This is a genomic window from Methanoculleus frigidifontis (genome assembly GCF_030464345.1).
Lineage (GTDB): Archaea > Halobacteriota > Methanomicrobia > Methanomicrobiales > Methanoculleaceae > Methanoculleus_A > Methanoculleus_A frigidifontis.
On sequence record NZ_VCYH01000002.1, the window covers coordinates 115,343 to 225,566 of the forward strand.

At 61.6% G+C, this 110,224-nt stretch carries 123 protein-coding genes, 5 tRNA genes and 2 pseudogenes (1 of these 130 only partly in view); 79 read left to right on the plus strand and 51 right to left on the minus strand.

The genetic code is table 11. From position 1 onward, the window contains the following. Positions 1-3,105 carry the 5' portion of an AAA family ATPase gene (locus FGU65_RS03445; RefSeq protein ID WP_301663019.1) on the minus strand. It extends 78 nt beyond the left edge of the window, so only the first 3,105 of its 3,183 coding nucleotides appear in the window; it begins with the start codon at positions 3,103-3,105; its stop codon lies off the left edge, out of view. Then, positions 3,092-4,240, minus strand: a complete 1,149-nt coding sequence (locus FGU65_RS03450) for a metallophosphoesterase family protein (RefSeq protein WP_301663020.1) — start codon at positions 4,238-4,240, stop codon at positions 3,092-3,094. Before FGU65_RS03450 ends, FGU65_RS03445 begins: the two co-directional genes overlap by 14 nt. Positions 4,241-4,369: 129 nt before the next feature. Between FGU65_RS03450 and FGU65_RS03455 the strand changes: the two genes are divergently transcribed. Both FGU65_RS03455 and pscS read left to right on the plus strand, forming a co-directional pair. Beyond that, positions 4,370-4,552 carry a hypothetical protein gene (locus tag FGU65_RS03455; RefSeq protein WP_301663021.1) on the plus strand — a complete coding sequence of 61 codons (183 nt, stop codon included), beginning with the start codon at positions 4,370-4,372 and terminating at the stop codon, positions 4,550-4,552. Then, positions 4,549-5,727 (plus strand): O-phospho-L-seryl-tRNA:Cys-tRNA synthase, encoded by a 1,179-nt coding sequence (pscS, locus tag FGU65_RS03460; RefSeq protein WP_301663022.1) that lies wholly within the window; start codon positions 4,549-4,551, stop codon positions 5,725-5,727. Before FGU65_RS03455 ends, pscS begins: the two co-directional genes overlap by 4 nt. Here pscS and thiI read toward each other — a convergent pair. Next, positions 5,720-6,898, minus strand: coding sequence for a tRNA uracil 4-sulfurtransferase ThiI (thiI, locus tag FGU65_RS03465; protein ID WP_301663023.1), 1,179 nt, complete (start codon positions 6,896-6,898; stop codon positions 5,720-5,722). The two genes, pscS and thiI, sit on opposite strands and share 8 nt — an antisense overlap. Then, positions 6,886-7,656, minus strand: a complete 771-nt coding sequence (gene larE / locus FGU65_RS03470; protein WP_301663024.1) for an ATP-dependent sacrificial sulfur transferase LarE — start codon at positions 7,654-7,656, stop codon at positions 6,886-6,888. The genes thiI and larE overlap by 13 nt, the downstream gene beginning before the upstream one ends. 115 nt (positions 7,657-7,771) lie before the next feature. On the opposite strand from larE, the gene FGU65_RS03475 reads away from it, so the two are divergent. From FGU65_RS03475 to FGU65_RS03485, 3 genes and pseudogenes are all read left to right on the plus strand, one after another. Continuing rightward, complete coding sequence (locus FGU65_RS03475; RefSeq protein WP_301663025.1) at positions 7,772-8,398, plus strand: DUF2150 family protein; 627 nt, start codon at positions 7,772-7,774, stop codon at positions 8,396-8,398. After that, entirely contained in the window at positions 8,395-8,847 is a 453-nt protein-coding gene (locus FGU65_RS03480; RefSeq protein ID WP_301663026.1) for a DUF5814 domain-containing protein, read from the plus strand. Before FGU65_RS03475 ends, FGU65_RS03480 begins: the two co-directional genes overlap by 4 nt. Before the next feature lie 71 nt (positions 8,848-8,918). Beyond that, a pseudogene (locus FGU65_RS03485) lies at positions 8,919-10,052 on the plus strand (DegT/DnrJ/EryC1/StrS family aminotransferase); the annotation flags it as partial. Positions 10,053-10,092: 40 nt separating this feature from the next. Here FGU65_RS03485 and FGU65_RS03490 read toward each other — a convergent pair. Further along, entirely contained in the window at positions 10,093-11,571 is a 1,479-nt protein-coding gene (locus FGU65_RS03490) for a flippase (RefSeq protein ID WP_301663027.1), read from the minus strand. Positions 11,572-12,084: 513 nt separating this feature from the next. Here FGU65_RS03490 and FGU65_RS03495 point away from each other — a divergent pair. The 10 genes from FGU65_RS03495 to FGU65_RS03540 all read left to right on the plus strand — a co-directional run bounded on the left by FGU65_RS03495 (position 12,085) and on the right by FGU65_RS03540 (position 23,039). Beyond that, the gene (locus tag FGU65_RS03495; RefSeq protein WP_301663028.1) at positions 12,085-13,209 is read left to right on the plus strand and encodes a DegT/DnrJ/EryC1/StrS family aminotransferase; all 1,125 of its coding nucleotides are present in this window, start codon (positions 12,085-12,087) and stop codon (positions 13,207-13,209) included. After that, complete coding sequence (locus FGU65_RS03500; RefSeq protein WP_301663029.1) at positions 13,206-14,174, plus strand: dTDP-glucose 4,6-dehydratase; 969 nt, start codon at positions 13,206-13,208, stop codon at positions 14,172-14,174. Before FGU65_RS03495 ends, FGU65_RS03500 begins: the two co-directional genes overlap by 4 nt. A 20-nt stretch (positions 14,175-14,194) precedes the next feature. Next, on the plus strand, positions 14,195-14,728 hold the full coding sequence (locus tag FGU65_RS03505; RefSeq protein ID WP_301663030.1) for an acyltransferase: 534 nt from the start codon (positions 14,195-14,197) through the stop codon (positions 14,726-14,728). Between the two features lie 4 nt (positions 14,729-14,732). After that, on the plus strand, positions 14,733-16,025 hold the full coding sequence (locus FGU65_RS03510) for a glycosyltransferase (protein ID WP_301663031.1): 1,293 nt from the start codon (positions 14,733-14,735) through the stop codon (positions 16,023-16,025). 64 nt (positions 16,026-16,089) lie between these two features. Then, positions 16,090-18,102: an asparagine synthase (glutamine-hydrolyzing) gene (gene asnB / locus FGU65_RS03515; protein WP_301663032.1), complete on the plus strand. Its 2,013-nt coding sequence runs from the start codon at positions 16,090-16,092 to the stop codon at positions 18,100-18,102. A gap of 244 nt (positions 18,103-18,346) precedes the next feature. After that, positions 18,347-19,354 (plus strand): glycosyltransferase family 4 protein, encoded by a 1,008-nt coding sequence (locus tag FGU65_RS03520; protein WP_301663033.1) that lies wholly within the window; start codon positions 18,347-18,349, stop codon positions 19,352-19,354. Continuing rightward, positions 19,351-20,490 carry a glycosyltransferase gene (locus FGU65_RS03525; RefSeq protein WP_301663034.1) on the plus strand — a complete coding sequence of 380 codons (1,140 nt, stop codon included), beginning with the start codon at positions 19,351-19,353 and terminating at the stop codon, positions 20,488-20,490. Before FGU65_RS03520 ends, FGU65_RS03525 begins: the two co-directional genes overlap by 4 nt. Positions 20,491-20,548: 58 nt before the next feature. Then, complete coding sequence (locus FGU65_RS03530; RefSeq protein ID WP_301663035.1) at positions 20,549-21,721, plus strand: glycosyltransferase family 4 protein; 1,173 nt, start codon at positions 20,549-20,551, stop codon at positions 21,719-21,721. Continuing rightward, on the plus strand, positions 21,718-22,392 hold the full coding sequence (locus tag FGU65_RS03535) for an HAD family hydrolase (protein ID WP_301663036.1): 675 nt from the start codon (positions 21,718-21,720) through the stop codon (positions 22,390-22,392). The genes FGU65_RS03530 and FGU65_RS03535 overlap by 4 nt, the downstream gene beginning before the upstream one ends. Further along, complete coding sequence (locus FGU65_RS03540) at positions 22,365-23,039, plus strand: cyclase family protein (RefSeq protein ID WP_301663037.1); 675 nt, start codon at positions 22,365-22,367, stop codon at positions 23,037-23,039. Before FGU65_RS03535 ends, FGU65_RS03540 begins: the two co-directional genes overlap by 28 nt. 612 nt (positions 23,040-23,651) lie before the next feature. Here FGU65_RS03540 and FGU65_RS03545 read toward each other — a convergent pair. From FGU65_RS03545 to FGU65_RS03560, 4 genes are read right to left on the minus strand one after another with little or no spacing between them, the layout of a single operon-like run. Then, positions 23,652-24,740 (minus strand): DNA topoisomerase IV subunit A, encoded by a 1,089-nt coding sequence (locus FGU65_RS03545; RefSeq protein ID WP_301663038.1) that lies wholly within the window; start codon positions 24,738-24,740, stop codon positions 23,652-23,654. Next, positions 24,733-26,535 (minus strand): DNA topoisomerase VI subunit B, encoded by a 1,803-nt coding sequence (locus FGU65_RS03550; RefSeq protein ID WP_301663039.1) that lies wholly within the window; start codon positions 26,533-26,535, stop codon positions 24,733-24,735. The genes FGU65_RS03545 and FGU65_RS03550 overlap by 8 nt, the downstream gene beginning before the upstream one ends. Next, complete coding sequence (hisS, locus tag FGU65_RS03555; RefSeq protein WP_301663040.1) at positions 26,522-27,754, minus strand: histidine--tRNA ligase; 1,233 nt, start codon at positions 27,752-27,754, stop codon at positions 26,522-26,524. Before hisS ends, FGU65_RS03550 begins: the two co-directional genes overlap by 14 nt. Positions 27,755-27,769: 15 nt before the next feature. Then, on the minus strand, positions 27,770-28,096 hold the full coding sequence (locus tag FGU65_RS03560) for an ABC transporter permease (protein WP_301663041.1): 327 nt from the start codon (positions 28,094-28,096) through the stop codon (positions 27,770-27,772). A gap of 46 nt (positions 28,097-28,142) precedes the next feature. Here FGU65_RS03560 and larB point away from each other — a divergent pair, with 46 nt between their 5' ends. The 4 genes from larB to FGU65_RS03580 all read left to right on the plus strand — a co-directional run bounded on the left by larB (position 28,143) and on the right by FGU65_RS03580 (position 31,705). After that, positions 28,143-28,922 carry a nickel pincer cofactor biosynthesis protein LarB gene (larB, locus tag FGU65_RS03565; protein ID WP_301663042.1) on the plus strand — a complete coding sequence of 260 codons (780 nt, stop codon included), beginning with the start codon at positions 28,143-28,145 and terminating at the stop codon, positions 28,920-28,922. Further along, positions 28,915-29,424, plus strand: a complete 510-nt coding sequence (locus FGU65_RS03570) for a nicotinamide-nucleotide adenylyltransferase (protein WP_301663043.1) — start codon at positions 28,915-28,917, stop codon at positions 29,422-29,424. The genes larB and FGU65_RS03570 overlap by 8 nt, the downstream gene beginning before the upstream one ends. A gap of 72 nt (positions 29,425-29,496) precedes the next feature. Next, a complete protein-coding gene (locus FGU65_RS03575; RefSeq protein ID WP_301663044.1) occupies positions 29,497-30,813 on the plus strand; it encodes a hypothetical protein in 1,317 nt (438 codons plus the stop codon). Positions 30,814-30,856: 43 nt separating this feature from the next. Then, positions 30,857-31,705, plus strand: coding sequence for a hypothetical protein (locus tag FGU65_RS03580; RefSeq protein WP_301663045.1), 849 nt, complete (start codon positions 30,857-30,859; stop codon positions 31,703-31,705). 273 nt (positions 31,706-31,978) lie between these two features. On the opposite strand, the gene FGU65_RS03585 is transcribed toward FGU65_RS03580, so the two are convergent. Both FGU65_RS03585 and FGU65_RS03590 read right to left on the minus strand, forming a co-directional pair. Continuing rightward, positions 31,979-32,299: a hypothetical protein gene (locus FGU65_RS03585; RefSeq protein WP_301663046.1), complete on the minus strand. Its 321-nt coding sequence runs from the start codon at positions 32,297-32,299 to the stop codon at positions 31,979-31,981. A 72-nt stretch (positions 32,300-32,371) separates the two neighbouring features. After that, on the minus strand, positions 32,372-33,541 hold the full coding sequence (locus FGU65_RS03590) for a redox-regulated ATPase YchF (protein ID WP_301663047.1): 1,170 nt from the start codon (positions 33,539-33,541) through the stop codon (positions 32,372-32,374). 170 nt (positions 33,542-33,711) lie between these two features. On the opposite strand from FGU65_RS03590, the gene FGU65_RS03595 reads away from it, so the two are divergent. The 3 genes from FGU65_RS03595 to FGU65_RS03605 are packed head-to-tail and all read left to right on the plus strand — an operon-like array spanning position 33,712 to position 35,352. Next, positions 33,712-33,885, plus strand: coding sequence for a hypothetical protein (locus FGU65_RS03595; protein ID WP_301663048.1), 174 nt, complete (start codon positions 33,712-33,714; stop codon positions 33,883-33,885). A gap of 36 nt (positions 33,886-33,921) precedes the next feature. Further along, a complete protein-coding gene (locus FGU65_RS03600; RefSeq protein ID WP_301663049.1) occupies positions 33,922-34,512 on the plus strand; it encodes a pyruvate kinase alpha/beta domain-containing protein in 591 nt (196 codons plus the stop codon). A gap of 6 nt (positions 34,513-34,518) precedes the next feature. Continuing rightward, on the plus strand, positions 34,519-35,352 hold the full coding sequence (locus tag FGU65_RS03605) for a DUF7847 domain-containing protein (protein WP_301663050.1): 834 nt from the start codon (positions 34,519-34,521) through the stop codon (positions 35,350-35,352). 273 nt (positions 35,353-35,625) lie between these two features. Here FGU65_RS03605 and FGU65_RS03610 read toward each other — a convergent pair whose 3' ends face one another. Then, positions 35,626-36,822, minus strand: a complete 1,197-nt coding sequence (locus FGU65_RS03610; RefSeq protein WP_301663051.1) for a TIGR00297 family protein — start codon at positions 36,820-36,822, stop codon at positions 35,626-35,628. Positions 36,823-37,010: 188 nt separating this feature from the next. Here FGU65_RS03610 and FGU65_RS03615 point away from each other — a divergent pair, with 188 nt between their 5' ends. Continuing rightward, a complete protein-coding gene (locus FGU65_RS03615; RefSeq protein ID WP_301663052.1) occupies positions 37,011-39,608 on the plus strand; it encodes a valine--tRNA ligase in 2,598 nt (865 codons plus the stop codon). Here the strand turns inward: FGU65_RS03615 and tmk are convergent. Further along, a complete protein-coding gene (gene tmk, locus FGU65_RS03620) occupies positions 39,580-40,179 on the minus strand; it encodes a dTMP kinase (protein ID WP_301663053.1) in 600 nt (199 codons plus the stop codon). The genes FGU65_RS03615 and tmk overlap by 29 nt on opposite strands. Continuing rightward, a complete protein-coding gene (locus FGU65_RS03625) occupies positions 40,173-40,853 on the minus strand; it encodes a HisA/HisF-related TIM barrel protein (RefSeq protein ID WP_301663054.1) in 681 nt (226 codons plus the stop codon). The genes tmk and FGU65_RS03625 overlap by 7 nt, the downstream gene beginning before the upstream one ends. Positions 40,854-40,897: 44 nt before the next feature. On the opposite strand from FGU65_RS03625, the gene FGU65_RS03630 reads away from it, so the two are divergent. From FGU65_RS03630 to FGU65_RS03650, 5 genes are all read left to right on the plus strand, one after another. After that, positions 40,898-41,587: a (5-formylfuran-3-yl)methyl phosphate synthase gene (locus FGU65_RS03630; protein WP_301663055.1), complete on the plus strand. Its 690-nt coding sequence runs from the start codon at positions 40,898-40,900 to the stop codon at positions 41,585-41,587. A 3-nt stretch (positions 41,588-41,590) separates the two neighbouring features. Continuing rightward, positions 41,591-43,057, plus strand: a complete 1,467-nt coding sequence (gene guaB / locus FGU65_RS03635; protein WP_301663056.1) for an IMP dehydrogenase — start codon at positions 41,591-41,593, stop codon at positions 43,055-43,057. Between the two features lie 37 nt (positions 43,058-43,094). Continuing rightward, positions 43,095-43,721: an ArsR/SmtB family transcription factor gene (locus FGU65_RS03640; protein ID WP_301663058.1), complete on the plus strand. Its 627-nt coding sequence runs from the start codon at positions 43,095-43,097 to the stop codon at positions 43,719-43,721. Next, positions 43,711-44,130, plus strand: a complete 420-nt coding sequence (locus tag FGU65_RS03645) for a hypothetical protein (protein ID WP_301663059.1) — start codon at positions 43,711-43,713, stop codon at positions 44,128-44,130. The genes FGU65_RS03640 and FGU65_RS03645 overlap by 11 nt, the downstream gene beginning before the upstream one ends. Before the next feature lie 91 nt (positions 44,131-44,221). Then, positions 44,222-45,139, plus strand: coding sequence for a radical SAM protein (locus tag FGU65_RS03650; protein ID WP_301663060.1), 918 nt, complete (start codon positions 44,222-44,224; stop codon positions 45,137-45,139). 430 nt (positions 45,140-45,569) lie between these two features. On the opposite strand, the gene FGU65_RS03655 is transcribed toward FGU65_RS03650, so the two are convergent. Beyond that, positions 45,570-46,850 carry a cation:proton antiporter domain-containing protein gene (locus FGU65_RS03655; protein ID WP_301663061.1) on the minus strand — a complete coding sequence of 427 codons (1,281 nt, stop codon included), beginning with the start codon at positions 46,848-46,850 and terminating at the stop codon, positions 45,570-45,572. Next, a complete protein-coding gene (locus FGU65_RS03660) occupies positions 46,829-47,038 on the minus strand; it encodes a hypothetical protein (RefSeq protein WP_301663062.1) in 210 nt (69 codons plus the stop codon). The genes FGU65_RS03655 and FGU65_RS03660 overlap by 22 nt, the downstream gene beginning before the upstream one ends. Positions 47,039-47,166: 128 nt before the next feature. Here FGU65_RS03660 and FGU65_RS03665 point away from each other — a divergent pair, with 128 nt between their 5' ends. Next, positions 47,167-47,979: a PP2C family protein-serine/threonine phosphatase gene (locus FGU65_RS03665; protein WP_301663063.1), complete on the plus strand. Its 813-nt coding sequence runs from the start codon at positions 47,167-47,169 to the stop codon at positions 47,977-47,979. Positions 47,980-47,984: 5 nt separating this feature from the next. Here the strand turns inward: FGU65_RS03665 and FGU65_RS03670 are convergent, their stop codons facing one another. The 6 genes from FGU65_RS03670 to FGU65_RS03695 all read right to left on the minus strand — a co-directional run bounded on the left by FGU65_RS03670 (position 47,985) and on the right by FGU65_RS03695 (position 49,569). Continuing rightward, the gene (locus FGU65_RS03670) at positions 47,985-48,602 is read right to left on the minus strand and encodes a HEAT repeat domain-containing protein (RefSeq protein ID WP_301663064.1); all 618 of its coding nucleotides are present in this window, start codon (positions 48,600-48,602) and stop codon (positions 47,985-47,987) included. 120 nt (positions 48,603-48,722) lie between these two features. Next, positions 48,723-48,860 carry a hypothetical protein gene (locus tag FGU65_RS03675; protein WP_301663065.1) on the minus strand — a complete coding sequence of 46 codons (138 nt, stop codon included), beginning with the start codon at positions 48,858-48,860 and terminating at the stop codon, positions 48,723-48,725. 79 nt (positions 48,861-48,939) lie between these two features. Then, complete coding sequence (locus tag FGU65_RS03680) at positions 48,940-49,077, minus strand: hypothetical protein (protein WP_301663066.1); 138 nt, start codon at positions 49,075-49,077, stop codon at positions 48,940-48,942. Between the two features lie 176 nt (positions 49,078-49,253). Continuing rightward, positions 49,254-49,326: transfer RNA gene (locus FGU65_RS03685), tRNA-Asp, on the minus strand. Between the two features lie 49 nt (positions 49,327-49,375). Further along, positions 49,376-49,448: transfer RNA gene (locus tag FGU65_RS03690), tRNA-Asp, on the minus strand. 14 nt (positions 49,449-49,462) lie between these two features. Continuing rightward, positions 49,463-49,569, minus strand: a tRNA-Tyr gene (locus FGU65_RS03695). A gap of 151 nt (positions 49,570-49,720) precedes the next feature. Between FGU65_RS03695 and FGU65_RS03700 the strand changes: the two genes are divergently transcribed. Beyond that, positions 49,721-51,256 carry a 2-isopropylmalate synthase gene (locus FGU65_RS03700; RefSeq protein WP_301663067.1) on the plus strand — a complete coding sequence of 512 codons (1,536 nt, stop codon included), beginning with the start codon at positions 49,721-49,723 and terminating at the stop codon, positions 51,254-51,256. A gap of 17 nt (positions 51,257-51,273) precedes the next feature. Here FGU65_RS03700 and FGU65_RS03705 read toward each other — a convergent pair whose 3' ends face one another. The 13 genes from FGU65_RS03705 to FGU65_RS03765 form a co-directional block, all read right to left on the minus strand. Then, complete coding sequence (locus tag FGU65_RS03705; RefSeq protein ID WP_301663068.1) at positions 51,274-51,636, minus strand: prefoldin subunit beta; 363 nt, start codon at positions 51,634-51,636, stop codon at positions 51,274-51,276. Positions 51,637-51,791: 155 nt separating this feature from the next. Beyond that, the gene (locus FGU65_RS03710) at positions 51,792-52,553 is read right to left on the minus strand and encodes a hypothetical protein (RefSeq protein ID WP_301663069.1); all 762 of its coding nucleotides are present in this window, start codon (positions 52,551-52,553) and stop codon (positions 51,792-51,794) included. Positions 52,554-52,620: 67 nt separating this feature from the next. Further along, a complete protein-coding gene (locus tag FGU65_RS03715) occupies positions 52,621-52,872 on the minus strand; it encodes a KEOPS complex subunit Pcc1 (RefSeq protein WP_301663070.1) in 252 nt (83 codons plus the stop codon). Beyond that, a complete protein-coding gene (locus FGU65_RS03720) occupies positions 52,869-53,273 on the minus strand; it encodes a Brix domain-containing protein (protein WP_301663071.1) in 405 nt (134 codons plus the stop codon). The genes FGU65_RS03715 and FGU65_RS03720 overlap by 4 nt, the downstream gene beginning before the upstream one ends. After that, positions 53,270-53,401 carry a DNA-directed RNA polymerase subunit P gene (locus FGU65_RS03725; RefSeq protein WP_301663072.1) on the minus strand — a complete coding sequence of 44 codons (132 nt, stop codon included), beginning with the start codon at positions 53,399-53,401 and terminating at the stop codon, positions 53,270-53,272. The genes FGU65_RS03720 and FGU65_RS03725 overlap by 4 nt, the downstream gene beginning before the upstream one ends. Positions 53,402-53,406: 5 nt before the next feature. Continuing rightward, positions 53,407-53,697, minus strand: a complete 291-nt coding sequence (locus FGU65_RS03730; protein ID WP_301663073.1) for a 50S ribosomal protein L37ae — start codon at positions 53,695-53,697, stop codon at positions 53,407-53,409. Between the two features lie 62 nt (positions 53,698-53,759). Next, positions 53,760-54,458: a ribosome assembly factor SBDS gene (locus tag FGU65_RS03735; protein ID WP_301663074.1), complete on the minus strand. Its 699-nt coding sequence runs from the start codon at positions 54,456-54,458 to the stop codon at positions 53,760-53,762. Positions 54,459-54,469: 11 nt separating this feature from the next. Next, positions 54,470-55,192 (minus strand): archaeal proteasome endopeptidase complex subunit alpha, encoded by a 723-nt coding sequence (gene psmA / locus FGU65_RS03740; RefSeq protein ID WP_301663075.1) that lies wholly within the window; start codon positions 55,190-55,192, stop codon positions 54,470-54,472. Beyond that, positions 55,192-55,674 carry an Rpp14/Pop5 family protein gene (locus FGU65_RS03745; RefSeq protein ID WP_301663076.1) on the minus strand — a complete coding sequence of 161 codons (483 nt, stop codon included), beginning with the start codon at positions 55,672-55,674 and terminating at the stop codon, positions 55,192-55,194. The genes psmA and FGU65_RS03745 overlap by 1 nt, the downstream gene beginning before the upstream one ends. Next, positions 55,671-56,312, minus strand: a complete 642-nt coding sequence (locus FGU65_RS03750) for an RNase P subunit p30 family protein (protein ID WP_301663077.1) — start codon at positions 56,310-56,312, stop codon at positions 55,671-55,673. The genes FGU65_RS03745 and FGU65_RS03750 overlap by 4 nt, the downstream gene beginning before the upstream one ends. A gap of 29 nt (positions 56,313-56,341) precedes the next feature. Next, on the minus strand, positions 56,342-56,932 hold the full coding sequence (locus FGU65_RS03755; protein ID WP_301663078.1) for a 50S ribosomal protein L15e: 591 nt from the start codon (positions 56,930-56,932) through the stop codon (positions 56,342-56,344). Between the two features lie 128 nt (positions 56,933-57,060). Beyond that, the gene (gene moaC, locus FGU65_RS03760) at positions 57,061-57,528 is read right to left on the minus strand and encodes a cyclic pyranopterin monophosphate synthase MoaC (RefSeq protein WP_301663079.1); all 468 of its coding nucleotides are present in this window, start codon (positions 57,526-57,528) and stop codon (positions 57,061-57,063) included. Position 57,529: 1 nt separating this feature from the next. Continuing rightward, a complete protein-coding gene (locus tag FGU65_RS03765) occupies positions 57,530-58,921 on the minus strand; it encodes an NAD(P)H-hydrate dehydratase (protein WP_301663080.1) in 1,392 nt (463 codons plus the stop codon). A 414-nt stretch (positions 58,922-59,335) separates the two neighbouring features. Here FGU65_RS03765 and recJ point away from each other — a divergent pair, with 414 nt between their 5' ends. Genes recJ through FGU65_RS03785 form a run of 4 tightly spaced genes read left to right on the plus strand, consistent with a single transcriptional unit; the run spans position 59,336 to position 62,220 of the window. Then, the gene (gene recJ / locus FGU65_RS03770; RefSeq protein WP_301663081.1) at positions 59,336-60,733 is read left to right on the plus strand and encodes a RecJ family nuclease; all 1,398 of its coding nucleotides are present in this window, start codon (positions 59,336-59,338) and stop codon (positions 60,731-60,733) included. Continuing rightward, positions 60,678-61,175 carry a PUA domain-containing protein gene (locus tag FGU65_RS03775; protein ID WP_301663082.1) on the plus strand — a complete coding sequence of 166 codons (498 nt, stop codon included), beginning with the start codon at positions 60,678-60,680 and terminating at the stop codon, positions 61,173-61,175. Before recJ ends, FGU65_RS03775 begins: the two co-directional genes overlap by 56 nt. After that, entirely contained in the window at positions 61,157-61,495 is a 339-nt protein-coding gene (locus tag FGU65_RS03780; protein WP_301663083.1) for a nascent polypeptide-associated complex protein, read from the plus strand. Before FGU65_RS03775 ends, FGU65_RS03780 begins: the two co-directional genes overlap by 19 nt. Continuing rightward, complete coding sequence (locus FGU65_RS03785) at positions 61,495-62,220, plus strand: methyltransferase domain-containing protein (RefSeq protein ID WP_301663084.1); 726 nt, start codon at positions 61,495-61,497, stop codon at positions 62,218-62,220. The genes FGU65_RS03780 and FGU65_RS03785 overlap by 1 nt, the downstream gene beginning before the upstream one ends. A 3-nt stretch (positions 62,221-62,223) precedes the next feature. Here the strand turns inward: FGU65_RS03785 and FGU65_RS03790 are convergent, their stop codons facing one another. Beyond that, a complete protein-coding gene (locus tag FGU65_RS03790; protein ID WP_301663085.1) occupies positions 62,224-62,427 on the minus strand; it encodes a hypothetical protein in 204 nt (67 codons plus the stop codon). 166 nt (positions 62,428-62,593) lie between these two features. On the opposite strand from FGU65_RS03790, the gene pyrB reads away from it, so the two are divergent. After that, on the plus strand, positions 62,594-63,493 hold the full coding sequence (pyrB, locus tag FGU65_RS03795) for an aspartate carbamoyltransferase (protein WP_301663086.1): 900 nt from the start codon (positions 62,594-62,596) through the stop codon (positions 63,491-63,493). Then, positions 63,490-63,960 carry an aspartate carbamoyltransferase regulatory subunit gene (gene pyrI, locus FGU65_RS03800; protein ID WP_301663087.1) on the plus strand — a complete coding sequence of 157 codons (471 nt, stop codon included), beginning with the start codon at positions 63,490-63,492 and terminating at the stop codon, positions 63,958-63,960. The genes pyrB and pyrI overlap by 4 nt, the downstream gene beginning before the upstream one ends. On the opposite strand, the gene FGU65_RS03805 is transcribed toward pyrI, so the two are convergent. Next, a complete protein-coding gene (locus FGU65_RS03805) occupies positions 63,953-64,411 on the minus strand; it encodes a phosphopantetheine adenylyltransferase (RefSeq protein WP_301663088.1) in 459 nt (152 codons plus the stop codon). The two genes, pyrI and FGU65_RS03805, sit on opposite strands and share 8 nt — an antisense overlap. 107 nt (positions 64,412-64,518) lie before the next feature. Here FGU65_RS03805 and FGU65_RS03810 point away from each other — a divergent pair, with 107 nt between their 5' ends. Genes FGU65_RS03810 through FGU65_RS03825 form a run of 4 tightly spaced genes read left to right on the plus strand, consistent with a single transcriptional unit; the run spans position 64,519 to position 68,033 of the window. After that, positions 64,519-65,007: a gamma carbonic anhydrase family protein gene (locus tag FGU65_RS03810; protein WP_301663089.1), complete on the plus strand. Its 489-nt coding sequence runs from the start codon at positions 64,519-64,521 to the stop codon at positions 65,005-65,007. After that, positions 65,004-66,278, plus strand: a complete 1,275-nt coding sequence (locus FGU65_RS03815) for a CoB--CoM heterodisulfide reductase iron-sulfur subunit A family protein (protein WP_301663090.1) — start codon at positions 65,004-65,006, stop codon at positions 66,276-66,278. Before FGU65_RS03810 ends, FGU65_RS03815 begins: the two co-directional genes overlap by 4 nt. A 4-nt stretch (positions 66,279-66,282) precedes the next feature. Next, complete coding sequence (mtnA, locus tag FGU65_RS03820; RefSeq protein ID WP_301663091.1) at positions 66,283-67,332, plus strand: S-methyl-5-thioribose-1-phosphate isomerase; 1,050 nt, start codon at positions 66,283-66,285, stop codon at positions 67,330-67,332. Then, complete coding sequence (locus FGU65_RS03825; protein ID WP_301663092.1) at positions 67,329-68,033, plus strand: DUF116 domain-containing protein; 705 nt, start codon at positions 67,329-67,331, stop codon at positions 68,031-68,033. The genes mtnA and FGU65_RS03825 overlap by 4 nt, the downstream gene beginning before the upstream one ends. Here FGU65_RS03825 and FGU65_RS03830 read toward each other — a convergent pair. From FGU65_RS03830 to FGU65_RS03840, 3 genes are all read right to left on the minus strand, one after another. Further along, positions 67,998-68,408, minus strand: coding sequence for a bactofilin family protein (locus tag FGU65_RS03830; protein ID WP_301663093.1), 411 nt, complete (start codon positions 68,406-68,408; stop codon positions 67,998-68,000). The genes FGU65_RS03825 and FGU65_RS03830 overlap by 36 nt on opposite strands. A gap of 111 nt (positions 68,409-68,519) precedes the next feature. Continuing rightward, complete coding sequence (locus tag FGU65_RS03835; RefSeq protein WP_301663094.1) at positions 68,520-69,359, minus strand: geranylgeranylglycerol-phosphate geranylgeranyltransferase; 840 nt, start codon at positions 69,357-69,359, stop codon at positions 68,520-68,522. A gap of 70 nt (positions 69,360-69,429) precedes the next feature. Further along, positions 69,430-69,504 (minus strand) — tRNA-Arg (locus FGU65_RS03840). A 68-nt stretch (positions 69,505-69,572) separates the two neighbouring features. Here FGU65_RS03840 and FGU65_RS03845 point away from each other — a divergent pair. From FGU65_RS03845 to FGU65_RS03855, 3 genes are all read left to right on the plus strand, one after another. Next, complete coding sequence (locus tag FGU65_RS03845; RefSeq protein ID WP_301663095.1) at positions 69,573-70,682, plus strand: tRNA (guanine(10)-N(2))-dimethyltransferase; 1,110 nt, start codon at positions 69,573-69,575, stop codon at positions 70,680-70,682. 1,178 nt (positions 70,683-71,860) lie between these two features. Then, the gene (locus FGU65_RS03850) at positions 71,861-72,220 is read left to right on the plus strand and encodes a transposase (RefSeq protein WP_301663096.1); all 360 of its coding nucleotides are present in this window, start codon (positions 71,861-71,863) and stop codon (positions 72,218-72,220) included. Positions 72,221-72,240: 20 nt separating this feature from the next. Beyond that, on the plus strand, positions 72,241-72,654 hold the full coding sequence (locus FGU65_RS03855) for an IS5 family transposase (protein WP_301663292.1): 414 nt from the start codon (positions 72,241-72,243) through the stop codon (positions 72,652-72,654). A 266-nt stretch (positions 72,655-72,920) separates the two neighbouring features. Here the strand turns inward: FGU65_RS03855 and FGU65_RS03860 are convergent, their stop codons facing one another. Then, complete coding sequence (locus tag FGU65_RS03860) at positions 72,921-74,033, minus strand: OBG GTPase family GTP-binding protein (protein ID WP_301663097.1); 1,113 nt, start codon at positions 74,031-74,033, stop codon at positions 72,921-72,923. Between the two features lie 184 nt (positions 74,034-74,217). Between FGU65_RS03860 and FGU65_RS03865 the strand changes: the two genes are divergently transcribed. The 15 genes from FGU65_RS03865 to FGU65_RS03930 all read left to right on the plus strand — a co-directional run bounded on the left by FGU65_RS03865 (position 74,218) and on the right by FGU65_RS03930 (position 85,372). After that, positions 74,218-74,292: transfer RNA gene (locus FGU65_RS03865), tRNA-Glu, on the plus strand. 97 nt (positions 74,293-74,389) lie between these two features. Next, complete coding sequence (locus tag FGU65_RS03870; protein WP_301663098.1) at positions 74,390-74,641, plus strand: hypothetical protein; 252 nt, start codon at positions 74,390-74,392, stop codon at positions 74,639-74,641. A 95-nt stretch (positions 74,642-74,736) separates the two neighbouring features. Next, positions 74,737-74,997, plus strand: a complete 261-nt coding sequence (locus FGU65_RS03875) for a GNAT family N-acetyltransferase (RefSeq protein WP_301663293.1) — start codon at positions 74,737-74,739, stop codon at positions 74,995-74,997. Between the two features lie 295 nt (positions 74,998-75,292). Continuing rightward, entirely contained in the window at positions 75,293-76,453 is a 1,161-nt protein-coding gene (locus FGU65_RS03880) for a Fic family protein (protein WP_301663099.1), read from the plus strand. A 14-nt stretch (positions 76,454-76,467) separates the two neighbouring features. Further along, positions 76,468-76,716, plus strand: a complete 249-nt coding sequence (locus FGU65_RS03885) for a type II toxin-antitoxin system HicB family antitoxin (protein ID WP_301663100.1) — start codon at positions 76,468-76,470, stop codon at positions 76,714-76,716. 473 nt (positions 76,717-77,189) lie between these two features. Next, positions 77,190-77,369, plus strand: a complete 180-nt coding sequence (locus FGU65_RS03890) for a hypothetical protein (RefSeq protein ID WP_301663101.1) — start codon at positions 77,190-77,192, stop codon at positions 77,367-77,369. Further along, positions 77,359-77,703, plus strand: a complete 345-nt coding sequence (locus tag FGU65_RS03895; RefSeq protein WP_301663102.1) for a hypothetical protein — start codon at positions 77,359-77,361, stop codon at positions 77,701-77,703. The genes FGU65_RS03890 and FGU65_RS03895 overlap by 11 nt, the downstream gene beginning before the upstream one ends. Further along, complete coding sequence (locus FGU65_RS03900; RefSeq protein WP_301663103.1) at positions 77,700-80,579, plus strand: MTBMA_p00010-related P-loop-containing protein; 2,880 nt, start codon at positions 77,700-77,702, stop codon at positions 80,577-80,579. Before FGU65_RS03895 ends, FGU65_RS03900 begins: the two co-directional genes overlap by 4 nt. Beyond that, the gene (locus FGU65_RS03905; RefSeq protein WP_301663104.1) at positions 80,576-80,977 is read left to right on the plus strand and encodes a hypothetical protein; all 402 of its coding nucleotides are present in this window, start codon (positions 80,576-80,578) and stop codon (positions 80,975-80,977) included. The genes FGU65_RS03900 and FGU65_RS03905 overlap by 4 nt, the downstream gene beginning before the upstream one ends. Then, positions 80,974-81,711, plus strand: coding sequence for a TIGR04255 family protein (locus tag FGU65_RS03910; RefSeq protein WP_301663105.1), 738 nt, complete (start codon positions 80,974-80,976; stop codon positions 81,709-81,711). Before FGU65_RS03905 ends, FGU65_RS03910 begins: the two co-directional genes overlap by 4 nt. A 2-nt stretch (positions 81,712-81,713) precedes the next feature. Further along, positions 81,714-82,280, plus strand: a complete 567-nt coding sequence (locus FGU65_RS03915; protein ID WP_301663106.1) for a hypothetical protein — start codon at positions 81,714-81,716, stop codon at positions 82,278-82,280. 3 nt (positions 82,281-82,283) lie between these two features. After that, positions 82,284-82,652 (plus strand): HEPN domain-containing protein, encoded by a 369-nt coding sequence (locus FGU65_RS15870; protein ID WP_367652352.1) that lies wholly within the window; start codon positions 82,284-82,286, stop codon positions 82,650-82,652. Between the two features lie 461 nt (positions 82,653-83,113). Continuing rightward, the gene (locus FGU65_RS03920; protein WP_301663107.1) at positions 83,114-83,641 is read left to right on the plus strand and encodes an ATP-binding protein; all 528 of its coding nucleotides are present in this window, start codon (positions 83,114-83,116) and stop codon (positions 83,639-83,641) included. Then, complete coding sequence (locus FGU65_RS03925; RefSeq protein WP_301663108.1) at positions 83,634-84,059, plus strand: hypothetical protein; 426 nt, start codon at positions 83,634-83,636, stop codon at positions 84,057-84,059. Before FGU65_RS03920 ends, FGU65_RS03925 begins: the two co-directional genes overlap by 8 nt. Positions 84,060-84,163: 104 nt before the next feature. Continuing rightward, on the plus strand, positions 84,164-85,372 hold the full coding sequence (locus FGU65_RS03930; protein ID WP_301663109.1) for a type II toxin-antitoxin system antitoxin SocA domain-containing protein: 1,209 nt from the start codon (positions 84,164-84,166) through the stop codon (positions 85,370-85,372). Between the two features lie 610 nt (positions 85,373-85,982). Here the strand turns inward: FGU65_RS03930 and FGU65_RS03935 are convergent. Further along, complete coding sequence (locus FGU65_RS03935) at positions 85,983-86,255, minus strand: hypothetical protein (RefSeq protein ID WP_301663110.1); 273 nt, start codon at positions 86,253-86,255, stop codon at positions 85,983-85,985. Positions 86,256-86,494: 239 nt separating this feature from the next. On the opposite strand from FGU65_RS03935, the gene FGU65_RS03940 reads away from it, so the two are divergent. Beyond that, complete coding sequence (locus FGU65_RS03940) at positions 86,495-89,605, plus strand: Eco57I restriction-modification methylase domain-containing protein (protein ID WP_301663111.1); 3,111 nt, start codon at positions 86,495-86,497, stop codon at positions 89,603-89,605. Further along, entirely contained in the window at positions 89,598-93,533 is a 3,936-nt protein-coding gene (locus FGU65_RS03945; protein ID WP_301663112.1) for an SIR2 family NAD-dependent protein deacylase, read from the plus strand. The genes FGU65_RS03940 and FGU65_RS03945 overlap by 8 nt, the downstream gene beginning before the upstream one ends. Here FGU65_RS03945 and FGU65_RS15995 read toward each other — a convergent pair. Further along, on the minus strand, positions 93,428-93,658 hold the full coding sequence (locus tag FGU65_RS15995) for a type II toxin-antitoxin system HicA family toxin (RefSeq protein ID WP_437344432.1): 231 nt from the start codon (positions 93,656-93,658) through the stop codon (positions 93,428-93,430). The two genes, FGU65_RS03945 and FGU65_RS15995, sit on opposite strands and share 106 nt — an antisense overlap. Before the next feature lie 21 nt (positions 93,659-93,679). Continuing rightward, positions 93,680-93,892 carry a type II toxin-antitoxin system HicB family antitoxin gene (locus FGU65_RS03950; protein ID WP_301663113.1) on the minus strand — a complete coding sequence of 71 codons (213 nt, stop codon included), beginning with the start codon at positions 93,890-93,892 and terminating at the stop codon, positions 93,680-93,682. A gap of 549 nt (positions 93,893-94,441) precedes the next feature. On the opposite strand from FGU65_RS03950, the gene FGU65_RS03955 reads away from it, so the two are divergent. Beyond that, positions 94,442-95,026, plus strand: coding sequence for a nucleotidyltransferase domain-containing protein (locus FGU65_RS03955; protein WP_301663114.1), 585 nt, complete (start codon positions 94,442-94,444; stop codon positions 95,024-95,026). Next, positions 95,023-95,517: a hypothetical protein gene (locus FGU65_RS03960; protein WP_301663115.1), complete on the plus strand. Its 495-nt coding sequence runs from the start codon at positions 95,023-95,025 to the stop codon at positions 95,515-95,517. Before FGU65_RS03955 ends, FGU65_RS03960 begins: the two co-directional genes overlap by 4 nt. Here FGU65_RS03960 and FGU65_RS03965 read toward each other — a convergent pair. From FGU65_RS03965 to FGU65_RS03985, 5 genes and pseudogenes are all read right to left on the minus strand, one after another. Further along, the gene (locus tag FGU65_RS03965; RefSeq protein ID WP_301663116.1) at positions 95,479-95,733 is read right to left on the minus strand and encodes a hypothetical protein; all 255 of its coding nucleotides are present in this window, start codon (positions 95,731-95,733) and stop codon (positions 95,479-95,481) included. The two genes, FGU65_RS03960 and FGU65_RS03965, sit on opposite strands and share 39 nt — an antisense overlap. A 526-nt stretch (positions 95,734-96,259) precedes the next feature. Next, positions 96,260-97,564: a DUF8451 domain-containing protein gene (locus FGU65_RS03970; RefSeq protein WP_301663117.1), complete on the minus strand. Its 1,305-nt coding sequence runs from the start codon at positions 97,562-97,564 to the stop codon at positions 96,260-96,262. Between the two features lie 17 nt (positions 97,565-97,581). Next, positions 97,582-97,929: pseudogene (locus tag FGU65_RS03975) on the minus strand (ATP-binding protein); the annotation flags it as partial. Between the two features lie 117 nt (positions 97,930-98,046). After that, positions 98,047-99,174, minus strand: a complete 1,128-nt coding sequence (locus FGU65_RS03980) for an ORC1-type DNA replication protein (protein ID WP_301663118.1) — start codon at positions 99,172-99,174, stop codon at positions 98,047-98,049. Positions 99,175-99,399: 225 nt separating this feature from the next. After that, complete coding sequence (locus FGU65_RS03985; RefSeq protein ID WP_301663119.1) at positions 99,400-99,771, minus strand: ArsR/SmtB family transcription factor; 372 nt, start codon at positions 99,769-99,771, stop codon at positions 99,400-99,402. A gap of 109 nt (positions 99,772-99,880) precedes the next feature. Here FGU65_RS03985 and FGU65_RS03990 point away from each other — a divergent pair, with 109 nt between their 5' ends. From FGU65_RS03990 to FGU65_RS04065, 16 genes are all read left to right on the plus strand, one after another. After that, positions 99,881-100,660 (plus strand): pyrroline-5-carboxylate reductase family protein, encoded by a 780-nt coding sequence (locus FGU65_RS03990; protein WP_301663120.1) that lies wholly within the window; start codon positions 99,881-99,883, stop codon positions 100,658-100,660. Positions 100,661-100,770: 110 nt separating this feature from the next. Next, positions 100,771-100,908: a hypothetical protein gene (locus FGU65_RS03995; RefSeq protein ID WP_301663121.1), complete on the plus strand. Its 138-nt coding sequence runs from the start codon at positions 100,771-100,773 to the stop codon at positions 100,906-100,908. 13 nt (positions 100,909-100,921) lie between these two features. After that, positions 100,922-101,239: a ferredoxin-thioredoxin reductase catalytic domain-containing protein gene (locus FGU65_RS04000; protein ID WP_301663122.1), complete on the plus strand. Its 318-nt coding sequence runs from the start codon at positions 100,922-100,924 to the stop codon at positions 101,237-101,239. A 3-nt stretch (positions 101,240-101,242) separates the two neighbouring features. After that, positions 101,243-101,440, plus strand: a complete 198-nt coding sequence (locus tag FGU65_RS04005) for a hypothetical protein (protein WP_301663123.1) — start codon at positions 101,243-101,245, stop codon at positions 101,438-101,440. 9 nt (positions 101,441-101,449) lie between these two features. After that, complete coding sequence (locus tag FGU65_RS04010) at positions 101,450-102,331, plus strand: permease (RefSeq protein ID WP_301663124.1); 882 nt, start codon at positions 101,450-101,452, stop codon at positions 102,329-102,331. A 56-nt stretch (positions 102,332-102,387) separates the two neighbouring features. Further along, positions 102,388-103,467, plus strand: a complete 1,080-nt coding sequence (locus FGU65_RS04015) for a permease (RefSeq protein WP_301663125.1) — start codon at positions 102,388-102,390, stop codon at positions 103,465-103,467. Positions 103,468-103,477: 10 nt separating this feature from the next. Then, on the plus strand, positions 103,478-103,747 hold the full coding sequence (locus FGU65_RS04020; RefSeq protein ID WP_301663126.1) for a hypothetical protein: 270 nt from the start codon (positions 103,478-103,480) through the stop codon (positions 103,745-103,747). Further along, positions 103,747-103,980: a thioredoxin family protein gene (locus FGU65_RS04025; protein WP_301663127.1), complete on the plus strand. Its 234-nt coding sequence runs from the start codon at positions 103,747-103,749 to the stop codon at positions 103,978-103,980. Before FGU65_RS04020 ends, FGU65_RS04025 begins: the two co-directional genes overlap by 1 nt. A gap of 5 nt (positions 103,981-103,985) precedes the next feature. Further along, entirely contained in the window at positions 103,986-104,381 is a 396-nt protein-coding gene (locus FGU65_RS04030) for a putative zinc-binding protein (RefSeq protein WP_301663128.1), read from the plus strand. Next, positions 104,368-104,610 (plus strand): thioredoxin family protein, encoded by a 243-nt coding sequence (locus FGU65_RS04035; protein ID WP_301663129.1) that lies wholly within the window; start codon positions 104,368-104,370, stop codon positions 104,608-104,610. The genes FGU65_RS04030 and FGU65_RS04035 overlap by 14 nt, the downstream gene beginning before the upstream one ends. Before the next feature lies 1 nt (position 104,611). Next, on the plus strand, positions 104,612-105,475 hold the full coding sequence (locus tag FGU65_RS04040) for a putative zinc-binding protein (RefSeq protein ID WP_301663130.1): 864 nt from the start codon (positions 104,612-104,614) through the stop codon (positions 105,473-105,475). Between the two features lie 10 nt (positions 105,476-105,485). Continuing rightward, positions 105,486-106,256 carry a DUF169 domain-containing protein gene (locus FGU65_RS04045; protein ID WP_301663131.1) on the plus strand — a complete coding sequence of 257 codons (771 nt, stop codon included), beginning with the start codon at positions 105,486-105,488 and terminating at the stop codon, positions 106,254-106,256. A gap of 15 nt (positions 106,257-106,271) precedes the next feature. After that, on the plus strand, positions 106,272-106,679 hold the full coding sequence (locus tag FGU65_RS04050; RefSeq protein WP_301663132.1) for an arsenate reductase ArsC: 408 nt from the start codon (positions 106,272-106,274) through the stop codon (positions 106,677-106,679). 2 nt (positions 106,680-106,681) lie between these two features. Then, entirely contained in the window at positions 106,682-107,029 is a 348-nt protein-coding gene (locus tag FGU65_RS04055) for a putative zinc-binding protein (RefSeq protein ID WP_301663133.1), read from the plus strand. A gap of 178 nt (positions 107,030-107,207) precedes the next feature. Beyond that, positions 107,208-107,756 carry a nitrophenyl compound nitroreductase subunit ArsF family protein gene (locus tag FGU65_RS04060; RefSeq protein WP_301663134.1) on the plus strand — a complete coding sequence of 183 codons (549 nt, stop codon included), beginning with the start codon at positions 107,208-107,210 and terminating at the stop codon, positions 107,754-107,756. After that, positions 107,753-108,469, plus strand: coding sequence for an aromatic aminobenezylarsenical efflux permease ArsG family transporter (locus FGU65_RS04065; RefSeq protein WP_301663135.1), 717 nt, complete (start codon positions 107,753-107,755; stop codon positions 108,467-108,469). The genes FGU65_RS04060 and FGU65_RS04065 overlap by 4 nt, the downstream gene beginning before the upstream one ends. Before the next feature lie 278 nt (positions 108,470-108,747). On the opposite strand, the gene FGU65_RS04070 is transcribed toward FGU65_RS04065, so the two are convergent. Next, positions 108,748-109,152 (minus strand): hypothetical protein, encoded by a 405-nt coding sequence (locus FGU65_RS04070; RefSeq protein WP_301663136.1) that lies wholly within the window; start codon positions 109,150-109,152, stop codon positions 108,748-108,750. Between the two features lie 142 nt (positions 109,153-109,294). Next, positions 109,295-109,540 (minus strand): hypothetical protein, encoded by a 246-nt coding sequence (locus tag FGU65_RS04075; protein ID WP_301663137.1) that lies wholly within the window; start codon positions 109,538-109,540, stop codon positions 109,295-109,297. A 116-nt stretch (positions 109,541-109,656) separates the two neighbouring features. Between FGU65_RS04075 and FGU65_RS04080 the strand changes: the two genes are divergently transcribed. Next, the gene (locus FGU65_RS04080) at positions 109,657-110,190 is read left to right on the plus strand and encodes a hypothetical protein (RefSeq protein WP_367652353.1); all 534 of its coding nucleotides are present in this window, start codon (positions 109,657-109,659) and stop codon (positions 110,188-110,190) included. Positions 110,191-110,224: the final 34 nt, after the last annotated feature.

Consider the following 110,224-nt stretch of genomic DNA (forward strand, 5'->3'; position numbering starts at 1 on the left):
CTCCGCAATATGCGAGATAAGAAAGATCTGGGGGAAATAACTCTCCTGTGTCCGCAGAGCGCGAACCAGGTTGCTGCGCCGGCCTTCGTCCTGGCTCCCGAATATCTCGTCGAAGATCAGGAACGTGCTGTCGTGGAGCTCGTTCACCTCGGCGAGGAATCGGGAGAGAGCGATCCGGAGAGCGATGGCGATATCGTCCTGTTCACCGCCGCTGAACCGGTCGGCCGGATAGTCCTCCCCCATATCGTTGACGAGAACGGAGAAGTCGTCGTCCAGCAGCACCGTGTCGTACCTGCCGTCGGTGATCTCCCCGAGAATACGCCCGGCCTCGTCCTCTATCCGATCCCTGACGACCTGCAGAAGATAAACGATATAGTCGGCGATGGCTTTGCGGGTCAGGCGCAGGAGCTCGGCCTCTTCGCGGAGTGCATGGCACGACCGTGCAAGTTCCCTGATGCGTGCGAGCGCCTGCTCTGACCGCTCGATATCCCGCTCGATCCGGTGCACCTCACCCGTCATCCTGAGATGCTCCTCGACCTGCACCTGCAGGGCAGCCTCGCATGCCGCCAGGGCTTCCTCCGCGGCAGCCACCTGCCGCTCGTCGAATCCGAGACCGGCAATCTCCTGCCGAAGGCGAAGGCACTCCTCCTGCCGCAGCCGGAGATCGGCCTGTTTCTTCCCGAGCTTCGCGCTGAGCCGGGGGATCTCTCCGGTTCTGACCTCGAGTTCCGTCATACGCCGGCGCGCCTCCCCGGCACGCCGGTACTCCTCCTGCAGCCGCAGGTACACGGCCGGATCGAACGCGAGCAGTTCCTGTTCTGCAGCAGCGTCCCGGATCGCCTGCTTCAGGGCATCGATCCGCGCACCGACCGTCACACATTCCTCCCGCTGCTGCGGCATCCGTGCAACCAGCGCCTCGAGCCGGGTGTACTCACGGTATGCCGCCTCAAGAACCTCCCGCTCGTGCTCGAGACGCTGCTTTTCATCCGGGTCGAACCCGAGCGCCCCGAGATCCGCCTCCAGGGAATCCTTCCGGCCGAGGTACTCCTCGACCTCGGCAATAAGCCGCTTGCGCTCCTCGCGCAGCGCAGGCAGGCGGCTGCAGACTCCCCGGAGCCGGTCTGCAGCACTCCGCTGCTCCTCGAGCACCGCTAGCTTCCGCCGGACGCTCTCGTGCTCACCGGCATCATACCCCGCAAGCCCGAGGTCCCGGATAGCGGCATCCAGGAGGCCGTATTCATCCCGCCACTTTGCCAGGCGTGCGGCAACGTCGTCACGCCGTGACCTGCAGAGTGCCAGACCTCGCTGCAGGTCTTCCTGCTGCCGCCGCTGCTCCTCGAGGAGCGCGAGCTTTGCATCGACTCCTGCGGACTCCTCCTTCGCGCAGGCGTAATCGCCGTCGATCGCCGCCAGCGACTCCTGCAGTGATGCGGCACCCGCCGCCAGATCGCCGAGCAGGTCGTCAAACCGCTCCCCGAGGTGCCGGTGGCACGTCGGGCAGGCACCCTCGGGCCCGGTGAGGAGGAGGTCTTCGCGGTTTCGCACCGTCTTCTCAAGGTCCTGCTGCAGTGCCTGCCGCCGTGCAGCAGCGAGAGAGATTATCGAACGCAGCTCCTCGCGCCGCCCGGAGAGCGAGGCGATCCGGCTCTCGATCTCGCCGGCACCGGCGCTCGCAGCCTCAAGATCCCGGATCTGCGCTTCGGCGTCGGAGACCTGCCGGGCAAGATCGTCGATCTCCCTGCGGCAGACCTGCTGCCGGTCGGCGTGCCCTGCCGCCCGGGCGAGGAGAGCGTCACGGGCGCGGAGTATCTCGTACTCCGCGCCCGCAGCCTCAAGAGCCTCCAGCCGCCGGCTCTGCGCCTCTGCATCGTCTATCTCCACGCGGACACCGGCAACCCGCCGCTCAACACTCCTGAACCGCTCATCCAGGCGCGAGAGTTCGTCCTTCACCGCCGCATATCCGGGTTCCGCCGCTTTCAGGCGTTCAAGCCGGCCGTTGACATCATCCCAACGTGCAAGCTGCTGCTCAAGCGCAGTCCTTTCTGCGTCACATTCCCGGAGGGCTGCAAGCTCCGCCTCAAGGCTGCCCCGCCGCTCTTCCTGCTGGCGCAGCTGCTCGGTCAGGTGTGCAATATCGGCCTCAAGCCGCTCGACGGCCGCCTTCTTTTCGGCATATCCGGCAACTTCCCGCTCGAGGTCGCCCTCCCTGGCGGCGAGGCCGGCAAGCCCTGCCATCTCGCCCCGGAGGCTCTCTGCAGCGGCAATCTCCGCCTCAAGCTCCCGGCATTCCTGCAGGAGGCCCTGCACCTCCTCCGAGCGCCGCACCTCGTCTGCAGTCAGCCGCAGGTGCTGCTGCCGCTGCTCCAGCACCCGGTCGCGTTCAGCCTTCGCCTCGTCGCGCCGGGCCGCCGCGCCGGAGCGAACCTCCTCGATGCGGGAGAGAGAGAGCCTCGCTGCCTTCTGCTCCTCCTTCAGTCGGTGCACCTCATCGCGGACTGCCGCATCGTCGAGTTCTTCGAGCCTTCCCGTCAGGTTGGCGAGTTGCTTTTCACAACCGCCGATCCGCTCCCGGAGTGCGTCCATGCTGTCCTTTTTGAGGTAGTCGAGCCCGAGCACCTGCAGAAACCAGTCGCGCCGCGACCCGGGCCGGCTCTCGAGGAGCGAGAGGAGGTCTTTCTGCCCTGCATAGATGGTATTCTTAAAATCGGTCGGCGCCATGCCGACTACCCGCTGGATACCGCGCTGGACGTTCTGCACGCCGTCGGCGTACTCCCCGAACGGACGGCCGTTCAGGAACATCCGTGCCTCGTGCAGTGCCGACGACGCACGCTTCCGGAACCTGCGGACAACGGCGTAGTCGTTTCCGCCGACCGAGAAGTCGAGGCGGATCTCACAGGAGTCCTGCGGGCCTGCAAAGGCGCTGACGATATACTCGCCGTCGAGTCCGGTTCCCGAGAGGCCGTAGAGCGCAAAGAGGATCGCTTCGATGATGCTGCTCTTTCCGGCACCGTTGTTCCCGACGACACCGGTGATCCCGTCGCAGAAGACGATCTCCTGGTCGCGGTAGCGTTTGAAGTTGCGCATCACCAGCTTATGGAGAAGCATCGTCAACCTCCCTGTGCCGCGCGATCACCGAACGCAGAACATCAGCGCCCTCTCTCTTCACGTACTCCTCCTGCTTCTGCCCGAGGTGCAGGTTCTCCACGAACCGCTCGAACTCGAGGACGTAGTCCACCCCGACCAGCGTCCGTTCACGGAGGATCGGTGACGACTCCTCGGCCGCGAGAATCCGGAACTTGAGATCGAGCAGCCGTGACCTCGCCTCGTTCAGCCGTCGCTGGTCGAGAGCCCGGAGCGTATCACGCCGCACGCCGTCGAGGGTGATCTGGCACATCGACCGCGCGGGGATCCCCTCCTCCGGGACGAGATCGAGGATCCCCTCCAGAATCTCGTTCGCCGTCCTCCCGTCGCAGGCAACCCGGCCGAGGTCATGCATGGGGGTGCGCGGCAGATCGATATGCTCCACGCTGCCGCCCGCAAGGTCGACGAGAAGCCCGCCCTTGGCATCCCGGATCTCGCCGTAGGTGCAGAACTCCACCGAACCGCTGTACCAGGCGTTGTCTGCGACCTGGCTCTGGCCGTGGAAGTGGCCGAGAGCAATGTAATCGAACTCCTCCGAGAGCATCGTGGTGTCGATCTCGTGCTCTGCCACAGTATGCAGCCTTTTCTCCTTGAGCGCACTTGCAAGCCCGTGAGTGACGAGGACATTATGTCCGGGTCCGGGCTCGATCTCCTCGAATGCCGCCCGGTAGCCGCTCACCTGCAGCATATTCGGGATCAGGTGAAAAACCGTATCGCCAAGCTCCACGCGGTGGTAGCGGTGCCGGTAGGCCGCATGGACGTCTGCGGTATGATATTCCAGCACCTCGAGCGGCGACGTCGTGTAGCGCGTCTTGGCCATGCTGTGGTTCCCGGCGATGACGACGAAGGGTATGCCAGCCTCGTCGAGCCGCCGGAGAGCCTCGAGAACGGTTGTATACGCGCGGGTCTTGGGTTTGACCTGGTGGAAGAGATCGCCCGCATGCACCAGCACGTCGGGTCTGAGGCATACAATCCGGTCGATGGCGGCGAGGAAATTATCGTATATCAGCCTCTCCCGGAGGTTCATCCCGGTTTCGGGATCGATTTTGTTGAATGCCGAAAGGCCGAGGTGCGTATCCGCGATATGAACGATCTTCATGCCCGATGGATCACCTGATTGCTGTTCTTAAAGTCCTGACGGACGGAGCGCGAAAGTAACGGAAACGTTTCCGCTGCAATCCGATCAGATCTATCTATATATCATAGCTGATATTAGTATGGTGATTATTTGTCCAGACGAGCCGTAGATGCAATTTTTCAGGCACTCTTCAACCTCTCCGACCTGCGGGCGCTCATGCGTGAGACCGCTCCCGATCACGATATGGACGAGGAGCAGAAGCAGCGCGCCGCAAAATACATCGAGAAGGCGAAGCGGCAGCTCGCGATCATCGAGAAGGAGCTGGTCGAATGAAATGCGCGCTGGATATCGATGTCCGTGACGTCGAAGAGATGTTCATCAACATCGACCCGATTCAGGCAGGCGGGCGGCTGACCGCCGATGCCATGAAGGCGGCGATCGCCTACGGCGACGGCTACTCTGTCTGCGACAACTGCCTGAGCCCCTTCAGGCTTGACTATATCAAAAAACCGCCGATCGCCCAGTTCCATGCAGAGCTTGCAGAGTGGCTGCATATGGATCAGGTGCGCGTCGTTCCGGGAGCCCGCCGCGGGTTCCAGGCGGTCGCGAGCACCTATGTCGAGAAGGGAGACCCCGTCATGCTCACCTCCCTCGCCCACTATACCGAGTTCATGGCCGTCGAGGAGGCGGGCGGCATCCCGCGGGAGGTCCCGAAGGACGAGCGGAACCACATCACACCCGACGCCGTCGCCGCCCGGATTGAGGACGTGATCCGTGAATTCAACCGCACGCCGCCGCTGATGTTCCTCGACCACGTCGACTACCAGTACGGGAACGTCCACGACGCGAAAGCGATCGCACGGGTAGCCCGCCAGTACGACATCCCCATCGCCCTGAACGGGGCATACTCGGTCGGGATCATGCCGGTCGACGGCAGCGAGCTCGGCGTCGACTTCGTGATCGGCTCCGGCCACAAGAGCATGGCTTCCCCCGCCCCCTCAGGCCTCATCGCCGCAACCGCCGAGCACGCCGAAAGGATCTTCCGGACGACACAGTCCAAAGGCGATATCACCGGGCGGACGTTCGGGATCAAGGAGGTCGAGATGATGGGGTGCACCCTCATGGGCGTCACCGTCATCGGGATGATGGCCTCGTTCCCCCACGTGAAAGAGCGGGTGCAGCACTGGGATGCGGAGGTCGAGCGCTCCCGGATGGTCGTCGACGCCCTTCTCTCGATCGATGGGACGGAAGTGCGCTCCGACTACCCGCGGGAGCATACCCTGACCCGCATCGATACCCGGGGCTCCTTCGACAAAGTTGCCCAGGAGCATAAGAAACGGGGATACTTCCTCTCAAGCGAGCTGAAGAAGCGGGGGATCACCGGCGTCATCCCCGGCTCCACCAAGGTCTGGAAGTTCAATACCTACGGCCTCTCCGAAAAGCAGGCCCGGCACGTCGCCGATGCACTCGTGGAGATAGCCCGGGAGAACGGGCTATCCGTCAGCTGATCTCCACAAGCGTGCCGCTTTGGGCACGCCTTCGCACGACTTTTTCCACAGCCGCAGAGACCAGCTCCTCCATACCGAGGAGTTTCTCGTACTCCGCGATGATCTCAGCCCGTGCAGCTATCGAGGGGTGCTTCGGGGCGACGGTGCACCCGAGTTCTCCCTGCACCGGATCAAACGTCCCGATCATCCGCGCCTGGGCGACGATCTCTTCCTTGTCAAACCCGATCAGCGGTCTGAGCACCGGAACGGTCGCGGCGGGCGCGATCACCGCCATATTCTCGAGCGTCTGCGACGCCACCTGCCCGAGATTGTCGCCGCTTACGATGGCGTGCGCCGCATGCCGCCGGGCGACCTCGCTCGCCACCTTCAGCATAAACCGTTTGCAGAGAATGCACCGGTACCGCGGCTCCTTCAGCCGCACCAGCGCCTCGAAGAACGGTTCCATCTCCACGACGAAAAGGTCGAGGGGATATCCCGGGCACCAGCGCGAGATCTGCGCGTGGTGCCGAAGCGCCGTCTCCTCCACGTCGCCGCCGGCGAACCGGCCGCCCCGCATATGCAGGTGGATCATGCCGCAGCCCCGCCGCATCATCAGCCATGACGCGACGGGCGAGTCGATCCCCGCCGAAAGCAGGGTCAGCACCCGCCCTTGCGTCCCGAACGGCAGTCCACCGGGGCCCGGCTGGCGGGAGTCGTAGACAAACCCGCCGAAGTCCCGCGCCTCGACAAAGACCTCGTAATCGGGTTTCGAGAGGTTCACCGAGGCCTCCGGCACCGCCTGCCCGATAGCAGCGCCGACCGTTCCCGCGAGTTCCTGGCTGGAGAAACCCTCCACACCGGATCTCCGTCCCCGCACCGCAAAGGTCATCCCGGGCTGCAGGGCGGTCTTTGCACGCTCCACCGCCACGCCGGAGAGATGCGCAATATCCGGGGTCGTGACAGTAGCAACGCTCACGTCCACGACCCCGAAGATCCTGGTCACGGTATCGGCGATGGACGCCGGATCATCGCCGTAGATCAGGATCCTGCCCCGCGGCGTCTCGATACGGTGGCCGAGGGACGCAGCCTCGAGCGCCAGCCGAATATTCTTGGCCATCTGTGCGATGAATCGCCGTTTGACCTGCTCGCTCTTCAGAAAGACCTCGCCGTAGCGCACCATCACTGCTTCCATGTGTCGGCACCTCCCTGCCGGTATCCCCCGGGAGCGAGGACGACCTCCTCAAACCCGAGTTCCCGGATCTTCCCGAGCATCGGCCTGATGCGGGGGTGCTCCGAAGGGTCTGCCTCAATGTACGCCCGCCGGTCGATGCACCGCACCCGGAGCATCCCCTCGACCTCGTCCCGGAGCATCTCCTCGGCCTCACGCACCATCCCGATGCACTCTGCTGTCAGATGCGTTCCCGCCGGGATACGGGTGGCGAGGCATGAGGATGCCGGCCGGACAGAAATGCCCAGTTCACCGGCGAGGGTCAGAACGTCCCCTTTTCCCATACCGGCTTCTGCAAACGGGCTGACAATGCCGAGCTCCTGGAGCGCCGCCATCCCGGGCCGATCGCCGGGCAGGTCATCGGCATGGGTGCCGTCTGCCACCGTCGCATAGCCCCGCCGGTTCGCTTCGTGGATGACGGCACGCATCATCTCCCGCTTGCAGACGTAGCAGCGGCGGGAAGTATTCTCCCGAACATCGGGAATCGCAAGCATGTCACGTCGTACAACAGCGAAAGGCACGCCGAGCCGGGCCGCAAGGGCTTCTGCAGCCGCAAGCTCGCCGGGCGGGTTCAGACCGGTATCGACGCTGATTCCCATCACCCGGATGCCGAGCCTCCGGGCATATGCCAGGAGCACCGAACTGTCGGTTCCGCCCGAAAGAGCGACCGCCATGGGCTCGGAGGATTTCACTACATCATCAAGCCGCTGCACCGTCACCATCTGCTCTCTGTATGCTCGTTTGATCTACATGAATCTTCGGGAAATTGCGGGAAAAGCCGCCTTCGACGGTATAGAGAAAAATACTTTTAATGCAGGCAAACCGATGAGTACTGGTATGGCGAAGAAAAAGAGCAGCAAAGAAGCAGAGCCGATGAAGCTCTTTTATATTTTTTACAACCAGGAGCGCTGGAATAACTGGATACAGTCACTGGAGAACGCAAGCTTCGAGCCGCAGCCGGATGAGGAGGTCTCCGAAGGCCTTCAGATCCTCTACAGCTTCACCGAGGACGTCACCATCTCGGTGCTGAAGATCATCCGCCTCTACCAGAACGGCCGGTTCACAAAGGACGAGGCGCGGGAGAGACTCGACGAGGTGGAGATGATCGTCATGACCGGCCTGCCTGAAGGCGAACTTGCGGAGATCATCGGTTCGCTGCAACTGACCCTGCTGGTGCTCTTTACCTCCTGCCGGAAATACCTGGACGAGGAATACGATACCGATATCAAAGCCCTGGTCAAGAAGGGCAAGGCGTTCGGGGAGGACGACCTCGAGGACGCTCTGGACGTCGCCGCCCAGATCGGCGCAAGCGTCATCAACGGAGCCACCTGCTGCGCCCGGTACATCAAAGACGACCTGGAGAACCCCACCCTCTTTGAGGAGTGGCTCATCGAGATAGACACGATGGCAAACGCAGTGAAATCCCTCAGCAAGTTCGACGAAGAACCCGGAGAAGCCTCGTGATTGCGGACAAAGCCAGATTTCGCGCAGCACGACGGCTGGAGAGGGCGGCAGGGTTCAGGCTTTCCGATCATGCCTTTTCCGGAGCCTTCCTCGAATCGGTGGGAACGGCGATAAACTTCGAGCGCCTCGACAGGACGCTGCGGACACAGCTCCTCGCTTTTTTCGAGGAGTTCCTCGGCTGCAGATGCAAAGATGCACCCCTCTGCGGGTGTCCTGAGCGGAGGTTCGCCTTGCATATCATCGAGCTGCGGGAGCTCGGGCTCGATCACCGGCAGATCAGCGCTCACCTGCTCGACGAGTTCGGGATCGATCTCTACCCGGCCGACATCTTAAGTTACCTCGAAGACTCGGTTCACCTGCTCGAGTCGATCCGCGACATCGCCGAGCTGCAGGAGCGGGAGAAGCTGGCAGAGAACGCATACGACCACATCCGAAAGATAGAACACTGATACTTTTTTTGGCCGCCTGCACCGGTCCGCCAAACCCTTATTGCCGGGAAGCACCCGAAGGGGGAGACGCCATGCCGGGGTACGAACTGATCGGGGAGGAGGAAGCCTGCGCGGTCAAGGACGTCTTCACATACGGCGGTGTGCTCACCCGCTACGGACATGACCGGAAACGGAGAGGCATCTACCGCGTCGAGGAGTTCGAGCGGGCGTTTTCCCGGAGGATGGGCGTCCGCCACGCACTCGCGGTCTCCTCGGGCAGCGCAGCGCTCATCGTCGCCCTGCGGGCGCTCGGGGTCGGCGACGGCGACGAGGTGATCACCCAGAGTTACACCTTCGTCGCCACCCTTGAAGCGATTGCTGCGTGCGGGGGCGTCCCCGTCGTCACCGAGATAGACGCGACGCTGACGATGGACCCGGATGATCTTGCAGCACGGATCACCGACAGGACAAAAGCGATCGTCCCGGTGCACACGATGGGCATCGGCGCCCGTATGGATGCGATCCTGCGGATAGCGCGGGAGCACGGCATTCCGGTGCTCGAGGACGCCGCCCAGGCGTGCGGCGGCTCGTACCACGGCGAGCTGCTCGGGACGATCGGCAACGTCGGATGTTTCAGTTTCGATTTCGAGAAGGTGATCACGACCGGCGAAGGCGGCATGATTGTTACGGACGACGGCGCGATCATCGCCCGGGCGCGGGCGTGCGCAGACCACGGCCGGGAGATGCAGGATCCGCACACGCCGGCAGATTCCGACCCGCACCCCTCTGGCGGCTTCAACTTCCGGATGAGCGAACTTTCGGGAGCCGTGGGGCTTGCACAGCTCCCAAAGATGGATACGGTGATCCGGCGGCAGCGGGAGATCAAACGACAGATACAGGAAGGCCTCTCCGACACTCCGGGACTCACATTCCGGGAGGTTCCCGATCCCACCGGCGATGCCGGGAACACGGCCGTCTTCTTCCTCGAGAGCCGGGAGGCGGCCGCGGCATTTGCCCGGTGCTGGAGGGAACGGGGGCACGCAACACAGAACCTGCCCGACTCGCTCGCATGGGACTATGCCGCGGAGTGGAGCCATATCCTCGGCGGGTACCCCCGCTACCGGGGCAGGAAGATCAGCACCCTCTGGCCGCAATCACGGGCGATCCTGGAGCGGGGGATTGCAATCCCCCTGCAGGTCACCATGACCCCGGATGCGATCGACAGACTGATCGCCGCAGCCCGTGCGTGCGCCGGAACGGCCAATCTCAGAGCACGGCCGGCCAGGGAAGCCCGATCTTCTGCGTCAGATCCCGAAGCTCATCGTGGATTCCGCGGTCGAGCCGGAGCAGCACGATGCCGTAGACCGCTCCGCCGAGGAGCACGGCCCCGAGGACAAGGAAGACGTTCGTCAGCGGGACGGCGATCATATACAGGCCGACAGCCGCAGCCATGACGAGTGCAGCCGCGACGATGTTGCCGACCGGCCGCCGTTCGATCCCGACCGGCATGAACCGTGAGAGCGCCCGGTAAGCAAGGCCTGCGTTCAGCACCATCGTGGCGAGCGTGGCGACGGCGGCCCCGACGATCCCGAGCACGGGAATGAGGGCGATGTTCAGGCCGATGTTGACGGCGGCGGCGACGGCCGTCACCCGGAAGGAGTCCTTCGGCCGGTCGAGGGCGTTCAGGGTCATCGTCTGGAGGAACATAAAGACATTCGCCACCTGGACGACGAGCAGGATGGCGAGCGCCGGGGTGCCGGCAGCGAAGGACGCTCCGTAGAAGAAGTAGAGGAGCCGCTCGCCGAGCAGCCACCCCCCCGCAAGCACCGGGACGGCGAGGAGGAGCGAGTAGGTGAACGCCCGGGTGAGCGAGGATGCGATATACTCGTGCTCTCCGTGCGCCGCCCAGTGGCTCATCCGCGGGAAGAGCGTGATATGGAGCGCCATGGTGATGAAGGTTGCAAGCGTGGTGAGCTGGAGAGCAACGCGGTAGATCCCGACATCTGCATCGGTCATGAAGTAGCCGAGCAGCACGGTATCGGCATACGTGAAGACGAGATACCCGCTCGAGCTCAAGAACGTCCAGACCGAGAAGGAAAAAAGGCTCGAAAGATGCCGCCATCCAAAGAGCGCCGGCCGGAGATCGAGGAAGAAGAGATTGAAGACACCTGCGACGAGCAGGCCGGCGACGAAACCGCCGACCAGCCCTGCGACCCCGAACCCGACGAAGACCGCGATGACCTGAAAGCCGATCCGCAGGACGTTGTTGAAGAGCCCGCTCAGCTGGTAAACCCCGACCTTCCCGCTCCCGTAGACACTGTAGGATACCGTGCTCGTAAAGACACTGACGAAGAGGGCAACAATCAGCCAGGAGAAGACCCCCGCCGAGGTGAGATCGACGAGAAACGGCTCAAGGAGCAGGAGCACGGCGATGGAGACAGCCAGGAGGAGGATCCGCAGAACCCCGAAGGCCGAGAAGTATTCGTTCTGCTCTTTCCCCTCGCTGATCCTCTTGATGACGGCGCCGCCGAACCCGCCGTCACCGACGAGGTCGAAGATGCCGAAGAATGCGACGAAGATGAAGTACGCCCCGAGCACCGCAGGACCGACCGCGTGGGCAAAGTACATCGTCGAGAGAAATCCAATTGCGGTGATCCCTACCGTCGAACTGAAACTGATGAGGCTCTGCCGCTGGACGGTATCGATGCCCATGATCCGGGCGAGGTAACGGGAGGGCTTGAACACAGGTACAGAAAACGAACGCAGAACTCATAATCATTTCTTCACGTCCACGCCTTTGTGTAGCATTGAACCGGGACGGTATCTTCCGATGCCGTTGCTTCCCTGCCGAAGATCCGTTCCGCCCCGCTTCCGGAACGATCCGTTCCAGAACCCTTATCAGCACATCATAGTAAATGATCATGAAGATATCTCTCTGCCGGGAGCGTTCCATTTCTCGCTCGATGAACGGGTATGAACACGAAACCATCTGACCGGGGCGAGGAATCACATCATCTCCAGAGACCATGCCGGGACCGGCCCATCCAGGGGTTACCCAAAAAGGGCAGTCTTTGCGTCGGCGCAGGGGCATGACGTCGCTGATCGCGCGGGCGTTTCCCAAAGACGCATCACAACTCCGGCAGTGCTGACCACATCCGGACGAATCGCATCGCAAACACATGCAGGAAACCAGAGCGACGAGCGCAGCATCACTACCGGTACGAGTAATCACCACCGTCTCCTACGAAGGAATCAACCATGGATAAACTACCGCTTACACGACCGTACTTCGACCAGGAGGAGCTCGACGAGATCAGGAGCGTGCTCGACTCGGGCTGGGTTGCGCAGGGGCCGAAAGTACGGGAGTTTGAATCAGCCGTCGCAGAGTACCTCGGCGTCCGGCACGCCGTCGCCGTAACGAACTGCACCGCAGCGCTCCACCTCGCGCTGCTCGCCCTCGGCATCGGTCCGGGCGACGAGGTGCTCGTTGCGGACTATACATTCCCCGCAACCGGCCATGCCGTGCTCTACTGCGGTGCCCGCCCGGTCTTCATTGATATCGACCCGCTGACCTACAACCTCGATCCCGGCCGGATCGAGGAGAGTGTCACCCCGAAGACGCGGGCGATCGTCCCGGTGCACACCTTCGGGCAGCCCGCAGCGATGGATTCGATCCTGGAGATCGCAGACGACCACGGCCTTGCCGTCGTTGAGGACGCCGCCTGTGCACTCGGCGCCCGATACCGCGGCAGATACGCCGGGACGATCGGCGACGTCAGCTGCTTCTCGTTCCACGCACGCAAGGGGATCACCACAGGCGAGGGCGGAATGCTCGTCACCGACCGTGACGAGATCGCCGCGGCGGCCCGGCACCTCGCGGTCTTCGGCATGACCGCCGCCTGGGACCGCGAGAAGAGCAGCGCTTTTGCCATCCCCGAGTTCACCGAGATCGGCTACAACTACAAGATGAGCGACATCACAGCGGCGGTGGGCGTCGCCCAGATGCGGCGGCTGGATGCGTTCATCGAGCGGCGGCGCGAACTCGCACGCATCTGGGACGCACACCTCGATCGGATCGACGGCATCACCCGGCCCTTCATCGACCCGGACGCGGAACCGGTCTACCAGAGTTACGTCGCTCTCGTCGACCGGGGGGTCGACCGGAACCGCCTGATTGAAATGGTAATGGCGGAGGGCGTCCAGACCCAGATCGGGACATACGCCTCTCACATCCAGCCCGTCTACCGGTCGCATGACCGGTGCGACCGGTCGCTGGACGTCTACCGCCGCGCAATCGCGCTGCCGCTGTACGTGACGCTCCGCGAGGAGGAGATCGATGCCGCGGCACGCATCCTTGCGAGAACCCTTGGAGAGTTACAATGAGCCTTAAGAACAGATCAGTACTTGTCACCGGCGGCGCAGGGTTCATCGGGAGCCACCTTGTGGACGCCCTTGTCCGGGAAGGACCGGAGAACCTGGTGGTCGTCGATAACCTCTACCTCGGCAAAGATGAGAACCTGCGGGAGGCCCGGGAGTCCTGCCCCTCGCTCTCCATCTACCACCAGGACGTCGCCGACTACGACGCGATGCAGGCGATCATCGAGAAGGAGGGGACCGACGTCGTCTTCAACCTCGCCGTGATCCCGCTGCCGGCGTCCCTCGAAGAGCCTGCCTGGACGTTCCGGCACAACAACGATATGGTCACGACGATCTGCGAGCTCGCCCGTAAGGACGCTTTCGAGACGCTGATCCACTTCTCGTCTTCCGAGGCCTACGGGACGTCGATCTATGCCCCGATGGACGAGAACCATCCCCTGAACGCTACGACCCCCTATGCAGCCAGCAAGGCGGCCGGCGACCTCCTGATCTTCTCCTACTGCCGCACCTTCGGACTGGATGCGGCGCTCGTCCGGCCGTTCAACAACTACGGTCCCCGGCAGAACGAGCGGAGTTACGCCGGCGTGATCCCCCTGACCATCAAGCGCATCCTGAACGGCGAGGCGCCGGTCATCCACGGCGACGGCAGGCAGACCCGCGACTACCTCTACGTCACCGATACGGCGCGGGCGGCGATCGACGTCTACAACACCTCCGCGACCCGGAACCGGGTGCTGAACATCGCCAGCGGAAAAGAGGTCTCGATCGAGCACATCATCCGGTTTATCGCCCGCTATATGGGATGCGAGAAGAACATCGTCTACCAGCCCGAGCGCCCCGGAGACGTCCGGCGGCATATCGCGAATGTCTTCCTGGCAGAGGACCTGATCGGGTTTTCCCCGCAGGTCTCGTTCGACGACGGCCTCGCGCAGACGATCGAGTGGTACAGGCAGCATCTCGCGCTGCGGTAGGCGGCCTTCGGGGAGGAACCATGAACGTCGATGCTGTCCGCCCGCACCGGAGCCACGGGAGCGGGGTGTTCTCCAGGGAGGATTTCGCCCGGATCGGAGACCACGTCGTCTTCGAGGAGGGGGTACGCGTCTTCCACCCGGAGCAGATCGAGATCGGGGAGAACGTCTACGTCGGCCACGGGGCGATCCTGAAAGGCTACTACAAAAACCGGATGACCATCGGCGACCACACCTGGATCGGCCAGTCCTGCTTCCTCCACAGCGCCGGCGGCATCAGGATCGGCCGGGCAGTCGGCATCGGCCCGGGCGTCACCATCCTCACTTCGGTGCACACCGAGGGCGAGGCGTCGCAGCCGGTCATCTGCAACGATCTCACGTTCGGCGAGGTGGTGGTCGGCGACGGGTCCGATATCGGCGTCAACACGATCCTCCTGCCGGGCGTCACCATCGGCGAAGGCTGCATCATCGGCGCGGGATCGGTGGTGACGAAGGACGTCCCGGCGTACAGCGTTGCGGCGGGCAACCCCGCCCGGGTGCTCCGCAGTCGGCGATAGCCTTATGAAACCCCGCAGAGTTCTGATCGGCCTCACCGAGATCGCGGGCTACAACGCGAGCCTGAAGCGCGGTTTCGAGGAGCTCGGGGTTCCCTGCACGTTTCTCAACCAGCGTGCGCACCCGTTCCGGTTCGGGGGCGACGACGCGGCCTGCCTCCCGGTGCGGCTGCAGCGGTGGGCGAACGCCCGCCTCGATGCCAGCACATCCCTGCCGGTGCGGGCGCTCTTCTACGCCATCATCCAGGCCTGCAACATCCCGCTCTTTATCAGAGTGCTGGCAACCCACGACGTCTTCATCTTCGGCTACGGCTCGACCTTCCTTGGATACTTCGATCTCCCGATCCTCAGACTTTTTGGAAAGCGGATCATCTACGTCTTCTTCGGGTCGGACGAGCGCCCGCCCTACCTCGACGGGGCGCTGATGGGGCCAGGGAAGGGGCGGACGGTCTCCGAGTGCATCCGGCTGACCGCACGGCAGAAGCAGAAGATCCGAAGGATCGAGCGGTATGCCGATCTCTGTGTCAGCCACCCGGCGTCGGCACACCTGCACGAGCGGCCGTTCGTGCAGTGGCTTGCGGTCGGCGTGCCGTTTTCTCCGCCTCCCGACGACGCCGCCCCCGGCCGGGAGGCATCAGGCAGCGTCCGGATCCTCCACTCACCCTCCGACCCGGAGGCAAAGGGGAGCGGGATCATCCGCTCGGCGATCCGGGAACTGCAGGAGAAGGGCTACGCCATCGAGTACGTGGAGATCACAAACAGACCGCACGCGGTGGTGCTCGAGGAGCTGCGGCGGTGCGACTTTGTGGTCGACCAGGTCTACTCCGACACACCCATGGCGATGTTCGCCACCGAGGTGGCGGCGTTCGGCAGGCCTGCGGTCGTCGGCGGCTACTACGCCGACCGGATCCGCGAGGCGATCCCGGAAGACCTGATCCCCCCCTCCCTCTACTGCCATCCGGACCGGATCGCCGGGGCCATCGAACTGCTGGTCCGGGATGACGCCCTGCGTGCCGACCTCGGGAGGCGGGCGCAGCAGTACGTCCGGGAACGCTGGGAACCCCGGCGGGTTGCGGAGCGCTACCTGCGGCTGATCGACGGCGATGTGCCCGGGGCATGGTGCTGCGACCCGCAGGCGATCCGTTACCTGCACGGCGTCGGCTTTTCTGAGACGCATACCCGCTCCCTCCTCCGGGCGGTGATCGCGGAAGGAGGCATCGCGGCGCTCCAGGTCCCGGATAAGCCCGATCTGGAGGATCTCTTCTGCGAGTTTGCCCGGAACGGGAGTTCTCAGATATAAACATTTTCTCTGATGCAAACTGTTTTCAGCCCTTTTGCTGAAATGTGTACTGCAGGATTGCACCATGTGTGGGATTGCAGCACTCATCAGCCTGAACGGGTCGTCGGAGCACCTCACAGAGATCGCGGCGATGACCGGAACCATCCGGCACCGCGGCCCGGACGACGAGGGGTTTGCCGTTTTTACGCAGGCACCGAAGGTGGCGGTCCTCTTCGGCGGGAGCGAAACCCCGGATGAGGTCATGAGTGCAGGTCTGCACTATTCGCCAAAGCAGGCCTTCTGCGGTACCATCCCGGAGGACGCCGTCGTCGCCCTCGGCCACCGCCGCCTCTCGATCCTCGACCTCTCGCCGGCCGGCCATCAGCCGATCTGCACGCCCGACCGGCGCTACTGGATCGCGTACAACGGCGAGATCTACAACTACACCGAGCTCCGTGCCGAGCTCGAAGGATACGGACACCGGTTCGCATCCCACACAGACACCGAAGTGATCGTCACCGCCTATGCACAGTGGGGCAGAGACTGCCTGCATCGCTTCAACGGGATGTGGGCGTTCGTCATCTACGATGCGGAGGAGCAGAAGGTCTTCGTCGCCCGCGACCGCTACGGAATAAAACCCCTGTACTACTGGTTCTCCCCGGAAGGATTCCTTGCGATCGCATCCGAGATCAAGGCATTCACCATCCTCCCCGGATGGAAGGCCCGCCTGAACGGCCCTCGGGCATACGACTATCTCGTCTCGAATCTCCTCGACCATACCCGGGAAACCCTCTTTCAGGGGGTGTACCAGCTCCCGGCCGGTGAAGCCGCGGAGTTCCGGGTGGAAGACGTTGAGAGCACCCTTCCGGTATACCGGTGGTACCGCCTCGAGCCGCAGCAGTTCTCCGGCACCTTCGATGCGGCGGCCGCAGAGTTTCGACGGCTGCTCAACGACTCCGTCCACCTGCGCATGCGTTCGGATGTCCCGGGCGGGTCCTGCCTTTCGGGAGGGCTGGACTCTTCATCCATCGTCTGCCTGGTAAACGACACGCTCAGGAGCGAAGAGAAACAGGATTTTCAGAAGACATTTTCAGCCTGTTCCCACGTGAAGGAGTACGACGAGCGGGAGTTCATCGACGAAGTGATCGGCGCGCGCGACATCCAAGCGCACTACACCTACCCCTCCTTCGACATGCTTCTCAGCCAGCTTGACGACCTCATCTGGCACCAGGACGAACCGTTCAAGACAACGAGCATCTTCGCGCAGTGGCTTGTCTTCCGGCTCGCCGCAGAACAGAGGGTCAAAGTCCTGCTCGACGGGCAGGGGGCGGATGAGCAGCTCTGCGGTTACCTGTGGTTCTTCGGGTGCCGGTACGCGGACCTCTTCCGTGCCGCCGACCTGACCCGCCTCTGGAAGGAGATGCAGGCGGTTAAGTCCCTGCACGGCATACCGGAGACCCGGTCGCTTGCGATGATGGGGTATTACCTCCTCCCGCCGTCGCTCAAAAGACCGGCAATGAAGTACTTCCAGGCAGATTGCGTCCGCCCGTCGTGGATCAACGCCGATCTGCTCGCAATTCCCCGCGGTTACCTCTGGCAGCCGAACGGATCGTCGTCGGTGCCGGGAGTGACCCAGTCAATCGCGCTCGCCCAGATGCTGTATACCAGTCTCCCGAGCCTGCTCCACTGGGAAGACAGGAACTCGATGGCGCATTCGGTCGAATCGCGGGTGCCGTTCCTGGACTACCGCCTCGTGGAGTTCATCATGGGCCTCCCCGAGGAGTACCGGATCGACGCCGGCGTGACGAAACGCGTACTCCGTGAGGCGATGAAAGGAATACTCCCTGAAAACGTCCGCATGCGGATGGATAAGATGGGATTTTACACCGCAGAGGAGCACTGGATCCGGCACGAAGGCCCCGAGATCGTGCGAAAGCTGCTCCGTGAGGCGGTGGACGCCTCGGAGGGCGTGCTGAAGGAAGAGGCCGTCGAAAGACTGGACCGAATGCTTTCCGGCGAGGAACCGGTAAGTCCCCAGGTCTGGAGATGGATCTGTTTCGGGCAGTGGATGAAGATCTTCGGCGTCCGGGTGGCGTGAGCGATCCGGAAAGAAGGAGCGCCGTCTTCCCACACAGTGAGAGACGCAGGTCCTCCGGGACGTAACGGTATCCCTGCAGGATCGCTATCGACGGATATGGCCCGAACTCTGCCGACATCTACCACATTTCTGCGACCGCCTGCACCGCAGATTACCGCCCCGCGAATATATAAATAATAATATATTCATTAGACCATCCGGAAGCACCTTCGGAGGTGTGAGAACTCCACAGCAGGAGGGTTGGATGGCGCAGAAACCGAAGATCTTTTTACTGACTCCTACTCCATCTCCATTCGCAGAGCGCGACGCAGGGATACTCAGGCAGGACTACACGGTCAGAGAACTCATCCTGGAGAGCGGCAGCGGTGCGAATGGGCGCTGGAGAAAGATGGTCATATTCGCCGGGATACTGCGGGGGGTGCTGTGGGCAGACATCACCTATTCCTGGTTTGCCCACAACCATGCCTATCTTGCGGTTATCCTGTCCAGACTATTCAGGAAAAAATCGATCGTCATTGTCGGAGGGTTTGAGGTTGCAAACGAACCCGACATCCAGTACGGCGGACTGCTCGACGCAAAGTTCTCCAGAAGAGTGCGCTACATCATCCACAATGCCGATCAGGTCTTTGCGGTCTCGGACTTCAACAGAGAGGAGATACAAAGGCTGGACCGGCACCGCCGCATAGAGCGGGTCTATAACGGGATCGACTGCACGGCGTTCACGCCGCAGAAAGGAAAGGAAGACCTTGTCATAACGGTATGCGTGATCACCAGGGCGGCCATACCGCTCAAGGGGCTCGACACCTTCATCAGTGCCGCACGGGCTCTGCCGCAGACGAAGTTCGCCGTCATCGGCCGGGTGCTGGACGACGGCATCGATATTCTGAAGCAGGATGCACCCTCCAATGTTGCATTCATCGAATCCCCTTCAAAGAAAGAACTCCTGCAATGGTACCGGAAAGCCCGGGTTTACTGCCAGCTCTCATATCGCGAGTCATTCGGGGTGGCGCTCGCGGAAGCGATGTCGTGCGAATGCGTTCCGGTGGTGACCGACAGAGGCGCCCTGCCGGAGATCGTCGGCGACACCGGATTCATCGTGCCGTATGGCGACCCGGAGAGCACTGCAGAGGCAATACAGGCTGCGCTGCGGTCAGGGAGAGGAAAAGACGCCCGGGAAAGGGTTCTGACTACGTTCTCGATCGAGCAGCGGCAGCAGACCATCAGAAAAGCAATCGACGGACGAATCGCATGATCCGGATCTTCGCCGCCTGCAACGGCACGCTTCTTGGGAGCCTCGGGACCGGCGTCTCGCCCACCTACACCCGGATCCACTTCCTGCTGAGAGGGCTTACAGAGTATGCGGACGTCGAGATCGATGCCGTATCCTGCGATCTCCCGCCCGGCAGGAGCATATCGCGGAGACTTGCAAACAACCTCCGAAAGACCCTTACCGCAATCCGGTCGGCGCACCGCATCCGGCGCGACCGGCCCTGGGTCTACTTCGCCTACCCGCACTCGATGACGACGGTGCAGAACCGGCTCCTCTTCTCGTTCTGTTCGCGCACCGGGGTCAGGACAATCCTCGACCTGCACGACACGCTGGAGCAGACGGGGGCGGTCGGCGACGGGAATGAACGGTTGAGCAGGAGACGTGAGGCAGACTGTCTCAGAAAGGCCTCGCTGGTCGTCGCACTGAACCGGCCGATGTGGGAGCGTGTCAGCAGCACCTACGGCCTGAACGGATCGAGACCGGTCGTCATCGCCCCGAACGCATTCGAGGACGCCTTTCTGCACCTCTACCCGGAGCCCTACCGGGCCGCGCGTGGCAGGTTCAACGTCTGCTATATCGGCGCCCTGACGAGAAACCGGGGTATCGACCTGCTGGTCGATGCCTGCACGGCCGTGCACGCGGAGAACCACGACCTGCGGCTCCACCTCTACGGCCCGTACGGGCCCGGGATTCCGGCAGAACTCCGTGACCGGATCGAGGACGCGGAGTGGATCGTCCGGCGGGAACTCCCACGAACGGAGCTCCCCGCCGCCCTGAAGGGCATGGACGTCCTCGTCATGCCCTACAACCCGGCGGAACCTTACCTGAACCTCGCGTCCCCGACGAAACTCTACGAGTATATCGGAACCGGCATCCCGATCCTCTGCACGAAATGTGACTCACTCCTCGATGCCGGGAGCAACGGCGGCATCCTGTACGTCGACTATACGGCCGACGCCCTGCGGGATGCGATCGTCACGCTGCACAACTGCCCGTCTCTCCGGGAGGAGATGTCACGAAGGTTATGTGCCATCAGGTCAGATCATACCTGGAGCATGAGGGCAGAGAGCGTCCGTGCGGGCATCCTCAGCTCGCTGGAACGAGAGGGGCAAGAGTGACGATCACCAACGGCAAACGATACCCGGCGCACGGGGCGTCTCACTGCGGGGGCAGCGCATGAAAGTCTGCATGGTCTCCACGACGCACCGGCCGACTGACGGAAGAATATTCCAGAAAGAGGCGAGGAGCCTTGCAAAGGCACACACTGTCACCGTGATAGCCCCGGGAGCCACGGCAGAAACGACGACCGAAGAGCAGGTGCGCATCGTCACCGTGCAGCAGCCCGGATCGTTCGCGCTTCACCCCATCACCCTGCTCCGGGTCTTCCGCGAGTGCTGGCGGCAGGACGCCGACGTCTACCACTGCCACGAGCCCGACGCCCTTCTGATCGGCATGGCCCTCAGGGTGCTGCGGGGAAAACGTGTCATCTACGACGTCCACGAACACTGGCCGACCGAGATACCTTTCGACCTGCACGTCGCACAGGGGAGCCGTCTCCAGAGGGTCCTGACGGCGATCGTCGACCCGCTCGAACTCTTTCTGGCACGCCGCGCCGACGGCACCATCGCGGTCAGCGACAGCGTCGCAGAACGGTTCCGGGACGCCGGCCTCGATCCGGTCATCATCGCGAACTACTCGATCGCCGATCTCGAGATTCCCTGCACCCCCAGGAGAGAGGGGAAGAGGATCCTCTACATGGCCGGGAACATGCAGGCGTTCCACGGCATCCGCGAGTGCATCCTGGCAGTATCCCAGGTCTTCTCACGCCACCCGGACGCCTCGCTGACGCTCGTCGGAAACGTCCGTGACGACGTCGGGGCGATCGTCCCCGACGAACATACCCGCGAAAGGATTCATACGACGGGATTCCTCCCCTACCGCCGGATGTACGAGACGCTCGGTGCGGGAGAGATCGGACTTCTGGTCTTCCAGCCTGCCTACTACAACATCTCCATCGGCCTGCCAAACAAACTCTTCGACTACATGCTCGTCGGGCTGCCTGTCGTCGCCAGCGACTTTCCCGAGATACGCAACGTCGTTAACGACGCCGGCTGCGGGATCCTCGTCGACCCTACGGACATCGGCGCGATCGCCGATGCAGTTACCTACCTCCTGGAAAACCCGGACGAGGCGCGCCAAATGGGCGAGAACGGTAGACGCGCCATAGAGCAGCGGTATAACTGGGGCCGTATGGAGACGTCGCTGCTGGCACTGTACCGAAACCTGAACGGCGAGGCCCCGGTCTCCGGCAGACCGGCTGAGCCAGCCTCTGAGGAGGGGCTGCAGTGATCACCACCCTCATCCTCGACTTCGACGGCGTCGTCGCCGAGTCCATCGCCATGAAGGCGGAGGCCTTCCGGGAGACCTTCTCGTTCATCCCCGAACACCAGGACGAGATCGTCGCCTACCACCTCGAAAACGGCGGCATGTCACGCTACGACAAGTTCCGTCACATCTACGAGAATATCCTGCACGAGGACCTCACGCCCGAGCAGGAGAAGCGGCTCGCCGACCGCTACGCCGGGCAGATCTTTGAGAAGATGCTCACGATCCCCTTCGTCCCCGGAGCGGAGGAACTCCTCCGGGAGTGCTCGCGCCTGCTCCCGCTCTACATCGTTTCCGCAACCCCGCAAGGCGAGATGCGGGAGATCACCCGCCACCGCAACCTCGATCAGTACTTCGTCCGGGTCTACGGCTCGCCGAAGACGAAGGCCGAATGCGTCCGGGAGATCCTGGCAGAGACGGGCTCATCCCCGACAGAGACCCTCTTCGTCGGCGACGCCCCGCAGGACTGGCAGGCGGCGCGGGAGACCGGCGTCCGGTTCGTTGCCCGGGTCAAACCGGGCGACCCCGATCGCTTCTCCGGGAGGCCCGGGGTCGAGGCGGTCGTGGGTAACCTTCATGAACTCCAATCCTACATACGGGACGAACTATGCTCATCCCGATCTCGTACCCCCTGAACCGACAGGCGCCGCTCTATCCCGGATCGCCTCCTATCACCATCCGGGAGCAGACCTCAATCGCGGACGGCGATCCGGAGACGACCAGCATCATCACCCTCTCCAGCCACGCAGGGACGCATATCGACCTCCCGAAACACGTCTGCACAGGCGGCGGATCGGTCGCCGACCTCCTCGCACCCGAGCCGGTCTTCGCGCCCGCGTACTGCATCGACGTTCCGACAGAGGGAGCGGTGCCGCTCCGTGCGGCGGACCTCGCACCGCACCTCCCGGCGGTCCGGGACGGAAAAGCGCTCTTTGTCAGGACCGGCGCCTCCAGTCTCCGCGACATCAATCCGGACGTCTACGCATCGGCGCACCCCTGGGTGCACCCGGACGTCCCCGCCCTCCTCCGCACCGAATGCCCGGACCTCCACGTCTTCGGGATCGACACCATCTCGATCGCATCACCCGCCCATCCGGAGGAGAGCCGTGCCACCCATGCCGGCTTCCTCTGCACCACGCCGCGCATCTTCGTCATGGAGGACGTCGATCTCTCGTACGGGAGGCTCATCGATGAAGCGTGGATCCTCCGCCTCTACCCGGTGCTCTTCGACGACATCGAGGGGGTGCCGGTGGTGGCGCTTGCCGAGATACCGGGGGCGTAACAGAAGGATCTGCTCTAAACTCGTCTGCAGGATGCAAAGTCGGTTTCCCCGGGTTCCGGTCTTCTGTGGAACTATCCGGGTCAGGGGGACCGTGACGGCTATCGCACCGGGGGAGGGGTGTCAGGGGAGGGGGCTGGCCCCATATGCGCTACCGTACCCTATGGGTGCACCGAAATTCCTGGTGCTATCGGCGGGATCCAGGCACTTGATGAGGTCCCATCTCTTGCTCCGGATGACCGCGATCGGGGTATTCGGGGGCACGGTTTTCCCCCTGGGTATCGCCATGACTGCCCCCGCCCCTTGAGGGGCGGGGGAGGAGGCCGGAGGCCGGGTGGGGTGGGGTTGATGCTGTCTGGGGATCTTCGCGGGAGACAGGGGAAGGGAAAACCCCTCCCCGTCGGCCCCACCCCGGGGGGCGCTTAGCCGCCACGGTTCACAGCACGGGGAGACGCCCGGGACAAGCCCGGTCCGGCACCAGCCTCGTCAGGGGAAGAACGCGGTATACGCTTGAACCTCCTTAGCTAAGGGTTAGCGTATTTCCCACGATCCGCTTTCCGCAACGTCGCAGAAAGTCGGGTTGGGATGTGAGAGAAGGGCGCCCCGAAAAAATAGTTAAATAATCCCCATCTCTGATAGGCGGGTCGGCAGGTACTCCTTCGTCACGAAATCAAGCCCGCGGCTCGCAAAGGCCTGCTGTTCAGACTTCAGCTTCATCTCGAGCTGCAGGTTGATCTGCTCGCGCCAGTAGTCGGTCGCAAACCGGGGATCGGTCAGCTCCGATTTCAGCGCAGCCACGTCCTGCTCGGTGAGCTTGTCGGAGGGAAGGTTGTAGTCGGTGATGTCGCTTGGCTGCACCCCGACGAACTGTGCCTGCGGCGTGGCAAGGCGCTCGGACATATGGGCACTCTTGATCGAACCGTAGGCGACGCTGGCATATATCCGGTACGACCAGGGGTCACCGTCGGTGAAGACCACGACCGGCAGGTCCATCGTTTCATTGAGCCGCCGGAGCACCCGGCGGGTGGACCGGGCAGGCTGTCCCTTGAGGTTCACCAGGATAGCCCCATACTCCTCGTCGAACCCGTTCTCCATAAGACGGGCGTACATACCGCCGGTCTCGATCGCGATGACGAACTTCGCGTCGTGATCGATGAAGTCGAGGGTATCCACGTTATTCGGGATGGGATACCCAGCCTCGCCGACATCCTCCTGGCAGTGAATCTCACGGACACCGCGCTGAGTAGACTCACGGAGTTTCAGGGGCCCGAAGATCGCCGCTCCGTCCTCCTCGGGGCGGAGGTGGAAGGCCTCCCGCTGCAGGTCGGTGAGGATCTCGAGATCCTCGATGAGCCGGTTGCTCTCGTCCTGCGCCCCGAACTTCGCCCGCTTCCAGCCTTCCGAGATGTAATAGAGTTCTCTCAGTGTCGAGGAGCGGCCTTCGGCGAGCTGCTGCTTTAAAAATCCGATGACGTATGCCATCTTCAGGAGATGGACGGCGCTCTTCTCGGAGGTCGCCGCCCGCGTGCTCTCCCGCTCGCCATAGGTCCAGACCTCGCTTTCGTCGTTGTACTCGATATTCTGCTTCGTCCGCGTCGGCAGCCGGATGAAGGGCACGAGGCCGTCACGCATCTGGTCGTACCAGCCGCGTGCTATCGTCACCAGCTGCTCCCTGGCACGCAGATCCATCTCTTCCCTAGACATCGAGATCCACCACCACTTTCTGATTCTCCTCTACGCCGCGCAGGTCGATGCTCCCGTCGCCGCTGCCCGAGTAGGTCACCTGCCACACCGTTCCGGGCGCAAGGAGGCATTTCCATACCTTGTTGTACTCGCCGTCGAAGGCATCCACGAAGTCGGGCTTCGGTTCTGCGTCCGCCGCATCGTCGCGGGAGAGGTTGTAGAGGGTGAAGGCGATCTCCCGCGCGGTGTAGTTGTGCACGTCGATACTGACCGTTCCGTCGCTCGTCCGCTTCTTGGCGACGAGTTTTCGCATGATTTTTCCTTCGATCGGCGAAGTATCGAGCGGCGGCAGCTCCACGATATCGCTTACCTTTGCCGCAATCTCGGGAATGATCGAGCAGATGGCACGGGCACGATCGTCCTGCTGCTTCTTCTTGTCCCGCCGGTTGAGGTACGTCTTCAGCTCCCGCCCGAGCTCCTGGAGCACGAGAACGATCTCCCGCTCGATCTCCGGGATCGACGCGATCGCGTCCTTGCTCTCGCTCGTGAAGGGGACGTTCGTCGAGGCCACGTGCACCATGATCAGCACCGGGCCTGCGGGGAGACCGGCTTGAGAGAGGCCGTACGCCTTCCAGTTCACCTGCGAGACGCAGCCGGTGATCGCGCAGGCGCCCTGCTGGTAGAGGAGCGGGACGCGGTTTGCAAACCGCAGGATCTGCCCGGATCCCTCGGCAGGGAGCTTGCCGCCGTAGCCGATCGCCGCCTCGATGATGAACGAGTGGCCCGAGAAGACCGTGCTCGGCCGGGTGCGGGACTTGATGAAGTCGAGCGGGATCTCTTTCTCAAGACCCTTCCGGATCAGGTCTTCGCCGATCGGCGAGAGGCACTGCTGAGCCGGCGGCGCCGGGACCTTCACCTGCTGCATCGCCGCAAGGAGCCTCTTCAGCTCCTCCGCCTCGAGCCCCTTCACCTTCCGCCGCGGCTTCAGGTTCGCAAGCGCGATCATCTCCTCTGCGGTCTTCTTCCCGACGCGGGAGAAACTGTTCACCAAAAACTCGTCGAGGGGCTCCGCGCTCACCGCCGCGATCCTTTTCAGCGCCCCGAACTCGATCCCATGGGGGTGGGGAAGGATCGCCTTCGGGCAGGGCGGCACCTCGCTGCTCACCCGCTCAAAGACGGTCAGCTCACCGTCGATATCGGCGGTGATCCGGGCATGCGGGTTGACGACCGCGGTGTAGCGGAGATACTCGAGCAGCCTCTTCTTTGCGGCGAGCGTGCTCCGAAACTCAATCTCAATCCGGGTGCCGTGCGTCCGGTCCCAGTCGATCTCCTCATGCACCAGGACATCCGGCTCGTTCGTCTCGGTCTTGATCATCAGCTCGAACCGGTGCGCGGGTGCGTTCGCCCCGGTCCGGGAGATGACCAGCGCCGGGACGCCGGTCGTCAGCTGGGCGTAGAGCACTGCAGCGCTGATGCCGATACCCTGCTGCCCCCGGCTCTGCCGGATCTGGTGAAACCGGGAGCCGTAGAGGAGTTTGCCGAAGACGTACGGGACGTTCTTCCCGACAATCCCGGGGCCGTTGTCCTCGACCGTGATCCGGTAGACGTCGGTTCCGACCTTCCTGATGGCGACGAAGATGTCGGGGAGGACTTCCGCCTCCTCGCAGGCGTCGAGGGCGTTGTCCACCGCCTCCTTGACGGTGGTGATGATCCCGCGCGTCGGCGAGTCGAACCCGAGCAGGTGTTTATTCTTCTCAAAGAACTCAGCGACACTGATACTCCGCTGCTGTTTCGCCAGGTCTTCAGCAAGTACCAAACCGTGTCACCTCGGCGATAGCGTCCGCGAGGGTCATCTCCTGCTGCTCGCCGGAGTGGAGGTTCTTGAGCGTGACCCGTCCCGACTCAATCTCGCGTTTTCCGAGCACCACAGCATAATCGGCCGTCTTCGCCGCGTGGGAGAGCTGGGCGCCAAGGCCGCGTTCCATCAGGTCGACCTCGGTCCGGATGCCCGCCTCCCGGAAGGCCCGGGCAACCTCGAGCGCGCGGGCGCGTGCCTCGGGGGTGCAGACGACGCCTGCAATCGGCTCGCCTTCGAGCAAAAGCTCCCCGAGCGAGACCATCACCCGGTCGAAACCAATCGCAAAACCGCAGGAGGCCACATCGTCGCCGCCGAAGAGGTGGGCGAGCCGGTAGGCGCCACCGCCGAGGATCTGGTTCTCGGCACCGAGGTTCGGCGCGAAGACCTCAAAGACCATCCCGGTGTAGTAGTCAAGGCCCCGGGCGATGCCGAAGTCGGCGGTGTAGGCGATCCCCTGCGCGTCCAGGATCGCAAACGTCTCCTCGATCCGCTCCCGCTCGGGAAGGTCGCCGGTGATGGCAAAGACCTCGCCGGGTGTCCTGCAGTCCATCAGCCCGACCAGGGAGGTGAAAAGGTCGCCGAGCCCCTTCTCGCCGAGCCTTTCTTCGAGGCCGGCGAGGTCATGTTTGTCGAGATATGCCATGATCTCCCGCTGCTCCTCTGCCGGGAGGCCATGCAGGAGGTGCTTCATCGGTGCGAGGTGGCCGACGTGGAGATCGAACGCTACACCGGCGGTGCGGAGCACGGCGTCGGCGAGCAGGATCACCTCGGCGTCGGCACTCGCCGTATCGGCACCGATCAGCTCGACGCCGAACTGCCAGAACTGCCGGTAGCGCCCCTTCTGGGGACGCTCGTAGCGGAAGCAGTCGGCGAAGTAGCACCAGCGGAGGGGTTTTGGGAGCACCTTGCCCTCGTTCACGTACATCCGCATCACCGCGGCCGTGATCTCGGGGCGGAGCGTCAGTTCCCGCCCGCCTTTATCCTCGAATGCATACATCTCGTTGATGATGCCCTCCCCCGACTTCATCGTGAAGAGTTCGAGATGCTCGAATATCGGCGTGCAGACCTCCCGGTATCCCCAGCGGCGTGCAGCGGTGCGCATCCGCGTCTCGATCAGCCTGCGGCGTTCCATCTCTTCCGGTAAAAAATCCCGTGTGCCCCGTGGTTTCTGAAGCATTCCGTAAACTCCTGATTATTTTCTCTCTTTCGAACCCTTATCTTTCCTGCGCTCCACCTCTCCCAAAAATCGTTTCAGCGTGCCCTCGCCGTGCCAGACGCGCTCCCGGGAGAGGCGTCCCTGGAGGAAGAGGGCGGCAAGGACGAGGCCGAGCCCGAGGATCTCAAGGCCCGACCAGGTCACGAAGAGGGCGAGCAGCGCGAGGGCGGTGAAGAGAACGCCCTGATACGCAGCGGTGCGGTACCCGGAAAGACCCGTCCGGTAGTATATCCGCAGGTCGCGCAGCCAGAGAAAAACGACGACCGCAACCCCGAATCCGGCGACGTACACAAGATAGGACATGAGAAGTAATTATTATACCCGGAGCCCTTATTTTTGTTATTGAGACATGTCCCCGAATACCGCCCTCCGAGATATTCTGCACGGCTACCGGAACGGAACGATCACGGAAGACGACGCCCTCGCAGCGATCGAGGGGTTCCGGATCGAGATGCTCGAGGGCATGGCCCGGATCGATACCGGCCGGGCGGTGCGCTGTGGGATGCCCGAGGTGGTGCTCGCGGAGGGAAAGGATCCTGAAGTCTTTGCCGAGATCATGCTGACCCACACGGCGGCGGCCGGCCGCTGCATCGCAACGAGGGTCTCGCCCGAGCAGGCCGGGGTTCTCACCGAGAGGATCCGCCCGACCGATCTCACCCTCGACTACCGGGAGGCTGCCCGGGCGCTCGTCCTCGGAGACCGGCCGGCTCCCGCACCGAAGGGCGGCATCGTCGCCATCCTCACGGCGGGCACCTCCGACATCAGGGTCGCCGAGGAGGCGCGGCTGATCGCGGAAGAGATGGGGTGCGAGGTGCGGACGGCCTACGACGTCGGGGTGGCCGGCATTCACCGCCTCTTCTCGGCGATGAAAGACCTCATCCCGGCCCACGTCTTCATCGTCGCCGCCGGCCGCGAGGGGACGCTGCCTGCCATCGTCTCGGGGCTCGTCGACCGGCCGGTGATCGGCGTCCCGGTCAGTACCGGCTACGGCTACATGGGCGCAGGCGAGGCGGCGCTCGCCAGCATGCTCCAGTCCTGTTCGGTGCTCAGCGTCGTGAACATCGACGCCGGATTTACCGCGGGCGCGTTCGCCGCGCAGATTGCAAACCTGGTGGCGAAGGATGCGTAGGGGGTTCTATATCGGGCGGTTCCAGCCCTATCACAACGGGCACCAGTCGGTCCTCGAGGAGATCGCCAGGTGGGCCGACGAGATTGTCATCGGCGTCGGCAGCGCCCAGCTCTCCCACACCCCGGACAACCCCTTCACCGCCGGGGAGCGGGTGCTGATGATCACCCGCGCGCTTGCCGATCTTGCATGCCCGATCTACGTCATCCCGATCGAGGATATCCGGCGGAACGCCATCTGGGTCGCCCACGTCAGGTCGATGACGCCGCCGTTCGACGTCGTCTATTCGGGAAACCCGCTCGTGATGCAGCTCTTCGCGGAGGCGGGCATGGAGGTGCAGTCGCCCGACATGTACGAGCGGGCGACCCACAGCGGCCGGGAGATACGCCGGCGGATGCTCTGCGGGGAGGCATGGGAGAACCTGGTGCCTCCCGCCGTCATCGACGTCATCCGCGAGATCCGCGGGGATGAGCGGCTGCGGCAGATCGCCGGAACCGATGAGTGAAAGACGGCGAACAGAAAGCATATCATGGCGGCCAGCCCTCGTCATGAGTGAAGAAGAACGGATCGATGCAGCATGTTCAGGACAATTACCGACCTCTTCAAACGCAAGCCGCCGGCGGCAGAACCCCTCGTGCTCGGGCTCGAGGCAGTGCCAGGGTGGCTCGGAGAGCAGGAAAATAGCATACAGGGCGAGCTTGAAGAGACGACTGCTCCGGTCCGGCAGCAGATCACGGACGCACTGCACGATATCAGGGAGGCCGTCCGTGCGCTCACCTCGGTCAGCGAAGCATCCGTGGCACACCCGCGCCTGAAATCGATCTCCCGCTCGGCGCTCCCGGAGTTTCTCAAATCGGTCGGCCAGGCAGTCGAGAAAGAGCCGGCCGGAGAGACGGAAGCGTTCTACAGCACTGCGGCGGATATCCTGAAAGGATGCATCAAAGCCACGCGCGGACAGGGGAAGTATCTCCAGGCGGCATTTCCCGAGGAGATGAAAGAGTTTCGCAGCGGCCTCAAAAACCTCGGCACCGGCGTCAACCGGATGACGGAGGCGATCGCAGGATCACGGGCGCGGCTGGACGAGGTCTTGAAAGCCCGGGACGTTCACCAGAAGCTCGTCCGGGGGCGGGAGGAGTATGCCGCCGCCTGTGAGGATGCGGACGCAATGAACCGGGAGATCGCCTCCGGCAGCGACGAGCTGCGGCGAGTCGACGAGGAACTCGGCACCCTCGCGACGGGGCCGCATCACGCAGAAGCCGGAAAACTGGATCTTCGTATCGACGCGCTCTCGGAGCGGCAGGAGGAGATCGCCCGGGAGTACACGACCATCCGGACGAACGCCCTGCACGTCCTGCGCAAGGCTGAGAAAGTGATGGAGAAGAATCTCGATCGTACGACGGCAGAGAGTATCCGGCAGCTTGAGAATGCGCTCTCCTCCCGGGTTCCAGACGCCGACGCCGAGATCACCGGGCTGCTGACCCGCGTCGTGCCCGCCGCCCTGGACGTTGTCGGCCGGCGGGAGGTCACGCTCAAGAACCGGGAGGAGCAGCACCTCTTCTCCGATGCCAAAGTCCTGCGAAGCGAGCTGGTGCGGGTCATATCCCTGCACCGGGAGGTCTCGGCAGAGCTCGATGCCGCCAGGGCAGAGCGCGCCTCCCTTGCCGGCTATGCAGAGGAACAGCGCCTCCGGGAGCGCCGGGAAACGGTGCAGGCGCAGGTTGCAGAGGCGACCGCCACGCGCGCCGCCGATAGAGAGCGGGCAGCGGCGCTTCACGAGGCGGACGAGGCGCTCCGCGAGGATCTTGCAGGCAGACTGGGAGCGCTCGCCGGGAGCGAGGCTGCCCTGCAGGCGGACGACCTGCCCGTCTGCCCGCCTGCCGAAGACTGCGAATAGATTGTTTACCTGCACCGGACAATAGTTGTACAAGGAGTTCCCAATGACCACAGAGGACAGTATAGCTCTTCCGCTTCAGTGGAGCCGGCTCTGGCTCGCCGTCCCGGCACTATCCTTCGCCGGGCTCGCAATCACCCTTCTGCTCCAGCATTTTGCCGTCCCGTATGCAGCCCTGCCGGGGGTCGCCGGATGCGTCGTCGCATCGTTTCTCCTCGGCTACGTAGCCTACCAAAAGCCCCGGAGAGACATCGTCTCCCTCTTCGCCCCGCTCTATGCGGTGCTGATATTCGTCATTCCGAACGATTTTTCCAGCGGGCCGGTCATGCAGACGCTCTATGCCGCAAGCATCAGCGTCCTCGCGCTCCGGGTAGAGAAAAGGTTTAGTAATCCGAAGCATCAGGAGAAGACAATGAAACAGTATCTGAATGAATATATCGAGCGGATAGGGCCGCTCATCAGCACTATCGATGAGGAGACCGGCCATCTCATCGCATCCTCGCTGCTGTCCTTCAAGTTCGGGCTCTATAAGAATGCGATCGAGCGATGCGAAGAGACGCTCGCCCGGCTCCGGGAGCGGAGCGCCATGCCCGGGGCGCTCGAGGCGGCGCTGCTGATCCTGCAGGAACGCGCAGCAGACCTTGCAGACTCGCGGCTGACGCCGAGCCCGCAGTATACGTTCGGAGAAACCGACAGGGATGCACTTGCCATCCGGCTGCCGCCCGGGGAGGGGCAGGACAGAACGGCGCTCGACCTCGACAATGCGCTGGTTCTCCTCTATGCCGTGGGGATCGAGACGTCGCCCGAGGACGAGCAGGCACTCGAAGAGCACCAGCGGTTCATCATCCAGATCCTGGACTCGTACAAAGAGCAGATCCAGACCCCGGGCGCCTGAACCCAGATATACCCGGCGTGCAGGGAAGGCCGCAGACGAAGAGCGGCGACCCTTCCCGGCACATATCCATTTTTCCCTGCAAACTGCTGTAATACAGCAGTTGTTGCCCATTGCAGACGTTACAAGAGTCCCTCACTGACGGGATCGCAGATTTTGCACTCCGCGAGTGCTCTCCATCACCGATACTGTGACGGCAATCGCATCGGAGCGGGTTGTCCGGAACGGCCATGGCGAGTGCCCGGGCATATGCCCGGCTCTGCAAAAAAACCCGGATCAGAGCGAGTCGAGACTGATCGAGGAGAACTCCTCGGCAACCGAACTCAGCTCTTTGACGCCGAAGGCCGTCTGCACCATCGCGAGGTCGAGATCGCGTGCGGAATCGCAGACATAATCGAGAATATCGATGGAGAGTTCCCGTTTCTGTTTGCTTTTGCGGATCTGATCGACCAGAAACGTCATCGTATCGGGCGACTCCCCGCGGAGTTTGGCGAGGCTGATCACGCACATATAGATGCGCGTGAGGTTTCTGTCCTGTCCGGTGATGGTCTCAAAGAAGTTTCTGATGACCTGTGCCTGGAAGACCTCGCCACTCATACTAATCGAATAGTGTCTCCGTTTCATTTAAATAAGTATTGATCTGTTTCGGCCCTGCGGGCAGGCGACAGATCATTTCCGGACGCTGACGATCTTGATGATGTCGCCGTGGACAAGTTCGTGGTTCTCTTTGATCCGCATGTTCTTCCGGGCATCGATCGCGTAGAGGAATCCCTCGCCGATGTCGGTATGCACCTGGTAGGCAAGATCGTGCGGCGTCGAGCCGCGCTTCATGAGGAACGCATCGGGGAGCACCCGCCCCTGCCCGTCCATGAGCTTGTGCTCGTCCTCGACCGGGTAGACGACGATCATATCCAGGAGATCGAAGGCCGCCCGGTCGATCGCCTGCTGAACCCCGGTGCCCCCAAGCTGCTGCATGTACTCCGCCACCTTCTCAAGCCCCGCCCGCTGCGCCGCGGTGAGCGGTGCGTCGGGATTGACGGAGAAATGCGCGTCCCCGGGAATATACCGGATGAACTCCCCCTCCGCCGCCATCCGGAGCGCAAGCTCGCTCGCGGCACTCGCGAAGATGGCGCCGTAGGCCTTCAGGGAATCGAGAAACGCCGGCGGCGCCTGGTCCGCCTTGTTCGCGACGATCTCCATCGGCTTGCTGTGGTTCACCAGATGGCCGCAGAACCGGATCAGGTCTTCCTCGCCGGCCATCCGCAGATCGGCATCGATCGACGCCTCGGCCGCCTTCACGTCCTCGAGCGTCACCCCGAGCCCTGCAAAGACGTCGACGATGGCAAGCAGCAGCGAGAAATCACGCTGCTGCGCCTGCCGCTGCAGTTTCGGCCAGTGTTTGTCGAGGATGCCGTAGACCCACATCGTCATCTCGTAGCGGAGGAACTCGATGTCCTCCGCCGGGTCGTGCGAGCCGATATCCACCGGATTCCCCTCCGCATCCGTGCTCCCGCTTGCGTCCACGACGTGGAGGATGGCATTGGCCTGCCGCAGGTTGTCCAGAAACTGGTTTCCCAGCCCCCGCCCCTTATGCGCCTCGGGCACGAGACCGGCGACGTCGATCAGGCCGATCGGAATGAAGCGCACGCCGTCCCGGCACTGGGTGCACGGCACCTCCATCTCCCGGCAGGGACATGCCGTCCGCACGTATGCAACGCCGTGGTTCGCATCGATGGTCGTGAAAGGATAGTTGGCAACCTCGGCATGCGCCAGGGTTGCTGCTCTGAAGAAGGTCGATTTCCCGCAGTTCGGTTTTCCCGCAATAGCCAGTGTGATCATCGGTAGCTCCCTCGCGGCGTAGGGGGCGGGAAGATGGCGACACTCGCCCCGCACCTGCCGCTCTCTATGTAGTGTTCGGGCATACCCCATCTTATTTTCTGCCTTTTCTCTATGCGATACCGTCCCGGAAGCGATGCATATCTTTAAGGCGAGAGCGGCGATTCTTCAGTATGGCTCGAAGTATCGGGGATACGCTCGCGCTCGCCGTCGGCGTGGCAGGAGTCGCCATATTCCTTCTGGGGCTGCTGCTGTTCTTCCTCATGGCAGGTTCGGTGCTCGATTCCATCATCGTCATCCTCGCCGGCCTCGCCCTGATGGGGATTGCATGGTATTTCTGGAAATAGGGAGATTCTAGTAGTAGTGCGGACAAAATTGAGTATATGGGCTTCACAACAAAGAGCATTCATTATTTCGATGCACCGGGCGCGGAGAACACCCCCGATGCAGCACGGTTTGCAGTGGAGCGGGCACGTGAACTCGGGCTCCGGAGGATCGTCGTTGCAAGCTCCTCCGGAAGAACGGCCCGGGTCTTCCAGAAGGCGATCGAAGGAACCGAGGTCGAGCTGGTCGTGGTCACCTACGCCTTCGGGTTCTCAAAACCCGGCGAATGGAATTTCTCACCGGAGGCGGCCGGAGACCTCGAGGCGGCGGGCGCGACGATCGTCACCGGCACCCACGCACTCTCAGGGCTCGAGCGCGCCATATCCCGCTCGCCGAAACTCGGCGGGAGCTCCCGCACCGAGGTCATCGCCGAGACGCTCCGCCGGACGGTCGCCGTCGGGCTGAAGGTCGCCGTCGAATGCGTCCTCATCGCAGCCGATCAGGGGAAGGTGCGCGTCGATGAGGAGGTCATCGCCGTCGGGGGCACCGCGAGCGGGGCCGACACCGTCTGCGTCATCCGCCCGTCGCATACCGCGTCGTTCTTCGATCTCCAGGTCCGCGAGATCGTCGCCATGCCGAGGAACCGCTGATCGGCTATGGTGCTGGAATCGTTCACCGAGGCGCTCGGCCTCCTGCGCCGCCGGCCGATACTCTGGTCGATCGGGCTTGTGATGGGAGCGTTCGCAATCTTCGATATCGCGCTCCCGTTCTACGGCGGCACCTTCTATGCAGAGCCGCTGGCACTCCTCCAGGTCGTCGTCGTCCCCCTGCTCACGGCAGGCGTCTACGGCACGATAAAGACAGGAGATTACTCACCGGGGTCGTTCGCCGCCGCAGCGAAGACCTACTACTTCCGCGTCCTGCTGCCGGCATTGGTCATCTTCTTTGCTGCCGTGGTGACCGTGCTGCTGCTCGCGGCTCCCGTCGCTCTCATCGGGTTCGGCAGCGAGATCGTCGTCTTCATGCTCCTCGGCGTCTTCGTCACGTTCGTCTTCTTTACATTCTTCTACGACACCGCGGCGGTCTTCGAGGATGCAAAGGTCTTCGATTCGATCCGGAGGAGCGTCGAGTTCGTGCTCCACGCCTCCGGCAGCGTGCTCCTCTTCTTCGTCGTCACCATCGGCGTCCTGCTCGGCCTCGGCTTCGCCGGCATATTCGTCTGGGCGGCAATTCTGGCGCCGCAGCTCGAGCCCCTGACGCAGATGAACGCCACCGAACTCCAGACCGTCATGCCGCAGGACATCCTCCCCCTGATCGGCGGCGAGGGGATCTGGGTCACAGCCATCATCTACGCGCTCGTCGTCCTCATCGCGACCAGCATCCTCCACGTCTACAAGGCATGCTTCTTCCGCCGGCACGCCAGGCCGGCCACGCTGCAGCCGCAGCCGCAGGGCGAGTACGACGAGAAAGGCCGCTGGTACAAATACTGATCCTTTTTTTTGGTTCTGCACGCTTCCGCAAAAAAAACGCATCGCAGCGAAGACCTCGTGCAGGGCTGTCTCTGTGACTGCCCCGGTTCAACCGGCCGTGACGGCAAATCGTATCGGCGGATGATATACCGCAGCAGATCCGGGTGACGTGCGGAGGGAACGATCTGAGGCCGGGTAAAATCGTACAGGACACGGACAGAGTCGGTTCTTATCGGCCACGGCCGTATCCCGCACAGGCTTCGTTGGCTGTTCTCTTCGTTGCGTTCCCGAGAGTCAGGCCAGCAGGTATACCCCCATCGCGGCGACGCCGCCGAAGAAGGTTGCCGTAAGGTTCGTCCCTGAGTTGCCGAAGACACCCCGGTTCTCCAGCGTTGCGCCGACGAGGCTGTCGACGTTCGTCCCGATAAAGCCTGCAAGTATCGTGACCGCAACCATCCAGAGATCGGCGATGCCCATGCCGTATGCAGCAGCCGCGACGGCAATCGCAGCCGCAACAGCGGCAACCTCCCCGCGGAGCGTCACGCCGCCGTTCGTTCCCCGGGGAACCGGCCGGAAGGTCGTTATCAGGTAGGGCGTCCCCCCGGTCATCCCGATCTCGCTGGCAACCGTATCGGACGCGGCGGAGGCGACGCTCCCGAGGAACAGCGCGATAAAGGCGGGCTCGCCCGTCACCCCGTAGAGAACCGATGCCGCCGTGCCCACAAGCCCGTTTGCAAAGACGTTGAAGTAGCCCCGCACCCCACCGTGGGACTCGGCGACGCCGATCGATGCCTTGTAGTCGTAGCGGTAGCGTGTCGCCGCCGCGCCGATGATGAAGAACGTGAGCATGATCAGAAACCAGCGCACGTCGGCGAAGACGATGAGGATGACACCGATCAGGGCTCCGGAGAAGAGGCCGCTCACGTCCGCCACCCGGAGGCGGTAGGAGAAGTAGCCGAAGCTGAACGCGATGATCGCCGCAGCGAGGAGGAGAGTGATATCCACCTGAAAGTTGATCTCCTCAAAGAGCGCCATCGTCATCGCCACGCCGAGGGCTTCGATCATCAGGGCATCGTCCCGCTCCCGGAGCGCGGCACGGAGGAGCACCGCAACGAGAAGACCCATCAGCACGATCAGCGGGCTGAAGCGGCCGAGATATGCCATCACCGGAATCGAGGCCGCCGCGGCGGCCGCAATATGGTAGAGATACGACTTCTGGCATCCGCCGCTCATCCGGAATGCAAGTTCACCGACCACGACGATCGCCAGCGTTGCCGCAAAGACGAAGAGCGAGAGCAGCCCAAGCCCGTAGAGGACAGCAAGGGCGATGATGGAGATCGACGCGTACCGCGTATCCCGGATCAGGAACAGGACAAGCGAGAAGGGGATGATCAGCAGCGAAAGTACCCAGGGCGGCTGGAGCAGTGGAGCGAGAACAATAAAGGCGATGGTAAGCACCGATGCCAGCACCAACCCCGGCAGCCGTGTCATTCATCTACATGTGGTGTTTGTTCGGCAAAAGCCTTTCAGTTTCCTGCAGCGCCCGCCGGCGGAAACCGGCACCGCGCGGAGAGGCCGAAGATTTCATTTCCCTGCGATGCGCGGGAAACGGCCGCTGCCGCGAGGGGGAGCTTCGATCAATATATTTCATTGCAGAGAGAGAAATACTGGAGCTGAAAATGTCGTCGTCACATCAAATACCAAAAACCTACGATTTTGAAGAGGTTGAAAGCCGCTGGCAGGGTTCCTGGCGGGACGAGGACAACTATTTCAACCCCGCCTCAAAGAAACCTCGTTTCATCATCGATACGCCGCCGCCCTACCCCACCGGCAACTTCCATATCGGAAACGCACTCAACTGGTGCTACATCGACTTCATCGCCCGGTACAGGCGGATGCGCGGATTCAACGTGATGTTCCCGCAGGGCTGGGACTGCCACGGCCTCCCGACCGAGGTGAAGGTCGAGGAGACATACGGCATCACCAAGAACGACGTCCCCCGGGAGGAGTTTCGCACCATGTGCCGCGAGCTCACCCTCGGCAATATTGCAAAGATGCGCAGAACGATGCGCCGCCTCGGGTTCTCCGTCGACTGGAGCAACGAGTACATCACCATGCTCCCGGAGTACTTCGGCAAGACCCAGCGGTCGTTCCTCCAGATGCTCAGAGCCGGCGACATCTACCAGAGCGAGCACCCGGTGAACTTCTGCACCCGCTGCGAGACCGCCATCGCATTTGCGGAGGTCGCATACGAACCGCGCACGACGAAACTCAACTACTTCGACTTCGACGGCATCGAGATCGCGACCACCCGCCCCGAACTCCTGGCCGCATGCGTGGCGGTTGCGGTGCATCCCGAGGACGAACGCTACACGGCCATGACGGGCAGGAGGCTGGAAGTGCCCCTCTTCGGCCATGCCGTCCCGATCATCGAGGACGCAGCCGTCGACCCCGCTTTCGGCAGCGGTGCGGTGATGATCTGTACGTTCGGCGACAAGATGGACGTGCACTGGTGGAAGCAGCACGATCTCGATCTCCGGAAAGCCATCGACCGGCAGGGGATCATGACGGATACCGCCGGCCGCTACGCAGGCATGAACGCTGCCGGGTGCCGGGAAGCCATTCTCCGCGACATGGAAGATGCGGGCATCCTGATCCGGCAGGAGGAACTCGAGCAGAGGGTCGGAACCTGCTGGCGGTGCAAGACGCCGATCGAGATCCTCTCCGAGCGGCAGTGGTTTGTGAAGATCCATCAGGACGATATCCTGAAGGCCGCCCGCGCGGTCCGCTGGACGCCCGAGCATATGTTCACCCGGATGGAGAACTGGGCAGGGCAGATGGAGTGGGACTGGTGCATCTCCCGCCAGCGGATCTTCGCAACCCCCATTCCGGTCTGGTTCTGCCGCTCCTGCGGCGAGCAAGTCCTGCCGGCCGAGGAAGACCTCCCCATCGACCCGACCGTCGATACGCCGAAAGAGCCCTGCCCCCGCTGCGGCGGGACCGATTTCGAGGGTGAGGAGGATGTGCTGGACACCTGGATGGACTCGTCGATCTCGGTGCTGAACGTCACCGGGTGGAACGGCGGAACCACGCCTCCGGCCCTCTTCCCCGCGCAGATCCGGCCCCAGGGCCACGACATCATCAGGACGTGGGCGTTCTACACGATCCTCCGGGCGAACGCTCTCGTCGGCGGCCATCCGTGGGACGAGATCCTGGTCAACGGGATGGTGCTCGGCGAGGACGGGTTCAAGATGAGCAAGTCCAGAGACAATATCATCTCCCCCGAGGCGATCGTGAGCGAGTACGGTGCCGACGCCCTCCGCCAGTGGGGTGCCGGCGGCGCGGCGACCGGCTCGGATATTATGTTCAACTGGAACGACGTCGTCGCCGCGTCCCGGTTCCAGACGAAACTCTGGAACATCGTCAGGTTCGTCCTCGGCCGCCTGGAGAAGGACGGCGGGAGCGAGGCGGCGGCGGTCACCGAGGTCGCCGACCGCTGGCTGCTCGACCGGCTCTCGGAGACCGTGGCTGAGGTCACGGCGGCGATGGAGGGCTACCAGTTCGACCGCGCGCTCCGGGCGATCCGCGAGTTCGCCTGGAACACCCTCGCCGACGACTATATCGAACTCGCCAAGGGACGCCTCTACGGCGACGATGAGGGCAGGAGCAGCGCCGCGTCCGCACTCAGAATAACCATCGACGCACTCTGCCGCATGCTCGCACCCATCATCCCGCACTTCGCGGCGGAGTGCTACTACCACCTCACCGGGTCGGACGTCCACACACGGCCGTGGCCGGAGTTCTCCTGCGTCGACGCCGAAGCCCGGCGGCAGGGCGACCTCGTGGTGCAGATGGTTGCAGAGCTCCGGCGCTACAAACACGATGCAGGGATGGCGCTGAACGCACCGCTCGGGCAGGTGAAGATCTACGCCCCCGAACCGGTCGACGATGCCGGCGACGCCGGGCGGGCGCTGAACGCGGACCTCCGCTGGAGCGCGGAGACGCCGGACCTCGAGCAGTACGTCAGCGACGTCGAGTTCAATATGGCGGTCGTCGGCCCCGCGCTCCGCAAGCAGGCGAAGGCGTTCATGGACGCCGTCCGGGCGCTGCCGCCCGAGCAGCTGACAAACCCGCCGCGGGCAGTCTCTGCCGGCGGAGAAGAGATCCCGGTGCCGGAGAATGCGTTCTCACCGAAGATGGCCTACCGGGTGGCAGGAGAAGAGGTGGACGTCCTCACGGTCGGCGACGTCATCGTGACGATCGGGCACACCGCCTGATCTCGTCCGCCACAAACCCGAATATCTCCTCTTTTTCAAGCAGCGCATCGACGAGGACGAATCGGGACGGATCGGCCGCCGCCAGGTCAAGATAGTTCTTCTGCACCGCTTCAAGGATCGTGGCCTCCTCGAAGTACTCCTGTTTTTTCGCGGCTATCCGCCGGAGCGCCTCCTCGACCGGGAGGACGAAGAGGAACGTTCTGCCCGGGCGGATCGACCAGCCGTCGTGCATCTGCCGGAGCCAGCCGAGGGGGTCGGGGAGCAGGCCGGCGAGGACGACCGGCTGGTAGGCGAACCTGCTGTCCGAGTAGCGGTCCGAGATGACGATCCGACCCTCCCCGAGGGCGGGGCGGATCACGGTATCGATATGCGCCGCATGGTCGGCGACGAAGAGCAGCGCTTCGGCGATCGGATCCATCCGCTCCGCGACCGCCCGCCGCACCGCATCCCCGATCCAGGTGGCGCCGGGTTCGCGGGTGAAGACCGGATCGAGGTCGGCGAGCGCTTCGTGCAGGGCGGCGTGCAGCGTGCTCTTCCCGCTGCCGTCGATCCCCTCGAGGGTGATCAGCACGGCCGCCCCTCCCGGATCCACGCGAGCGGGATGGCGCCGCGATGCACGGCGGTGGCGACGATTGCGCCGTCGAACCCGACGTCGGCGAGGAGGTGGATGTCGCCTGGGCCCGCCACCCCGCCGCCGTAGAAGAGGCGGCCGGGATACGCAGCCCGCATCGCTTCGAGATCGGTGCGGGTCAGGCCCGCTTCGGTGCCCACCGCGCCGATGTTGAGGATGATGCACCCCTCAAACGCCATCGACCCGACTTCGGCGAGCAGCCGGGCCGGCTCGATGCCCCACGGGATGACCGTGCCGCCCCGGATATCCACGCTCAGAAATCCACCCGGATAGGCGGCCAGATCCTCGACGGTGCGGGCGGCGGTCTCGGTGCCCACGACCGGCGTCACGCCTGCAGGGTCGGCGCACTCCGCCGGTGACCTGCACCCCCGGTCGAGGTAGCAGCGCTCGACGAGCGCGGCGCACGTGCCGACCACGTCGTCCTGCGCAGCGCCGCCCCGGATCCGGTCGAGATCCGCAATATACAGGTATCGCGGCTGCATCCAGGAAACGTAGGGGACCGGTTCCGCCGACGGTGCAAGCCCCCACGTCAACGGCCGATACGTCTCCCGCTCACCTTTTCGCCCGTGTACAACCAGACCGCCTGCGAGATCGACTGCAAGAATCAGTTCCATGTCTTCAACGTAATCACTATTAGGCTGCAGGATCATTAATTTATATGCAATTACTCGTCAGTCCTAGCAGCATTGAGGAGGCGCGACACTCACTTTCCGCTGACATCATCGATGTCAAGAAACCGTCCGAGGGATCGCTCGGTGCAAACTTCCCCTGGGTCATCCGGGAGGTCAAGCGGATAGCAGGGGACAAACCCGTCAGCGCTGCAATCGGGGACAATGAGTACAAACCAGGAACCGCAGCTCTTTCGGCGTACGGAGCCGCGTGTGCAGGTGCTGATTTTATCAAGGTCGGCCTGATGTTCGACGGTGAAGACCGCGCACGCGAGGTCATCGAGGCGGTAACCAGGGCCGTGAAGACTGATTTTCCGGAGAAATACGTGGTCATCGCCGCATACTCCGACTACGAGCGGATGGGAACCATCTCGCCCTTCGCCATCAGCAGCCTTGTCGCAGACGCCGGTGCCGACGTCGCCATGATCGATACCGGGATCAAGGATGGAATGAGTACCTTTACATTTATGGACGAAGAATCTCTCTCCCGGTTTACCCGGCAGAACCGGGAGCTCGGGCTGAAGACCGCCCTTGCCGGTTCGTTGCAGTTTGAAGACCTTGACGCCCTAAAACGCATTGACCCGGAGATCATCGGTGTCCGGGGCATGGTCTGCGGAGGAGATCGGTTATGCTCCATCCAGGCAGACCTCGTCGATAAGGCGATGAAGATGATCGGGTGAATTATGTACCCTGAAAAAATGAAGATGGAGACGGCATACACCTTCGATGATGTACTCCTGGAACCCGCGGAGTCGTATACCGAGCCTGACGAAGCGGATGTGAGAACCAGGTTCTCAAGGAATATTCCCCTGACCATCCCGCTTGTCAGCGCAGCGATGGATACGGTGACCGAGGCGCGGATGGCGATCACCATGGCACGGGAGGGCGGTATCGGCGTGATTCACCGGAACATGACCGCCGAGCACGAGGCCGAGGAAGTACGGCTCGCCAAACAGGCCGAGGACCTGATCGAACGCGAGGTTCTCACGGTAAATCCGGAAGCAACGGTCGCAGACGTCGAACGCCTGATGCGGCAGTACGGTATCGGCGGCGTTCCGGTCGTCGACGAAGGGAAGATCATCGGTATCGTGAGCCGCCGCGACATCAGGGCGATCCTCCCGCGCCGCGCGGATGCCCGGGCCACCGACTTCATGACAAAGCAGCCCATCACCGCGAAGGACGACATCACGATGGAGGCGGCGCTCGAGATCATGTACACGAGCAAGATCGAACGCCTGCCGATCGTGGACGATGCGGGCATCCTGATCGGGATCATTACCATGCGCGACGTCCTCGAGAAGCGCCAGTTCCCCCACGCAAACCGCGATGAGAACGGCCGGCTGCGGGTCGCAGCAGCGGTCGGGCCGTACGACTTTGGCCGCGCCATGCTGCTCGCCGAGAGCGGCGCCGACGCCCTCGTCGTCGACTGTGCGCACGGGCACAACATGAGGGTCGTCCAGGCGGTCAAGGATATCAAGGGAAGCGTCGGGGTCGACGTGGTCGCCGGCAACATCGCAACGAAAAAGGCTGCAGAAGCCCTCGCGGGAACGGTCGACGGGCTGAAGGTCGGCATCGGTCCCGGTTCCATCTGCACCACGCGTATCGTCGCCGGTGTCGGCGTGCCCCAGGTCACCGCCATTGCGAACGTCGCCGAGGTCGCGCACCCGGCCGACGTGCCGGTGATCGCCGACGGCGGCATCAGGTTCAGCGGCGATATCGCCAAGGCGATTGCGGCGGGCGCCGACTGTATCATGGCAGGGAGTCTCTTTGCCGGCACCGACGAGGCGCCGGGGCGCGTGACCACGATCAAGGGGCGCCGGTACAAACAGTACCGGGGCATGGGCTCCCTCGGCGTGATGAGCAGCGGCGAGTCGAGCGACCGCTACTTCCAGAAGAAAGAGATCGGGCGGACGAAGTTCGTCCCGGAAGGCGTCGAGGGCGTCACCCCGTACGTCGGCCACGTATCGGACGTCATCTACCAGCTGGTCGGCGGGCTGAAATCCGCGATGGGCTACACGGGATCTGCAACGATCGACGACCTGAAACGGAACGGCAGGTTCGTCCGGATCACCGCCGCGGGCTATGGCGAGAGCCACCCGCATAACATCATGATCACCGATGAGGCACCGAATTACCGCCTCTTCGAGTGATCCATTTATATTCCCGAATCACTAACATAAAGTAAAGATGCTCGAGGGCAGTGAGGTTTCCCGCCTTCTTGATATCCTGGGAAACCGGAACCGAAGACGAATCATTGCGCTGCTGCGCCAGAAACCCTGCTTTGTGACTGAAATATCAGATCGGCTCGTACTCAGTCCCAAAGCGGTGATCGAACACCTGCAGCTGATGGAGCGTGAGCAGCTGCTCATATCGTGTCAGGATGAACGCAGGCGAAAGTATTACTACCTCTCGCAGGACATCAATGTCAGCATACACCTGCTGCACCAGCAGGACAGGGTAACACCGCCCGCATCGGAAGTAGACCAGGCGACGGCATTCATCAGATCCCTTCTCCTCTTCAGGAGGCTGATCCGGGCACGCGATGAACTTGTGAGCAACCTCGAACACCTGGAGCAGGACATCGAGGCAAAGGTGAATGTAATTCTCCAAGCAGGAGGCGGGCTGCTGTCGGGCGAGAAGGAGCTCGACGTCATGCTCGCGCTCGCTCACTACAATTTAACCCTGGAGGAACTTGAGGAACTGACGAATCTGCCCGCAGCGGAGATACGCAGCATACTGATTGCCCTCATCGAAAAGGGGCTCGTTGAGCAGACCAACACAGAATACATGATACGTGGTGTACATGGCGAATAATCCCTACGACGAAATGTTCCGCAACATTGCACGGCTGATGGAAAAACTGTTAAACGACATGCCTGCGGAAGATGCGCGGGTGATCGGGTTCACCATCGTCGCAGGTCCTGGCGGCGCGGCGCCTCCCTTCGATCTCGACGACGTTGACACCGAGGAGCCCGAGGTTGAGGTGATCGAAGACGATACCTGCATCTTCATCACCGCACAGGTGGACGCACGCGCCGCTGCGACCGGCGCACCGTATGTGACGTTCGACAGCGATTCGGTGACCCTCTGCACCGGGGGCGGAGAAGAGACGGTCATCGAGCTCGAATGCGAGATCGACACCATCCACAGTTTCTACAACGTCCAGCACGGCGTGATCGACGCCACCTGCCGGAAGAAGCACGCATCCGGTGCGCGCACCTGACCGGGGCGTCTCCACCATCTCTTTTTCCTCCCGGTCTCACCGGGACGGTAGATTTGATATGCACCCGGGTGCCTACAACCGGTGATGGCGTATGCCGGGGTATCAGGCACTGCATGAGAGCGGCGAACTTGCGCGGCGCGCAGAACGTGCATATGCACTGCTCCGCGACTGCACGGTCTGCCCGCAGGAATGCCACGTCGACCGGCTCGCGGGGGAGACGGGCTTCTGCAGAAGCGGCAGCCTGCCGATCGTCTCGAGCTACGGCCCCCACTTCGGCGAAGAGCCTCCGCTCGTCGGCAGGAACGGTTCGGGCACCATCTTTTTTGCACACTGCAACATGCGCTGCATCTTCTGCCAGAACTACGAGATAAGCCAGTGCAGAGGGGGAGCCGCGATCAGCTGCGAAGACCTGGCAGAAGTCATGCTCCAGATCGAGCGGCGGGGGTGCCACAACATCAACTTCGTCTCGCCCTCCCACTTCATCCCCCAGATCCTCCGCGCGGTCGATATCGCAGCGGCGCAGGGGCTCGGCATTCCTCTGGTCTACAATAGCGGCGGGTATGACTCCGCGGACTCACTGCGACTGCTGGACGGTGTCGTCGATATCTACATGCCCGACGCCAAGTACGGCCGTGACGACGTTGCCCTCGCTCTCTCGAAGGCGCCGGACTACGTGGAGCGGATGCAGGCGGCGCTCCGCGAGATGCACCGGCAGGTCGGCGACCTCGTCGTCGAGGACGGCATCGCCGTGCGGGGGATGATCGTCCGGCACCTGGTCCTCCCCGAGAACCTTGCGAGCAGCGAGGTTGTGATGCGGTTCATCGCCGAAGAGCTCTCACGCGACTCCTATGTCAACGTCATGGCGCAGTACCGGCCGGCGTGGAAGGCGGCCGAAGGCGGGATGGAGCCGGCCTTCACGGCGCTGCAGCGCCCGATCACGGCTGCGGAGTACCGGTATGCGGTTCGGTGTGCGATGGAGTCCGGGCTGCACCGGGGATTCTTTCAGTAACGCCCACCCCTGCAGGCGCGGGGAGGCGGCGAGCGCAATTCCGCAGAGGAGAAGCGCCGTTGCCGGGGCAAGAACCGCCGGGAGCACTCCGCGCAGATACCCGAACGGCAGGCTGCAGGCATCGACGACGACCCTGAGCGGCCGGGGCGGGACCGGCGGCGATTCTGCACCTGAACGCTCCAGTGCGGGCAGCTCCGTATCCCCACTGAGCGGGATTGCGTTCTTTCGGCAGATTTGAACCCGTTCATCCGCCCGGGCGGATGCGACGGCACGGATGCTCCGCTGCACGACGGAAGGAGATCCTAATCCGGACATAAAACACGGAACTGGCCGGAAACGTCCAATGAAGACCAAAATGAGGACGGAAACGGATACAGGCCTCGTGAGCGGCTCTCCGCCGGTTCGAACGGTGCATGCTCGGGGGGAGGTGTTACTCGTGGTGAGGAGAAGCGCCCGCCTCGTCATGGCTCCGTTCGGCGCGACGGCCGTACAGAAGGGTGAGGGGCGTCGCCGTCAGGCCGTGCACCACGATGGACGCAGCGACAACGAGGCTGACGAGAGGCCAGAGCGTCGCAAGACCGGTTCTCCCGGCGGCGAAACCGGCATAGAATATGGCAGAGACTCCTATGGGTCCGAACCAGCCCATGAAGAGTGCATTGAGAACTCTATTTTCCTCCCAGAGAAGTGAGCGAAAGGAGAGGAGCATCGGCAGTCGCCTGAAGAGGAGGATGGTGACGACGAGGAGAGCAGCCGGCCACCCGAACGAGAGCCAGTCCTGCCAGGGAACGACGATGCCAAAGATGACGAACATGGGGACGACCAGAAAATAATTGACTGCTTCGAGGATCTCCTTCGCCCGGGCTTCCTGCTCTTTCCCAGCCCCTGCTTCGAGAACTGCGCTGAAGACGATACCGGCGACGAATACCCCGAAGATACCGTCGACATCCATCAGCCGGAGCGCACCCAGAGTTGCAAAGGCGAGGGCTATCGCATAGGCGAGAACCGAACGCCTTTCAATTGTTTTCCGAGTTTCAGCCCATAGGAGAAGCCTCCCCGCTCCGTAACCTATGAGGGCGCCGGAAAGTCCGGCCACGCCGACCTGCCAGAGCACGACGTAGATCATGGCGTCGAGCAGTGCGGATGGGGCGACGTCCTGCACGATCAGAACGGAGAGGAGAACGAACAGGAACGCGAGGCCGTCGTTCGCCCCGGACTCCGAGGAGATCAGGTTTCGGAGACGATCGGGCAGATTGGATCGTGCTACATGCCCCGTCACAATGCTGGAGGCTACCAGCGGATCGGTGGGGGTGACGATGGCGCCGATGAGCAGGCACACAGGAAAAGGAAACCGGAGAAGAACGTATACGAGAATGGTGGTGGAAAGCCACATGATCAGCATCCCCGGCCCGAGGAGCGCGGCGAGTGGTCTTCGTTCACGGTGGAAAAAACCTCTCGGTATCCGGAAGGCAACGCCCATCAGCCCGATGCCGAGCGTCAGCCGTGCAGCCTCCTCCAGCACCAGCGGCAGATCGACACCGGAAGGCAGACGGAAAAGCCCGAAGACGGCAGGTCCCATCAGAACGCCGATGAGAAATGCAAGAAGTGGCACGGGGATGTCCCAGCTTCTGAGCTGCCGGGAGACCAGTCCGGTGATGATGACAAAGCCGCCGACCACGACCAGGGCAAGGTTCAGCGTGAACAGAGGATCCATGCCGCACCGTCTCCCGAAATATCTCCGGATTCCGGCATCGCCGACGGCGACCGCGCAGGGAAGGAACCCGGAATGCCAATCCGTCCGGTAAAGCCTGTCCGGCCGGGGTAGAGGAGCGTCACCGCGACGAGGCTCCCGGATATGATGAGGATACGTGCGATCCGCATGTCCCCGGGAATTCCCGGCATATCGGGCAGTTCCTTCGCGACCCGGGTATTTATCCTTTTCCGGGAGGGGTCGTTCCTTCGCGATTCCCAGTGCGCGAGGTTGTTCACACACCCCGGATCCGGCGCGTCGAGATCGTCGAAGTACGTCCATGCACGGGCTCTGCACCCGCCGCACCGCACCGACCACAAAACCGATAGTTCATCACCTCCCGGAACGGATCACCATGGCAGAGGTGACACCGCTGCCGGCAGTGACCCACGCATCGATCAGCGACCGGGGAACACGAGCGAGGAACGAAGATGCACTCGTTACCGGATGGGTTGCCCGGTATCACCTCTTCGCGGTGGCGGACGGGCTCGGCGGGCACGCCCGGGGCAACGTGGCGAGCGCCACGGCAATCTCCGCCCTGCGGGAGACCCTGGAGCTGGCGCTCCCGCAGACGGAGCCGCTCGCAGCCCTGTCGATGGGTTTTCGGCGGGCGAACGAGGCGATTCACCGGTATAACCGGCAGCACGGGCTGAACGCCGGGACAACGCTTGTGGCAGCGCTCCTCGACGAGAACGGCGTATGTTCCATCGGATCGGTCGGGGATTCCCGGGCGTACGTCATCACCGAAACGGCGCTCTGGCGCACGAAGGATCACAGCCCGGTGCAGGAACTGGTGGATGCAGGACTCCTCTCTCCGGAGGAGGCGCTCGCCCACCCGCAGAAGAATGTCCTGACGCGGGCGCTCGGCCTTGCCGGGAGCGTGCAGGCCGACACGTACGAAAAAGATCTGCAGAATGCCGTCCTGCTTCTCAGCTCGGACGGCCTGCACGACGCTGTCTCCGAACGCCTGCTGCAGGAGATCGCGCTCGGATACGATCCTGCCGAGGCGTGCCGCAGGCTTGTTGCAGCCGCAAAATCAGCGGGCAGCAGCGACAACATCACCGTCGTCGTCGCCCGTCGCTCGGGGGACTGACCGGCTTATGAGATGGTGCTGCCGGCGAGGGCGGTCTCGATCGCCGTGCGCACACCCGCATTCTCCTCGCGTGCGAGAGCGCCTGTGAGCGCCGAAACCGCCCGTTCATCGCCGATGCGGCCGAGCGACGACGCAGCGCTCCGCCGCACGAACTCGTTCTCGTCATCGAGACGCGCAGCGAGCGGCGGGACCGCCCGCTCGTCGCCGAGAAGACCGAGCCCCTTCGCCGCCATATACCGGACATGATCTTTTTCATCGGCAAGTGCGGCAACCAGCGGATCGAATGCAGCGGGCTCGTCTATCAGCCCGAGCGCCTCCGCCGCCCGGTAGCGCACTCTCCAGTCCGCGTCCCGGAGCGCCGCAGCGAGCGGCTCTACCGAGGGCGTGCCGAGTTTGACGAGCGCCTGCATCGCACGCTTCCGCACCTCCTTCTCAGGGTCGTGAAGGGCACCGATCAACCCCTCGACGGCCCGTGCGTCGGCAAGCGTTCCGAGGAAGATCGATGCCATCTGGCGGATGGACGAATCGTCATCCTTCGTAAGGGCTTCCCGGAGCGCCTGAATGCCCTCCTCCTCAACCGTGTAGTCTCTGTCCGAGCGGTAAGGTTCGTTTGATCTCTCCATGCGTCGTCACACCTCTCAATCAGCATCTGAAGAATTGCTTCATACTATGCCGCCGATCCGTAAGTAGTGACCGATATGCATGCGGGCAGGCTCCCGCTCACCGGAGGGGAAGGAAAAAAATTATCTGCCCCGCAGGATCAGCCACACAATCACCAGCACGGAGAAGAGAAAGACGGCGATAAAGAGGAACTCTTCCTCCAGGTAGAGGGCGACGTCCCCCGGGAGCGCCGTTGCCGTCGCATTCGGAAATTCTTCCATACGGCTTATTTTCCTGCCGCCGCAGATAAATGCAGCGGCCGCGGGTGTGTGTCAGGCGGTCACCCCGGGGGAATCTGCTCTACATAACCTCAGACAGCAGAACCGCCATAAACACGCCGAGGCTCGCAAACGCAACGACTGCGAGGAAGAGGATGACGTACCCCATACTGTTCATCAGTCCGTCCTCTGCCTGCGAGTGGGTGAGCGCGCGCATCATAGGAACCCATACACACCCCACGATTATTTAAAAGTTTGCCCTGCCGGGGAGGAGCCACAGGCCCTGCCGGACGATACGGGAGCTTGCGATGCTGCGGGAAGAGGGAGGGGCAGACAGCAGGAGCCTGACGGCCACGGCGATACGATCTGCAGCACTGCCGGAGAAAGACGTTGGTACGCCCAGGACGGAATTCGAATCCGTGTCGACGGCGTGACAGGCCGTCATGATAGGCCACTACACTACCTGGGCACCGATGATCGGGAACAGACACTTTTCAAAATGCAATGAGAATGGAATACGCCCAGGACGGAATTCGAATCCGTGTCGACGGCGTGACAGGCCGTCATGATAGGCCACTACACTACCTGGGCACCAATGAGTGAGATCCCGCCTCCCGGATTCGAACCGGGGACATCGCGGTAGCCGCGCAGTTCGCCGAAGCGGCGAGTCTATACTACAGCCGCGCACTCTACCAGTCTGAGTTAAGGCGGGACACTGCGCTAACAATGTATGAGAGACTCGTTATTAAAGATGTCGATTATGCTCCCGCTTTTGCCCGGAAATCCGCCAATCCCTTTATATATGAGGCCGTTCAAGGAGTATGATATGGAACGCATGAACGCAGGCGCAGCCGCGTACGCTGATGCGTACTGTCTTCTTCTCCGCTAGCCACGCGAACAAAAACGTCACTGTTTTCGATACCACTCTCAGAGACGGCGAGCAGACGCCGGGCATCTCGTTCACACGCGAGCAGAAACTCGGCATTGCACAGCAACTCTCGGACATCGGCGTTCACGCCATCGAAGCAGGATTCCCGGCATCGTCCGATGCCGAGAGAGAGATCGTCAGGGCAATCCGGACACTGCCGCTCTCATCAAAGGTCTGCGGCCTGGCGCGATCGCTGACCGCCGACGTCGACGCATGCCTCGACTGCGACGTGGACATGGTGCACGTCTTCATCCCGACGTCCGACATCCAGCGCGAGCACACCATCAAAAAGAGCCGCGAGCAGGTGCTCGAGGCCACCCGCTCGATCGTCGGGTATGTCCGCGACCACGTCGACCTCTGCATGTTCTCGGCGATGGATGCCACCCGCACGGACTGGAACTACCTGATCGAGGTTTTCCGGGCGGCGGTCGACGGCGGCGCCACGATCATCAACGTCCCCGACACCGTCGGCGTCATCACACCGACGGCGATGAAGGAGCTCGTCACCCGCATCGCCGGGGAGGTGCACTGCCCGATCGACGTCCACTGCCACAACGACTTCGGCCTCGCCGTCGCCAACACCATTGCGGCGGTGGAGGCCGGGGCGGCGCAGGTGCAGGTGACGGTCAACGGCCTCGGTGAGCGGGCCGGGAACGCCGATCTCGCGCAGACGGTGATGACGCTCGAGTCCATCTACGGCATCGATACCGGGATCACCACGACCGGCCTCGTCGAGACGTCACGCCTCGTCTCCCGCTACGCCGGCATCCAGATCCAGCCCACGCAGCCGATCGTCGGTGAGAATGCCTTTGCCCACGAGAGCGGCATCCACTCTCACGGGGTGCTCGCCCGGTCCGACACCTTCGAACCCGGGATCATGACGCCCGAGATGGTCGGGCACCGCCGGAGGCTGAAACTCGGCAAACACGCCGGGCGGCACGCCGTGCGGCAGATGCTCACCGAAGTGCACCTCGAGCCGGACGATGCCCAGCTCGACGAGATCGTCCGCCGGGTGAAGGTCATCGCCGGCAAGGGCAAACGGGTTACCGACGCAGACCTCTACGAGATCGCCGAGAGCGTCATGAAGATCCGGGCCGATGCACGGACGATCGACCTGCAGGATATCGCCATCATGACCGGAAACCATGTCCTCTCGACCGCGAGCGTGCGGGCGACCGTCAACGGGACCGAGCACACCTTCTCCAGTGTCGGGAACGGCCCGGTCGATGCCGCCGTCAAGGCGATCCTCGGCATCCTGCCGGCACCCATCCACCTCAAGGAGTTTCACATCGACGCGATCTCGGGAGGTACGGATGCACTCGGTCACGTCACCATTGCCGTCGAGGATGCGCGGGGCAGGGTCTTTGAGGCCAGCGGCTCCAGCGACGACATCGTCCTCGCATCGGTCGAGGCGGTGATCAACGCCATCAACCTGGTCTGCAGGATAGACCGCAACGGACAGTGCGGATAAAAGAACAAGTGAAGGGGTTAACTGGCACCCGGGGGCTGCTGCCCTTCCAGCGCCCCTTTGACCTGTGCAGAGAGCTGCTCGAACCGCCCCTGCAGGGTCTTCTCCTGCTTCTCAAGGGACTTGATACGCAGTTCGAGGTTCTCGATCTTTTCGTTCAGGGATGCCAGAACCTTCTCTTTGCTCTGCTGCATCATGACCGTGCCGACGCTCATGTAGACGTTCGCATCCTCGGCGACGTCCCCGAGATCCTCGACAGCTCGCTTTGCCTCCCTGACCGTCATCTCGTACTGCGCTTTCTGCGAGACGATCGTCTGCAGCTGCTGCTGCATCTGCTGCAGCATGGCGAGCTGATTCTGAACTTTCGGCGGTATGGAATCCATCTTCACCAATCTCCTGTATGGGTCTTCTGTGTCATCGTAGATATGCATGATGACGGCGGGAGAGGTCATTGCACACCTGCAAGACTCTCACGCTCTTTGCCTACATGATACGCACCTTCAGGCATTAAAAGATGAGGATTTCACCAGCAGGCCGGCTAGACGATCTCGTAGCGGCCGATACCGGTCTTCATCGCACCCCGAACCCGCTGCCAGCCGTCGCTCGGCCCGGTGAGGGTGAGCACCGCCCGGTCGCGCAGTTCGTTTCCGGACCAGCCGAAGACGAACCAGGTGTTCGAACCGGTCAGGCCGACGGTGATCGTCACCCGGGCGTCGGGCGCCGCCCTGTAGGAGGCAAAGAACGCTGTTTCGTAGGTATAACAGACCGGCGGCGATGCGGGATCGTGCGGGAAGTCACACGCGACCCCCGTCAGGCTGTACTTCGGCCGGAGCAGCGTGCTGTTTCCCAGCGGATGGGCGGTATCGATCACCGCGCCGGCGTCGGCCTCGGCGACGAGCCTGATCGGCACGAGCACCGGCGATGCGGCAGGGTTCCCCTCCTCGCCTACGGCAACCGGCGGAGGGCGGTACTCCGGTGCGATCCGGTCTGCGGTGATCTTCATGAACGTGGCGTTTCCGGCACCGTAAAGGCCGATACCCCACCCCCGGGGAAGGCCGGCAAGGTCGCCCCTGCCGACCGCCAGGGTGACCGGGGAGCGGCCGCCGTTCTCGGGCAGCGGGAGGAAGAGGGTCACGTTCGTAAGCACTCTGTCGGTCTCGAGCGTTATCTCGTAGGTGTAGGTGCTCGAGAGCGTCTCCGCGTAGGTGCTCTGGACATAGGCAGAGAACCCTATGAACAGACCGGCCAGGAGCAGGGCGATACAAAGAATCCTGACCAGGTGCCGAAGTGCCGTATCCATACCATCACCGGGGTGAAGAGGTCACCTCTGTGAACTAGGGCGACTGAGAGCAAAAAAGGAAGCGATACTATTCCGGGGAGGGGGAGCAGACCAGCTGGCGCACCTCGTCGGCGATGTTGATCAGCCGCAGCCAGGTGTTCAGGGCGGCACGGAGCGCCGCCGCATCGGCGGCAGTGACCGAGAGGACGAGGGTTGACTCGTCCTCGAGCCGGACCTCGGCCCGCGAACGGCCTGCAACCTCCCCCTGCTCCTGGCAGACGGAGCGGTAGAGGAGGCCGGCATCCTCGGCCGTGAACCGGAACGTCGCCGAGTAGGTCATGCCTCTCCCACCGTGAGGGTATAGTGCTTCCGCTGCGTGCCGTCGAACGCCAGCGTCCGCGGGTCGAGGGCGTCCGTATAGACGACGCTCAGGTATTCTTTCAGGTCGTCGTACAGGGCGCGGTTCCCGGTGCAGAGGCCCCGGCGGATCTCACCCGCGCGGGTGTCGACGGAAAAACCGGCTACGGCGATGCTGACGAGAGGCTCTCCGTCGACGAAGAGCTCGAAAAAATATGCGCGGCGTCTGCTGGAGACGAGGAGCACCGTCCGGTTCTCCCGGAAGATCTCCTCAAGCCCCATCTTGCCGCGGGAAAAAAATCTCTCCTGAAGCGCAAATGCGAGGTCGCGCGCCAGAGACCGCACTTCAGGGAGCGGTTTTCTCGACGTGGTGACGACCGTCATCGCGCCTTGAGATCTTTTATAGCGGCGCCACGCTCTTTGAAGAGGATACGGTGTCCGCAGTAGGGGCATCGGATATTGATGTCGATATCCACCTTCTGCTTGCACCGTGCACACTTATAGGCAGCCAAACGGGTTATACCTCCTTCTGCAGCGAACGCTCGATGCTCCGGGAAGCGACACGCATCGTCGGGGTCTCCGGCACATACGTCCCTCCGGCGAACTTAAACCCGCACTTGCGGCACTCCCAGATGCCGGTACCGCGGCGGCGAACCGCCACCTGATCACACCGCGGGCAGGCGTGGAGAGCACGCGAGACCTTCTCGATCTGGTTGACTCTCTTTCTGATAAACCGCCCATACCGCGGGCCAAAGCGGCCCGCACTTCCGACAACCCTGCCCTTAGCACTCTGTTTGCGTTTTGCCATTCCGCATACCTCTGATATGTCCTTTTATATTTGTGTTTTCGCTTAATATAGTTACTCAACAATCATCGATCGAGAATTCTGGCGTCGGCATCTCCCTTCGACAACCGGTTCACGAGGTCGAAGAACTCCTCCTGGATCCCGGCGGGAATTCTCACGACACAGATCCACGACCCGTCCTTCTGCCATTCGTTCTGCTCGATGGTGGCCGCCGACTGGATCTCCCCGAACGCACGCGCCGCATAGTCTGCCGGGAACTTCACCGCAATCCGGATCTCCTCGAAACGGATGGGAAGAATCGGGCGGAGCGCCTTGACGGCCTCTTTGACAAGCTCGTCGAGGTGCTTGAACGGATCGGGGTTGAACTTTGCCTGGTCCAGGGCGAGCTCGATCCGCTGCGGCGGGTGCGGAAGATTATTCTGGGGGTTGATGGCGTTTCGCGCGATGAACGTGATGACCTGCCGCCGTTTGTCGGCGATCATCTGCCTGCGCTGCTCGGCGGTGAGGTGGATCTCGCCCTTCCGGATGATCCGGCGGGCGATGGGATCGAACTCCGTGGTGTCGAAGACCTTCTTGAGCGACTCTTCGGACGCCTTCTCTGCGTGGCCTGCGTTCGAGAAGACGTACTCCGCGGCGACGACGTCCTCGAGATCGACGTCTTCGCCGTGCCGGACCAGCGCCGCCATATCGGGGTCGACGAGAACCTCGAACCGTTCACCGTGGCTTTCCAGCCGTGCCACCACTGCCTTGTCGAGGGGGATCATGCAGGACCGACTCACTCTTCGTACTGCTCGACGAACGTCTTCACTTCTTCCGGCTCCATCTTCCGGAACGTCTTCTCTTCGAGGGAGACAACACCGATCTCGACCGTGTTCACGTCGAACTTGCCTTCGGTGGCGGCGTGCAGGGCTTTGAGCCCGAGCTTGATGGCATCGGCGAAGCCGGCCTCTTCGTTGTACTCGTCCTCGAAGACCTTCATGACGGCGGGCCGGCCGGTGCCGATCCCCGTCGCCTTGTACTCGAGCAGCGTGCCGCTCGGGTCGGTCTCGAAGAGACGGGCTTCATCGTCGCTGATGCCGGCGATGAGGAGAGCGGTGCCGTACGGCCGGGCTCCGCCGAACTGGGTGTAGACCTGCATGTGGTCGCAGAGTTTCTTTGCAAGAACCTCCACGTCGATCGGTTCGTCGTAGGAGACGCGGTTGATCTGGCTCTCCACCCGTGCCCGGTCCACGAGCGAGCGTGCGTCCCCGACGAGGCCGGAGGACGCCACGCCGATGTGGGTGTCGATCCTGAAGATCTTCTCGATGGATACCGGTTCGAGCAGGCGGGAGCTGACCCGTTTGTCGACGATCAGGACGACGCCGTCGGCACACTTGATACCGACGGCGGTCGTGCCCCGCTTGACTGCTTCACGTGCATACTCGACCTGATAGAGCCGGCCGTCCGGGCTGAATACGGTGATTGCCCGGTCATACCCCATTTGATATTGTGGCTGCATTATCTCTCCTCCAAATCCGTTTCGGTCAAAAATAATAGCTTCTGGGTTTTAATACTTTTTTCAACCAAATCAACCTTTTGACGGGGATAGCGATACATCGTAAAATATCTTTCTCCGATGACGCACTCCTCCGGCTCAGAAACAGGCCTGATCTGCCGCATCCGTCGTTTCAGGGCATGGATGGTGCCTGAAACCGCCATCGTCCTGAGCGCAACCGCCCGATCGCCGACGGCGGTGACCGTGGCAAGGGCGGTGGCGATCGCATCCTCGGACCCCCGGCGGCACCGGACGATCAGGTACTGCTCGTCGCAGAAGACCACCGCAGGCTGCGCAAGCCCGACCACCGCATCGCCCCAGAGCGCCGTTGCCGCGTCCAGAACCGACAGATAGGCCTGTTTCTGGTCGGGGCAACTCCCGGGCGGGACGATCCGCGCCAGAATGTAGCGGCGTTTCTGCCGCATCACCGGCGGCCGCGGCTTCACGCGATCACCCTCACGGGGCGGGCGGGCCGAAGAAGCGTGCCGACCGTCGCGAGGGCTGCGGCAACTTCCTCGTGCGTCATGCCGAAGAGGGCGCAGAGCCTTTCTGTCTCCCGGACGGAGCGCTGGTCAAGGATGGAGCGTGCGTTGCTGGAGATGGTCAGCCCAAAGCCGTAGCGGCGGTGCAGCAGCAGCAGATCGGCATACCGGTGCAGAACCTTCTGCCGCCCGGCACCCCGGTAGTGAACGATCGGGTAGAGGTTGATGTCCACGGCCACGCCCCGCTCCGCGGCCGCACGTGCCGCCACATGGTCGAACGCGTTCTTCGGTGATCGGTAGATGCTCCGCAGGACGGAGACGCCACGCGCCGTGACGGCCGCCCGGTTAAAGGCGAGGTCACCCGCATCGACGAAGATCAGGTCGATCTCAGGGCCGGCCCGCTGCGCCTGTTTGAGCAGGTCTTTGACCGAGGAAGCACGGATGACCATTCCCCGCAGGATGCACAGAGTATCGGAGCAGGCAGGCTCCCCGTCGATGACGACGATGCTGTCGAATCCGAGTTCGGAGGCTTCGATCGCCATCCTCCCGGCCGAGGAGTTCCCGGCAGGATAGGGGCATACACTTGCGTCAGTGGCGTGCATCGGCGTTGTTCGTATAAAAAGAGGGATATTTATTTGCCGCGGTTCGCGTGAGCACGGATGCTCGGCCGCGTCTTCTCCGTGCCGCGACCGCGCCTGCGCATGCCGCGTCCCTTCATGCCGGCGGAGGTCTTGCCGCGCTCGGCACGACCGCGGTGAACGGGGTCTGCAATCCAGGCGAGCTGCCGGTCGCTCCGGATGGAGGGGTGGTTGCCGTCGACGAGGATGACCTCATACCACTTCTGCCGTCCGTCCTGACCGACCCAGTAGGAGTTCAAGACCTCCATGTTCGGGTACCGGCGGGCGGCACGCTCTTCGGCAAGCCGCTGCAGGCTCTTTGCGGGGGTGACCCGGCGCATACCCATGCGGGCGCTCCGGCGTCCGCGGACGTACCGGGACTTCCTGCGTCCGCCGCGGCGGATCTTGACGCGCACGACGGCGATCCCCTGTTTTGCCTTGTAACCGAGTGTCCGGGCTCTGTCGATACGGGTCGGCCGCTCCACGCGGACGATGCTTCCCTCGCGCCGCCAGACCTGCATCCGCTCCCAGAGGAGGTCGCTGACCTCCGACTCGTCAGGTTTCTTCCAGGCCTCGCGGACGTAGGCATACATTGATTTTGCCATGTTTCTATCACCTCAGGTTCAGCGTTTCCGCCACATTCCTTTCCGGGACGGGTCCCGGGGTTCTTTATCAGGTCGGCAGGAGACGATATAAATGCTCGTATCCGGCGGAACGTCGGGGCGAACGGCGTCTACTGCCCCTTCCGCTTCTCGACGACGCGGATGTCGCTGATCCGGGTGACCGGATACTGCCCGTCCTCGTCCTTCTCCGCCGACTTGACCATATCCCAGACGGTCAGGAGAGCGGTCGAGACGCCGGTGAGCGCCTCCATCTCCACACCGGTCTTCCCATACGACTTCACCGCCGCCGTCGCCTCGATGTAGCCGTCGCCTTCCGCGAAGTCGATGGTGATACTGCCGAGCGGGATCGGGTGGCACATCGGGATGAGCCGCGAGGTATCCTTCACCGCAAGCGTGGCGGCCACCCGGGCCGTCGCGAGTACGTTCCCCTTCACCGCCGTACCTTCGAGGATCGCCCGGAGCGTCTCCTCACGGAGGTATATCCGGCCGCTTGCGATCGCTTCGCGCGTGACGTCCGCCTTTCCGGTGATGTCCACCATGTGGGCGCGGTCGTTCTGGATATGGGTAAATTCAGCCATTCTATCTCCTTCCGAATACTTCGGCGGGGATATATTCAACAAGATCGGTTGCGGCCATCCCGTTGCCCCGCCCCCCGGCAGCACGCATCCCGGCGCGCCCGTTACCGTACGCGGCAACCGCAGCCGCCTCGAAGGCCGGGAGGTGGCAGAAGAGTGCTCCGGCGAGGCCGGCGAGGACGTCGCCCGTCCCCCCGACGGTCATCGCAGGGGTACCGGTCCGGTTGAACCGCACCCGCGTACCGTCCGAGATGATATCGACGGGGCTCTTGAGCAGGATGGTGCCGTCCCGGGCGGCCGACCGCACCGAGCGGGCACGGGCGGCGAGATCGTCCGGAAGCACATGCCCCGTCATCCGGGCAAACTCACCGGCGTGCGGCGTAGAGATCGTCTCCCGCGCCACCGGCAGCGGGTGCCGGAGGGCGTCGGCGTCGAAGACCGCCCGTCGCGCATTTTCCGCGATCGCCTGCACGACCGCATGGCTCTCTGTCCCGAGCCCCATCCCGCAGACGACGACGTCCGCCCGGTCGACGAGCCGGAGGATCGTCTCGAGGTGCTCCTCCGCAAGGTGGGTGCCGGCGAGAGGCTCGTAGATGAGGTCCGGCATCGGGATGGAGGCGGTCGAGGCGACCCTGACGAGATCGGCCCCGCCGCGGAGCGCTCCAAGGGCGGCGAGGTAGGGTGCCCCCTGGTAGGGACCGCCGCCGACGACCAGCACCTCGCCCCCCGCACCCTTATGTGCCGACGAGGCACGGCCGGGGACGAGGGTCAGGTCGCCGGGGCCGGTGAAGCACTCCGCCTCGAGCGGGATGCCGATATCCACGGCCTCGGCCGCATCCTGTTTCGGGCGGTGGAACGCGACGATCCGCGTCGCCCGGATGCCGGGGGTCGGGACGTCGGCGGCGACGACCGGCACGGCTGCCTCGTTCGCGAGGTCGGCGCAGGCGGCGAGCGGTTCGCGGAGGCTGCCCGAACCGCCGGTGCCGAGGATCGCATCGACGATGACGTCCGCGACCTCAAAGAGCCGGCGCAGCGCCAGCACGTCGGAGGTGCACCGGACCGGATGGAGGTGGACGGCGCTATGGGAGAGGAGCTGCAACTGGGCGGCGGTCTCCGGCGTCTTCCCCTCCGGACCCGGATAGACGACGTGCACCTCGCCGTCGTGCTGCAGGTAGCGGGCGGCCACCATCCCGTCACCGCCGTTGTTGCCCTTCCCGCAGAGAATAAGAACATTCTCCGGCCGGTATCCTCGCACAACCTCCGCAAGCGCCCGTCCGGCACTCTCCATCATCTGGAGCGACGAGAGGCCGAGCGCCATCGCGTTCTCCTCGATCACCCGCATCCCGGCCGCATCGACCGTCCCCGCTCCGCAGAACTCACGCAGTTCGTCCGGCATCACGCCTCATCACCCTCCGGCGTCTCATCAGAGGTGCTGTTGATCGTCATGCAATAGATACCTTGTGAAGCCGGGCGGACGCTCCGGATTGGGCCACAGAAAGGCCTCCTCCCACGTGCTCGTTTCCCGGCATGGGACGTCTCCCGATCCGGGGAACCGAGGCAACAATCGCAAGCGGGGTGGGGCGGGAGGGGAGGGGTTTTTCCCTCCCCTGTCTCCCGCGAAGATCCACAGACATCATCAACCCCACCCCACCCGGCCTCCGGCCTCCTCCCCCGCCCCCAGGGGCGGGAGGGCAGTCACGCAAACGGATATCGGCAGGAAGGAGCCGGAAGAACAGCGTCCGGCCCGTCCCCCCCCCGTTTTCCGGCGACGCCACCCTTTATTGAGCTACGGCACCCATAGTACAGAGCAATGGGACTCGGCGACGATATCAGGAGGGGGCTTTCGGCCATACGCGACGCGGACGAGGTGACGGTGATCTCCCACATCGACGCCGACGGCATCAGCACCGAATCGATCCTGGCGCAGGCGATCGCACGGGAAGGCATACCGGTAACATCGGTCTTCGTCCGGCAGCTCGAACCGATGGCGATGCGGCATGTCCCAAAAGACGCGTCGCTCAAGGTCTTCACCGATCTCGGCGCCGGTCAGCAGAGCCTCCTCGAGGAGCACGGTCTCTCCGCCGAGGAAGTACTGATCGTCGACCACCACGTCGCCCAGCCCTGCGAGACCGAGTACCAACAGGTCAACTGCCTCGACCACGGCTACACCAAGATGAGCGCCGCGGGCGTCGCCTACCTGATGGCAAAAGAACTCGACCCGGGCAACATCGATCTCGCAAAACTCGCGGTCGTCGGGAACGTCGGCGACATGATGGCCCGGGAGACCTGCGGCCTCGTCGGCCCGGCACGCGAGATCGTCGAGGACGGCGTCGCCGCGGGCAACGTCCTCGTCCGGAAGCGCGACCTGAACTGCTACGGCACCTCGACGCGGCCGATCCACGTCTGCCTCGGCTACAGCGACGACCCCTACATCGCCGGGATCAGCAACAACACCAGCGCCGCCCTCCGGTTCCTGCAGAAACTCAAAGTCCAGTTAAAGACCGGCGACGGGCGCTGGCTCGTCTGGGAGGAGCTCAGCCACGAAGAGAAGCGGACGATCATCAGCGCACTGACCCAGCAGCTCATCGCGAGCGGGAAAGAGACGGACCGCCTCCTCGGCGAGGTCTACCTCTTCCCGGACGAACCGGCGCGGACGCCGCTGCGGAACGCCTCGGAGTACGCCACCCTGCTGAACGCCTGCGGCCGCTGGGCGAAGCCGCGGATCGGCGCCGGCGTCTGCCGGGGCGACCGCGGGCCCGCCTACCGCGACGCCGAGTACATGCTCAGCCACCACCGGGCGATCATCCGCGAGCTCCTTCAGTATATTCTGGACGCCGGGGTGACGGAGCTCTCAAACCTCCAGTACACCCATACCGGCGAGAAGTTCCCGGACACGATCGTGGGGATCGGGGCGGGCATGGCGCTCTCCAAACTCAACTGGCGCAAACCGATCCTGATCATGAGCGCCGTCATCGACGATGCCGAGATCACCAAAGTCTCGGTGCGGACGAACGAGTGGGCGATCGCCCGGGGCGTCGACCTGCAGGACGCGATGATGAAGGCGTCCGAGGCGGTCGGGGGTGCCGGCGGCGGGCACAAGATCGCGGCGGGTGCGTTCATCCCGAAAGAGAAAGAAGAGGAGTTTGTCAACCGTGTCAACAGAATACTCAAAGAACAGTCTGCTCTCCAGGATCCGGACGATAGCTGATTTCCAGTTCGGCAGCGGGGCGGGAGACGCCCTCTTTCCGGAGACCTGCGAGTTTCAGCTCTCAACGACCGGGCGGATCCGGCAGGTGACGGACGCAGGGATCCGCCTCGCCACCGTGCGTGCCCAGGACGGCCGGCTGACGCTCGGGTTCGCCGCAGGAGTCCGCCTCCGTGAGGCTTTCCGTGCCCCGGCCGCCCGGGTCGTGGTCCGGGACGATGTCGCGCCGTTCGTCGCGGCCGGGAAGAACGCCATGGCGAAGCACGTGGTGAGCGCGGACGACTCTATCCGGGCGGGAGACGAGGTCCTCGTCGTGACGGCGGGCGACGAACTCCTCGCCACCGGCGCTGCGCTCCTCGGGGGCGCGGAGATGCTGGCATTTAATTACGGAGTAGCAGTAAAAGTACGGCAGGGAAGGGATTCACAATGTTTCCAGGAAAAATGAACCCGAAAAAGATGAAGCAGATGATGAAGCAGATGGGCATGGAGATGGACGAGCTCGAGGGCGTCGAGAAGATCGTCATCTACACGGCAGACGGCAACTACGTCTTCGACAACGCAAGCGTGGTGGCAACGACGATGCAGGGCGTCACCTCCTACCAGATCACCGGCGACGCACGCTTCGAGGAGGCGGTTCCCGAGATCCCGGACGAAGACGTCGCCCTCGTTGCTTCCCAGACGGGCGCCACCGAGGATGCCGCCCGGGCAGCACTGGCCGAGACCAGAGGCGATATCGCCGAAGCCATTCTGAAGCTCGCGCAGTGATGATCGAGGAAGGCGACCGCGTACTCCTCACCGGGGAGAAGCGGGAATACTTTGTCCGTGCAGGCGAGGGGCAGCTCTCCACCGACCTCGGGGTGCTCGACCTCTCTGCGCTCGTCGGCGCAGCCCCGGGCGACACTGTCGCCACGCATAAAGACGTCCGGTTCACGGTTCTTATCCCGCGGCCGACCGACTTCTTCACCCACGCCCGCCGGAGCGGCGCGCCCATGCTCCCGAAGGACATCGGGATGGTGATCGCCTATACCGGCATGAACCGCCGCGACGAGGTGTTGGACGCCGGAACCGGGAGCGGTATCGCCGCAATCTACTTCGGGAACATCGCCGCACGGGTGGTCACCTGCGAGGTGCGCCCGGAGTTTGCCCGCCTTGCCGAAAAGAATATCGAGAACGCCGGGCTTGCGAACGTCGAAGTGCGCGCCTGCGACGTCCTGGAGGCGGACGGCTCCTACGACGTCGTCCACCTCGACATGGGCATCGCCGCGGCCCACGTCGAGCACGCGTGCTCTCTCGTGCGGCCCGGCGGCTACTTCGCGAGCTACACACCCTTCTTAGAACAGACGTTCACCGTCCAGGACGCCGCGCAGCACCTCTTCCGGGAGGTGCACACCTACGAGTGTATGGAGCGCGAGCTCGTCCGCTCGGGGCGCGGGACGCGGCCGTCCACCCGGGTCGGCCACAGCGGCTATATCACGATCGCGCGAAAATAGATTTTAACAGCGCTTCCCTTTTTCTTCGGGGAGCGGGTTCTCCCACCCGGTGTACCCGCAGTAGATGCAGCAGTCTCCCCCGCAGTGCGGGCATATCCGTGACGGCTGCAGCACCAGAACCCAGCCTTTCTTGTTGCAGTACAGGCACCCGAGCCCCCCGCAGTGGTTGCAGGTCTCGCGAGCGTACTCGCCTTCCATCTCCGCCATGTTCTTTACCTGGTCTTTCGGATCTGACAAAGGTTGTGATCGGGGAGGGGCAACGCTGCCATCACTCTAATAGGATTGAGGAAGATACCTTGTAGAGGACAGAGCATCCCGGCGGAAGAGGCATCCCCCGCCCGGGCTCCCTGCCACGATTTCCGGAAGGTCAGGCATGAAGAACCATATCATCTCGATCAGAGATTTTACCCGGAGGGAGATCGATTATCTGCTTGAGAAGGCCGGCGCATTCGATACCCGTTCTTACGACCGCCACGCCCTTGACGACAAACTCATCGCCCTCCTCTTTTTCGAACCGAGTACGCGCACTAGGATGTCCTTCGAGACGGCGATGGCACGCCTCGGCGGGAAGTCGATCAGCGTCGACAGCGTCGAGGCGAGCTCGATCGTCAAGGGAGAGACGCTCGCCGACACAATCCGGGTGGTGAGCGGATACGCAGACGCCATCGTGCTCCGCCACCCGAAAGAAGGGGCGGCACGGCTCGCGAGCGAGTTTGCGAGTGTGCCGGTCATCAATGCCGGGGACGGCGCCGGGCAGCACCCGTCCCAGACACTCCTCGACCTCTACACGATCCGCCAGTCGATGCCGCTCGACGGCATCAACGTCGGGATGCTCGGCGACCTGCGCTACGGCAGGACGGCGCATTCGCTCGCGCACGCGCTCTCCCTCTACGGGGCGGCGCTGCACACCATCGCGCCGCCGGGGCTCGAACTGCCGGCGAACATCCTCCACGACCTCCGCGACCGGGGGATGGAGGTCATCCAGCACGAGGACGTGAGCGACGTCATCAACGAACTCGACGTCCTCTACGTCACCCGCATCCAGCGGGAGCGGTTCCCTGACTCCGCGTCGTTCTACAACGTCACCTCGAGTTACCGGATCACCCCCGAGCTCCTGGGCGGCGTGCAGGAACACCTGCTGATCCTCCACCCCCTGCCGCGCTCCGGCGAGATCGACGCCGCCGTCGACCGCCTGCCCTACGCACGCTACTTCGAGCAGTCAAAGAACGGGGTGCCTGTCAGGATGGCGCTCCTCCACGAGGTGATGCAATGACCGAAGAGAGTCAACCGATTCGCGGGCTCCTCATCAGCCCCATCAGGAGCGGTACGGTGATCGACCATATCACCGCCGGCGAAGCCCTGAACGTGCTGAAGATCCTCGGGATCACCGGGTCGACGACCGAATCGATCAGCGTCGCCACCAACGTGGCGAGCCACCGGATGGGCAGGAAGGACATCGTCAAGATCGAGAACCGGGAACTCCGGAAAGAAGAGGTCGACCGGATCGCCCTGATCGCCCCGCAGGCGAAGATCAACATCATCCGGGAGTACCGGGTCTTCGAAAAAAAGGGCGTTGAGATCCCGAAGATCCTGCGGGGTGTCGTGCGCTGCCCGAACCCGGGCTGCATCACCAACACGAACGAGCCGGTGGAGAGTACCTTCGAGGTGCTCGACAAAGGGCTGCACTGCCTTTACTGCGACTGGTGGATCAAGACCGACATCGCAAGCCACATCATCTGATCACCCGGCCGTAGCGGTCGATCTCGCCCCGGTGAATGCGGGTGCTGGAGATCCGCCGCCCGTCCTCGGCGAGCACGCAGCGGATCTCATGGATATCAACCTCTTTTCGCCCGAGGTTTCTGCGACGCTCGTTGATCTCGACGGCGACGGGATAGGTCTCCTCCGAGACCACCAGGACATCGAAGTCGGCCTCCAGCGCCGATCCGAACCGGTCGGAGAGGGGTTCGATATGCCATTCTGCGGCAACGCCGCTCTCCCGGATGAACTCCTCGATCTCGTGCATCCTTTCGGCGTACGGGCGGACAGGGTGGGTCTTGCTCCCCGCAAACGCGTCGGTCGTTATTCCGATCGTCACGTCGCCGCCCGAGCCGGCGGCCTGAAACGAGTGGACGAGCAGTTTTTTGTGCCCTGCGTGCAGGGGATCGAACGTCCCGCCGACCATCACTCTCATTGTCGGGAAAGGTTGCGCCTCCGGAGTCTTATGCATAGTGATCGCTCCCGGTGCGTCCGTCGGAATGGAGAGCATTTTGTATGACCGCATCAAATAGTAGACGTACTATGGAGAGCGGCATTGTTGCAGGCTCGCGGGTCTTCGTCGCGGGGAACGCAACGGTCATCGGAGACGTCACCCTCGGCGACGACGTGAGCATCTGGTTCGGTGCCGTCGTGCGTGCCGACCGGGACCGCATCGCCATCGGTGCGGAATCGAATGTGCAGGACAACGCCGTCGTCCACACAACACCCGGCTTTCCGGTCACCGTGGGAGCACAGGTCTCGGTCGGGCACGGCGCCATCCTGCACGGCTGTACGATCAGCGACCGCGTCCTCGTCGGGATGGGTGCGATCGTCCTGAACGGTGCAATCGTCGGCGAAGGTTCCGTCATCGGCGCCGGAGCGGTGGTCACCGAAGGGAAAGAGATCCCGCAAAATTCCCTGGTGCTCGGGGTGCCGGGCAGGGTGGTGAAAGAGACCGATGAAAAACAGCGTGAAGGAATTATCAGAAATGCAACCGTATACAGCGACCTTGCCGGGAGGTACCGGGCATGACTGACGTCGCGGTGATCGGGGCGGGCGTCGCCGGGATCCAGGCGGCGCTCGACCTCGCCGACCACGCCGTCCACGTCCACCTGATCGAACGCGAACCGACGATCGGCGGGCATATGGCGCAGCTCGACAAGACGTTCCCGACGAACGACTGCTCGATGTGTATCCTCTCCCCGAAGATGGTGGAGGTGGCGCGCCACCCGAATATCACCATCCACACCTGCACCGAGGTCGCATCGGTCGCGGGCGAGGTCGGCAATTTTTCCGTGACGATCCGAAAAAAGCCCCGCTACATCAACGAGGCGGAGTGCAACGGCTGCGGCGACTGTATCGGGGTCTGCCCGGTCGAGGTCTACAACGAGTTCGACGCCGGGATCGGCGTCCGAAAAGCCATCTACAAGCCCCACCCCCAGGCGGTGCCCGACATCGTCGTCAAGGATAACGAGCACTGCATCGAGTGCGGGCTCTGCTACGATATCTGCGGGAGGGACGCAGTGCTCCGGGAGGATGCCGAGAAGGAAGAGACCCTCACCGTCGCCGCGGTCGTCGTCGCGACGGGGTATGCGACCTTCGACGCCCGCCGGAAGGACCAGATGCGCTACCTCGCCGCCCCGGACGTGATCACCAGCCTCGAGTTCGAGCGGATGATCTGTGCGTCCGGCCCGACCGGCGGGAAACTCCGGCGGCTCTCGGACGGGACGACGCCGGGGAGCATCGCCTTCGTGCAGTGCGTGGGTTCGCGCGACGTCTCCATCGACCGCCCCTACTGCTCCGGCGTCTGCTGCATGTACGCGATGAAGAACGCGATGCTCATCAAGGAGAAATCTCCCGATACGGAGGTCGTCATCTTCTACAACGACATCCGGGCATACGGCAAGGGTTACGAGGAGTACTACGAGCGGGCGCAGAAGATGGGCGTCCGGTTCCTCCGCGGATTTCCCGGCGAGGTGGTGGCGGGCAGCGGCAGGATGACCCTGCAGGCCGAGGACACCGAGACCGGCGAGGTCAAGACGTATCACCCGGACCTCGTCGTCCTCTCGGTCGGGCTCGAACCGGCGCCGGGAGCCGCCGCGATCGCCGAACGCCTGGGCATCGAGCAGGTCGAAACAGGTTTCCTCGCCGCACGGGACGAGAAGATTGCACCCGTGCGGACGATCCGGCCCGGGATCTATATCGCCGGAGCCGCCGCAGGCCCCCGCGACATCCCTGATTCCGTGGCGATGGGCGGTGCAGCGGCGATGCGGGCATTCCTCGATACCCAGCGGGTGGCCTGAAGGGATGCCAAAGGCCACGACCACCATCGCGTGGGACCCGGATACCGAGAGCATCCTCTTCATCGACCAGACGGCACTGCCCCGCCGCTACGAGGTCGTCCGGTGCAGCAGCGTCGAGCGCCTCGCCGAGGGTATCCGCCGGCTCGAGATCCGGGGGGCGCCCGCCCTCGGCGTCGCGGGAGCCCTCGGCGTCGCCCTTGCGGCGTTGACGAGCAGGAAGCCCGATCCGGACCGCTTCCGAAGCGACGTCCGGAAGGCGGCGGAAGTACTCCGCAGCACCCGCCCGACGGCGGTGAACCTGGCATGGGGGGTAGACCGGGTGCTCGACCGGGTGCTCACGGCGCCGTCGATCGAAGAGGCCCGCGCCCGCGCCGTCGCCGAGGCGGTCGCCGTCGCCGACGAGGACGAGGCGGTCTGCAGGACGCTCGGCGATTATGGGGCCGACCTGATACCGGACGGGGCGACGGTGCTCACCCACTGCAACGCCGGGGCGCTCGCCTGCCGGGCGTGGGGGACGGCGCTCGGCGTTGTCCGCTCCGCCGTCGCCGCCGGAAAAGAGGTGCGGGTGATCGCCTGCGAGACGAGGCCGCTCAACCAGGGCTCCCGCCTGACCTGCTGGGAGATGGCGCACGAGGGGATCGACGTGACGCTGATCACCGACTCGTCTGCCGCGTACCTGATGCAGACCGGCGCCGTCGACCTCGCCATCGTCGGGGCCGACCGGATCACCCATGACGCGGTCTTCAACAAGATCGGCACCTACATGCACGCCGTCTGCGCACGTCACCATGCCATCCCCTTCTACGTCGCCGCGCCCCTCTCCACCTTCGACCTCGTCCACATGGCAAAAGATATTACCATTGAAGAGAGAAGCCGTGACGAACTCGCCTGGTGCGGTGACCGGCAGCTCGCCCCCGAAGGCGTGCGGGTGCTGAATCTCGCCTTCGACGCCACGCCGCTCGATCTCGTCACCGCGATCGTCACGGAAGCAGGGGTGCTGCGCCCGCCCTACAGAGAGGCGTTCGCGTCCGCCAGGCGGGGGGATGCGCGATGATGATATTCGATTCAGGTCTCTGGACGTCGCTGATGACCGCCATCGGCGAGATCACGACGATGATCCTGGTGGGACTCCTCCTCGCGGGGGTCGCGGTCGCCGTTATTGCGTTCTTCTCCATAACGAACGGAACATTCTACTTCCCGCGGATCCTCAAGCCCGGCATGGTGCTGATGGAGGGGCTGGTCCGGGCGATCTGCAAGCTCCTCGGGCTCGACGACAAGGACCTGCTGACGTTCTTCATCAGGCTCCATAACGCGATGAACACCAAGGCCTTCACCGAGATTCCCCTGGAAAAAAGGGCGGTCTTTCTCCCCCAGTGCCTCCGGTCGTCGCGGTGCCCGGCCCACCTGACCCCGGAGGGCTTGAAGTGCATGAACTGCGGCCGGTGCGGTATCGGGGAGCTCAACCGGCGGCTTGAGAAGACGGGATACCGGGTCTTCATCGTCCCCGGCTCCACCTTCATCAAACGGATGATCAAACAGTACCGGCCGGAGGGCATCATCGGCGTCGGGTGCCTGATGGAGGTAAAAGAGGGGCTCGATATGTGCGACCGGTTCGGGATTACGGCGCTCGGCGTCGTGACCCTGAAGGACGGGTGCGTGGAGACGCTGGTGAACTGGAGCGAGGTGCTCGAGACGGCGCTTATCGGCCTTGACACCCAGTTAGATCCCGTAGACCTTCACTGCCCGGCCGACTAGGCGCTCGCTCTTTATTTTTCCGTAGACGTAGATCGTCTCGCTGCTGCTGACGTCGCCGACGACGACGCCGGGGCGGAGCGTGATATCCCCTCCCGCCTCGATGGAGTGAAGACGGGCGTTGTCGCAGACAGTGGCGTTCTCCTGCACGACAACCGAGCCTTTTATCTTCGCGTCGTGGCCGATGACGACGCTTCTGCTCTCCACTCTTCCGCCGACGGTCGAGAGCGGGCCTAAGTCAAGGTTACCCTCCACGATGAGGTTGCCCCAGATATGGGTCTCCGGAGGGGTGATGAAGTTGCCGTCGATCCTGACGTTGCCGTCAAAGAACGACCCCTTCGGTGCGATATAGGTATCCCCGTGCCGGTAAATCTTCATAAATATCTCCCATTATGCTCAATCCGGGAATATATTAAATTTTCATAATGCGGATGCAGGAGATACAACAGGTTTGCGAGAATCGGCGGGCGCTGCGGGGACGGCGGGCCGCTACACGACGGCGGCCACCGTGAAGACACCGAGCGCCAGGAACATCCCGATGCGGAGGATCGCCGTCGCCTTCGAGTCCCTGACGCAGGCCGGTGTCGTGCAGAGGAGCCCTTTTGCGGCGCCGGCGAGGATGATCAGGTCGACCACGCCGATCCCGACCAGGTACACCGGCCCCCACCAGGTCCCGACCGGAAGGTAGCTGACGATGACGGCACCGGCGGCGCAGGCGAACGCGATGAACCCGGTCCGCCGCACGCCGACGATCATCGGGAGCGTCCTGGCGCCGCCTGCCGCGTCGCCGTCCACGTCCTCGGCATCCTTCAGGAGTTCCCGGCCGACGGTCGCGAGGAAGGTGATCCCGGCGAGCGGCAGGTTCTGCACGAGGCCGTCGATCCCGGCGAACGCCCCGCCGAAGAGGAAGATGCTCGCCGCAAGATAGGCGACGGCGACATTCCCAAAAAGCGGCGTCTTCTTGAGACTGGCAGCGTAGGCGACGAGGATGAGCGAGTTTGCGACGGCGAAGGCGAGGCAGTAGATGTTCGTGAAGACGCTCGCCGCAATGCCGGCAACGAAGAGGAAGACTGCGTAGATGCGTGCCCCTGCGAGGGTTATCTCCCCGGACGGCAGCGGCCGCGAGGGGCGGTTGATCCGGTCGATCGCAAGGTCGTAGATGTCGTTGATCACGTTGCCGCCGGCGGTGATGAGGGCGACGACCGCCACCAGCATGAGGGCCGCCGGCACGAGGGTCCCGGTGGCGATGAGGTAGCCGAGCACGGCCGCGAACCCGGCGGCGACGGCGTTATGCGGGCGCGTTATTCTGAAAAGCGCAGGCAGACTCATTGTGTTGCGGGAAATGTCGACGGGGAAACTAAAGAACCGATCGATCCGCTGTTCGCGCGCAAAAAGGAAGCGGGCTTGGGGGGATTTGAACCCCCGGCATTCAGCTTAGGAGGCTGACGCCATGTCCTGGCTAGGCCACAAGCCCACGCTGTGAGCATAGTACTTTCTCATAAAAAGGTATAAGGATATCGAACATCCACATTTGATGGCAATATGGACTATAGTGAGGTAACGGAAGGAAATACGCATTTTTTTGTGCCCAGGCAGGATCCTTGCCATACCTTCCCGCCGGCGAGCACCCCGGTCTTTTATAATCCGCGCATGGAACTGAACCGGGACGCGACGGTGCTGCTTCTTACGCATCTCCGGCCGTCGGACTATCTGGACGCCATGGGCGCCTCGGGGGTGCGGGGGCTCCGCGTCGCCCGCGAGTGCGGCATCCCGGTGACGATCAACGACCGCGAACCCGGGGCGGTCGACCTGATCCGGCAGAACGCCGCCGCCCTCGGCGACGTGGTCGCGGTGACGCACCAGGACGTCAACGTGCTGATGAGCGGCCGCAGTTTCGACGCCGTCGACCTCGACCCGTTCGGTTCGCCGGCACCCTTCGTCGACGCCGCCGTACGCAGCGCCCGGCGCTACCTCTTCGTCACCGCGACCGACACCGCCCCGCTCTGCGGCGCCCACCTCAAAGCCGGAATGCGCCGTTACTTCGCCCGGCCGATGAACACCGAGTACCACGGCGAGGTCGCGCTCCGCATCCTGCTCGGGTTCGTCGTCCGGGAGGTCGTCAAGTACGACCGCGGCGTAGAGCCGGTCTTCTGCTTTGCGCGGGAGCACTACGTCCGCCTCCACCTGCGGCTGCTGCGCGGGGCGGCCGCCGCCGACCGCACCCTTGCCCGGATAGGCTACATCATGCAGTGCCCGGGCTGCTTCGAGCGGACGGAAACGGCGGGGCTTCTCCCGGAGCCCTGCCGGTGCGACCGGTGCGACGCGGCGATGGCGCCGATCGGCCCCCTCTGGCTCGGAGCCATCAACGACCACGCGACGCTTGCGGCCCTGCGGGAGCGGGCGGAGGCGATGCCGCTCGGCTCGAAGGTCCGGCTGACACGGCTCCTGGACGTCCTTGTGCAGGAACTCGACACCTCAAGCCACTACGACTATCACGTGATCGCAAAAGCGGAGAAGGTCTCCCCGACCGGGATGGAGACCGTTCTTACACGGCTCACCGCGCTCGGCTACCGGGCGAGCCGGACGCATTATGCGGGAACCGGGATCAAGACCGATGCACCGCTCGCGGTGCTGAAAAGCGTTATTCGATAGGCAGCCTGCCGACATCTGAGAGTTTATCACTTAAGCAGCGGTCATGCATGCGCAAGATTCCGGCAAACCTGCCTGGGCATTGTCGATCTGAAAAGGGAAGGGTATCAGCTCGCCAGTCCAAATTGGCCTCTCACATTGCTCTTCCGTGCTCCATTCCGCGGGGCGATCAGACACAATTACTTAGATATCCTTGTTGTGAACTTCGGGGAGCGCGAGTCTTGGTGTTGTCCATAATATGAGCGGGAAACGCAAATAGCAATCATTTAAGATGGAACGCCCAAAACAATACCAATAAGAGATCATGAACCCATAATCCGGGGGGTGGATTCCCCCGGTGCTCATCAGTCAATACCAGGAAATGTTCATGTTTCGGACATTACGGAGGTATGTCAAGATTGACAGTAACCTCTCTCGTATTGCCCAAACGAATTTTGATCGAGATGGACATTGTCATTTCACCTCCTTGTAAGTTTTTACCGTAGTGTTCCTCATCGGATTTTGTGAGAATCCTCGGAACAGTATTTGGTATTACAGACAGGTTTATATAGGCATATCATTTATTGATATTTCAAAAAAATAGACCGAATGTTTTAAGTTAAAATGGTGAATAATACTAAACCATACTCACGAGTAGTATCCCACTCCGAGTATCGAAATGGAGCAATGTTCAGAGTGAGTCGGGAATTGTTCATTGAGATCACTTGGACATAAGGTTACACCTCGAAGTAAGTTTTTGCCGTCCTTGAGCCCTGTGTTGTGAGTGGGGCTCAAGGGTTTCCATTAAAGACACAATCGCTTAGACTAATTTTACTCTTCCTGTTCACATCCCTTGGCCAAAAACCAAATGCCCAATGGACGAAACAACAAATCGAAGACTTTCATGAAAATCAAGTTTGTCACAACTGCGACACCATAATGAGGGTTAATCAACAGGTTCAAGCGACTTCTCGAATACAACGAAATTGGCGGAAATCTAACCGAGGGACAAGAGGCAGACTATCATGCAGCAGCACTCTCTGGAGACTACGGAGACTGGGGAACGAACTGCACTACATACCAATGCCCAAAATGTCAAAAAGTCGTAGTAATCGAGATCGGGTGAATCTATACGGGACCATTGGCTAGAATCCAGGAGGACATCCTAAAATTATAAGACCTCTCAGATAATATTCCGGATCATGGCCTTCCGGGAAATTGACGATGATCTCTGGGAAATCATCCGGAAATACCTCCCCTCGACGAAGCCGCACATCGGCCGACCACGGCGTGATCCCCGCGGGTTGATCAACGGTATCCTGTACGTCCTGACTACCGGGTGCACCTGGCACGACGTACCGGAAAAATATGGCACGAAATCGACGGTTCATCGGTATCACCTCGAACTCTGTGAGAGAGGGGCGTACCAGGCGATCTTCCTCGACCTTCTCCAATCGGGATACGAGATCCGAAAAGTCGATCTCACGCATTGTTCCACCGATACCAAGGATATCGTGGCTAAAAAAGGGGATCAACCGGCTATGATGGCTATAAGAAGGTAAACGGGAACAAGCTGAGTGCCCTGGTCGATCGAAATGGTCTCCCGCTTGCCTGCACGGTTTCACCTGCCAATACCCACGATTCACGGCTCTATGAACCAACCCTCGAAGCGTTTGAGATTCCCGGGACGGAGGAGCAACCAATGATCATCTCGGCAGATGCGGCTTATGATGCCCGGGAGATTCGTCAGTACAACCGGAACCGGGGAATCAGGAGCAATATCCCGGTAAACAAGAGATCCCGGAGACATCCGAAACGAGGACGGCCATGCTGGTTCGATCCGGAACTCTACAAGAAGCGCAGTGCCGTCGAGCGGTTCTTCAGCTGGATTGAGGCGTTCAAGAAGATTACTCCACGGTTTGAACGCTATGAGCACTCATTCCTCGGGCTGATCCATCTGGCATGTGCCATGATGATCCGGAGAATTTTGGGATGAGTTCCAGGATACAGCAACAGAGCGATTAAAGAACATCTACGACAGTTGCCCCCTCAGGTTGGCCGATACACCTAATAAGATGAAAAGAGTGTCGATTTATGTCTGCGAGCACATCCGTCACGGGGACCGCTCTACAATCTTCCGGCGCCCCCGGCGTTCCATCACGCGGCCGATCGGAACATGGAACCCGGGCATCTGTTCATACCCCTTTTCAGTCGCTCGCACCACATCGACGCATACGATACGCGGATAGGCTGCCTGCGTGATCAGCAGCGGGTGACGACCGTCAGGACGTCCCCGTCGCTGAGGGTGTGCGCAAGGCCGACCCGCTGGGCGTCGTGCTTGACCGAGTTGCCCCAGACCTTTGCGTACCGGAACTTCTCCACGAAGTCGCGGTGGAGCCGGTTGCAGACGTCCTCGACGGTCGCGGGGCTCCGGATGACCAGCGGCTCGTCCATGTCGGCCGGCCCGCCGACGGGTTTTAGGAAGACCCGCATGAACCCGAGATTGTCGTAGATGGCGTCCTTGAGCTCCTCGATGTGGTAGCCGCTGTAGGCCGAGAGCATGATCGGCGGCTGCCCGAAGCGGTTCTCCATATCCTCTTCGATCTCGGCCCGCGACTCCGCGTCGACGAGGTCGACCTTGTTGACCGCGATGAACGCCGGGACGTAGACGCGGTTGCCGAACATGGCGTCGATGAAGTCGTCCTGCGACACGTCGCCGCGGATCAGGACGTCGGCGTTGACTATCTTGCTCTCCGCGAGGATCGAGCGGATGTCGTCGATATCGAGCTCGGCCGTCCCGACGGTGTTCAGCCTGACACCGCCGCTCCCCGCCTTTTTGATGGTGACGTCCGGCCGGATGCGGTTGATCCGGATGCCGGCGTCGTAGAGTTCGCGGAGCAGCACGTCGACGTGCTTTTCGTTGAAGACGTCCACCAGCACCAGGATGAGGTCCGCGCCCCTGACGACGGCGATGACCTCTTTCCCGCGCCCCTTGCCGATCGCCGCGCCGGCGATGAGCCCGGGTATATCGAGGACCTGGATCTTCGCGCCCCGGTGCTCGAGTGCGCCCGGGATCACCGTCAGGGTGGTGAACGCATACGATGCGGTCTCACTCTCGGTGCCGGTGAGCGTGTTGAGCAGCGTACTCTTACCGACCGACGGGAACCCCACGAGGACGACCGTCGCGTCGCCGGACTTCTTGACCGAATACCCCTCCCCGCCGCCGCTCGACGCCATGGCACGCGCTACGGCCTCGTCCCGGATCTTCGCGAGCTTCGCCTTGAGGCGGCCGATGTGCTTCGATGTCGCCTTGTTGTACGGGGTCTTCTTTAATTCGTCTTCGATTTCCCGTATCTGCTCTTCTACACTGCTCATTGTTTGTTCATATACGTATGATCGAGAGCTACTTATTGGTGACTGTGGCCGCTATCGGCGGAATGAAACCGCGTGCCGGGCGAATACGGCCGCAATCGGTCTGCGAACGGCATCGCTGCCCGCCACGCCGAGAAGAATACATTTAAGTACCACTGCGTCCAACAATATAGAGCACACCACGTGCGCTGCTATAGTGTAGTCCGGCCAATCATGTAGGACTCTCACTCCTACGACTGGGGTTCGAATCCCCATAGCAGCATTCCTTTTTCAGGTTCGAATCTTTTCGCCAGCGTTGTATCATCTGTTTCGACCTCTCTTGCACGGCAGTGTTTCCGGCACAGCCATCCGGGAGGCTTTTGCCAAAGGCCCGCGCCGACGCCGACCTCATTACCGGGTTTGCGACGCAGGTCCGGGCAAGCGCACGGGGTCACCCCGGGCAGTACGGCATCATCCGGCAGGAGGGGCCGCAGAGTGTGAAAACGGTTGTCGAGGCCGCCGAAGCGGTCGCGGAGGCCCCGAACGATCCGGAGACGTTCGCGATCTCCTCGAAGCCCGGGCGGGGAGGACCTGCGGGGAGACGTGACCGGGGAAACTCGACTCCGAGATAGCAGGCTTCTTCACCCTCGTCACCGACTGCATCGGTGCGCAGTAGGTCGGCCCACAGGATGGGAAACGAGGGTATCCTTACCGGAAATATCCGGCGATAAAAATTGCCCGGCTGGCGACATCGACGAAGTATCAGAACAGAGGCATCGGGTTTCTGATGCTCGGCGAGGTCCTGGCGCTCACGATAAAGCTGTCCGGGTACGTCGGTTGCAGGATCATCACTGTGGACTCGAAACGCGAATCCGTAGGATTCTACGAGAAGTTCGGGTTCAAACGTGCAACCAGCAAACTCTCCGACCCGGTCCACCTGTATATGGACTACCACAAACTGCTGGAGGAAGAGCACCTGACGGGATGAGGGTGCGATTTTGGGCTTACTTAGCGTGGTGCAGGGACGGATCGAAGCCCGGGCGAGGATGGTGAGCGAGCTTATCGAGGAGAAGAAGCGGAAGGGCGAGCGGTGATCCATTCCGCCCTACCCTTTTCGCCGCAGGGCTACCTTTTCCAGCACCCCACCATATCATGTACGGTAACCAGGGCTAACGGTGCACCGTGCACCGCTCCCTCCGTTAAGCAGACTTAACGTAGAAGAAGATATACCGCTGTAAGTAAACTAAAGTTATCATAGAGATCATTCATCTCGCAGGTGATCCATGCAAGAGAGCCGAAGTGGAGATTTTGTTCATCAAAAAGACGGCTATAACGCTTTCATACCAAAAGGCCTCCCGCCCGATCCGCCGATCGCGTACGACGAAACGCTGCAGTGCCTGCTCTCCGAAGCCGACCGGGCGCTTGCACGGCTCGACGGTATGTCGATGACGCTCCCGAACCCGGACCTGTTCATCGCGATGTACATGAAGAAGGAGGCGTTGCTGAGCTCGCAGATCGAGGGGACGCAGGCGTCACTCAAAGGAGTCCTCGAATTCGAGGCGAACCTGAAACCGAGAGATAACATCAACGATCTCCGCGAGGTCATCAACTATCTGCGGGCTATGGACGACGGGCTGAAACAGATCAAGAGCACTCCAATATCCCTGAACCTCGTCAAGGATATCCACCGTATTCTGATCAAAGGCACGCGGGGATCGGATCGGCAGCCGGGGAATTTCCGGACCGTCCAGAATTACATAGCCCCGTCAGGAGCAACCTCCATCAGCGATGCCGTCTTTGTCCCGCCACCCCCACAGCGTGTGGACGACCTGATGAAAGATCTGGAGGACTTCATCCTCTCGAAAGACTCTACCCCACCACTCATCAAGATCGCGCTCATTCACGCTCAGTTCGAGACCATCCACCCGTTCCTGGACGGAAACGGCCGGATGGGACGGATGCTCATCACGTTTTATCTCTGCTGGAAGGGGATTCTCGCACGGCCTCTCCTGTACTTGAGTATCTACCTGAAAAGGCACCGGGAGGAGTACTACCGGATTCTCAACAATATCCGGACGGACGGAGAATGGGAGGCATGGCTCACGTTCTTCCTGCGCGGGGTCGTTGAGGTCTCGAATGAGTCGCTTGCGTCGGCAAAAGAAGTGATCCGGCTGAAGGACGACGTTGTCGATACGCTTCTTAAGAACAATATCGGCGGGGCGAACGCCGTGAAACTGGTGTATGCACTCTTCGACGAGCCGATCATCACCGCGCCGGAGGCGGCGAAGGTGCTCGGGGTGAGCGGACCGGCCGCCTACCAGTTGATTAAGAAGCTCGAGGATATCGGCATCCTGAAAGAGATTACCGGAAAGCAGCGATTCAGGCAGTACATGTTCGCGGATTATATCGCGATCATCGAACGGGGGACCCGAACGGGTCCGTGAGACGAGTGCGGACTATGACCTATACTATCTGGATTATTCCGAGCGACGAGGACGAGGGGTTCATCGCCGTCGTCCCGGAGCTTGCCGGCTGCTCTGCATTCGGTGAGACCGAAGAGGAGGCTTTCGGCGAAGCGGCGGTGGCCGTCGACCTCTGGCTCAAGACCGCCCGGCAGGAGGGGCGGGAGATCCCGGAGCCGGGCGGCCGGGAGAGCCTCGCGGATATTCTTGCAGGGAAGGGTGGCTGTCGCGAGCAGATGGCGTGACCTCTTTTTGATAAGACATGATTTTGAAGGGGGAGGAGCACATCTCCCCAAACAATTCGGCACCTTTCGGTATCGAGCGTTTACACATTCACTTCCACCACCGTTGCCCACTCTTTTTAATCCGGGTTTCCCCACGCTGAATCAAGCGGTGCACGAAAACCGGCCTCTCCCTTCGAGAACGTCGACACACCGCAAAGTACAGCAACGAGGTTACGCATGAAACGAAAACCGCGACCCGTAACCCGGGACGACATCGAGGCCTTCGAGAAGCAGTATCCGCTGTATCGGGGCATCGGGAGACTGATGCTCCGCGAGGGCATCTGGATCCTGGTAGAATCGAAAAGAGAACGCGAATCTATCTGCGGCGGCAGCCGGGCACACCAAAATGTTCACAGCACCAGGATGCACCAGGCCGCCAATGGTACTCGGCACTGCAACGATATAAGCGTGTCCGCCCCCGGAGCGTGCCCGCGATGAGTCCGGAGGGACAGGCACCGAACGCGGTCCCGCTCTATCTCGTCGCACAGGTGGTGGCAAACGCGGTCGGCCGGCACGGCAAGGCACTCCGGGAGATCCACATCATCCGGACGGCCGGCCACTACTACACAGTCACGGCCATAACCGGGCAGGAGGCGGGCGGCAATGAATACTGAACCCGGGACGATCTCCTACGGCCTCGGCGGGGTGCTCCACATCCTTGTCGACGCCGAGCGTTACCGGATCGAGCCGGAGGACGTGAAGGCGCTGCTCTTCTCCGGGCGGGTGGTGCCGATCACCCAGGACTGCTCGAAGGCCAAGCGGGAGGACTACCTGATCTGCGACGTCGCCATCGAGGGGCATGCCGCGATCAACCGCTCCGGCAAGGCCGTTGCGCTCCACACCCGCGTCGGGTCGTACATCGTCCCGGTGGTCAGCCTGCAGCGGGTGGCGCGGGGCGAGGCTGTGAGCGCTCCGCTCTTCCCGATTATCCCGGGGGAGACGGGATGAAAGACGAACTGCTCCGGGCGGCGGCCGTCATCGCCCCCGAAGGCGTCGTCGAGGTGCGGGCGCTCGCCGAGAGCGCCGTCCACTCCGGCTACTTCGACGATCGTGCGGAGCTTGCCGAGCGGGCGGAGGTGCTCGACGCCGATCCGTCGGTCGGCGGGATCTACGTCACCCTCAACCCTGTGAACGGAGCGCTCCTCTCCCGGCGGGCGAACCGGATCAAGATGCGGCTCGGTAAGAAGGACGCGACCACGGCCGACGCCGATATTGTGAAACGGCGCTGGCTGCCGATCGATATCGACCCAGTCCGGCCGAGCGGGGTCTCCTCGACCGAGGAAGAGCACGACCTGGCGCTGGCGACGGCCGAGAAGATCGCCGCATGGCTCGCAGAAGAAGGTTTCCCGGTGCCGGTGCGGGCCGACTCCGGCAACGGCGCCCACCTCCTCTACCGGATCGATCTGCCGAACGACGACGTGGCGACGGATCTTGTGAAGAACTGTCTCACCGTCCTCGACGCCCTCTTCTCCAATGGAAAGGTTACGGTTGACACCGCAAACTACAACGCCGCCCGGATCTGGAAACTCTACGGCACGGTCTCGCGGAAGGGCGACAACACGGCGGAGCGGCCGCACCGGAGGGCGAAGCTCCTCTCCGTTCCAGAGGAGATAGATATTGTTCCGCTGGAGCAGCTCACGCACCTCGCCGGGCTGCTCCCAAAAGAGGAGCCGGCGCCGAAGCGACCGAACGACAACGGGTTTGCCATCGACCTCGCCACCTGGCTCCTCGATCAGAACATCGCAGTGCGGTCGACGCGGCCGTACCGCGGCGGCACGCTCTACACTCTCGAGGACTGCCCGTTCTCCTCGGCGCACAAAGACGGCGCCTTTGCGATCCAGTTCGCGAACGGCGCGATCTTCGCCGGCTGCCACCACCAGAGCTGCGGCGGCGGTGCGCAGCGTTGGCCGGAGCTCCGCGACCGCTACCGCCCGCGGGAGAAGCGGACACTGATACCGAAGAGGAAGGAGGACAAATCCGACCCTCCTCCTGCTCCGCCGGAGGACGAGCACCACCGCCGGGCGATGGAGATCCTCCGCCAGGGCGACCCGCTCGGGTTCCTGCTCGAGACCTTCTACAGGTCCCACGTCGGCGACCGTATCGTCGCGGAGTGTCTGGTCCTGTCGGTCGCCTCGCAGTCGGTGATGAACACCAAAGGCCTGCACGTCGCGATCTCCGGTAACTCCGGGAAGGGCAAGAGCCACGCCTGTTCGACGATGCTCAGCCTGATCCCGGAGGCCTACAAGATGACCGGCACTGTCTCCAACAAGGCGCTCTACTACGCCGACGACCTCCGGCCCGGGACGGTGATCCTCTTCGACGACACGACGCTCTCAGATGATCTGCAGGAGGTCCTGAAAGCAGCGACGTCATCCTTCCACGACCCGATCGAGCACCGGACGCTCACCTCGGACCGGCAGCTCCGGGTCTGCAGCATCCCGGAGCGGTGCGTCTGGTGGCTCGCCAAGGTCGAGAACCCGGGCGATGACCAGGTGATGAACCGGATGCTCACGGTCTGGATCGACGACTCTGCCGAGCAGGACCGGGCGGTGCTCGAGCACCTCAAGCGGGTTGAGGCCGGCGAGCAGCCGAAGGGCGATGGCCCGGACGTCCTGACCGCCCGGGCACTCTGGGCAGCCATCAAGCAGCACCGGATCTTCGTCCGGATCCCGTTCGCCCGGCGGATCCAGTTCTCCAGCGCCGCGAACCGCCGCAACCCGGCGATGCTCTTCGACCTGATCAAGTGCCACGCGGCTTTGCGGTTCCTGCAACGGGAGCACCGGGAGGCCGGTGGCATCACCCAGATCGAGGCGACGCGGCAGGACTTCGAGGCCGCTGCCCGGCTCTACGGCGCGATCAACCAGGAGGGCGGCGGACAGGACTCGAAGATGACCCGTAACGAGGCGGCGGCACTGGCGACGATCGCCCGGATGGGGTGGGAGACGTTCACGGTCCGGATGCTGCAGCAGGCGACCGGATTGTCATATCATCAGGTCCGGCGAATCCTGCAGGGCTACTCCGCCCGGGGGATGACCTACTGCGGCCTCCTCGAGAAGTGCCCGGCCATCAGCGTGGTGGACGCGACCGTCATCGACGAGAGCACCGGGACGACCGTCCGCCGGCACGAGCGCCACTTTCAGTTCGATATCGAGCGTTACCGGGAGTGGGTGGCAGAGCTCGCGGTCTGGCTGGAAGACGAGGATGAAGGTGCGGGGGAGGAGGGCTCCCCGCCGCCTCCGGACGGGTGTTGCAACACCGGTTGCAAACAGGAGTGCAAAGGGGTGTGCAAAGGGGTGTGCAAAGAGATCGAGGAGGAGTGTTCGGGGCATTCCGGCGATGAATCCGGAAATAACGAAGATCTGGTCGAGATCGATCGCGACGATCCGAGGTCGTTTGCAACAATTTCCGGATCGCACGGCACGCCCGATCTAACTCCACCGGAAGAACAGCCTGATCACGTGCACGAACCCTCGAAGCTGTGCGTTTTCGGATCTGTTGCAAACGAAAAAATCGAAAATGGCAATGTATCGAGGAATCTAAAATTCCCTGACGTATCAAAGAGTTCGGTCGCGAAAAGTGTTTGCACTCATGTTTGCACACCCCTTTGCAACACCATGTACAACAGTGTTGCAACACCCGTCCGGCCGCTGCCCGGACTGCTCGATCACCGGGCCTTCGAGCGGGCGCGCGTGGAGCTTGGCCGGTGCGATATCTGCGGTACCGGGAAGGCGGTCTATCGCTCCCGCGAGGCGCAGACGAACATCTGCCAGGGGTGTTATGCCCGGCTGGTGCGGGAGTGGAACGCGAGGGAGGGGGTGCGGTGATCCCGGTCGATCCCCTGCAGGGGCCGGCGGTGAAAAGCGCTGTGAAACACAGGCAAAATTCGTCACCTGATGATACTGCACAGTTCAAGGAGGCAGTTCTAGGATGCAAGAAAATAGACCGAAAGGTGAGTTATGGGCATGAAACCGGAATTCAGAGCAGAGTAGGTGCCTTAATCAAAAGGGTCGGGCACCGGTATGTGACAAGCAGATCCATCCACTTTCAGGAGAAGATTATGCATCAGCCAGTATTGACAGGAGAAATGTGTCATCAGTGCACTGGTGAGAACGGGGTACCCTTATCCCATTTCAAAAGATTGATTATCATCCCCGGTGATACTCCGATTCAGAACAAGAAACTATTATCATCTGCCGCCCATATATCAAGGAGTGTGAAATGAGCGGATATCGAAACCCACCGGTTATTGAGGCTGTCTGTGAATTTCGATTCCCACCGGATACACCATGGGATGCTGCCATTCCTGAGCGCCTCTATGAGCGGTTAAAAGAGGAGTTCCCCCACAGAGAAGTTCAGAAAGGGCAGGAACTTGAGATAACGCAAGGTAATTCCGGAGTCAGTCAAAAGGTCATATCGGTGGAGCGTACAATACTCTACTCGGAGAACCGTAAGATCCTGCTTCATATCGGGAACCATATTCTTGCGATCAACTGCCTGCAGCCGTACCCGTCCTGGAAAGTCTTCCAGCCTAAAATTCAACAGACATTCAACGCCATACAGGAGGTGACTGGGATCACAGGAATCGACCGGATCGGCCTCATGTACCTAGATAAGATAGAGATCCCGGAAGAGACCGGAAAACTTAAAGATTACTTCAATTTCCACCCGGGTATCGGAGAACATCTTCCTCAAAAATTCGTCAATTTCATAGTGGGGTGTGATTTTCCCTTTGCCGACATGCGGGATATTTGCCGCCTGCAACTCACACGCGCTATGCAGGAAAAACCGGGAAATTCGGCATTTATCCTGACAACAGACTACTTCCTCGCAAAACGGCAGGCGATTGCTCCAGACGAAGTGTTTGAATGGCTCGAGAATGCACATAGAGAAGTGCGAGAGATCTTTGAAGGAAGTGTGACGGACAAATTGAGATCGCTGTTTGATCTGGAGGACTGAATATGGAAACAGGATGGTTCATCGATCCATATCGTGCACGCCAGAGAGTCTGGATTACTGCAGGCGAACTTGACAGAATCGAGACAGAGTATCCCTGGAAGGTACGGCTGCAGCAGCTACTTGAAAAATATCTGGGCTATACCTGTGTGAAATTCTGCGAGATGTTTGGAGAGAACATTGACCTTACTGACTACTCGGGTGAAAGCACCTATCTCTCCACCGATATTGAGCAATCTCTCCTACACCTCCATGAGTACCTCGGGTTCGAGTTTCCCAACCCAGGAAGTGTTGTCAACTACCTCCGTCAGAATCCGGGCATTTATGATGCCGTGCTCTATGCATGCATGCTAGCAGAAGAGGCGTTCGGTCAAAGAGCTCAGATCACCCTTGATGTGTATAGCGATCCCGAGATAGAGGACGAATACCTGACTATCTATATCCGCCAGCATACGTACGATACCGACATTATGGAACAGATCGACGTGATCTGTGGCGAGTATGAAGCAGCCCTTGGTGATCAACCGGGCTGGATCGTCGTTACTACAGACTTTAGACCTCCAACGGAGTAGTTCATGCAGTTTCAATGGTCTCACTTCATCGACGTCGCAATATTCCTTTTTAGTAACGCAGACGATACGACTATACCCAGGGAAGCTGCTTATAGGAGCGCGATCAGCCGAGCATATTATGCGGCGTTCTGTCACGCAAAGTGGCATGCAAAAGATAATTTCTTGTTTGAACCTGCCGACAATGAAGAGGACCATCGCGATCTCCGAGACCATCTAAAAGACCATGGGAAGAAGGATATCGCACGATATCTCACTCAGCTTCGACAATGGCGGAACGAAAGCGACTATGATGACCCGGCATATAATGCGACCTCACAGAAGGTCCAGTCGGCCATCAGTCTTGCCGAGAAGGTAGTAAGTACTCTCAAGTGATTACGGCGTTCCACTCTCGGGCGAAAGGGAATCTAAGGGATTACTTCCTGTGACGTGAAGAAATACGCATCCCGAAGGAGATAGGCCAGTAATCCAACTTAATTTATCTCTGCACGATTTTATAGGGAGCAACCCCATTTGCAACTGTGATGCAACCATGGCCCCAGCCTCTTCCCGGCGTGCTCGACTACCGCGAGTTCGAGCGGGTGAAATGTTCGGAGCTCCGGGGATCTGTTCGAAGCAAAGCTCCGAACATTTGATCGCAAGCTCCGAACATTTGGATACATTACGCGAAATTGCAAGGCCGGTTAGATCTGTGCGGAAAGCGCCGAAGAAGGTAGTAGAGGAAACGATTCTCTGCCTCTGCGAGGAGAGATTCCTAACTCTCGATGACTTAGCCGAACTGCTAAACCGGAGCAAAGATTCGCTCCGGAACCACTATATCAACCCCATGCTGGAGGATGGCAGGATCGAGGCGAGGTACAAGAATGTTCCCACTCATCCCCTTCAGGGGTACCGGACGGCGGCCGGTGCAAAGATCGGGAAGTAGTGATTACCTGCCAGAGAGGAAGGCAGTTACCAATGTTTCGGCGACGCTCTCGGGCAACCCGCTCCTCGCCGAGCCGATGTACCTGACCGGCTACATCGAGCGGATGGGCACGGGAACGCGGGACATGATCCGCCGCTGCACGGAGGCTGAGCTGCCGGAGCCGGAGTTTGGCGTCAGCGACGGGTTCCAGACGATCGTCCGCCGGGTCCAGGGTGGGGAAGAACCTTCGGGAAAAACTTCGGGAAAAACTTCGGGGTTAATCCTGGAGATGATCCGACGACAGCCAGAGATCACGATACCGGAGATGGCCGAAGCACTGGGCAAGAGCACCAGGGCCATAGAGTTGCAACTGGCAAAACTCAAAAAATCCGGAAAGGTGCAACGCATCGGCCCGGCAAAGGGTGGCCGCTGGGAGATTACCGAAGGCGGAGATGAGTAGCGTCGAAGAGGGCGAGATCTTCACGCAGGTGTCGGTCGTCACCTCCTTCCGGGCGATGCGTGAAGGCAGGCTGAAAGAGGCGATGAAAGAGCACCCTCACGATATCACCGCGGCTCGTGGTGGTCTGGTCGGTAAGGAGCTTCTGATGCGTGAAGGATTGGGCAGGAGCACGTTCTCCTACCGTCCCGGCCACCACCCGATGGGAGGTGAAATGTTCGGAGCTCCTGGGATCTGTTCGAAGTCGAGCTCCGAACATCTGCCGGGGAGCTCCGAACATTTGGATACGCTGCACGAGATTGCAAGGCCGGTCGGATCTGTGCGGAAAGCGTCGAGGAAGGCGGCCTACCACTCACGCAAGAAGCGGGCGAACGTCAGCGAGGGGCGGTATGCCCGGCTGGTGCGGGAGGGGCGGCGGTGATGCGCCCGTGCTTTGAGAAAGGGTTATCGTTTGGCACCGGTAATACGCACACATACAGACTTGTTTTCCCGGGAGAGCGGAAGCTGCAGGGTCGAGGTGAGGGTATGCGCAAGCAGACGTTGATCAATGCGTTGCTGTATGCAGTGGAGCGTGACAACCGCATCGGTCGGACGAAACTCCTGAAGTTCATCTTCCTTGTAGATCTCATCTACTACAACCAGAGAGGGACAACGCTCTGCGGGACGACCTATATCCGCATGCCCCAGGGGCCGGCCGAGGCTGCAGCATTTCAACTGACGTCGGTGTCGAGCGCCTACTTCGACGTGATGACACCGACGAAAAGGGCGCACCCGGGAAGACGGACAGCAGGCAGCCGTTCCCGAGGCAAGGCCTCCGAATCCTACGGATATCACCCCAGGATGCAGGCGGATCTGTCGCTCTTTACGCCCTACGAACGGCTGCTTCTCTCGACCGTGCTCCAGTGGGTAAGGGCCCGAAGAGCCGACCGTATCAGCGACATCACCCACCAGTTCCGTCTCTGGAAGGAGTTCTCCGATGGCGAGGAGATCCCGCTTGAGCACTTCCGGTTACGTTCTGACGAAATCGCGTACCTGGAGCGGAGCGGTCTGCATGCCGATGGGTTCGAGCGCACGTTCTGCACGAGCATCCTCCCCCTCTCCACGAAGGTTGCCGGTGCGGTTCATGCCCTGGACACGGAGCGGATTGCCACGGGATATATCCTGGACGATACCGAGGCGAGCCGCTCCGTGTACAGCCCGGTCTGCACGTTCTGCATCCATCTCACCTCGGGACCGGATCGGACGTGCGAGGCTTTCCCGGGAGGAATCCCCGAAGAGATCTGGGAAGGCCGCAACACGGTGCGCTCCCCCCTGAACGCGGAGTGGATTGCCGCCGTCGAGGAGGTTTTAGACGGCCTCATTGCGGCGTATCCGCTTCCCGCTCTTGAGGTCTTCTACGACGCATACCTGGCGTGGGACGACGCATACCGCCTCGCCCTCCGCCGCAACCCTTCGCGCGCCCCTACGCTCGCGACCGAAGGCTGCAATGCCCTCTGCTTCGTCTCGCACGTCGTCGCGACGGGCATGATCCCGATTGTGTATACAGAGGAGCAATTGCAGGAGTTCTGCGACACGATGGAGCAGCGCTTCAATGTCGAGCGGGAGAACCTCGGCCGCGATCATCAGCCCTCTCTCCCGCCGGACTCCGACGGCGACGTATCGGCTCTCGTCGATATGGCAATGCGTATCTCCCGCGATCTCGCGTGCGGCGCGTCTCCGGCAGGGAAGAGGTAGGCTGCCCTATCTCCTCGCCAGTGACGTCCTCATCGGGTACTATTTCCACGTCGCCGATACCTGGGGAGTCGAGGCTGCGGATGTCTTCGACGACCCGGAGCCGAACCATTCCAGCAGAGGAGTCTGTGCCGAGTGTTTCGGCGACGGGACGGGAGGGCGGTGCAACACCATCCGGCAGAATCTCGTCTGCGCATTCCGGCGGGCGGTCGCGCACCTGAGACCGGCCAGGTCGGCGGGGACCCTCCTCACCGAGGCCGAGAGCCGCGAGTGGCGGATCGTCCCACCTCTCCGGACGGTTGCCGAACGCTGCCGCGAATGCCCGGAAGCGGCTCTGGAGAAGCTCGCGGCGGCGGCGCTGTGTCCTCGCGGACCGGGAGGTGCTGGCGCTCTACACCGGAGACTACCGCCATATCGTCGTCAACCGCGATCTCATCCTCTCCACGACGTCAGGTACCTGGGCGAGCGGACGGGCAGCCGCTCGCCGGTCTGATAGGGCTTGGAAACATTGGTGGCGCCCTCCTTCGACGAAGAGCAAATGCCAACCCTTTTGCCGGGCTGTTTTCCCCATCTGCCTGACAGATCCGCCCCCCAGTCGCACCATACTGAACTGTCAGGGGAAGATCAGGCTGATTCTCCCCTCCGCGGTCTCAATGTAGGCGGGGAGCGGATGTTCGTAGGTGGAGTCCTCAAACTGTATCTGCGTGACGACCTCGACGGGGATCTCCACGCGGTATCGCTGACCGTCCTTGAAGATCCGGACGGTGATATCTCCCGGGGTGCCGATGACGAGCATGTGATCCCTCTCGATGGCAGCCGGATACGTTTTCTCCTCAAGGTCAAACCCAGCTTCGACCAGATCTTCCTCATAGATCTCGAATATCATACATCTCTCCTCCCGATCGATATCTCTGCACGGTCATGGTAATTTTGTTTGCGTATTTTACCGTAATACACGATGTGTGATTCCTGCATGAGAGACGACAACTCATTAAAGATACCAAACGCCAGTGATCCGGCCCGACCGACCGCCGGCGAATCGCAGAATCCGTATCCCACCTCTCCAACCTCCGGGAATAAATGCTAACCTTTTTGCCGGGCTGTTTTCCATATTCACGTGATACCATGCCTGCCCCGCCCGAGATCGTCGATCTGGTCAAGCGGTTTGACCAGTACTCTGCAAAGTATACGTCTCCCTCCTACAACGAGTTCCAGGTCAGAAAAGAGTTCATCGATCCTTTCTTCGAGGCGCTTGGCTGGGACGTGAACAACCGCTCGGGGCTTGACGAGCGCTACAAGGACGTGATCCACGAGGATACGGTCAGGGTGGAGAAGTCCACCAAAGCGCCGGACTACTCGTTCCGGATCGGCGGGGTGCGGAAGTTCTTCGTCGAGGCGAAGAAGCCCGCCGTGAACCTCAAGGAAAACCCGGAGCCGGCCTACCAGGTACGCCGGTATGCCTGGAGCGCGAAGCTGCCGGTCAGCCTGCTCACGGACTTCGAGGAGTTCATCATCTACGACTGCACGGCGAAACCGTCTCCGAAGGATAAGGCGTCGGCGAAACGGATCGGCTACTACCGATATACCGACTATATTGAGAAGTGGGACGAGATTGCGGCGATCTTCTCGAAGCAGGGCATCCTGACCGGCGGGTACGACGAGTACGTCGATAACCTGAAGCAGAAGAAGGGCGGGAAGGGCACCGCCGGTATCGACGACGCGTTCCTCGCCGAGATCGAGGGGTGGCGCGACCTCCTTGCGAAGAACATCGCGCTCCGGAACAAGGATCTCTCGGTCAGGGAGCTGAACGCGGCGGTGCAGAAGACGATCGACCGGATCGTGTTTCTCCGGATCTGCGAGGACCGCGGGATCGAGGAGTACGAGCAGCTGAAGACGATCGCCGCCGGGAAGGATATCTACGAGCGGTTGCGGTCGCTCTTCCGCTACGCGGACGACAGGTACAACTCCGGGCTGTTCCACTTCTCGACGGAGCCGGGGCGGGAGGACCCGGACACCCTGACGCTCTCGCTCTCCATCGACGATAAGGTGCTCAAGCAGATCATCAGCCACCTCTACTACCCGGACTCGCCCTACGAGTTCTCGGTCTTCCCGGCGGATATCCTCGGCCAGGTCTACGAGCAGTTCCTGGGAAAGGTCATCCGCCTGACGGCCGGGCACCAGGCGAAGGTCGAGGAGAAGCCGGAGGTGAAGAAGGCGGGCGGGGTCTTCTATACGCCGACCTACATCGTGGAGTATATCGTGCAGCAGACCGTCGGGAGCCTCCTCTTCGGGAAGGACCCGAAGGCGGCGGCGGAGATCCACGTCCTCGACCCGGCCTGCGGTTCGGGTTCGTTCCTGCTCGGCGCCTACCAGTACCTCCTGGACTGGCACCTCCAGTGGTATATGGATCACCTCGTCCCGCTGCTCGCTGCCGGGAAGAAGACGACCGACCCGGCGGTGCTGGCGCTGCTGCCGGCAAAGCCTGCGCCGGCGAAGAAGGGCCGGGGCAGGAAGACGCGGGGCGACGAGTACTTCCTCCCGGTCTACCAGGTGACCGATACCGACTGGCGGCTGACGACAGAGGAGAAGAAGCGGATTCTCTTGAACAACATCTACGGCGTGGACATCGACCCGCAGGCGGTGGAGGTGACGAAGCTCTCGCTGCTCCTGAAGGTGCTCGAGGGCGAGAAGTCCGAGCGGATCGGCAAGCAGCTGACGATCACGCAGGAGCGGGTGCTCCCATCCCTCCACGAGAATATCAAGTGCGGGAACTCGCTGATCGGCCCGGATATCTACAATGACGTGCAGCTGACGCTCGACGACGAGGAGACGATCTTCCGGATCAACGCCTTCGACTGGGACCGGGCGTTCCCGGCCATTCTGCAGGCGGGCGGGTTCGACGCGGTGATCGGGAATCCGCCGTATGTCCGTCAGGAGATCCTCGGGCGGGAGTTCAAGGAGTATGCGAAGCAGCACTACGCGGTCTACCACGGCGTCGCCGACCTCTACACCTACTTCATCGAGAAGGGCGTCTCGCTCCTCCGCCCGGGCGGGCAGTTCGCCTACATCGTGGCGAACAAGTGGATGCGGGCGAATTACGGGAAGCCCCTGCGACAGTGGCTGAAAGAGAAGCGGATCGAGGAGATCGTGGACTTCGGGGATCTGCCGGTTTTTGAGGGGACGACGGCATATACGTGTATTGTGCGGGTGTCAACTGGGGAGCCGGATGGTGTGTTCAAGGTGACAAATGTCGATTCGCTCGATTTCGGTGATCTCGCCACCTATGTGAACGAAACTTGTTTTCCGTTGAGTCTAAGTTCGTTGGACGATACAGGATGGTCGCTAATCGATGAGCAGTCTCGAGAGTTACTCAAAAAACTTCAAGCGGTTGGCGTTTCCCTTGCAGACTACATCCACGGGAAGATATACTGGGGAGTGAAAACCGGCCTCAACAAAGCATTTGTCATTGATGAAAGCACGAAACAACGCCTGATAACTGAAGATCCAAAGAGTGCTCCATTCATCAAGCCATATCTCGCTGGGAAAGAGATTAAGCGATACAGCCCGCTCAAAAATTCACTGTTTCTGATTCTATTCGAAAAAGGCTGGACGGATCTCAATTCACAGGGGCATCGAAACAAATGGCTCTGGTTGAAAGAGAATGTGCCCGCGATTGCCAACCACCTGGAACCTCATGCAAAGGAGGCAGAGAAGCGCTATGATAAAGGCGATTACTGGTGGGAGCTCCGCGCTTGTGAATACTATGGCGTATTCGAAGAACCGAAGATACTCTATCCTGAAATATGCCAGAGACCGGAATTTACAATAGATGCCGAAGGGCTCTATCCAAACAACAAGTGTTTTGCTATTCCAAGCGACGACAAGTACCTGTTGGGCATACTGAACAGCAAGTTAACCGCATTCCTTTTCGAAACATTGCTCCCTAAACTACGGGGAGGGTTCTTCATGCCCGCAGCAGTCGTCGTCCAGACCTTTCCCATCCGCACCATAGACCCCGCAAGCCCCGCCGACGTCGCCCGCCACGACCGCATGGTCGCTCTCGTTGAGCAGATGCTCGACCTGAACAAACGCCTGCAGGCGGCGAAGGCTCCGCACGAGCGGGAGGTGCTCGCCGGGATGATCGATGCGACCGACCGGCAGATCGACCGGCTGGTGTATGAGATCTACGGGCTGACGGAGGATGAGGTGGCAATTGTGGAGGGAGTACATGAATAGTAAACTCCCTCTAGACGATCAAATCCACATCGAACAGATTCGAAAATACCTTTGGAGCGGAAGAGAATACGGCAAAGCCGCAGTAATGGTTGGTAGCGGATTCAGCCGGAATGCCGAAAGATTCTCTCAAAACACCCGCTTATTCCCCCTTTGGAATGATCTTGGAGTGTTGTTCTATGATGCGCTCAACCCGAAATGGGGTGAGCATGCGTCGGAAAGAGCCTACTCAACTTCTGGAGCGAACGCCGTAAAGTACGCGTCCGAATATGAGGCCAAATTTGGGAGATTGGCTTTAAACAACCTTCTACTCGAAAATATACCCGATAATGAGTACTTCCCTGGAAATCTGCATGAGCTCCTGCTCTCGTTACCGTGGTCAGATGTCTTCACCACAAATTATGACACTTTGCTAGAGAGAACGCTTCCAAGAATATTCGATAAAAAATACGATATCATACAGAATATCAACCAAATCCCTACTAAGATTAAACCAAGGGTAATCAAGTTACATGGGAGTTTTCCCTCAAATTTTCCATTTATTATAACTCAAAAAGACTATGAGGATTACCCTACAGATTTTGCTCCGTTCACGAATCTGGTTCAACAATCAGTAATGGAAAACATCTTCTGCCTTATTGGTTTTTCAGGAGATGACCCGAACTTCACACGATGGGTCGAATGGGTTAGAAAGTATCTCGGAAAATATGCTCCTCCTATCTATCTGTGTGGGGTTTTGGACGCTGACCAAGCTGAGAGAGATAGATGTGAGGCAAACGGCGTCAAGATGATCGATCTAGCGCCGCTATTCCCTCGTACAGAGTGGCCTGATACAGATGAAAGGCACCGATGTGCCCTGGAATGGTTTTTGTGGACCTTAAAACTTGGAGAACCTCAAAACAAGTTGAGATGGCCAAAACCTGCAAGGATTCCGCAGCCCAATCTCAGCAGTTGTTTCATTCCCCAAATTCCACCAGGCACCCCCCCATTGCCAGATTTAGGGTCACAGGGTCCCAAAGATAATAATATTTCACCAGAGGAACTCCTCGAATTATCTAAAAAGTGGCGCGAGCAGAGACTTCACTATCCAGGTTGGGTCGTCACCCCCGGCGAAAACCGTGCGGTGATTTGGAATTATACTCATTACTGGATTAACCCTGTTGCAAACTCAGTTAGAGCTCTTCATTTCCCTGATAACCTTTACTTACTCTTTGAGCTGATCTGGAGGCTTGAGAAGTCTCTTGTCCCGCTATTTAGTAATGTTGCTGATGTCTTGAGGGAACTATTGGTCTCAATAAATCCCTACCCTCAGATCATTCATCTGGACAGCGCGGAATACAGGCCAGACGATGAAAATGCAAGAGATTTCAATTGGAAACAAATCGGCGAAAGCTGGGTTTACCTCGCTTTTGCTATGGCGAGGCAAACGCGGGAGTTCTTCGACGAGAGCGAGCATCGCCAGTGGATGGACAGACTGGAAAAAGTAGGTGATTTGAAGAAGGAGTGGAAAATCAGATATTGCTACGAGGACTCACTGTATAATCTTTTCAAATTCGATCACGATCAGGTCTTCAAGATACTCGAGACATGGCCGGAAGATTACGATATACCTCATTTCGCAGTTAAACGTGCTGCAATTCTCGCAGAGTTGGGTGAACTAACCGAAGCCGAGCGAACATTACGTGCCACACTGACACGGATCCGATCCCACCTTCAGTCAAACATTGAGGATTATGCCTTACTCTCACAAGAGGGATGGACAATGAATTTGCTGAGCATGGTTGATTATAGCAATTCGTGGACTTCCGGCGACACCCTTCGTGAAGAGTACCATAATCGGTGGGATCGGTTGGGGCATTATCGTTGCAACCCTCAGCCTGAGATTGAAAGGTTGACAGCGGGCGTCAGTACTCCTCCACAACAATCAACTCCACAAATTGAAAGAAAGAAAGACTTTGATCCTGGTAGAGTGACAAATACGTTGCACTTCGCGTCGGATCAAGATGTCGAAAGGTCTCTTCCCGCCTTTTCCTTCCTGAGAATGTATGAGGAAGCTGGTATGCCGATGAAGTGCGGGTTGATCTCGGTATATTCTGACGAAATTGCCAACGCATCGGATCGTATCGAAGCGCTCGCACCACTTTGGTCCCTTAACACAATAATTCGGTCAAGAAAGACCGACCGGGTGAAGAAGAGATTCAATCGCGCATTTATCGCTGCAATCAGCCAAGAACAGGTAGATACATATCATTCATTGTTACTCGATTCATTCCAAAAGTCAGTACAGTATTTGATTGAAAATCCCTCAATCAATCATAGAAGAACGCCATCTTTTCAATATCAACAGGTGCAAACACTCTCCGAGCTCCTATCCAGGCTTTGCATAAGATTCTCTCCATCAGAACTGTCGCAACTGCTAGATCTCACTATCAGAATGTATAAGAATCCTGTCTTCTACCGAGATCCCTCAGTATATGATGGCATCAAGCAATTATTCCAGAGAATACTTCACTCAATGACGAAAGATCAAACGCTATCGCTACTCCCACGGTTATTATCGCTGCCGGTAGCAAATGAAGATGATTATCACCCTGCAGTCGTAAGTCATTGGGTCGAGCCGTTCCACTACATCAATTTGGGCAAGAGTGCCAGTGTTACCAAAAACTTTGATCAAGGCGTAGTGAAGTCACAGATCGAGCGACTAACACGGATCGTAAGGGTTGGAAATGACGAGGCAAGGTCACGTGCGCTCTTGCGGTTGGTTTCGCTTGTCGACATCGGTGCGCTTGATGAAGTAGAAGAAAGGGAGTTTGCAGATGCTTTGTGGGAAAGAATCGATCCAGAAACAGGCCTTCCAGATCAGACACCGTTTTTGAAATCAGCATTCTTCAGGCTCCCTGAAATTGAGAACGGCGGTTCCAAAGAAAAATTCAGAAAGTACTTATCCTCAATGCCAATCCCAAGGATAGTTGTCCGCAATTTTGCACCGGATGGTAGACAGATTGGTGTAAAGGCTCACTCTGCAGGTGGTGTCTTATCAGACTACTTAGATGAATGGGGGACTGCATCTCCACCGATAACGTGTCCTGACATTTGTGAAGATGACAAGTACATCGATTGGACTCCCGAAGAGTTATCTGCTCTGCTCTTTAAAATCGCAGAGGTATGGGACGATCTAAAAGATCTTCTTGGCGAATCCGGGAAAACTCTCAGGGTCTTTAGCCTTGACTCACTCGATTCGCAGTTTTCCGGGCTCGTCAGGTTAATGAACAATATAATATTGCCGAGAATCCGTCGGCTGCAGAACAAAGAGGCAGAGGAACTCATATTCCGACTGTTGTCCGAGATGGAAAAACTCGGGGTCGATGTCCTTTCAGCCTATCCTTTTGTTCTTCTGATAGACTCCAGTTATTATGAGCAAGTAACTGCGAAGTTGCGAGATGGGATTATTTCACCAAATCCCTCGAAGGTGCGTGATGCACTGATTGGCATTTACCATTGGGTCTGTTGTAGCCGAAATGAAAGCAGTTTGTCACCGCCGGAAGATTTACTGAACGAATTGGTGCATAAGATTTCTACTCGCAGGCAACCCGAACTGGACACGGCACTGAAAATTGCCGCAGCAATAGTGGAGCGCTGCTCGGATGCCCTTTCTCAAGAGCAACTGCAGGAACTCTATATTGGATTAGAGTATCTTAGCGCTGAGACAGACCTTGCGCACGAGGGTGAGAGAGATGTGCATCCAGATCAGCCTGATTTCATTCCGCTTGATGATAAACCCGACATACGGCGGCATTCTGCGGCTTTAGCGCACTACCTCTACAATTATTGTACCGCCCATGGAGAGGGTGTGCCGGACGTGCTCAACAAATGGAAACAGATCTGTGAGACTGATCCATTACCGGAAGTCCGGAAAGCGTGGGAAGAGTAGGGCAGAATCAAAGGGGTAGTCAGGACACCCACCTTCCCGTCGGGCGTCGTCTTTGAAAGGCGCACATGGCTCCCCGATTGCCCGGTCACGACAAACCCGTACCGTTTTGAGAGTATCTTTATCACCGTCTCGCCCGAGACGGGTTTTCAGCCCGCGGCACCCTCGGCCGCCGCAAACGTCGTGATGATCGGCCTCCTCCCGCCGTCCAGCGGGAACTCTTCGAGGTACAGCTCCGTCGCTTCCTTGAGATTGGCCACCGCCTCCTCCACCGTCCGGCCCTGGCTGACGGTGCCGACCTCCGGGCACTCCGCTACGTACATATCCTCTTTCTTGGAGAGCACGGCCGCAAGCGTCCTCATGATCCCACCAAGAGAAGAGCATCTCTCTTCGGGGTGATACTGCTGACCAAAAACATATCCGGGTGAACATCGCGTCACCCTTGCAAAGGTTACAACGCGGGTTCAAACCCGTAAAACCCCCGCGCCGCATCAGGTGACCGCTCCCAACGAGCGTCCTCGTCCATCACGCATGCCTCGCCCTCATCATGGCTATTCTTTTCGGCCGGATCTTCTGCTCGGCCACATGGGGCGAGGCGGTGCGGGAGCGGCCTCGCTCTTCCGGGGGAGATGGAGCCGGGCAGAACGTTTCTCGATCACAAAAGCGCTCGTGCGGAACCAGGAGGAGGAACCAGGAGGAGGAACCCGGGTGCAGGGTGGACGCGGTGACCGAAAAGGCGCTCAAGGAGCGCTGCCGCGTAAGGATCTTGAGCGAGCGGGTGCCCTCATAACCCGCTCCTCACGCTGTCGAACGCTGTGACGGACGCCTGATCGGTACATCCTCTCCTCCATCTCCGACAGACACATTTCCCCCCGAACGTCTATACGGGATGATGACAAAATAATGGACATATGTCTAAAAAAATAGACATGACTGAGAACGACCTCATGGTACTCGCCTTATTCTCCGATGGCTACGATCGCGAATATTACATCAGGGAGATCTGCACCTATCTCCCTCTCAGCCACGGGACTGCGCAGGCGATCCTCGTGCGACTGGAACAGAAACGCGTGCTTGTATCGTCGCAGCGCGGAAGGACCAGGCTTTTCCGGATCAAAACCGGCGAAACCGCCATCCAGTACTTTGCTCTGGCCGAGATCTATAAAAAGATCCGCTTTCTGGAAGAAAACCCGTATGTCTCGGAGATCATGAACAAAGTCGCCTCTCGTGCAGAGGGCACAGTCCTTCTCTTCGGAAGTTATGCCAGAGGCACCGCCGCCGAGGAATCCGATATCGATATCTTCGTTGCAGGAACCATCGATGAACGGGAAGTAGCCAGAATCGAGAAGGTGTACGACGTCGAGGTCAACACGGTGACCTACCCGGCAGATGCATTCGCCCCGCGAGATCGGTCCGACCCGCTTCTTGTCGAAGTGAAGCGCAACCACATCGTCTGGAAGAACGCGGAATCGTTTGTCCGGGAGATGATGGCATGAGAGATCGATTGTCCTGGTGTGCCGGAATAAAAAACGGCATCGTGTTTGTCGAGCCAAGCGACAATCTCGCGGGCGCATACCTGAAAAAAGCTGAAGATGCCATGGACGCCATGCATTCCGTTGCTTCACCCGACTGGAAGATCTCGGCGGGGTACTATTCCCTGTACTTTTCCCTCTACGCCGTACTGATGAAGATCGGGATACGATCCGAAAACCACACCTGCACTATCGAAGTTATGCAGCGACTTCTTGGCGACTATTTCACCTCCGATGAGTGCGAGGTGCTCGAGAAAGCGCGACGGGCACGCGTGGAAACACAGTACTACGTCGCGAGCAGCGTTTCCGAGACCGTTTCCGGCACCCTTTCAAAACGGGTGCCCCGTTTTCTCGTGAAGTGCAGATCGGTTATCGAAGGCCTCGATGAAAAGCAGGTACGGCGGCTGCGGGAGCTGCTACGCGAACGGATCGAGGAGGGTCGACATCACCGATAAAGCAGCCGGGCCTGACCGCCGGAAGGCGATCCTCCACCGGTTTCGGCATTTCTCCGCCCGTGGCCGGAGGATCCGTCGCCGTGCGCGGATTCGGTCAGGACTGTTCCTGCAGGACGAACCGGCCACCGTCAGGCCCCGGCCGGCGGCGGCGACCACCGGGCACTCTGCGGAGTACCTATCCTCTTCCCCGGAGAGCGCGGCCGCAAGCGTCCTCATGATCTCACCAGGAGAAGAGCGGTTCTCCCCTCGTGCCCGGCGTATCCGCAGGATCAGCGCGTCCATCTGAAGAGTACAACGCGGGTTCAAACCCGCAAGGCCCCTCTCACCCACACGCCGCCACCACCAAATCCCTCTCATACCGCAGCGCGATACCCCGCGTCCATCCCCCCTCATTCCGGTGCTGCATATCGATCAGCCGCATCTCGTTGAGCTTCCTGAGCCGGTCGAAGAAGACCGGATACGACAGTTGCAGCCGCTCCTTCGCAGACCGGAGAACCTTGCCATGAAAGAATTAAGTTCCGCCTCAGGATCGAGGGCGGGCGACGCCGGAAAGAAAGAATTGCACCGGCGGCAAACGGGGGTGCAAAGGGATCCCGGGCAAGGTCTCTCGACAATCTCCTACAATCTCCTACAATCTTTTTCCGAGAGTCGTCTCAAAATATTGGCTCTCCTTCGCCGGATTGCATTGTTGAGCGGATTTCACGAAGTTCATTTCTACAATCATCTTCAATCCTTTCGCCGGTCACGCATCGTGCGACCGGTCGGAGGCAAGAACCCACGTAGCGCCCTTCGTTCTCCCGACAGTTCGTATCGTCCCTTCCTTTCGCATCTCCTGAAGCAGATCCCTGATAAAGAGGTACTTCTGTTCGTCGTTCAAGGCGTCCGAGACCTTGTCGAACAACAGGTCTTCAATATCCGACCTCTTCGCCTCGTGATACGTTTTCAGATACGCCGTCACCAGCCCCTTGAAATGCGCTTTATCAAGCGAGTGCTTCCGAATATAATCGGCCCGCGTATCTGTTTCGGCAGCGACACCCGCCGAGACGTGCAGGTTCGGAGACCGGCCCTCGATGAGTCGCTTCTTTCGCAGAGCTCTCTGCTCCTCCAGAGTTATCGGCATCCCCTTCTGCACCTTATCGAGGGCGATCACATCCGTCAGCGTCAGATCCGTACGCTTGACGAGCATCCGGGTATACTTCTCGTCGATCACCCGTCCGGGAACGGTAACCCGCACCATCCCTGCTTCGCTGAAGTCATAGTCGGGCATTGGGAAGTTACGATCCCGCTGTTTTGTAAACATCCGCTTGATCCCGCTGCCGATGGTGTCGATCATATCCAACTCGACCATCGCATTCGCGAGGAACGGGTTTCGATACCAGTCGGAGGGCATATCCCGCTCAATAACACTCTGGACGGTTCCCGGAATAAAATCGCCGCGGTTCGTAAACAGGAGGGAATCCGGCCTTTCGGTCACCGTGATGCGGGCGGATTGGCGGTAGTCCTGGTGGGCGATGCAGTTGTGCAGCGCTTCGCGGATCACCCACTGGTCATACTGTGGGATTTCCGTGGGAAACAGCGTCTCCTCGGAAATATAGCGAATCGTGAGATTTCGGATCTTTTCAAACACTTTATCGACCGCAAGGATCATCGGCTGATCAAAGTGAGCATAATCGACCTCGATCTCTGCGTCGTCCCGCAAAACCCAGGTGATGCGTGCAATCGCAGGTGAGAGGTAGTGTCCCGCTTCGCCCTTTCCAAGGAGAATGATTGCGGTCTTCGTTATTTTTCCGTCTCTGCAGACCTTTGCTTTACTCAGGAAGGTGGCATCGTCCCATTCGTCAACCTCTTCTGCAAGGTTCCTGTGCTTTTTCTTATATTTGGCGCGTGCAAACGCGATCGCTTCCGGATCGAGATCGGCAATTGTTGCGCCGTCGCAGAACTCCGCCGACCAGTCGGGCAGCGGTACCTGAGCACGTATCCGATCAATCTCATGAGGCCCAAAGGTGTAAGCGAGTCGTGAATGCGGCCATATGCAATGCTCCTCCACGTGGTCGGAGCTCCACGGAGAGCAGGCGGTATCTCAAACAGGATCACCCGCTTCCCATCGACGGTGATCTCGTGAACTGCAGAAAACGTCATCTGATGATTTGTCTGCTGCCCGATCTTCTGCTTGAGCCGGTCAAGCCCGGGCGGAGTGGGATAATAGTTTGAGCCGACAACCTCCCGGGGAGGCTTGTCCGTGACGCCGAAGACAAGCCATCCGGCAGGTTGCCCGTTCAGGTTGGCTTCGTTGCTCAACCCAGAGAAGTATCTGCCGAGATCATCGAAATCAAAGTTATTCTTTGCTTCCTTGAACTCGACCCATTCCGTTTCGGCCGGAAGCAACAGGAGTTCCCGTAGCAGGGAATGCATTGTACTAGATATTGCCCTGCCACGTTAGGATAGTTTCGTTGCATGTGATTCCTCTTCTATGGGGTCTTCCCGCGCCTCTGTTGCAACGGCCGTGGGGAGTGAGGAAGCCCGGCCCCCTCACCCACACGCCGCCACCACCAAATCCCTCTCATACCGCAGCGCGATACCCCGCGTCCGTCCCCCCTCGTTCCGGTGCTGCACACCGATCAGCCGCATCTCGTCGAGCTTCCTGAGCCGGTCGAAGAAACTCGAGTACGAGAGCTGCATCCGCTCCTTCGCAGACCGGAAGACCTCGCCGGACGTCAGCCCCGCACTTGCCCGGCTCATCTCCGCGATGTGCCGGAGCAGCCGGCGTTCGGCCGCCGAGAGCGTCCGCACCGTGCAGGCGAGATGCACGTAGCGCGAGTGCTCGTACGCGGCGCAGACGTCCGCGCGGCAGACCTCCTTCCTGCCCGCCGTCTCCGCGAGCAGCACCGACCGCTTGATCAGGTCGAGCCCCACCCGGAGGTCCCAGGGCGCAATCGTCTGCGTCACCACGAAGTCGAGCATCTCCGCTGATAGGACGCCCGGGTAGAGGCCCTGCACCGCCCGATCCTTCAGGATGGCGCACATCTCTCCGGCCGTGTAGGGGTCGAAGGAGATCTCCGCCGGCTGGAAGACCGAGGTCACGCAGGCGTCGAGCTCCGCCTTCAGGTCGCGGTGCACGTCCGAGAGCGTCGCGATCACGCCCATCCGGGTGCCCGGATACTCCTCGTGCGTCCGGATCAGAGTGTAGAGCACGCCGTTTACGGTCTCCGCGTCCTGCAGGTAGTTGATATCGTCCAGGCAGACGATCACAACCTGCTGCTCATCGAGCATGTGGCGGGCGATAGCGGCGAGCACTTTGCGCTGCGGCACGCCGTTCGTCTGCGGAGCGTGCCCGACCAGCTGCTCGTAGACCTTCGCAAACACCTTCGCCCGCGTCCGTTCGACCTGGCAGTTCACGAAGACCGGCATCAGCGTCCGGGTCGCCTCCTCGATATCGGCGAAGAGCTTCTTCACGCACGTCGTCTTCCCGGTGCCCGGCAGCCCCTTGCAGATAGCGTTCAGCGGCCGGCCGCCCCGGAGCGCCGGGCGGATGTGAAAGGCGAGTTCCCGCAGCTGCCGGTCGCGGTGGTGGAGCTGGTCCGGGACAAAATCGATCTCGAAGACGTCCTGGTCGCGAAAGAGCGTCTGATCCCACCCGAGGTAATCTTTCGTCGCCATGATCTGATCGTCGCCCGCCGCGATGATAAGGATGGATGCAATTCACATTCGCCGCGCTTGCAAAGGACTCTTAAAGAGACCTCCCGGAGCCCGGTTTTCCCGGGGAAGTGCGCAGATCGATTACTTTCGCACCGCACGCGGCCGGGTGTTCAATACGCCGGGGAGCGCCGCAACCGGCACAGTTTGGAATAAACCGGGGATGCCAGCGTTCCAAGGCACTGCAGATCACTTTCCGTGCCCGGAAACCCATTCGCTGCCGAGCTCCGTCAGGCTGTAGATGATCCAGTTCCCCTGCTGATCGCCGGCGATCAGCCCGGCCTTCTTCAGGACCGAGAGGTGGTAGGAGAGCTTCGAGTCTGCAATATCGAGCACCGTCTTGATCACACAGACGCAGAGCGGCTGAACCGCGAGCATGGCGAGGATCTTCAGCCGCAGCGGGTCGGCGAGCACACGGTAAAGGCCACAGTCCTGCTCGAATATCGTATCGTCCGGCAGCTGCTCTACCAGCCCCGCAATCCCGCCGCACCGGCAGAGTGACTCCTCGACCCCGGGAGGGAGGGGAAGGGACGCATCCTGATACCGTTCGTCTTTCGTCATCCGAATTTCACACGCCGTGTTTCAAAATAATATGAAATGTAAATGCCTATAACCTTTCGCTGCCACCATACGATACCGGCTACCCGTTCGATAGCAGAGGAGAAAAAACATGGACACACCAAGCGTCGGTTTCATCGGCGGCGGCAGGGTTGCCCGGATCATCCTGTCAGGATGGGAGATAGGCAAAGCGATGCCGGAGCGGGTCATCGTCAGCGATGCCAGCCCTGCGGCGCTCGCCGCGCTCACGGAACAGTTCCCGTCGATCGAGGCCGCCGGCAACGACAACACCTGCCCGGCATCGGCGGATATCGTGGTGCTCGGCCTGCACCCGCCCGCCGTCGGAGCGGTGCTGCAGGCGATCGCCCAGGCCCTGCAGGAGGAGGCGCTTCTCGTCTCGCTCGCACCGAAGTGGAAGATCGCCGGGCTTGCAGAGGGGCTCGGCGGAAGGCCGGCGATCGCCCGGATGAACCCGAACGCACCGGCGGCCGTCGGCGAGGGCTACAACCCGGTCGCGTTCTCCGCAGGGGTGACCGACGAGCAGAAACAGCAGTTTGAACGGGTCTTCGGCGTGCTCGGCAGAATGCCGGAGGTCGCCGAAGAGAAACTCGAGGCCTACGCCATCCTGACTGCCATGGGGCCAACCTACTTCTGGTTCCAGTGGTACGAACTCCTCGACCTCGCCCGGTCGTTCGGTCTTTCCGGCGCCGAGGCGGGGGAAGGGCTCGCTGCCATGGTTGAGGGGGCGCTCCGGACGATGCAGAGCCCGGGTTTGGCGCCCGACATCGTGACGGATCTCGTCCCGGTCAGACCGATCGCAGCCGGAGAAGAAGCTATCCGGGAGATCTACCGAACGAACCTGATCGGGCTCTACCGCAAGCTCACCGAGTGATCGCTACTTCAACTCTTTTTGAAACCAGAACATTTATGTGACACTATAACCCACATGGTTTCAAACGGATTTGAAATTGTCAGAACCTCATCGTGATGGAGTGTACCCCTATGGCAGACGGCACCAGCAAAAACCAAAAAGAGGGCATCGCCGGAAAGATCAAAAAACTCTTCACGCCGGAGAACGACTGCGGCTGCTGCTGCAACGTGAAGATCGTGCCGAAGAAGACGGACGAGAAGAAGGAGTGACCGGAAGCGGACAATGGTAGACAAACCGACGTCCCTGACCGAAGACGAACTGGTCGAAGAGATCCGTGCCTGGGCGGAGCAGTACGCCCGTGAGAACGACCTTATTCTCAACCCGGACGAACGAGTGCGAAACGCCGTCCTCCAGGGGCTCGCCCGGAACCAGATCCGTTACGGGGTGCGCTACTGCCCCTGCCGCATCCGGAAGGGAGTGGCGGAAGAGGACGCACAGATCGCCTGTCCCTGCGCTTACCACCGGGAGGAGATCGAGGCCGAGGGCAGATGCCACTGCAACCTCTTCTTCCGGAAGGATGCAGCCCGGACGGAGGAGTAACGGATGGCCGACCCCGGACTGACGATAGAGATCGGAGCGGATATCCTGTGGGTGCTGCTGGCGGTCGTCATCGTCGCGATCGCCTTCGTCATCGGAATGATCGTCCTGATGCGGAGACGTATGGCGGCCATGATGGAGTACGGCTGCCACTGCATGCCGCCGGCCGAAGCCGAACCGCACGAAGAGAAGCGGGACCGGTGAGTGACTGTCATGGATATCGTCGCAAGTCTTCTCACCGCCGGGCAGTTCTTCGTCGTCATCGCCGGGGAACTGATCCTGCTCTTTGTCGCGATCACCTTTCTCGTCGGGCTCCTCCACGCCTACGTGCCGGAGGAGCGGATCCGGAGCGTGCTTTCAGGAAAACGGCCGGGCGCCGGCAACGTGCTCGGGGCCGGATTCGGCGCTCTCACCCCGTTCTGCTCCTGCTCGACCATCCCGATCCTCCTCGGCCTCTTAGACGCCGGAGTCCCGTTCGGGGTCTGCATGTCGTTCCTGCTCGCATCCCCGCTCTTAAACCCGGTGATCCTCTCGCTCCTCGTGGCACTGGTCGGCATCGTCCCGACCGCTGTTTATGCGGGGATCACCTTTGTAGCGGCGGTAGTGGTCGGGGCGCTCCTCGGCAGGATGGGATATGGGCGGTACGTCAAGGACGTCACGGTCGCCGGACGGCCGGAACCGTGCGACTGCACCGCCGGCCACGGGACGCGGATCCGCGGCGCGTTCTCCTTCGCCGTCTCCCTGTTCCGGCAGGTGCTCCCCTACCTGCTGCTCGGCGCCGGGATCGGGGCGTTCATCTACGGGTTCGTCCCCGAAGGCCTGATCGTCGCGGTCGCGGGGCCTGGTAATCCCTTCGCCATCCCGGTCGCGGCGGTCATCGGCGTGCCGATGTACATCCGGGCCGAGACGATCATCCCGATCAGCGCCGTCCTCCTCGAGAAGGGGATGGGAATCGGCGGTGCGGGCGCGAGCATCCCGGAAGTGACGCTGCTTGCCGCTATCTTCGAGCGGCGCCTGGTCGCCGCCTTCGTGGCGGTCATCCTCGGAGTCGCCGTCCTCGCCGGGGTGGCTTTCCAGGCGCTCGCCGTCATCTGAACTGCAGATTGAACAGACGTTGAGAGAACACCATACAGTAACAAAAGGAACAGACCATGATTGACCTACTCACCGGCGCTCTTGCGTCCGGGCTCGCGGCAGTGCTCGACTACCTCTCGGCACACGTCCTCACCTGCCTGGTGCCGGCGTTCTTCATCGCCGGCGCCATTGCCGCTTTCGTCAAGAAAGATGCAATCCTGAAGTACTTCAGCCCGGACACGCCGAAACACATCTCCTACGGGATCGCCTCGGTCTCCGGGACGATCCTCGCGGTCTGCAGCTGCACCATCCTCCCGATCTACGCGGGCATCCTCAAGAAGGGGAGCGGCATCGGCCCGGCGACGACCTTCCTCTTCGCGGGCCCGGCGATCAACGTCCTCGCGATCATCTACACCGCACGGGTGCTCGGCTTCGACCTCGGCGCCGCCCGGGCGGTCTCTGCGGTCCTGCTCGCGATCGTCATCGGGCTTGGGATGGCGCTGATCTTCCGGTCGACGGACGTCGAGACGCTCAAGAAGAGGGAGATGGCGCCGAGCGTCGCCGGGGCCTGCGAGGAGGAGAAACCGCGCTGGGTCACGCCCGCGTTCTTCGCCCTCCTCGTCGGGGTGCTGGTCTTCGGGGCGTCGCAGCTCGACTGGGCAATCCGGATCGGCATCGTCTACGTTCTGACGCTGGCGATCGCCGTCCTCCTCATCTACTACTTCGATAGGGACGAGGTGACCGACTGGGGGCTCGAGACCTGGGATCTCACGAAGAAGATCTTCCCGATCCTGATCGGAGGGACGTTCATCGTCGGGATCATCGCCTTCTTCCTCCCACCCGAGACCTTCCAGCCGTTCTTCGGGAACAACTCCGTTGTCGCCTGTGCTCTGGCCTCGATCGTCGGTATGATCCTTTACATGCCGACGCTCCTCGAGGTCCCGATCATCGGAACGACCTTCGGCTACTCGGCGGGGCTCATGGCCCCGGGCCCGGCGCTCGCCCTCCTGCTGGCAGGCCCGACGGTCAGCCTCCCCTCCGTCCTCGTCATCTACCGGATCGTCGGGGCGGCGAAGACCGCAGCCTACGTGGCGCTGGTGGTCGTCTTCGCGACCTTCGCCGGGTTCGTGTACGGGAACGGTATGCTGCTGATCTAGGAGAGAACCAATGGAGACGACGAAGAAACGGGAGAAACCCTGTTGCGCCGCCGAGGCGCTGCGGCGGATCCGCCGGATCGAGGTCGGGGAGGTCGTCGTCGGGCTGGCGATGCTCGACGACATCCTGGCCGACGTCATCGATCTCGGTCTCGCCGGGGAAACCGCTATCGGCGATGAACTGATCAGACAGGTAAAGATCTACAACTACGTCCCGAAGGAGGCCGAACCAATCTACCGGGCGGCGCTCCTCCGGGAGTATCACAGCGAGGTGAAGAAATAATGAAAGTAGAAGTACTCGGAACCGGCTGCGCCAAGTGCAAGCGGCTCACAAAGAACGTAGAGACAGCGATCAAGGACCTCGGCATCGAGGCCGAACTCGTCAAGGTCGACGACATCACCGAGATTATGGAGCGGGGCGTGATGCTGACGCCGGCACTCGCCGTCGACGGCGACCTCAAGGTCTCCGGCCGGGTGGCCGACGTCAAAGAGATAAAAGAGATCCTGCAGGGGTGACGGACGTGACCCGCGAACGGCGCGTCATCGTCGCCTGCTGCGGTGGGTCGTATCCCGGACAACTCGCCTGCCGCGGCGCGGTGCGGCTCGCCCGTGAAGGTTACGGCGATCTTGTCGGCGTCGCTGCTCTCGCAGCCGGGCATGTGCCCGAGATAGAACGGGTGCGGGCCGCAGACGATATCGTCGTCATCGACGGCTGCGAGACCGGCTGCGCCCGTGCCGTCCTCGACCTGCTCGGGATCGAGCCCGCCCAGTACATCGTCGTCGCCGATCTCGATCTCCGGTCGACCGGCTACCTCGGGATCGACCGGCGGGACGTCGACGCGGTCGTCTCTGCCGGATGGGTGCGGGATCGTGCGGCCCGCAATCCCCGGAGGGGGAGAGAGCATGGTGCTGATTGAAGTATTCGGGACCGGTTGCGCCAAATGCAAGCGGATGAACAAGAACGTCGAGATCGCGGTCAAGGACCTCGGGATCGATGCGGATGTACGGAAGATTGAAGACCTCGATGCGATGATCGAACGCGGTGTCATGCTGACGCCGGCGCTCTACGTCGACGGCGAGCCAAAAGTCGTCGGGCACGTCCCCTGCGTCGAGGACATCAAACAGATACTGCTTGGAGTGAAGTGACATGGCAGAACAGACAGTACCCCGGTGCGCCTGCGGAGGCGACGCGGAGCCGGAAGGCGGAACGAAACGGATCATCTTCGCCTGCGCCGGCGCGTCGAAGGCCGGACAACTCACAAACGAGGCTGCCGTTCAGTTAGCAGAGGAAGGATACGGGAATATCGCCTGCACGGCGTCGCTCGCCGTCGGAACACCCTCGATCACGAAGAAGGTCGAGGCGGCGGACGAGGTGATCGTCATCGACGGCTGCCCGGTCGGCTGCGCCCGCCAGATCGCAGAGCAGGCCGGGGTTACGCCCGACCAGGAGATCGTGGTCACGGACCTCGGGATCGAGAAAGGCGGGAGCCTCGATTGTACCGAAGAGGACGTCGAGACGGTCGTCTCCGCCGCCTGGGAGGGAAAAGGGAGAGAAAAGACCTGCCGGCCCGCCGGCGGCTGCGGGTGCGGCTGCGACTGCGCAGAGCCGGCAGACACTCTCGTCGTCGAGTGGCGGCATATCGGGAAAGATGTCGGGAACACCTGCGAGCGCTGCGGCGAGACCGGACGGGCGGTTCTGGCCGTCATTGAAGAGATACGCCCGATCCTCGAAGAGGAGGGGATAGAGGTCCGGTTCGTCGAGACCGTCCTGCCAGACGATGTGGTCGCGGAGTCGAACAGCATCCTCGTGGGCGGCGTCCCGCTCGAAGACCTGATCGAGGGGATTGAAGTAACCAGCACGCCCTGCGCCTCCTGCGCCTGCATCACCGGCAAGGACGACGTGGAGTGCCGTGCGGTCGAGTACGGGGGCGAACGCTACGAGGCGATCCCACCGGAGCTGATCGCCCGGGCGGCGCTCAAAGCGCTCGGAATCGATACCACAGCGGAATAACGTGATAACTGTGACAACTATCGACGGCATTCAGAAAATGGGATCGACGATGAAGGAGCTCCTCGAGCTCTCCGGGTCGCCTGTCGGCGTACGGATCGTGAAACGGGCCGATGAGATCGCAGAGGCCGAGCCCGCCGGGGGGCACCGGTTCTGCCAGGCGCTGATGCGGGGGAGGCGCGGCGACCACGTCGTCGTGACCGCCGAGACGATCGCGTGCCCGGCGGCTGCCCGTGCCTTCGGGTTCAAGCCGCTCCCTGAGGCGCTGAACTCGGGGAAGGGCCTGGTCGGTTTCGGGATCACCGCAGAAGAAGCGGTCGGGCAGCAGATGTTCGCCGGGATGACCACCTTCGAGCCGGGCGAGATCGTCCAGCTCGACGTCTTCCCGCAGGACGCCGCCGGGAGCGAGCCCGATATCGTGGTCGTGGAGGACGAGGTCGAGAAACTGATGTGGATCGTCCTCGCCTACATGCATGCCCGCAGGGGAGAACGGGTCTCGGGCTCGACCGCCGTCCTGCAGGCGACCTGCGTGGATTCAACGATCATCCCCTACGTTGAAGACCGGCTCAACTACGGATTCGGCTGCTACGGGTGCCGGGACGCGACCGACATGAGGCCGGGCGAGGCGATCGTCGGGTTCCCGGCGCACTACCTCCCCGAGATCGTCGAGCACCTCGAGTACCTGAACCAAAAGGCGCTCCCGCATTCCCGGGGCAAGCACGCATTTGCGGCGCTCACGAAACAGCGGGGAGGCGATGAACAGGGCTCCTGCTCATCGCTCTGACGAGAGGTGATCTTCATGAAAAAGAGAGTGCTCTTCGTCTGCACCCACAACGCCGCCCGCTCACAGATGGCGGAGGGCTACGTGAACGCCCGGTACGGCGACCGGTACCAGGCGTTCTCCGCCGGCACCGAGCCCGGGACTCTGAACCCCTACGCCGTCCGGGCGATGGCAGAGATCGGGATCGACATCTCCGGCCACCGCGTCAAGGATCTCGCCAAGTTCGACGAGCAGGAGATGGACGTCCTCGTCGCCGTCTGCGAAGGAGGGCTCTGCCCCTTCTTTCCCTGGGCGAAAGAGGAGAAACACCAGGAATTCCCGGACTCCTCGACCCTCACCGGCACCGACGAGGAGATCATGGCCGGTGTCAGGCGCATCCGGGACGCGATCACCGGCTGGATCGACGAGACGTTCGGAGAAGACTGACGATGGCAGTCACGGTCGTCGCCTGCTCCGGGATCTCGAACACCGGAAAGCTGACCTTCCATGCCGGGACGGCGCTCGTCCACCGCTCCTGCGGGGCGGTCGAAGCCTGCATCGCGGCCACCCGGCCGACGGCGTCGCTGGAGAATGCCCTGCGGCATGCAGAGCGGATCCTGGTACTGGACGGCTGCAGCGACTGTTGCGGGAGGAAGAAGGTGCAGGCGCTCGGGGTCGAACCGCACCTGCACCTGGTTGCAACCGACTGCGGGATCGAAAAGAATGGAATGGCCGAGCCCCGGTTCGAGGAGATCGAACGGCTGGCCGCAGCCGTGCTGGAGGCGGTACGGCGGTGAAAGCCCCGTCTCTCCCACCCGTCACCGTCCTGCAGAGGGGAGAAACGCTCTTTTTCAATGACAGGTGGATCGCCGGCCGGATGACTCCCGGGAGAAAGTATATATAGCGGCGTGCATAATAGGCCGCCACCACTTCAAATAAAATTGTAATAGCAACCTGCACAAGGAGTGTCCCCTGATGAAACCAGAAAGAACAAGCACTACCGTATCCCGGCGCACGCCCGGGCGGCGTACCGGCAGCATATCCGGCGGAAAGATCCTGCCGTTTGCCATGCTGGCGGTGCTCCTCGCCTGCACGGCGCTCTTTACCGGATGCGTCGCAGCACCCGAAGGGGAGGCCACAGCTGCCGCCGCTGCGCCGGAGACGATCAGCGGCACCGTCGCCAGAGTCGAAGTCATTCACTTCACCACGCCAAACCAGTGTTACTCCTGTGTGGTGCTCGGTGACTATGCCGAAGAGACCGTGAACACGCACTTCGCCGACGAACTCGCCTCCGGGAAGATGGTCTTCGACCATATCAGTATCGCCGACCCGGCGCAGCAGGAGATCGTCGAGCGCTACGGCGCGACCGGGTCGTCGCTCTGGATCGGCGTCTACGACGACCAGGGCGGGTTCTACCCGGAGGAGGACGTCAGGGTCTGGTACAAATTGAACGACAAACCCGGTTTTACGACCTACCTGAAGACGGTCCTTGAGATGCGCCTCCGGGGTGATCTGACGCAATGAACCTGATGGGGTTCATGGAGACGATGGGGACGAGCAGTATTCCTCTCGTCGCCGCGTTCTTCATCGGGCTGATGATGGCGCTCTCCCCCTGCCCGCTGGCGACGAACATCGCCGCGATAGGGTATCTCTCCCGCAGGATTGGCAGCCCCGGCCAGACCCTCCTCGCCGGGTCGCTCTACGGCGCAGGAAGGATGGTCGTCTACGTCGGGCTTGCGGCACTGATCGTCATGCTCGGGCTGAATGTTCAGGCGGTCTCGCTCTTCCTGCAGGCCTGGGGCGAGGTGCTGGTCGGCCCGCTGCTGATCGGGGTCGGGATCGTGATGCTCGATCTCGTCCCGCTCAGTTTCGGATTCGGCGGCAGCAGCAGGCTCGCGGCGTTCAAGGAGCGGCTCGCCAATCAGGGCTTGGCGGGGAGCTTTCTCCTCGGTGTGCTCTTCGCGCTGGCCTTCTGCCCGTTCTCGGCGGTGCTCTTCTTCGCCATGCTCGTCCCGCTGGCGCTCCGGACCGGCGACCCGCTGGGCGTCCCGGCGGTCTTTGCCGTCGCCACGGCTCTGCCGGTGATCGCGTTCTCGCTGATCATGGTGACCGGGGCTACAAAGGTGGGGAGCGCGATGAAGGCGGCGGAGACGTTCGAGTTCTGGATGCGGCGGATCGTCGGGGTGCTCTTCATCGGGATCGGGGTTTACCTCCTCGCGGCAATGCTGCTCGGGTGATGCTCACCAGAAACCACTGCCCGATGACGGACGCCGCTCCTTTCTCCTTATCCGAGAGGGTGTCATGCTTGCATCGCCTCGAGCAATCTCCTGGCGGCGGCGTTCCTGAGGGCGGTTATGGAGCAGGGCAGCAGCATCGCCTTGCAGAGCCCGGCGCCGTCCGCGGTGAGCGAATACTCCTCGCGGGGGCGATGCGCTGATCGGGCCCGGGGCTGTGATGCTCGATCTCGCGTCCGCTCGCCATCGGGACGGCAGGAAAAATCGTTCAGGGGAGGGGATTATTTCCATTCCCACATTCTGTCGTGCACCGTTCCGTCGGGATCGATCTCGACCTCAAAGGCCAGCGGCACATCGTTGAGCCGGCTCATAACCGGCGACGTGGTCCGCAGGTGCCGGATTCCCCGCACGCTCCATCCGGATCCGTCTTTAGGTATGCGGATCCCGGAATCGTGCAGTATGGCCACGCCACCGGTCCCGGTCATTATGGTTCCGTCGCCTTTCAGGAACGTGCCGCCCGGGAGTCTTTCCTTCGACCAGAATGTTGCGGTAACGGTGATCTCGGTACCAAGAACCTTCCCGTTCGACTCGATGATCCTCTCGATCCTCGGTTCTCCTCCACGGTGGCGGACAAGGCGCTGCTCGACCACCCTGCCCGTCGTTTCTCCAACCAGCTCTCCGATCATACGTATCACCAAATGGACTGATCGCGTCGATGTATATAATGGTAGACTCTCCTGCTCGTTTTAGTGCACGAACGGTGTCGGTGCCGCTGTTCCTGCTCTCACTTCGCGGGATGATATCCGGCGGCCTGCCCCGGAACCGGCGTCACCACCCACCAATCACCCTTACCATCACCGCCACGACCCCGCCGACCAGCCCGCCGGCACCGGCACCGATCCGCGAGACCCGCTGCTCCTCGCCGATCTTCGTGTGCCGCCAACCCTCGAGGTCACGGAGACGGGTCTCGTGATCACCTGCCTGCTCCTTCATCTCCGTGAGCGTCTTGCACATCCACTTCACGTCCCTGCTGATCTCGTAGACCATCTCCCGAGTTGTCTTCTCCTCCGGCATAACCGCATTCCTCCATTGGAGAAAGGATAGGCGGTAAAGGCAGATTACTATTACTTTAAGTAATATATTATGATTGTCTGTCATAATCCCGGGACTCGGCAGGCAGGAGCAATCCAATGGCAGACTTTGTCGAGACCAACAACACCAAGACGGCGGTCCGGGAGCTCACCGCTCCGATCGCCGACATCAGCACCTTCGACGCGCTCGTCGCGTCGGTGCTGAACGACAACCCCTTCGGGTGCGTGGACTACGTCGAGGGCGGCGTCACGTATGACGGCATCAGCCGCAACCGTGAGTCCTACACCGCGAAGGTGATCTACGAGGACGCGGCCGCGAAGACCGTCGGCCGGATCTCCGCACGGGCGCCGAGCGTCGCCGCGTTCGGTGCCGCGGCAACCGAGCTGATGGGCAACGCAGCACTCGAGGCCGCGATGGGCGGCGACGCCGTCCGCGACGCTCCGCACGACACCTACTCGTGCCAGCTCAAGTGCCACGACCCGTCCGGGGAGATCTCCTACGTCACGTTCTCCCGTGATGCGTTCGGATCACGAGCTACCAGAGCGACACCATCCGCACCACGGTCGGGACCTGGGCGGACAGCGTGCCGACCCTGGCGTGAGGGAGGGAATATCCCTCTCTTTCTGTCCTGAAAGAAGGGCAATTTGGCGTTCTTTTTCGATTTTA

Bases quoted from the DNA above. Each gene is read 5' to 3' on its own strand.
- FGU65_RS03450 (WP_301663020.1), bottom strand. From the start codon at position 4,240: ATGAAGATCGTTCATATCGCGGATACGCACCTCGGCCTTTCGGCATTC.
- pscS (WP_301663022.1), top strand. From the start codon at position 4,549: ATGAAATGCGCGCTGGATATCGATGTCCGTGACGTCGAAGAGATGTTC.
- thiI (WP_301663023.1), bottom strand. From the start codon at position 6,898: ATGGAAGCAGTGATGGTGCGCTACGGCGAGGTCTTTCTGAAGAGCGAG.
- larE (WP_301663024.1), bottom strand. From the start codon at position 7,656: ATGGTGACGGTGCAGCGGCTTGATGATGTAGTGAAATCCTCCGAGCCC.
- FGU65_RS03475 (WP_301663025.1), top strand. From the start codon at position 7,772: ATGGCGAAGAAAAAGAGCAGCAAAGAAGCAGAGCCGATGAAGCTCTTT.
- FGU65_RS03495 (WP_301663028.1), top strand. From the start codon at position 12,085: ATGGATAAACTACCGCTTACACGACCGTACTTCGACCAGGAGGAGCTC.
- FGU65_RS03500 (WP_301663029.1), top strand. From the start codon at position 13,206: ATGAGCCTTAAGAACAGATCAGTACTTGTCACCGGCGGCGCAGGGTTC.
- FGU65_RS03505 (WP_301663030.1), top strand. From the start codon at position 14,195: ATGAACGTCGATGCTGTCCGCCCGCACCGGAGCCACGGGAGCGGGGTG.
- FGU65_RS03510 (WP_301663031.1), top strand. From the start codon at position 14,733: ATGAAACCCCGCAGAGTTCTGATCGGCCTCACCGAGATCGCGGGCTAC.
- asnB (WP_301663032.1), top strand. From the start codon at position 16,090: ATGTGTGGGATTGCAGCACTCATCAGCCTGAACGGGTCGTCGGAGCAC.
- FGU65_RS03520 (WP_301663033.1), top strand. From the start codon at position 18,347: ATGGCGCAGAAACCGAAGATCTTTTTACTGACTCCTACTCCATCTCCA.
- FGU65_RS03525 (WP_301663034.1), top strand. From the start codon at position 19,351: ATGATCCGGATCTTCGCCGCCTGCAACGGCACGCTTCTTGGGAGCCTC.
- FGU65_RS03530 (WP_301663035.1), top strand. From the start codon at position 20,549: ATGAAAGTCTGCATGGTCTCCACGACGCACCGGCCGACTGACGGAAGA.
- FGU65_RS03540 (WP_301663037.1), top strand. From the start codon at position 22,365: ATGCTCATCCCGATCTCGTACCCCCTGAACCGACAGGCGCCGCTCTAT.
- FGU65_RS03545 (WP_301663038.1), bottom strand. From the start codon at position 24,740: ATGTCTAGGGAAGAGATGGATCTGCGTGCCAGGGAGCAGCTGGTGACG.
- hisS (WP_301663040.1), bottom strand. From the start codon at position 27,754: ATGCTTCAGAAACCACGGGGCACACGGGATTTTTTACCGGAAGAGATG.
- FGU65_RS03560 (WP_301663041.1), bottom strand. From the start codon at position 28,096: ATGTCCTATCTTGTGTACGTCGCCGGATTCGGGGTTGCGGTCGTCGTT.
- larB (WP_301663042.1), top strand. From the start codon at position 28,143: ATGTCCCCGAATACCGCCCTCCGAGATATTCTGCACGGCTACCGGAAC.
- FGU65_RS03570 (WP_301663043.1), top strand. From the start codon at position 28,915: ATGCGTAGGGGGTTCTATATCGGGCGGTTCCAGCCCTATCACAACGGG.
- FGU65_RS03575 (WP_301663044.1), top strand. From the start codon at position 29,497: ATGTTCAGGACAATTACCGACCTCTTCAAACGCAAGCCGCCGGCGGCA.
- FGU65_RS03580 (WP_301663045.1), top strand. From the start codon at position 30,857: ATGACCACAGAGGACAGTATAGCTCTTCCGCTTCAGTGGAGCCGGCTC.
- FGU65_RS03585 (WP_301663046.1), bottom strand. From the start codon at position 32,299: ATGAGTGGCGAGGTCTTCCAGGCACAGGTCATCAGAAACTTCTTTGAG.
- FGU65_RS03590 (WP_301663047.1), bottom strand. From the start codon at position 33,541: ATGATCACACTGGCTATTGCGGGAAAACCGAACTGCGGGAAATCGACC.
- FGU65_RS03595 (WP_301663048.1), top strand. From the start codon at position 33,712: ATGGCTCGAAGTATCGGGGATACGCTCGCGCTCGCCGTCGGCGTGGCA.
- FGU65_RS03600 (WP_301663049.1), top strand. From the start codon at position 33,922: ATGGGCTTCACAACAAAGAGCATTCATTATTTCGATGCACCGGGCGCG.
- FGU65_RS03605 (WP_301663050.1), top strand. From the start codon at position 34,519: ATGGTGCTGGAATCGTTCACCGAGGCGCTCGGCCTCCTGCGCCGCCGG.
- FGU65_RS03610 (WP_301663051.1), bottom strand. From the start codon at position 36,822: ATGACACGGCTGCCGGGGTTGGTGCTGGCATCGGTGCTTACCATCGCC.
- FGU65_RS03615 (WP_301663052.1), top strand. From the start codon at position 37,011: ATGTCGTCGTCACATCAAATACCAAAAACCTACGATTTTGAAGAGGTT.
- FGU65_RS03625 (WP_301663054.1), bottom strand. From the start codon at position 40,853: ATGGAACTGATTCTTGCAGTCGATCTCGCAGGCGGTCTGGTTGTACAC.
- FGU65_RS03630 (WP_301663055.1), top strand. From the start codon at position 40,898: ATGCAATTACTCGTCAGTCCTAGCAGCATTGAGGAGGCGCGACACTCA.
- guaB (WP_301663056.1), top strand. From the start codon at position 41,591: ATGTACCCTGAAAAAATGAAGATGGAGACGGCATACACCTTCGATGAT.
- FGU65_RS03640 (WP_301663058.1), top strand. From the start codon at position 43,095: ATGCTCGAGGGCAGTGAGGTTTCCCGCCTTCTTGATATCCTGGGAAAC.
- FGU65_RS03645 (WP_301663059.1), top strand. From the start codon at position 43,711: ATGGCGAATAATCCCTACGACGAAATGTTCCGCAACATTGCACGGCTG.
- FGU65_RS03650 (WP_301663060.1), top strand. From the start codon at position 44,222: ATGCCGGGGTATCAGGCACTGCATGAGAGCGGCGAACTTGCGCGGCGC.
- FGU65_RS03655 (WP_301663061.1), bottom strand. From the start codon at position 46,850: ATGGATCCTCTGTTCACGCTGAACCTTGCCCTGGTCGTGGTCGGCGGC.
- FGU65_RS03660 (WP_301663062.1), bottom strand. From the start codon at position 47,038: ATGCCGGGAATTCCCGGGGACATGCGGATCGCACGTATCCTCATCATA.
- FGU65_RS03665 (WP_301663063.1), top strand. From the start codon at position 47,167: ATGCACGGGCTCTGCACCCGCCGCACCGCACCGACCACAAAACCGATA.
- FGU65_RS03670 (WP_301663064.1), bottom strand. From the start codon at position 48,602: ATGGAGAGATCAAACGAACCTTACCGCTCGGACAGAGACTACACGGTT.
- FGU65_RS03675 (WP_301663065.1), bottom strand. From the start codon at position 48,860: ATGGAAGAATTTCCGAATGCGACGGCAACGGCGCTCCCGGGGGACGTC.
- FGU65_RS03680 (WP_301663066.1), bottom strand. From the start codon at position 49,077: ATGATGCGCGCGCTCACCCACTCGCAGGCAGAGGACGGACTGATGAAC.
- FGU65_RS03700 (WP_301663067.1), top strand. From the start codon at position 49,721: ATGCGTACTGTCTTCTTCTCCGCTAGCCACGCGAACAAAAACGTCACT.
- FGU65_RS03705 (WP_301663068.1), bottom strand. From the start codon at position 51,636: ATGGATTCCATACCGCCGAAAGTTCAGAATCAGCTCGCCATGCTGCAG.
- FGU65_RS03710 (WP_301663069.1), bottom strand. From the start codon at position 52,553: ATGGATACGGCACTTCGGCACCTGGTCAGGATTCTTTGTATCGCCCTG.
- FGU65_RS03715 (WP_301663070.1), bottom strand. From the start codon at position 52,872: ATGACCTACTCGGCGACGTTCCGGTTCACGGCCGAGGATGCCGGCCTC.
- FGU65_RS03720 (WP_301663071.1), bottom strand. From the start codon at position 53,273: ATGACGGTCGTCACCACGTCGAGAAAACCGCTCCCTGAAGTGCGGTCT.
- FGU65_RS03730 (WP_301663073.1), bottom strand. From the start codon at position 53,697: ATGGCAAAACGCAAACAGAGTGCTAAGGGCAGGGTTGTCGGAAGTGCG.
- FGU65_RS03735 (WP_301663074.1), bottom strand. From the start codon at position 54,458: ATGATCCCCCTCGACAAGGCAGTGGTGGCACGGCTGGAAAGCCACGGT.
- psmA (WP_301663075.1), bottom strand. From the start codon at position 55,192: ATGCAGCCACAATATCAAATGGGGTATGACCGGGCAATCACCGTATTC.
- FGU65_RS03750 (WP_301663077.1), bottom strand. From the start codon at position 56,312: ATGCACGCCACTGACGCAAGTGTATGCCCCTATCCTGCCGGGAACTCC.
- FGU65_RS03755 (WP_301663078.1), bottom strand. From the start codon at position 56,932: ATGGCAAAATCAATGTATGCCTACGTCCGCGAGGCCTGGAAGAAACCT.
- moaC (WP_301663079.1), bottom strand. From the start codon at position 57,528: ATGGCTGAATTTACCCATATCCAGAACGACCGCGCCCACATGGTGGAC.
- FGU65_RS03765 (WP_301663080.1), bottom strand. From the start codon at position 58,921: ATGCCGGACGAACTGCGTGAGTTCTGCGGAGCGGGGACGGTCGATGCG.
- recJ (WP_301663081.1), top strand. From the start codon at position 59,336: ATGGGACTCGGCGACGATATCAGGAGGGGGCTTTCGGCCATACGCGAC.
- FGU65_RS03780 (WP_301663083.1), top strand. From the start codon at position 61,157: ATGTTTCCAGGAAAAATGAACCCGAAAAAGATGAAGCAGATGATGAAG.
- FGU65_RS03785 (WP_301663084.1), top strand. From the start codon at position 61,495: ATGATCGAGGAAGGCGACCGCGTACTCCTCACCGGGGAGAAGCGGGAA.
- FGU65_RS03790 (WP_301663085.1), bottom strand. From the start codon at position 62,427: ATGGCGGAGATGGAAGGCGAGTACGCTCGCGAGACCTGCAACCACTGC.
- pyrB (WP_301663086.1), top strand. From the start codon at position 62,594: ATGAAGAACCATATCATCTCGATCAGAGATTTTACCCGGAGGGAGATC.
- pyrI (WP_301663087.1), top strand. From the start codon at position 63,490: ATGACCGAAGAGAGTCAACCGATTCGCGGGCTCCTCATCAGCCCCATC.
- FGU65_RS03805 (WP_301663088.1), bottom strand. From the start codon at position 64,411: ATGAGAGTGATGGTCGGCGGGACGTTCGATCCCCTGCACGCAGGGCAC.
- FGU65_RS03810 (WP_301663089.1), top strand. From the start codon at position 64,519: ATGGAGAGCGGCATTGTTGCAGGCTCGCGGGTCTTCGTCGCGGGGAAC.
- FGU65_RS03815 (WP_301663090.1), top strand. From the start codon at position 65,004: ATGACTGACGTCGCGGTGATCGGGGCGGGCGTCGCCGGGATCCAGGCG.
- mtnA (WP_301663091.1), top strand. From the start codon at position 66,283: ATGCCAAAGGCCACGACCACCATCGCGTGGGACCCGGATACCGAGAGC.
- FGU65_RS03825 (WP_301663092.1), top strand. From the start codon at position 67,329: ATGATGATATTCGATTCAGGTCTCTGGACGTCGCTGATGACCGCCATC.
- FGU65_RS03830 (WP_301663093.1), bottom strand. From the start codon at position 68,408: ATGAAGATTTACCGGCACGGGGATACCTATATCGCACCGAAGGGGTCG.
- FGU65_RS03835 (WP_301663094.1), bottom strand. From the start codon at position 69,359: ATGAGTCTGCCTGCGCTTTTCAGAATAACGCGCCCGCATAACGCCGTC.
- FGU65_RS03845 (WP_301663095.1), top strand. From the start codon at position 69,573: ATGGACTATAGTGAGGTAACGGAAGGAAATACGCATTTTTTTGTGCCC.
- FGU65_RS03850 (WP_301663096.1), top strand. From the start codon at position 71,861: ATGGCCTTCCGGGAAATTGACGATGATCTCTGGGAAATCATCCGGAAA.
- FGU65_RS03860 (WP_301663097.1), bottom strand. From the start codon at position 74,033: ATGAGCAGTGTAGAAGAGCAGATACGGGAAATCGAAGACGAATTAAAG.
- FGU65_RS03880 (WP_301663099.1), top strand. From the start codon at position 75,293: ATGCAAGAGAGCCGAAGTGGAGATTTTGTTCATCAAAAAGACGGCTAT.
- FGU65_RS03885 (WP_301663100.1), top strand. From the start codon at position 76,468: ATGACCTATACTATCTGGATTATTCCGAGCGACGAGGACGAGGGGTTC.
- FGU65_RS03890 (WP_301663101.1), top strand. From the start codon at position 77,190: ATGAGTCCGGAGGGACAGGCACCGAACGCGGTCCCGCTCTATCTCGTC.
- FGU65_RS03895 (WP_301663102.1), top strand. From the start codon at position 77,359: ATGAATACTGAACCCGGGACGATCTCCTACGGCCTCGGCGGGGTGCTC.
- FGU65_RS03900 (WP_301663103.1), top strand. From the start codon at position 77,700: ATGAAAGACGAACTGCTCCGGGCGGCGGCCGTCATCGCCCCCGAAGGC.
- FGU65_RS03910 (WP_301663105.1), top strand. From the start codon at position 80,974: ATGAGCGGATATCGAAACCCACCGGTTATTGAGGCTGTCTGTGAATTT.
- FGU65_RS03915 (WP_301663106.1), top strand. From the start codon at position 81,714: ATGGAAACAGGATGGTTCATCGATCCATATCGTGCACGCCAGAGAGTC.
- FGU65_RS15870 (WP_367652352.1), top strand. From the start codon at position 82,284: ATGCAGTTTCAATGGTCTCACTTCATCGACGTCGCAATATTCCTTTTT.
- FGU65_RS03920 (WP_301663107.1), top strand. From the start codon at position 83,114: ATGGCAGGATCGAGGCGAGGTACAAGAATGTTCCCACTCATCCCCTTC.
- FGU65_RS03925 (WP_301663108.1), top strand. From the start codon at position 83,634: ATGAGTAGCGTCGAAGAGGGCGAGATCTTCACGCAGGTGTCGGTCGTC.
- FGU65_RS03930 (WP_301663109.1), top strand. From the start codon at position 84,164: ATGCGCAAGCAGACGTTGATCAATGCGTTGCTGTATGCAGTGGAGCGT.
- FGU65_RS03935 (WP_301663110.1), bottom strand. From the start codon at position 86,255: ATGATATTCGAGATCTATGAGGAAGATCTGGTCGAAGCTGGGTTTGAC.
- FGU65_RS03940 (WP_301663111.1), top strand. From the start codon at position 86,495: ATGCCTGCCCCGCCCGAGATCGTCGATCTGGTCAAGCGGTTTGACCAG.
- FGU65_RS03945 (WP_301663112.1), top strand. From the start codon at position 89,598: ATGAATAGTAAACTCCCTCTAGACGATCAAATCCACATCGAACAGATT.
- FGU65_RS03950 (WP_301663113.1), bottom strand. From the start codon at position 93,892: ATGAGGACGCTTGCGGCCGTGCTCTCCAAGAAAGAGGATATGTACGTA.
- FGU65_RS03955 (WP_301663114.1), top strand. From the start codon at position 94,442: ATGTCTAAAAAAATAGACATGACTGAGAACGACCTCATGGTACTCGCC.
- FGU65_RS03960 (WP_301663115.1), top strand. From the start codon at position 95,023: ATGAGAGATCGATTGTCCTGGTGTGCCGGAATAAAAAACGGCATCGTG.
- FGU65_RS03965 (WP_301663116.1), bottom strand. From the start codon at position 95,733: ATGAGGACGCTTGCGGCCGCGCTCTCCGGGGAAGAGGATAGGTACTCC.
- FGU65_RS03980 (WP_301663118.1), bottom strand. From the start codon at position 99,174: ATGGCGACGAAAGATTACCTCGGGTGGGATCAGACGCTCTTTCGCGAC.
- FGU65_RS03985 (WP_301663119.1), bottom strand. From the start codon at position 99,771: ATGACGAAAGACGAACGGTATCAGGATGCGTCCCTTCCCCTCCCTCCC.
- FGU65_RS03990 (WP_301663120.1), top strand. From the start codon at position 99,881: ATGGACACACCAAGCGTCGGTTTCATCGGCGGCGGCAGGGTTGCCCGG.
- FGU65_RS03995 (WP_301663121.1), top strand. From the start codon at position 100,771: ATGGCAGACGGCACCAGCAAAAACCAAAAAGAGGGCATCGCCGGAAAG.
- FGU65_RS04000 (WP_301663122.1), top strand. From the start codon at position 100,922: ATGGTAGACAAACCGACGTCCCTGACCGAAGACGAACTGGTCGAAGAG.
- FGU65_RS04005 (WP_301663123.1), top strand. From the start codon at position 101,243: ATGGCCGACCCCGGACTGACGATAGAGATCGGAGCGGATATCCTGTGG.
- FGU65_RS04010 (WP_301663124.1), top strand. From the start codon at position 101,450: ATGGATATCGTCGCAAGTCTTCTCACCGCCGGGCAGTTCTTCGTCGTC.
- FGU65_RS04015 (WP_301663125.1), top strand. From the start codon at position 102,388: ATGATTGACCTACTCACCGGCGCTCTTGCGTCCGGGCTCGCGGCAGTG.
- FGU65_RS04020 (WP_301663126.1), top strand. From the start codon at position 103,478: ATGGAGACGACGAAGAAACGGGAGAAACCCTGTTGCGCCGCCGAGGCG.
- FGU65_RS04025 (WP_301663127.1), top strand. From the start codon at position 103,747: ATGAAAGTAGAAGTACTCGGAACCGGCTGCGCCAAGTGCAAGCGGCTC.
- FGU65_RS04035 (WP_301663129.1), top strand. From the start codon at position 104,368: ATGGTGCTGATTGAAGTATTCGGGACCGGTTGCGCCAAATGCAAGCGG.
- FGU65_RS04040 (WP_301663130.1), top strand. From the start codon at position 104,612: ATGGCAGAACAGACAGTACCCCGGTGCGCCTGCGGAGGCGACGCGGAG.
- FGU65_RS04050 (WP_301663132.1), top strand. From the start codon at position 106,272: ATGAAAAAGAGAGTGCTCTTCGTCTGCACCCACAACGCCGCCCGCTCA.
- FGU65_RS04055 (WP_301663133.1), top strand. From the start codon at position 106,682: ATGGCAGTCACGGTCGTCGCCTGCTCCGGGATCTCGAACACCGGAAAG.
- FGU65_RS04060 (WP_301663134.1), top strand. From the start codon at position 107,208: ATGAAACCAGAAAGAACAAGCACTACCGTATCCCGGCGCACGCCCGGG.
- FGU65_RS04065 (WP_301663135.1), top strand. From the start codon at position 107,753: ATGAACCTGATGGGGTTCATGGAGACGATGGGGACGAGCAGTATTCCT.
- FGU65_RS04070 (WP_301663136.1), bottom strand. From the start codon at position 109,152: ATGATCGGAGAGCTGGTTGGAGAAACGACGGGCAGGGTGGTCGAGCAG.
- FGU65_RS04075 (WP_301663137.1), bottom strand. From the start codon at position 109,540: ATGCCGGAGGAGAAGACAACTCGGGAGATGGTCTACGAGATCAGCAGG.
- FGU65_RS04080 (WP_367652353.1), top strand. From the start codon at position 109,657: ATGGCAGACTTTGTCGAGACCAACAACACCAAGACGGCGGTCCGGGAG.